Here is a 114,225-nt window from a genome sequence, read left to right on the forward strand (position 1 = left end):
CGCCCCGGCCCGCCCCACCCACTCACGTAAAGGAGACCGGCCATGAGCGCTGTCATTGATGACCACGGTCATGCCGACCACGCCCACGGCCCCGCCAAAGGCCTGATGCGCTGGGTGCTGACCACCAACCACAAGGACATTGGCACGCTGTACCTGTGGTTTGCGTTCCTGATGTTCCTGCTTGGCGGCTCGTTCGCCATGGTGATCCGCGCCGAGCTGTTCCAGCCCGGTTTGCAGATCGTCGAACCGGCATTCTTCAACCAGATGACCACCATGCACGGCCTGGTGATGGTCTTCGGTGCGGTGATGCCGGCGTTCGTCGGCCTCGCCAACTGGATGATCCCGCTGATGGTCGGCGCGCCGGACATGGCCCTGCCACGGATGAACAACTTCAGCTTCTGGTTGTTGCCGGCGGCGTTTCTGCTGCTGGTCTCGACCCTGTTCAGCCCCGGTGGCGGGCCGAACTTCGGCTGGACGTTCTACGCGCCACTGTCCACCACCTACGCGCCGGAAAGCGTGACGTTCTTCATCTTTGCCATCCACCTGATGGGGATCAGTTCGATCATGGGCGCGATCAACGTGATCGCCACCATCCTCAACCTGCGTGCCCCCGGCATGACCCTGATGAAAATGCCGCTGTTCGTCTGGACCTGGCTGATCACCGCGTTCCTGCTGATCGCGGTGATGCCGGTGCTGGCCGGGTGCGTGACGATGATGCTGATGGACATCCACTTCGGCACCAGTTTCTTCAGTGCCGCCGGTGGCGGTGACCCGGTGCTGTTCCAGCATGTGTTCTGGTTCTTCGGCCACCCCGAGGTGTACATCATGATCCTGCCGGCCTTCGGCGCCGTCAGCCAGATCATCCCGACCTTCTCGCGCAAGCCGCTGTTCGGCTACACCTCAATGGTCTATGCGACGGCGAGCATCGCGTTCCTGTCGTTCATCGTCTGGGCGCACCACATGTTCGTGGTCGGCATCCCGCTGGTGGGCGAGCTGTTCTTCATGTACGCAACCATGCTCATCGCCGTGCCGACCGGGGTGAAGGTGTTCAACTGGGCCAGCACCATGTGGCAGGGCTCGCTGACTTTCGAGACACCGATGCTGTTTGCCGTGGCGTTCGTGATCCTGTTCTCGATCGGCGGTTTTTCCGGGTTGATGCTGGCCATCGCCCCGGCGGACTTCCAGTACCAGGACACCTACTTCGTGGTCGCGCACTTCCACTACGTGCTGGTGCCCGGGGCGATCTTCGGGATCTTCGCCTCGGCCTACTACTGGCTGCCAAAGTGGACCGGGCACATGTACGACGAAACCCTCGGCAAGCTGCACTTCTGGCTGTCGTTCGTCGGCATGAACCTGACCTTCTTCCCGATGCACTTTGTGGGTCTGGCGGGGATGCCCCGGCGGATCCCGGACTACAACCTGCAGTTCGCCGACTTCAACATGGTCTCGTCGATCGGCGCGTTCATGTTCGGCGCCACGCAGATCTTCTTCCTGTTCATCGTGATCAAGACCATTCGCGGTGGCGTGCCAGCCCCGGCCAAACCGTGGGATGGTGCCGAAGGGCTGGAGTGGAGCGTGCCGTCGCCGGCGCCGTATCACACCTTTACTACGCCGCCGGAAGTGAAATGACTGTGGGAGCGAGCTTGCTCGCGAAGAACGATAACTCGGTTTCACTGAGAAACCGCAGCGCCTGCTTCGCGAGCAAGCTCGCTCCCACAGAGATTCAGGTGGAGGCTGAAAATCATGGCTGACTCGATCTCGCTGAAAAAACTCGTCACCCGCCTGCTCGGGGTCGTGGTGGCAATGTTTGTCTTCGGCTTTGCCCTGGTGCCGATCTACGACGTGATGTGCAAAGCCTTCGGCATCAATGGCAAGACCGCCGGGCAGTACGAGGGCGAGCAGGTGGTGGATAAGTCGCGCCAGGTGCGCGTGCAGTTTCTCTCGACCAACACCGCCGATATGCCATGGGACTTCTACCCGAAGCATGACGAACTCACCGCCAACCCCGGCGCGGTCAACGAGATGATTTTCATCGCGCGCAATCCCACCGACAAACCGATGAGTGCGCAAGCCGTGCCGAGCATCGCGCCGAGCAACGCCGCGGCGTATTTCCACAAGACCGAATGCTTTTGCTTTACCCAGCAGGTGCTGCAGCCCGGTCAGCAGATCGAGATGCCGGTGCGCTTCATTGTTGACCGCGACATGCCCAAGGATGTGAAGCACCTGACGCTGTCCTACACGCTGTTCGATATCACCGCCCGACATCCACCGGTGGCTGTAAACACTGGCGGTTGAGCGTGCCCGATAAGGAGAACAATAAATGGCAACTCATGAGCACTATTTCGTTCCGGCCCAAAGCAAATGGCCGATCATTGCCACGATCGGGATGTTGGTCACCGTGTACGGTCTGGCCGTCTGGTTCAACGATCTGAAGGCCGCGCGCCCCGAATCCCATGGCCCGCTGATCTTTTTTGTCGGTGGCCTGCTGGTCGCGTACATGCTGTTCGGCTGGTTCGGCACGGTGATCAAGGAAAGCCGCGCGGGACTTTACAGCGCCCAGCTGGATCGCTCGTTCCGCTGGGGCATGAGCTGGTTCATCTTCTCCGAGGTGATGTTCTTCATCGCCTTCTTCGGTGCGCTGTTTTACGTGCGACACATCTCCGGGCCAGCGCTCGGCGGTGAAGGCACCAAAGGCATCGCGCACATGCTGTGGCCGAACTTCCAGTTCACCTGGCCGCTGCTGCACACACCGGATCCGAAACTGTTCCCGCCACCGAAAGACATCATCAGCCCGTGGGGCCTGCCGCTGATCAACACAATTCTGCTGGTCAGCTCCAGCGTCACCATCACCATCGCCCACCATGCCTTGAAAAAGGGCCATCGCGGCGCGCTGAAAATCTGGCTGGCGATCACGGTATTGCTGGGCTGCGCGTTTCTCGGTTTCCAGGCTGAAGAATACATCCACGCCTATCACGAACTGGGCCTGACCCTCGGCTCGGGCATTTATGGCGCAACGTTCTTCATGCTCACCGGGTTCCACGGTGCGCACGTGACCATCGGCACGATCATTCTGTTCGTGATGCTGATGCGCATCATGAAGGGCCATTTCGACAACGAGCACCAGTTCGGTTTCGAAGCGGCGAGCTGGTACTGGCACTTCGTCGACGTGGTGTGGATCGGCTTGTTCATCTTCGTTTATGTGCTTTGACAACAGCCGCAAGCGGCAAGCGGCAAGCCTCAAGCTCAAAGCGGTAGAGCTTCTAACTTGTAGCTTGTAGCTGACCGCTTGCAGCTACCACGTAACGTGGGACACCAGTTGGCCGCTGTAAAAGCCCCAGGCGATCAAGCCGACGGTGATGGCGGCCAATGCCACCCGAACACTCAAGGCGATGACCAGGCGATTCGAGCTGCTGTCGTCCTTGACCAGGAAAAACAGGCCGCTGAACAGGCTGATCACCGTGGCAATCAGCAGCACGACAATGGCTGCTTTGAGCATGGGAAGACTCCGGGGGACAGGCGATGCAGTTGAGTATAGCGATCGCGACGACTGACTTTGTGGCGCGGCCATGAAGCGCTTTCACCCGGGCGTGATACCGACCGTGGTGGTGGCGCTGTTGCTGCCGCTGCTGGTGTCGCTGGGCTTCTGGCAACTGGGCCGGGGTGCGGAGAAAACCGCCCTGCTCGCCAGTTACGCCGAACGCCGCGCCGCCGCGCCGATGGCCAGCAGCGAATTGCTGCACAGCACCGACCCGGCCTATCGCCGGGTGCATCTTTACGGCCAGTTCGATGGTGGCCACAGCCTGCTACTCGACAACCGTCAGCGCAACGGCAAGGTCGGCATCGAGCTGCTGCAACCGTTTCAGGACCGCGCCACGGGTCTTTGGCTACTGGTCAATCGTGGCTGGCTGCCGTGGCCCGATCGCCGCGTCCCTCCGCAATTCACCACCCCGGCCGACGCACTGAGTCTCGATGCCTGGGTCTACGTCGCCCCCGGCGCGGCCTTCCAGTTGCACGCCGACCCGGCCAGCAGCACCTGGCCGCAAACCATCACCGCCGTCGAGCCGGCCAGGCTGTGGAAAACCCTCGACCGCGACGGTTTCGGCTACGAACTGCGCGCCGAACCCGGCCCTGCCAGCTATGAGGCCGACTGGCCGGTGGTCGCCATGGGCCCGGAAAAACACCTCGGTTACGCCGTGCAATGGTTTGCCATGGCCACCGCCCTGCTCGGTCTCTACATCTACCTTGGATTGCACAACGCAAAGGAGAAACACCATGGGAACGGCCATGAATCCACCCAGCATGTCTGAGGCAAAAACCCCGGCCAGCCGTCGTCGTGGACGGGTCCAGCTGCTGCTGATTCTGCTCGGCGTGATCGGCCCGATGATCCTCGCCACCGGCATGTACAAATTGCAATTCTGGGTGCCGGACGGGCGCAGCTACCACGGCGAACTGATCGGCAACGGCCAGTCCCGCGCCGACCTCGGTGTGCAGGCCGATGAACAGCGCTGGCAGATGCTGGTGACCGCACCCAGGGACTGCGCGGTCGATTGCCAGCAACTGGTGTACCTCGCCCGGCAGATCCAGATCGGCCTCGGCCGCGATGCCGGACGCGCCAGCCACGCCCTCGCCGCCGCGCAACCACTGGGCGCCGAGTACGAAGCCAAGCTGAACCGCGAATACCCACAGCTGCAACGCTACCCGCTGGACGCCGCCACCTTCAGCAAGACCACCGGCGACAAGGCCACGTCGCAGCTGTGGATCATCGACCCGCACGGCAACCTCGTGCTGCGCTACGACCCGAGCGTGAAGGGCAAGGACTTGCTCAACGACCTGCGCCACCTGCTGAAACTGTCGAACATCGGATAAGGGCATCGTCATGGCCAAACCTGGATTTCGCCTCGCGCTGTTTGCCACCCTGCTGGCACTGATCGTCGTGCTGCTCGGCGCCTACACCCGCCTGACCCACGCCGGCCTCGGCTGTCCGGACTGGCCGGGCTGTTACGGTTTTATCAGCGTGCCGAAAAGCGAAGCCCAACTGGCCCATGCCGAACTGCATTACCCCGACTCGCCGGTGGTGGCGCACAAGGGCTGGAACGAGATGATCCACCGCTACTTCGCCGGAACCCTCGGCCTGCTGATTTCGATTCTGGCCGGACGCGCCTGGGTCAATCGCCGGCATCCGGGGCAGCCGCTGAAGCTGCCGCTGTTTCTGCTGGCGGTGGTGTTCGCCCAGGCAGCGTTCGGCATGTGGACGGTGACGCTCAAACTCTGGCCGCAAGTGGTCACCGGGCATTTGCTCGGCGGTTTTGCGACATTGAGCCTGCTGTTCCTGCTGACCTTGAGACTCTCCGGCGTGCTGCCGGCGCTGACCGTGCCCAGGCGTTTGCAGTATTGGGCGACGGCGGGACTGTTGCTGGTGATCGGCCAGATCGCGCTGGGCGGCTGGGTCAGTTCCAACTACGCGGCGGTGGCCTGCATCGACTTTCCGACCTGCCACGGTCAATGGCTGCCGCCCGCTGATTTTGCCAACGGCTTTCACCTGACCCAGCACATCGGCCCGAATTACCTCGGCGGCCAGCTCGACAGCGATGCGCGCACGGCAATCCACCTGACCCACCGCATCGGCGCGTTGCTGGTGACGCTGGTGCTGCTCGGGCTGGCCTGGCAACTCAGAGCCGTCGGCATGACCCGGCTCGCCGGGCTGGTGCTGGTCGCCCTCGGCGCACAAATCACCCTCGGCATCAGCAATGTGCTGTTCCATCTGCCGCTGCCGGTGGCGGTGGCGCACAACGCCGGCGGTGCGGCGCTGCTGCTGACGATGGTGCTGGTCAATTACCACGCACGGACCAGTCTGGTTCGGGTCAAACAGCCGGTGCTCGCACGCTGGCGCCTCAGCCCGCGTAAACACGTGGCGGCGCCCATCACGATAAAAGGAGAAACGCCATGGCGCTTCTGATCGGCGAACGTCCCGCGCAAGCGCTGTGGCGTGACTATCTGGAGCTGACCAAACCGAAAGTGGTGGTGCTGATGCTCATCACCTCTCTGGTCGGCATGTTCCTCGCGACCCGTGCCGGGGTGCCGTGGACCGTGCTGGTGTTCGGTAACCTCGGGATCGCCCTGTGTGCCGGCGGTGCGGCGGCGGTCAACCATGTGGTGGACCGGCGCATCGACGCGGTGATGGCGCGCACCCACAAGCGGCCATTGGCTGAAGGCCGGGTGTCGCCGGCTGCGGCACTGACCTTTGCCTTGGTCCTGGCGCTGCTCGGCCAGGCCTTGTTGCTGACCTTCACCAACCCGCTGACTGCCTGGCTGACCCTCGCCTCCCTGCTCGGCTACGCGGTGATCTACACCGGTTTCCTCAAGCGCGCGACGCCGCAGAACATCGTCATCGGCGGCCTCGCCGGCGCCGCCCCGCCACTGCTTGGCTGGACCGCCGCCACCGGTCATGTCAGCGCCGAACCGTTGCTGCTGGTGCTGATCATCTTCGCCTGGACCCCGCCGCACTTCTGGGCGCTGGCGATCCATCGTAAAGAGGAATACGCCAAGGCCGACATCCCGATGCTGCCGGTGACCCACGGCGAGCATTACACCAAAGTGCACATTCTGCTCTACACCTTTGCGCTGCTGGCGGTGAGTCTGCTGCCGTACGTGATCCACATGAGCGGCGTGCTGTATCTGCTGTGCGCCCTCGCGCTGGGCGCAAGGTTTCTGCAATGGGCCGTGGTGCTGTACCGTGGCACTCGGCCGCACGCGGCGATCAACACCTTCAAGTACTCTATTTATTACTTGTTCCTGTTGTTCATCGCCCTGCTCGTAGACCACTACTTACTGTTGAACTTATGACTCGAACCCAGAAAACCGTCTTCATCCTCGTCGCCGTGATCGCGCTGATCCTGGGACTTACCGTCAACAAAGTGCTGAGTGGCAAGGGCCAGGGCGACCCCACTGCGCTGATCGACGCCGGCATCATCCTGCTGCCGCAGAGCCGCACCCTGCCGGGCGTGACCATGACCAATCAGGATGGCCAACCGGTCGCCATCGACGAATTGAAAGGCAAGTGGAGCCTGCTGTTCTTCGGCTACACCTTCTGCCCGGACATCTGCCCGACCACCCTCGCCCAACTGCGCCAGATCAAGAGCGAGTTGCCCAAAGACGCTGTGGACAAGTTGCAGATCGTACTGGTCAGCGTTGACCCGAACCGCGATAACCCGCAGCAGTTGAAGCAGTACCTGGGCTACTTCGATCCGCAGTTCATCGGCCTGACGCCGAAGTCGATCGAAGAGCTGCAGAAGGTCGCCAATGCGGTGAGCATTCCGTTTATTCCGGCCGATACCAGCAAGCCGAACTACACCGTGGATCACAGCGGCAACCTGGCGGTGATCGGGCCGGACGGGACGCAGCGCGGGTTTATTCGGGCGCCGTTGAACAACGCCAAACTGGTCGCGCAGTTGCCGGTGATGCTCAACCGCAAATAAACGCCGAAGAGCGAAAAGCCCCTCACCCTAACCCTCTCCCGGAGGGAGAGGGAACTGACCGAGGTGTTTGTTCGAGTTGCGCCGGCCTGCAATTGTGAGTCGAACTCAGGCTCGAAGAGCTTGAAGATCGGCCCCCTCTCCCTCTGGGCGGTCCGACGTTTCGGGAGGGCTGGGGTGAGGGGAAGCTTCACAGCAGGTCCAAAGCCAGACACAAAAAAGGGGACGCTCATGGCGTCCCCTTTTTCGTTGCAGCAATCTAAATCAGAACGCCGGCAATACCGCGCCTTTGTACTTCTCGGTAATGAACTTCTTCACTTCCGGGCTATGCAGGGCAGCCGCCAGTTTCTGCATCGCGTCGCTGTCCTTGTTGTCCGCACGGGACACCAGGATGTTCACGTAAGGCGAGTCGTTGCCTTCGATCACCAGCGCATCCTTGGATGGATCGAGCTTGGCTTCCAGCGCGTAGTTGGTGTTGATCAGCGCCAGATCGACCTGGGTCAGCACGCGCGGGATGGTCGCGGCTTCCAGTTCACGGATCTTCAGGTCTTTCGGGTTCTCGGCGATGTCTTTGACAGTCGACAGAATGTTCTTCGAATCCTTCAGCTTGATCACGCCCGCCTTGTCCAGCAGCAACAGCGCACGGCCGCCGTTGGTGGCGTCGTTCGGGATTACCACGTTGGCGCCGCTTGGCAGTTCATCAAGCTTCTTGTACTTGTTCGAGTACGCACCCAATGGCTCCAGGTGCACGCCGGTCACAGCAACCAGGCTGGTGCCCTTGGCCTTGTTGAACTCGTCGAGGTACGGCTGGTGCTGGAAGAAGTTAGCGTCCAGACGCTTTTCGGCGACCTGTACGTTGGGCTGAATGTAGTCGGTGAACACCTTGACCTTCAGATCCACGCCTTCTTTGGCCAGCGCCGGTTTCACGAACTCGAGGATTTCCGCGTGCGGCACCGGGGTGGCGGCAACGGTCAGGGTTTCTGCAGCGTGGGCCGAAAAAGCGGCTACGGCAGCGAAAGCAGCGATCAGTTTTTTCATTCAGCTAACTCCTTTTCAAAGCGCCCGTGTGGCGCCTGCCAGCGAATGGCCGGCTCATCTCTTGATTTACAAAAAACCGGTTATTTGCGCGAAAAATGCACGACCAGTCGATCACCGACCATTTGCAGCACTTGCACCAGAATCAGCAGCAACACCACGGTGACGATCATCACGTCAGTCTGGAAACGCTGGTAGCCGAAACGGATCGCCAGGTCACCCAGACCCCCGGCGCCGACCACACCGGCCATCGCCGTGTAGGACACCAGTGTAATCGCCGTCACCGTAATCGCCGCGAAAATGCCCGGACGGGCCTCTGGCAGCAAGGCGTTCATGATGATCTGCCGGGTGGTCGCGCCCATCGACTGAGTGGCTTCGATGATGCCGCGATCGACTTCACGCAGTGCGGTTTCCACCAGACGCGCGAAGAACGGGGTCGCCCCCACTACCAACGGCGGAATCGCCCCGGCCACGCCCAGCGAGGTGCCGGTGATCATCACGGTGAACGGGATCATCACGATCAACAGAATGATGAACGGCAGCGAGCGCAGGATGTTCACCGCCAGCGACATGATCGCGTAGACCACCCGGTTTTCCAGCAACTGGCGCGGGCTGCAGAGAAACAGCAGCACACCCAGCGGCAGGCCGAGCAGAACGGTGAACAACAGCGAACCACCGAGCATCATCATGGTGTCGTTGGTGGCCAGGCCGATTTCCAGCCAGTCGATGTTCTGGAAGAACAGCTTGATGGCTTCTACTGCGGCGTCGTAGTTCTTGATTGCAGCGTCGTACATTTCCATTAACGCAGCACCTCCATGTGAACGTCAGCGGCGGCGAAACGGGCGAAGGCCGCTTCCATGTCGCCACCGGTGACGGCGAGGGTCAATTGCCCGTAAGGAATGTCTTTGATGCGGTCGATGCGACCGGCGAGGATGCTGTAGTCGACCCCGGTTTCCCGGGCGACGGTACCGAGCAACGGCGCGTAAGTCGCTTCGCCCTGGAAGGTCAGGCGCACGATGCGGCCCGGCACGTGAGCGAAGTCATCACGCTGCTCGTTTTCGTCGATCTGCTCGCTTTCCTGCACAAAACGCTTGGTGGTCGGGTGCTGCGGATGCAGGAACACATCGGCCACCGAGCCTTGCTCGACGATCACGCCAGCATCCATTACCGCCACTTGGTCGCAGACGCGACGGATCACGTCCATCTCGTGGGTGATCAGGACGATGGTCAGTTTCAGTTCGCGGTTGATCTCGGCCAGCAGTTGCAGGACCGACGCGGTGGTCTGCGGGTCAAGGGCGCTGGTGGCCTCGTCGCACAGCAGAATCTTCGGTTTGGTCGCCAGGGCGCGGGCGATGCCGACGCGCTGTTTCTGGCCGCCGGACAATTGCGCCGGGTACTTCTTGGCGTGATCGGACAGGCCGACCCGCGCCAGCAACTCGGCGACGCGCTGATTGATCTCGCTGGTCGACAGTTCGCCGGCCAGGGTCAGCGGCAGCGCGACGTTGTCGGCCACGGTCTTGGAGGCGAGCAGGTTGAAGTGCTGGAAGATCATCCCGACTTGCTGGCGGAAACGGCGCAGGCCGTTGGCGTCCAGCGCGGTGACTTCTTCGCCGTCGACGAAAATCTTGCCGCCGCTGGAGTCTTCCAGGCGATTGATCAGACGCAGCAGGGTACTTTTTCCCGCACCGGAATGGCCGATCAGGCCGAACACCTGACCGTTTTCAATCGCAAGACTGGTCGGGTGCAGGGCGGGAATGTCCTTACCGGCGACGCGGTAAGTTTTGTGGACGTTTTGAAACTCGATCACGTAGCGAACCTTGTGGGGCGCGTTAGAAAAGGATCAGCGGTTAGCCGGGCGCGCATTTTAGCCTGTCCGTATAGAGGTTCTTAGCATTTATTTCGCAATTAACCTTCGATTTGGCAATAACAAGATCAAAGGTCATAAAAAAGGAACGCCCAAAACCCTCGTCAGTCATTAGGTAAGCGACTTGAAAACCCTGGGTGCCGTGCCCGGGAACCACTCAAGAGTCCCCGCACTTATCGGGGTCAATCGAGGAGTTTACGTCTGATGAGCAGCAAGAAACCTACGACCGACAAAAGCCAGATGGCCGGATCCGATACCAAGGATCGCGCCAACACCAACGCCAAACTCGACAGCCTGGAGACCTTTCGTTCCGACGCCACCGGCCAGGCCCTGCGCACCAACCAGGGGGTGAAGGTCGCCGACAACCAGAACACCCTGAAGGCCGGCCCACGCGGGCCGTCGCTGCTGGAAGACTTCATCATGCGTGAGAAAATCACGCACTTTGACCATGAGCGAATCCCGGAGCGCATCGTCCACGCCCGCGGCACCGGCGCACATGGCTTCTTTCAGGCCTACGAGAACCATTCGACACTGACCAAGGCCGGTTTCCTGCAGGATCCGGGGAAAAAAACCCCGGTGTTCGTGCGTTTTTCCACCGTACAGGGGCCACGCGGCTCCGGCGATACCGTGCGTGACGTGCGTGGTTTCGCGGTGAAGTTCTTCACCGACGAAGGCAACTTCGACCTGGTCGGCAACAACATGCCGGTGTTTTTCATTCAGGACGCAATCAAGTTCCCCGACTTCGTCCACGCGGTGAAACCCGAGCCGCACAATGAAATCCCCACCGGTGGCTCGGCTCACGACACGTTCTGGGACTTCGTATCCCTGGTGCCGGAATCGGCGCACATGGTCATCTGGGCGATGTCCGACCGGGCGATCCCGAAAAGCCTGCGCAGCATGCAGGGCTTTGGCGTGCACACCTTCCGCCTGGTCAACGCCGAGGGCAAATCGCGCTTCGTCAAATTCCACTGGCGCCCTACCGCCGGCACCTGCTCACTGGTGTGGGACGAGGCGCAGAAACTCGCCGGTAAAGACACCGACTACCACCGTCGCGACCTCTGGGAAGCCATCGAGATGGGCGATTACCCGGAATGGGAGCTGGGTGTGCAGATCATCGAGGAGGAAAACGAGCACGACTTCGATTTCGACATCCTCGACCCGACCAAACTGATCCCCGAAGAAATCGTGCCGATCACCCCGCTGGGCAAGATGACCCTCAACCGTAACCCGGACAACTTCTTTGCCGAGACCGAGCAGGTCGCGTTTTGCCCAGGCCACATCGTGCCCGGCATCGACTTCTCCAACGACCCGCTGCTGCAAGGTCGACTGTTTTCCTACACCGACACGCAAATCAGCCGACTCGGCGGGCCGAATTTTCATGAGCTGCCGATCAACCGCCCGGTGGCACCGTTCCACAACGGTCAGCGCGACGCGCAGCACCGCACGGTGATCGACAAGGGTCGTGCATCCTACGAACCGAACTCGATTGATGGCGGCTGGCCGAAAGAAACCCCGCCGGCGGCGCAGGACGGTGGCTTCGAGAGCTACCCGGAACGCATCGACGCGAACAAGATCCGCCAGCGCAGCGAATCGTTCAGCGACCACTTCTCCCAGGCGCGGCTGTTCTTCAACAGCATGAGTGAGCACGAGAAGGAACACATCATCGCCGCCTACAGCTTCGAACTGGGCAAGGTTGAACGGGAGTTCATCCGCGCGCGGCAAGTGAACGAGATTCTCGCCAACATCGACCTGGAACTGGCTAAACGCGTCGCGGCCAATCTGGGCCTGCCGGCGCCGGGCAAAGGCACGGTCGAGGTGCGCAAAACTTCGTTCGATCATTCGCCGGCGCTGAGTCAGGCCAATCTGCTGCCAGAAAACATCAAGACCCGCAAAGTGGCGATTCTTGCCGCCAACGGCGTTGATGGTGCGGCGATTGATGCGATGAAGAAGGCCTTGGCGGCTGAAGGTGCACACGCCAAATTGCTCGGCCCGACCTCGGCCCCGGTGAAGACTGCCGACGGCAAAACCCTGGCGGTGGATGCATCAATGGAAGGCATGCCTTCGGTGATCTTCGATGCGGTGTTCGTGCCGGGTGGCGCGGCGTCAATCAAGGCGTTGAGCGGCGATGGCGTGGCGTTGCATTACCTGCTGGAGGCGTACAAGCATCTGAAGGCGATTGCGCTGCACGGCGAGGCCGAACAGTTGCAGGATCTGCTGAAGCTGGAAGCGGATGCAGGGTTGCTGCAGGGCAAGGATGTGAAAGCGTTGACCAAGCCGTTCTTTGCGGCGATCGGGCAGCATCGGGTTTGGGTGCGGGAGCCTAAGGCGAAGGCCATTCCAGCTTAAAATCTTCGTTGGCTGAAAGGACGCTTTCGCGAGCAAGCTCGCTCCCACAAGGGATCTCTGGTGAACACAGATTTTGTGTCAGGCCCAAGATCAAATGTGGGAGCGAGCTTGCTCGCGAAGCTTTTAAGGTTTACGCGGACTCAAGACCATCTGCGCCGGTACTGTGCGCAGAGTTTGCTTCACAATCTTCAGATCAAAATCCGGGTTCAACTTCTTCACCCGCTTGGTCAGCAGAGTCGCCAGCCACGGATAGTCATCGGTACGCGGCGCCTGAATGGTCACCCCACACTCATAATTCACCACATCAGCGGCGATCGCATCCAGTTGCCGACGAAGTTTGCGGCTATCGGTGATGTTCAGCGCAACCGTGGTGCTCTCTGCAGTCGGATCAATCACTTTGGCTTTCGGCTTGGCTTCGGCTGCCAGCAATGCAGCCTCAGCCTTTTCCAGCTCAGCCTTGCGCGCTTCGGTGATGGCGCCGTTGACGCCACCGGTCAGCGCCGGAGCCTTGGGCATCAGGGCGCGGGCACGGCTCAGCGCAGTGGCGGCGGCATTCACGTCGCCTTTCTGCAACACGATCTGACTACGGCGCAGGTAGGCTTCGGCCAACTGCCGCTGGTATTGCTCAAGGGACTGATCGTTGGGGCTCTGTGCCTGCAAGGCGGCCAGTTGGTCTTCGGCGGTGGCCAGTTCGCTGCTGGCCAGGCTTTGCTCCAGCTGTGCGATGGCCGTGGCCCGCGCGTCGGGGACTTCAGCCACCGGCGGCGTGCTTTGGCAGGCGCCCAGCAGCACGGAAAATGCGACAAGGAGCAGATAACGGGAGGCGAACGGCTTCATTCCTGCGACTCTCTAATTGCGCAAAAAGCGAGCAAGTCTACACCCCTCGACGGGGCAGAACAAAACTCAGCAGAAACAGTGCGGCCGCCGTCACAACGATTGACGGCCCGGCCGGGGTGTCCTTGAACCACGACAGCGCCAGCCCGCCACACACGGCGAGCATGCCCAGCAGGCTCGCGCCCAGCGCCATCTGCTCCGGCGAGCGGGCGTGACGTTGTGCCGCAGCGGCCGGGATGATCAGCAGCGAGGTGATCAGCAACACCCCGACGATTTTCATCGCCACCGCAATCACTACTGCGATCAACAGCATCAAGGCCATACGCAGGCCCGCCACCGGCAGGCCTTCGACTTTGGCCAATTCTTCATGCACGGTGATCGCCAGCAATGGCCGCCACAGCGTCACCAGCAACACCAGCACCGCCGCGCTGCCACCGAGGATCCACGCCAGATCGGTCGGACTGATCGCCAGCAGGTCACCGAACAGATAGGCCATCAGGTCGATCCGCACTTCATGCATGAAGCTTAGTACCACCAGGCCGAGAGAGAGCGTACTCGGCGCGAGAATTCCCAACAGCGTGTCGGACGCCAGCGGCTGGCGCTGTTGCAGGGTCACCAGCAAAACCGCCAACAACAGGCAACCGACCGTCACCGCCACCGTCGGGCTGACATCCAGCAGAAAGCCGAGCGCCACACCGAGCAGTGCGGCGTGGGACAAGGTGTCGCCGAAATACGCCATGCGCCGCCAGACCACGAACGAGCCAAGCGGACCCGCGACCAGCGCCAGCGCCAGACCTGCAAGCAGGGCATACAACAGAAAATCAGCCATGCTTGCAGTGGTCTCCGTGAACGTGGGTGTGGCCCGCATCGGGCGCCTTGACCACCGAACCGTGCAGGTCGTGGGCGTGGTCGTGATGGTGGTGATAGATCGCCAGGCTCGGCGCATTCTTGCCGAACAGCTCGACGAACGCCGGATCGCCGCTGACCTGCTCGGGATGCCCGGAGCAGCAGACATGACGGTTGAGGCAGACCACCTGGTCGGTGGTGCTCATGACCAGATGCAAATCGTGGGACACCATCAATACGCCGCAGCCGTGACGGTCGCGCAGCCGGGTAATCAGACTGTACAGCTCGGCTTGGCCGGCAACATCGACGCCTTGCACCGGCTCATCGAGCACCAGCAACTCCGGCTCGCGCAGCAGCGCCCGAGCCAACAGCACGCGCTGCATTTCACCGCCGGAAACGCTTTGCACCGGACTGTCGATGACGTGTTCGGCACCGACTTCCTTGAGCGCCGCCAATGCACGCGGACGGTCTACGCCGGGCACCAGGCGCAGGAAGCGCAGCACCGAGAGCGGCAAGGTCGGATCGACGTGCAGTTTCTGCGGCATGTAGCCAACGCGCAGTTTCGGCTTGCGCCAGACGCTGCCACTGTCCGGTTTCAGCAGGCCGAGCACGGCGCGCACCAGCGTGGTCTTGCCGGCACCGTTAGGGCCGATCAGGGTGACGATCTGCCCCGGCTCGACGCTCAGTTCGATATTGTCCAGCACCGTCTGCCCGGCAAACGTGACGGCGACGTGCTGAAGACGGATCAACGGGTTGCTCATCAAGCCCCCTGGCAACCGGAGCACAGGCCGACCACTTCGACGGTCTGGGTTTCGACGATGAAACCGACATCCCTGGCGCTGTTGATGATCGCGTCGCTGATCACTTTTTGTTCAAGCTCGATCGCCGCGTGGCAGTCGCGGCAGATCAGGAACTGGCCCTGATGCGCGTGCTCGGGATGCACGCAACCGACGAAGGCGTTAAGCGAAGAGATACGGTGCACCAGGCCGTTTTCCAAAAGGAAATCCAGCGCGCGATACACGGTCGGCGGTGCGGCGCGACGGCCGTCCTGCTCGCTCAACACCGCGAGAATGTCGTAGGCGCCCAGCGGCTTGTGGCTCTGCCACACCAGTTCCAGCACCCGGCGGCGCAACGCGGTCAGGCGCAAGCCTTTCTGGGCGCACAAGGCATCGGCCTCGGTCAGTGCGCTGTGCACGCAATGAGAGTGGTCGTGGGGACGGCTGGCAATCGGTGTAATAGGCATGGGCGGCGACGAGTTTTGATAGAGACGTTATTATGTTACCCGTTCTCGCCTCATTGAGTGGTCATCGTGTCCCGACTTTTTTCTGTTTTTGTGGCGTTTGTCGCCAGTTTTCTGCTGATCGGTTCGGCTCAGGCCGAGGTCAAGGTCCTCACCAGCATCAAACCGTTGCAACTGATTGCTGCGGCAGTGCAGGACGGTGTGGCCATCCCGGAGGTGCTGCTGCCGCCGGGTGCTTCGCCGCATAACTACGCGCTGCGCCCGTCCGACGTGCGCAAGGTGCAATCAGTCGATCTGCTGTACTGGATCGGCCCGGACATGGAAGGTTTCCTGCCGCGTGTACTGAACGGGCGGACCCTGCCGAGCGTAGCGGTGCAGGACCTGCCGGGCATGAAACTGCGTCGTTTCGCCGAGGACAGCCACTCCCACGCCGAAGACGCCGACGAGCATGATCACGATCACCGCCCGGGCACGCTGGACGCGCATTTGTGGTTAGCGCCGGTCAACGCGCGGGTCATTGCCGAGAAAATGGCCGCTGACTTGAGCGCTGCCGATCCGGCCAACGCCGAGCGCTATCAGAGCAACGTCAAGGCGTTTGATGAGCGTCTGGATGCATTGGATCAGCGTTTGAAGAAGCGTCTGGCCAGCGTTGAAGGCAAGCCGTACTTCGTCTTTCACGAGGCGTTTGATTACTTTGAAGAGGCTTATGGCCTGAAGCATGCCGGTGTGTTCAGCGTAGCCGCCGAAGTACAGCCCGGTGCGCAGCATGTTGCGGCGATGCGCAAGCGCTTGCAGGAAGTGGGCAAAACTTGTGTGTTCAGTGAGCCGCCATTGCGTCCGCGTCTGGCGGAAACACTGGTGGCGGGCCTGCCAGTGAAACTGGCGGAGCTGGACGCGCTGGGCGGATACACCCCGGCGACGGCTCAGGGCTATGAGCAGGTGCTGGAGAAGCTGGGCAATGATCTGGCAGGGTGCCTGGAATCGCTGTAACCCCGGCATCGGTATTGCCCCCATTCGCGAGCAGGCTCGCTCCCACAGGATCGCCGAAACCCTGGGGGAGCGAGCCTGCTCGCGAAGCTTTTAAAGGGCAAAAGGCAACGGTGTATTGACCTGCTGCCGCTGCGCCAAACGCTGCTCGAACTCCTTGGGATCGTGAATCAGCACGTCCTGCCCGGCAAACTGCTCCGCCGCGATCAATCGCGACAGCCAGAACCGCACACACGCCACGCGCAGCAGGGTCGGCCACAACTCAGCTTCCGCCGCCGTGAATGGTCGCAACGCGGCATAAGCGCCAAGAAATGCCCGAGCTCGCGGGCCATCGATCAGGCCGTCCTCGTCCGAACACCAGTCATTCAAGGCAATCGCCACGTCGTACAGCATCGGCCCCGAGCAGGCGTTGTAGAAGTCGATCAGCCCGGTCAGGTGCGTGCCTTCGAACATCGCGTTATCGCGGAACAGGTCGGCGTGAATATTCGCCCGAGGCAAGGCGAGAATCCGCTCTTTCTGCACGGTGATTTCATCCAGCGCCTTGTGCAGCAGCGCACGCGGCGCATCGCTCAGGTGCGAGAGAAATTCGGTGCCCTCCTCCAGCATCCAGTCCAGGCCACGATCGGTCTTGCGCTTGATCATGCGCTCGCCCTGGGTCGCCAGGTGCAGATGTGCCTGCAACTCGCCGACCTGCGCGCAATGCTGCGCGTTGGCGACCTTGATGTGCTTGCCCGACAGACGTGGTTGCAACAGCGCCGGCTTGCCCTTCAGCTCACGCAGCGCCACGCCGTCGGTGGTGCGCAGTGCGTAAGGCACCGGCAGATCGGCCTCGTGCAGGACGTCGAGCAAGTCGATGAAGAACGGCATTTCCTGCACCGGGCCACGCTCGACCAGGGTCAGGACGAACTCGCCCTGCTCCAGGCTGATAAAGAAATTGGTGTTTTCACTGCCGGCGGCAATCCCCTGGAAATCAAGCAGACGGCCAAGCCCGTAAGGGGCGAGAAAGGTTTCCAGCTCGGGCCGAGCCAGGGGGGTGAACACAGACATGGTTAAAAACTGCTCAGTTCGGGCGCCGCCAGCACAGCGGCGCCGATTAAAGTTAAGAGACTACTTCCATTCGAAAATCTTCCACGACGGAATCAGCATATCCGGCTGATCCGAGCGGATGAAGTTTGCATCGGTACCGTCCGCACGCACCAGAAAATAGGGCGGGAATCCTTTCTTGGTGACCTTGATCGCATACAGGAAACCGTTCTGACGGTACTCCTGGATGGTCTTGTCACCCTCGGTACGGATGGTAACTTCCGGGTCCGCTGACGGCGCATCATCCGCCGCGATCGCAACCAGCGGTGAGACAGCAATCAAACTGACCAGCAGCAAGCGATTTAACGTACGCATGATAACCTTGTCCCTTTGTCGTCAACGGTCCCGCTATTCTAGCGCCGGGCCCGCCGAAAAGGTTGATTCTGCTCATGAGCCAAGCCCCCCTCGTCCTGGTGGACGGTTCGTCTTACCTGTACCGTGCTTTCCACGCACTGCCACCGCTGACCACCTCCAAAGGCCTGCCGACCGGCGCGGTCAAAGGTGTGCTGAACATGCTCAAGAGTCTGCGCAAGCAGTACCCGGACAGCCCGTTCGCCGTGGTCTTCGACGCCAAGGGCGGGACGTTTCGCGATGAGATGTACGCCGAATACAAGGCCAACCGCCCAAGCATGCCCGACGACATGCGCGTGCAGATCGAGCCGCTGCACCAGAGCGTGATCGCCCTCGGCTTCCCGCTGCTGTGCGTGGAAGGCGTCGAGGCTGACGACGTGATCGGCACCCTCGCCCGCAGCAGTGCGGCGGCGGATCGCCCGGTGATCATCTCCACCGGCGACAAAGACATGGCGCAACTGGTCGACGGCCACATTACCTTGGTCAACACCATGTCCGGTAGCTCGATGGACGTAGAGGGCGTGAAGGAGAAATTCGGCGTCGCTCCGGAGCAGATCATCGATTATCTGGCACTGATGGGCGATTCTTCCGACAACATCCCCGGCGTTCCCGGCATCGGCCCGAAGACTGCGTCCGGCCTGCTGGTGGGCGTCAACGGCGGCCTGACCGAGCTCTACGCAAACCTCGACATCGTCCCGACCCTGCCGATTCGCGGGGCCAAGACCCTGCCGGCCAAGCTCGAAGAGCACAAGGAGATGGCGTTTCTCTCCTATCAACTGGCGACCATCAAGGTCGATGTGCCGCTGGACGTTGAACTCGATGATTTGCAGATGGGCGCCGAAGACCCGGCCAAGCTCTACGAGCTGTACTCGCTGCTGGAATTCAAAAGCTGGATCAATGACCTCGATCGCGACGCCAAGCGTCAGGAACTGAGCGCTGCTGCCGAGCCTGCGCCGGCCGGCGATCTGTTCAGCGCGCCAGCGGATGAAACCCCCGCCACGCCCGCCGAAGCTGCCTACGAAACCATCCTTGATCAGGCGCGCTTCGACGTCTGGCTGGAAAAACTGAACAACGCCAGGCTGTTCGCCTTCGACACCGAAACCACCGGCATCGACGCGCAACAGGCGCAACTGGTCGGCCTGTCGTTCGCCGTGCAGGCCAACGAAGCGGCGTACATCCCGCTGACCCACTCCTACATCGGTGTACCGGAGCAACTGGATCGCGACACCGTGCTGCGCGCGCTCAAGCCGATTCTGGAAGACCCGAACAAGCTCAAGGTCGGCCAGCACGCCAAATTCGACATGAACATCCTGGCCAACTGCGCCATCGGCGGCGATCAGAGCCAGGGCATCCACGTGCGCGGGATTGCCTTCGACACCATGCTTGAGTCCTACGTGCTCAACTCCACCGCCACCCGCCACGACATGGACAGCCTCGCGCAGAAGTACCTGGACCACACCACCGTGAGCTTCCAGGACATCGCCGGCAAAGGCGCCAAGCAACTGACCTTCGACCAGATCGCCCTGGAACAGGCCGGGCCGTATGCCGCCGAAGACGCCGACATCACCTTGCGGCTGCACCAGACCCTGTTCGAAAAACTCAGCGCGATCCCGAGCCTGGCCAGCGTGCTGACCGACATCGAGATGCCACTGGTGCCAGTGCTGGCGCGCATCGAACGCCAGGGCGCGTTTGTCGACGCCGAGCTGCTCGGTATCCAGAGCATCGAACTGGGCAACAAGATGGTCGCGCTGGAGCGCGAAGCGTTCGAGATCGCCGGCGAAGAATTCAACCTCGGCTCGCCGAAGCAGCTGGGCGTGATCCTTTACGAAAAACTCGGCCTGCCGGTGCTGAAAAAAACCGCCAAGGGCCAGCCGTCCACCGCCGAGGAAGTACTGGCGAAACTTGCCGAGGACGATCACCGCTTGCCGAAGGTGCTGATGGAGCACCGCTCGATGAGCAAGCTGAAAAGCACCTACACCGATCGCCTGCCAGAGCAGATCAACCCGCGCACCGGGCGCATCCACACCTCGTACCATCAGGCCGTGGCGTCCACCGGCCGCTTGTCTTCCAGCGATCCGAACCTGCAGAACATTCCGGTGCGTACCGCAGAAGGCCGGCGCATCCGCCAGGCTTTCGTGGCGCCAAAAGGATACAAACTGCTGGCGGCGGACTACTCGCAGATCGAACTGCGGATCATGGCGCACCTGTCCAAAGACGAAGGCCTGATGAACGCCTTCCGCAACAACCTCGACGTGCACACCGCTACCGCTGCCGAAGTGTTCAAGGTCGAACTCAACGAAGTGACCTCCGACCAGCGCCGTGGCGCCAAGGCGATCAACTTCGGTTTGATCTATGGCATGGGCGCGCAGAAGCTCGGCAAGGACATTGGCGTCGACACCAAGACCGCCAAGGCCTACATCGACACCTACTTTGCGCGCTATCCCGGCGTTCGCGAGTACATGGATCGCACCCGCGCCCAGGCGGCGGATCAGGGGTATGTCGAGACGTTCTTCGGTCGTCGGCTGTACCTGCCGGAGATCAACTCGAACAAGCCGCAGGAACGCGCAGCCGCCGAACGCACGGCGATCAACGCGCCGATGCAGGGCACGGCCGCCGACATCATCAAGAAAGCCATGGTCGCGGTGGATAACTGGCTGGCGTCGTCCGGACTGGACGCGAAGGTCATCCTGCAAGTGCACGACGAACTGGTGCTGGAGGTGCGTGAGGATCTGGTCGAGCAGGTCAGCGCGGAGATTCGCGTGCACATGAGCGAGGCGGCGAAACTGGATGTGCCGCTGCTGGTCGAAGTGGGTGTGGGCAATAATTGGGATGAGGCTCACTAAGCCATTTACCGAGGGTTTGCCGCGACACGACGTGGCGGCAAACCCGGCAAGTCCTGCTTATTTCGAAAAGCACTTGGGATTATTCCAAAGCTTTTCAAAAAAAATCTGAACTAATCTTGCAGCACACTACTCAGAGTTACTGAATGGCTGGTGAAGCCCTTCGATGCTCCTATGTTGTGTTAAGTGTTGGCAGATATCTGAACCCCGCCCTAGCGGTTCGGAACTTAAACCCCGGAATTTCTCCCTCCCCAATGAAATCCGGGGCTTTTTTTGCCCGAAAATCGGCTGCGGCACGCGCAGGCACCACAGCCAATTTTCCAATCCCTGTTTACTCAGCCGCCTCGGCGCCTTTGTCTGCCAGTTCCATCCAGCCCGCCAGAACAGTGTAGGCCTCTTCCAGGCCCATGCGTTTTGGCGCAGAGAACAGCTGGATCGTCACCAGATCGCCCCAACCCTTGCGAATTTCCGACTGCACCTTGAGCAGGGTGTTCTTGGCTGCGCCGTAGGTCAGCTTGTCGGCCTTGGTCAGCAGAATGTGCATCGGCATGCCGGCGGCAACGGCCCAATCGAGCATCAGCAGGTCGAAGTCGGTCATTGGATGACGGATGTCCATCATCAGAATCAAACCTTTCAAACTCTCCCGGCCACCGAGATAAGCCTCGAGGTGACGCTGCCAGTGTTGCTTGAGCGGGATCGGTACTTTTGCATAACCGTAGCCCGGCAGGTCGACCAGACGCCGATCATCGTCTAGCTTGAAGAAGTTCAACAGCTGTGTGCGCCCCGGGGTTTTCGAGGTGCGCGCCAGGCTGGCGTGAGTCAAAGTGTTCAGGGCGCTGGATTTGCCGGCGTTGGAGCGACCGGCGAAAGCCACTTCAAAGCCTTCGTCGTCCGGGCACTGGTCGACTTTGGCGGCACTGAGCATGAACGTGGACTGTTGGCACAGGCCGAGGATGGGATTCTTGAGTTGCATGGGATTTCCGATGTGGGCGGCGCCGGGATTGGGCGCGGAACGCGGTGTCGCTTCCGTTTCAGTGACGCCAGTATATAATGCCGCAGATTTTGTGTGTGCTTTGTCCCAGCGAAGGATGAAGTTCACGAGAGCGACAGACCTTGATTGCGCATTAGAACGCAGAACGCTCTCAACCCTGAAAAGGTCGTTTTATGACGAAATGGCTGCTGGCTGCCGGAGTCTTGATGCCGCTTTACAGCGCACAGGCTACACAGGATCCGGAAGCAGTGTACAACCGTGTTTGTGGTGCCTGTCATTCCGGCCAACTACCCATGGCGCCCGCAAGAGGCGATCAGGATGCTTGGACGCCGAGGTTGGCGAAAGGTATGGGGACGCTGGTGCAACACGTGACCCAGGGTTTCAAGGCGATGCCGCCGCGTGGTTTGTGCATGGACTGCAGTGCCGAGGATTACCAGGCCATCATCCTCTGGATGAGCGAGAGTAAACCCGGTCCATAACTCTTAACCCTTAGCCGTAGTTGGATTAGCTGATGAACAAATTGATCGTGAGTCTGCTGTTGACCGTGGGAATCTCCGGTATGGCCCATGCTGCGGGCGATGCCGCAGCAGGACAGGCGAAAGCCGCCGTATGTGGAGCCTGCCATGGCCCGGACGGGAACAGCATGGCGCCAAACTTTCCGAAACTGGCCGGCCAGGGTGAACGCTACCTGACCAAACAACTGCACGACATCAAGTCGGGCAAGCGCCAGGTTCTGGAAATGACCGGCCTGCTGACCAACCTGAACGACCAGGACCTGGCCGACATCGCGGCCTACTTCGCCAGCCAGAAAGGCAGCGTCGGCGCCGCCGATCCGAAGATCGTCGCGCGCGGTGAAGCCCTGTTCCGTGGCGGCAACCTGGAAAAAGGCCTGCCAGCCTGCACCGGCTGCCACTCGCCGAACGGCACCGGCAACGCGGCCGCCGGCTTCCCGCACCTGGGTGGCCAGCACGCTCAATACATCGCCAAGCAACTGACCGACTTCCGCAAGGAAGAAGGCGGTCGGGCCAACGACGGCGACGCCATGACCATGCGCACCATCGCCCGCAAACTGAGCGATGAAGACATCGCCGCAGTCGCCAGCTACATTCAGGGCCTGCACTAAGGGCCTCAAATCGAGCGTTGGCCGGGGCGGACATCTCCTGCAACGTTAACGCTCGATTAATCCGGCGCAGCAAGTATAAAAAGGGTGGCTTTGGCCGCCCTTTTTTGTGGCCGCTGCCGTTACACTACAGAACTCATGCCCGCCAGGATCTGTCTGAAAACAGGTCGCGCGAGGCGACCAAAATTGTCCAGGAGTAAAGCATGCGTAATCTGATCATCAGCGCCGCTCTCGTCGCTGCCAGCCTGTTTGGCGTGACCGCCCAGGCCGCCGAAGCCCCTGCCGCCCCTTACGTGGAACTGGCCAACCCGGTGCCGGTTGCAGAGCCTGGCAAGATCGAAGTGGTCGAGCTGTTCTGGTACGGCTGCCCACACTGCTACGCGTTTGAACCGGTGATCAACCCGTGGGTTGAAAAACTGCCGTCCGACGTCAACTTCGTGCGTATTCCAGCCATGTTCGGCGGCCCTTGGGACGCTCACGGCCAGATGTTCCTGACCCTCGAGGCCATGGGTGTCGAGCACAAGGTTCACGCGGCGGTTTTCAATGCCATCCAGAAAGAACACAAGAAACTGACCGACAAGAACGACATGGCTGACTTCCTCGCCACTCAAGGCGTGGACAAGGACAAGTTCCTCGCCACCTTCGACTCGTTCGCCATCAAGGGTCAGATCGTGAAAGCCCGTGAACTGGCCAAGAAATATGAAATCACTGGCGTGCCAACCATGATCGTCAACGGCAAATACCGTTTCGACATCGGCTCTGCCGGCGGTGCCGAACAAGCGCTGAAACTGGCTGATCAACTGGTCGCCAAAGAGCGAGCGGCAACCAAGGCTGCTGCCAACTAAGCGCGGCCATCGCCATGCGCCGCTGGAAGACCGAACGCATCGTTGGTCTGCATGACCCGCAGGTCAACGAGCATCACCTGGCATCCACGGGCCTGCCCGCAGACCAGCGTCTGCGCTTGCTCAGTTTCAACATCCAGGTCGGCATCAGCACCGAGCGTTATCGGCATTACCTGACCCGCAGCTGGCAGCACCTGCTGCCGCACACCGGGCGCTCGGGCAATCTGCAGAAGATCGGTGACCTGCTGGGCGATTTCGATCTGGTCGCCCTGCAGGAAGCCGACGGCGGCAGCCTGCGGTCTGGCTACGTCAATCAGGTCGAACACCTGGCGCACCTCGGCGCCTTCCCCTACTGGTATCAACAACTCAATCGCAACCTCGGTCGACTGGCCCAGCACAGCAATGGCGTGCTCAGTCGACTGAAGCCGTGGGCGATCGAAGACCATCCGCTGCCCGGCCCGAAAGGTCGCGGCGCGATCCTGCTGCGTTTCGGCGAAGGCCCGGAGGCGCTGGTGGTGGTGATGATGCACCTGGCCCTCGGCGCGCGGGTGCGCAGCCTGCAACTGGCCTATATTCGTGATCTGATCGGTGGCTACAAACATCAAGTATTGATGGGTGACATGAACACCCATGCCAGCGATCTGCTACAACATTCACCGCTACGCGATCTCGGCCTGCTGGCCCCGCAGCTGGAAGCCACCTTCCCCAGCTGGCGCCCGCAGCGTTGCCTTGATCATATTTTGCTCAGCCCGACCCTGACCCTGGAAAAGGTCGAAGTGCTGGCCCAACCCATTTCCGATCACCTGCCGGTCGCGGTAGAGATTCGTCTGCCGGGTTCGCTCACGGCCGATGCATTGCCCGCGTTGAGTCCTGCCCCTCGCGGAACCCCTGAATGAGCGACGAAGCCCAGCGCTGGAAAGAGAAGTACCTCAAAAGCATCGAACAACAGGACAAACTCGAAAGACGCTGGGCCGCCCGGCTCGACTTGCTGCGTCGCGGTCTGGTGCGCAGCACGCTGGCGGCCGAAGGCACCGACAAAGTCGTTGATCAGTGCATGAAAGAGATGCGCGACGTGGTCCGCACCGACGACATGGATGCCGGCCTTGCCGCCCTGTTGCCGCGCCTGGAAAAGGCCGTGCTCGATTCCGAGCAACGCCGGGAAACCCGCATCGATCAGGTCAGCACCGCCCTCACCGCTCTGGTGACCCAATTGCAGTCTTTGCCGTTGCCACGGGAAGTCGCGCAGCCACTGAAGAAATTCGCCAAACAACTGGACAGTCGTGTCGGCCAGGCGCGGGAGATGCCGCTGCTGCTGAGCGAGCTGAGTGGTTTGCAGGGCAAGGCGCTGAGTCAGCTCGAGAACCCGGCCGAGCCCGGGCGCCCGGGATTGTTTCAGCGTCTGTTCGGCAGCCGCGACAGCGAAGAGGCGCCAGCACCGAGCGCAGCAGCCACTGCGCCGGTTCAGACGGCGCCTGCGGTGCAAGTACCCATCACCCCAGAACTCCCACCGGAACCGGTGCAAGCCGAACCCGTTGCAGTCAGTGAGCCGGCAATCAGTGCCCCCGCGCTCGCCGCGCCAATGTCTGCGTCAGAGGCTGACACGCCCGCACCGCAACCCCGGCAGGAGCCCGAAGTGGTTGCCTTTGTGCCGCCCACTGTCGCCGTTGAAGAAACGCCTGCTGCGGTCAAGGTCGAGCCCGTCGCGTCCGGACCCGAAGCGCTGGTCGCGCCAGTCCCGGCCGCGACGTCGATAACCCCGATCACCTGCAACCCCGACGAACTGATCCACCCTGGCGATCCGGCACCGCTGAGCCTCGACAGCCTGCCCCTGCCCGAGCCCATTGCTCAAGCCCTGGCCGCGATTGACCCGGAACAATCCGAACACGACATTCTCTTCGCCCTGCCGGATTCTCCGGAGCCGTCCTACAGCTCCGTGGCCAGGCACATCGAAGAAACCCTGATCGGTCTGCTCGACGACCTGACCTTGCCCGAACGCCACCGGCCGCAAGCCGAAGCCATGCGCGAGCGGCTCAAACACGGGTTGAACTGGTACGAACTGATCCCGATCCTCGACGATCTGGCCACCTTGATGCTGGCAATCACCGACAGTGGCCAGCACGAATTCGAAGCCTATCTGCAGCAACTCAATGAACGCCTCGAAGCGTTCCAGAGCAACTTGCAGGCGGCCAGTGAAGGGCATGCCGACAACAGCTCCGCAGCGCGGGCCATGGACACGCAGATCCGCGAACAGGTCGACGGCTTGCAGACCAGTGTGCAGGAAGCGGCGGATCTGGATGACCTCAAGCAAGTGCTGGAGAACCATCTCGAAGGCCTGCTTGGCACGATGGATCAGCACCAGAAGCAGCGCGATGCTCGCGAGCAGGAAGTCGCGGCGCGCCTCAAAGGCCTGTCCGAACGCGTGGCGCACATGGAGCAGGAGGCCCAGGGTTTCCGTGAACACCTTGAGGAACAGCGCCAGAAAGCCCTGATCGACCCGCTCACCGGCCTGCCTAACCGCGCAGCCTGGAGCGAACGCCTCGAGCATGAGATCAAGCAGTGGCAGCAACATGGCAACACCTTGAGCCTGGCGATGCTCGACCTCGATCACTTCAAGCGGATCAACGACAACTACGGCCACCTCGCGGGCGACAAAGTGTTGAAGATCATCGCCACGGTGCTGCGCAAGCGCCTGCGTGGCCCCGACTTTATTGCCCGCTTCGGCGGCGAAGAGTTCGTCCTGCTGCTGCCGGCCACGCCGCCAGCGGTCGGCGCCAAGCTGCTGGAAAATCTGCGCGCGGCAATTGAAGCCTGCCCGTTCCACTTCAAGGGCGAGCGGGTAACCATCACGATCTCCATGGGGATGACCACGTTTCGCTCGGGCGAACACAGCGATCTGGTTCTGAAAAGAGCCGATCAGGCGCTATATCGGGCGAAAAACGCCGGGCGCAACCGAGTCGAGCTGGGCTAGGCAAATTGTTCCATTTTGTTTAAATCCGCCCGCTGACAGTCGAGAGACAGGGCAGTACGTTACACTGTTGCATTATTGTCTTGTGCGTACTGCCCTCTGCCATGAAATTCTTTGCCCTCATTGCGTCGTTACTGGTTTTGGCCGGCTGTGCCAGTGGCCCGCGCTACGACACCCGCCATTCTTCGGCCAATCACGACAGCCGTATCCAGTTCGTGATCGTCCATTACACCTCGACTTCGCTGGAACGTTCGCTGCAACTGCTGACCCACGGTGAAGTCAGCAGCCATTACCTGATCGGCGACGACAAGGGCGGCACCATCTACAAGCTGATGGATGAAAACCAGCGCGCCTGGCACGCCGGGGAAAGCCAGTGGCAGGGGCGCACCTGGCTCAACTCCAGCTCGATCGGCATCGAAATCGTCAACCCGGGTTTCAAGGACACTCCGACCGGACGCCAGTGGTATCCGTACAGCGAAGCGCAGATTCAGTCGTTGATCGTCCTGCTCAAGGACATCAGCAAGCGCCACGGCATCAGTGCGCAACACATCATAGGCCACAGCGACATCGCCCCCCTGCGCAAGCTCGATCCCGGGCCGCTGTTCCCGTGGAAGCGCCTCGCCGCCGAAGGCCTGGGTAAATGGCCGAATGAGCAAGCGGTGGCGCGCCAGCAAGCGCTGTTCGACAGCCGTGAACTGCCGGGCATTAGCTGGTTCCAGGCGCAGTTGGCGCATCTGGGTTACGACACACCGCAGACCGGTGAACTGGATGTCGCCACCCGCCATGTCCTCGCGGCATTCCAGATGCACTACCGCCCTTCTCGCTTCGACGGAACGCCCGATGCACAAACGGCTGCGCTGTTGCTGGTGCTGAACCAGACAAAATAATGACGCCCGCCCGACGGTCAGGGCGAAAACGCAATCAGCAGCTATAACTCATTGGTAATTCTTCGGATATTCCATGATGGCTGCTACCCGAGAGACGCTGCGTAGCTGGTTTTATCGCCCCTGGTTTTTGGCGACGATCGCGGCTGTCCTCAGTGCCAGCCTGTTGATCGCCGGCGGAATGTTCGTCGCCATGCATCAGATCAAGCAAAGCGAAAGCCAGGAAATGAATGCCCAGGGCGAACGCTTCCTTGCCCGCCTCGAACAATTGTTCGGCCAGTTGCGCGAAAGCCTTGACGACCTCCAAGCCCAGCCATTGCGCAGCTGCGATGACGAAATGATCGCCACGCTGCAACAGGTGACCTTCAATTATCGCTTCGTCTACGAAGCCGCCTACATGGATGCCTCACGCATCTGCTCCAACCGTCCGCGCCAGGAAGGCCTGTCGGTGGTGCGGGCGCCGGACATCAAGGGACCGACTTACAGCTATTGGCTGAACACCACCACCGAACCCGATGAAAACCGCGCCGCCCTGATGCTCGGGCGCGGTAATTTTCGCGTGGCCACGTCACGCGGACACCTGACCGATATGGTCGATCTGTCGCCCGGCAGCAGCCTGCTGGTGGTGCTCGACCATGGCAACCGGGCGATCCCGGTGCTCGGCGCGGCGCAGGCCTGGCCACCGAGCGAATCGTGGCCACCGAAGAGTCGCGAGGCCTTGCAGGTTACCCAGTCCCGGTTGATCTATCGCATGCCCACCAACAACCCGGAGTATCAACTGGTGTTGATCACGCCGAGAACCGCCATGCACATTCCTGCCATCTGGTGGTGGATGGTGCCGGCCTGCCTGCTGCTGGGCGCGTTCGTGGGGTTCTTCGTGTTTTTACTGGTGCGCCAGCGCCAGTCACTCGACGCCGAACTGCAAGGCGCCATCCGTCGTGGCGAGTTGCAGGTGCTGTACCAACCGATCTTCGACCTCGACAGCCGCAACTGCGTCGGCGCCGAAGCCCTGTTGCGCTGGCGCCGTCCGGACGGCACGCTGACCAGCCCGGACCTGTTCATTCCTCTGGCGGAAAACACCGGGCAGATCCGCCAGATGACCGACTTTGTCCTGCAGCGCCTGCTGGAACAATTGGGCCCGATATTGCGGGCCAATCCGCAACTGTATATCTCGGTCAACCTCGCAGCCTGCGACGTGATGGTGCCGCGTATCGGCCAGGTCATGGCGCGGCTGCTGACCCTGCACCGGGTGGCAGCGCGGCAAATAGCTTTTGAAGTGACCGAACGCGGCCTGATTGATGTGGTGGTGGCGCGGGAAAACCTGCAAGCGTTGCGCGCTGTGGGTCATCAGGTGCTGATCGACGATTTCGGTACCGGCTATTGCAGCCTCGCCTACCTGCAAACCCTGCCGGTCGACTGCCTGAAAATCGACAAGGCGTTCATTGATGCGCTCGGTCACGATGCCGCCAGCAGTGGCGTCGCACCGCACATCATTCACATGGCGCAAGCGCTGGATCTGAAGGTGATTGCCGAAGGCATCGAGCTTGAATCGCAAGCGCAATTGCTCAGCAGTGAGGGCGTAAAGTTCGGTCAGGGCTGGCTGTTCGCCCATGCCTTGAGCGCAGTGCAGTTCATCGAACTGATCACCCGCGGACGCCGTCTCGCAGGTCGACGCCTGGACGACGAGGCCTAAACCGCCAGCGCCATGTAAAACTGCGTACCCTGCCCCGGCCTTGAGTAGACGCCCATGCGCCCGCCATGCAACTGGACAATTTCCTTGCACAGCGCCAGGCCGAGCCCGGCTCCGCCCTTTTTGCGTCCAACCTGCACAAACGGTTCGAAGATTCGCCCTTGCTGACCGTAGGCAATGCCTTCGCCGTTGTCCTCGACGCTGATGATCACCCGCTCGCCATGTCGACGTGCCTGCAAGCGGATCTGACCGTCGCGGGCGGTATGACGCAAAGCGTTGTCGATCAGGTTATCGAGCACGCGGTCGAGCTGCGCCTGATCCGCCTGCAAGCGCGGCAGCGGGCTCTGCACTTCCACATTCAAGGCAATGCCCTTCTGCGCCGCCGACTCGGCGAAACGCAGCTGCGCCTGTTCCAGCAAGTCTTCGATGGAGCACGGCGCCAAAGTCAGCTTCTGCAAACCGTTCTGGTAGCGCGAGAAGTTGAGCAAGTCGTTGATCAACTGCATCAGGCGCTGCATCTCCTCGTTCACGGTATCCAGCAGATCGGCCTCACGCGATTCCGCCGGAAACTTCGCCCGCTCGCGGAACAGGCCGAAGGCCATGTGCATGCCGGTGACCGGCGTGCGCAACTCATGGGAGGCGCGCAAGACGAACTCGCTGCGCACCCGTTCGAAGGCGCGTTGCTCGGTAACGTCGTGCAAAACCATCACCGCACCGAGAATATGCCCCTGGGTGTGGCTGACCGGCGTCAGGCTGTAGGTCAGCAAACGGGATTCGCCGTCGACTTCGATACTCAAGTCCTCCGGCGCACGCTCAAGGGTGCCGCCGCGCAGGACCAATTGCAGCTGTGCATCCAGCTCCGGCCGTTCAAGCGCCGAGCCCAGGCCCTGGCCGAGTCGATCATCGTCCCAGCCCAACTGCCGCTGAGCCACCGGGTTGAGGTGTTCCAGATGCCCCTCGCGGTCGATCATCAACAAGCCGTCGTCGATGCTGTCGAGCACCGCCTGCAGGCGTTGCTGACCGGCCAGCAGTTCGTCGACGTTGGTCGCCTGATGCTCACGCAGCGCTTCGGCCATCAGCCCGAAACGACGGGACAACAGGTTGACCTCCATCGCCGATGAGATTGGCAGGGTCACCTCGTAATTGCCTTGGCCAATGTTATCGGCCGCCTTGGCCAGCACCTCGATGGGCCCGCCCAAACGCCGGGCGATGCCATGCGCAGTGACGAAGCCGATGATCAGCACCGCCAGCCCGACCAGCCCAAGCAGACCGGCAATCAGCAACGCCCGATTGCGTGCCTGTTGCTGGACGGCATTGATGTTGTCGAGGGCCTGCTTGTGCTCGGCAATCAGCCCGTTGCGCAAGATGTTGAAACGCTCTCGGAAGTCGGCGTTGCCGCTCATCGCATTGGAGGGGTCGAGTGACTGCAGAAAATTCAGGTAGTCGGCCTTGGCCTGAGTGAAACCGTATTGCCGGCCATCACCCTCCCGCTCCCGCTCCCGGGCGATCCCCTCATCCAGCAACTGGAAGTAATGCTGTTTGGAAGCTTCAAACGCCGCGGGGTCAGGCTTTTCGGCGAGCATGATGATCAGTTGATCGCCCAGCGTCTTGCGCAGCTTGAGGCCCAGATCCAGGGTGACGAAATTGTTGCGCACCAGCGTTTCCTGAGTACCGGCCATCTGCATCACGCTGACCAGCCCGAGCAACAACCCGAGCAGCGCCACGGTGATCAATGCGGAAATGCTCAGGAACAACCGCGTGCGCAACTTCATCGCCAGTTTCATCGTCGGGCGCTCACAGGTTGTACTGCTTGCGCTTGCGATACAGGGTCGAGGCGTCGATACCGAGGGTTTTTGCGGCCTGATCCAGTGTGCCAGCGGTGGCCAGTACCGCACCGATATGCGCCTTTTCCAGCTCATCGAGGCTCAGCGCTGCGCCAACGCGAGGTGCATTGTTGGCCGGCTGTTCGGCCATGCCGAGGTGGCTGATTTCCACACGTTCCTGCGGGCAGATAATGCTGGCGCGCTCAACCACGTTGCGCAGTTCGCGAATATTGCCTGGCCAGCGGTAGCCGAGCAGCGCTTCACGGGCCTCGTCGCTGAACCCGCGCGCCGGACGCGCATACTCTTTGACGAAGCGGGCGAGGAAGCGGTCGGCGAGGGTCAGGATGTCCTCGGCGCGCTCGCGCAGCGGCGGCAAATGCAGCGTGATGACGTTCAAGCGGTACAACAAGTCTTCGCGGAAGCGACCGTCGCGCACCATGTCCTCGAGGTTGAGGTTGGTCGCGGCCAGAATCCGCACATCGGCGCGACGGGTCACCGGATCGCCGACCCGCTCATATTCCTTGTCCTGAATAAAACGCAGCAGTTTTGGCTGCAAAGTCAGGGGAAAGTCACCGATCTCGTCGAGAAACAGCGTGCCGCCATCGGCCTGATTGACCCGGCCCAGCGTGCTTTCGCTGGCACCGGTAAAGGCCCCGCGACTGTGGCCGAACAGCTCGCTTTCCATCAGTTCGGCAGTCAGCGACGGGCAGTTGATCGTGACGCAGGACTTCTTCTCGCGCTTGCTCCAGCCATGAATCGCCCGGGCCAATTCACCTTTACCGGTGCCTGACTCACCGAGAATCAGAATGTTGGCGTCGGTGCTCGCTACCTGCCGCGCCGTTTCCAGTACGACTTTCATCGCCGGGCTGTGGGAGTCGAGGCCGTCCTTGGGTTTGCGGATTTCGCCTTCGAGGGCTTCAAGACGCGCCGAGAGCTGGCGCACTTCCAGTTGCTTGGCCGTGGCCAGGCGCAATTGATCGGGGCTGCAGGGTTTGACCAGATAGTCGGCAGCGCCGGCCTGGATCGCGTCGACCGCGGTATCCACAGCCGAGTGAGCGGTGACGATGACCACGCGCATCCACGGCGCCTGAATGCGCATCTGCGCCAGTACGTCGAGGCCGTTGTCTTCGCCCAGACGCAAATCAAGGAAGCACAGGTCGAAAACCTGACGTTGCAGCAGTGCCTCGGCCTGGGCCGCGCTGTTGGCCGTGGCCACCGTATAACCTTCGTCTTCGAGGCAATAACGGAAGGTTCGCAGGATGGCGGATTCATCGTCCACCAGCAGAATGCGGCCTTGATGCTCAGTGGCAGATTCCATTTTTCCTACGCTCCATAGTGATTGATCTTGGTTTAGTCCCGGAAAAATCGGGCAAGTTGCATGGTTGATTCTGAACGATGCCAGCCATAGGAGGGTAGCCCTCTCCTGCCGTTACGGCCAATACGTTGATTTCGTTGGTTTTTTAAACAATCACCGGTTTGCAGGACATTCCCTGCGTATCTTTCTGACATCCGTGTCGTGCTCTCAATTCCATAAGAATGAAATCTCCTACGAAATAATCGTGCATTCCGCACGACCTTGGATGACCCATCGTGCAGGATGCGTCGCCAAGGTTTTTCACCATACATATAACCTATTGATTTTATTGAATATTTTTCAATGAAAAAACTGGCACGCGGGCTGCAATACCTCATTTAGCCCGGGCAGAAACCAACTGCCCCAACCCAATAAGTGTGAGGAACCCAGGATGACTCGCCAACGTGCCGCCCAAGTGCGTATCTCGCCACTGCATATCCAGCAAGGCCTGTTTGGCGTGCTCGCGCTGTTGGTGACCCTGATCGCGTGCCAGCAATACCTGCGCTGGGAAAACAGCCAGCAGCCTGAGCCGTTGATCTCGATTCAACACAGCACGCAAACGCACTTCAGCGCCGTCAGCAGCAGCCAGGCCGAAAGCACTTCGATGCGCATGATGGATGTTGACCAGACGCAGCCACTGGATCAGCTGCCACGGGAAGAGCGCTGGGTTTTCTGATTGAACCAATGAATTCAGGCGCGCAGCGCCGGAACACGCAATATCCCTAAATAGAGAAGTAAGGAGAATCACCATGTTGAGTTGGGCAATTACATTCTTGATCATTGCCATCATCGCCGCCGTCCTGGGCTTCGGTGGTATCGCGGGCACCGCCACGGGTATCGCCAAGATTCTCTTTGTCGTATTCCTGGTGATGTTCATCGCTTCCTTCTTCTTTGGCCGTCGCGGCCGAGGTTAACGATGAGCGCGTTAAAGACACTGGCAGCCGCCCTGCTTCTGGGCGGTAGTGCCATGGCGCTGGCGGCCAATGATGGCCAGACGCGGGTCAATGAGCTGCTCGGCTCCGACCCGCAATACAGGGAAACCTGGCAAGGCGTGGTGAAGAAGGAAGAACGCCTGCCGGAATGGGTGATGAACCTGTCCGGCACGCCGGACCAGCAGATGAACGCCGTCACTGAAGATGGCGATCAGTATCTGGTCGGACCGCTCTGCGAGTCGGCGGATAAATGCCTGAACCACCGCTTGATCGTCGCGTTCAGCTTCGACAAGAAAGATGCCTACGCCATGCTCGTCGATGTGCCCGAAGGATTGCCGGCCGACAAGTCGCCGACACGACATGCCACCTACCGCTTCCTCGGCAAACCCGACCAGGGCATGCAGGATCTGCTGATGGAAACCCTGAAGAAAGATCCGAACTGGTATTAGGTTTCGAACATAAGAGCAGCCCCCCGCTGCTCTTGATTGCGCCCACCCGATGAAGGCCGGCGCATGACCAGGGGGCCGGGACGTTCTGACTGCAACAGGGTCGGAGTGACCTACGGGTACAGGGAGTGCCTGCGCGAGGGCCGGGTCAGGGTAAAAGCTGCGCCGCAGGTTCGCCGAGCCTCAGTGGTTCGACGGACTTGCGCTGGGCTTTGCAACACGCAAAACATTGATCCAGAGCGCCCATCTCCCCCTTTTTATCGCTGACACTGCGCGCAAAAACATTACGCGGTGTTTCCTGGCGACCGTATATCGAGAAAGAGACCGTTTAAACAGTAGGACTTCTAGTCGTGCAATGTGGGCTTTTTCCTAAATTTTCCGCCGATTTTACTCGTTCAAAAAACAACCAACCTACGCTGTGATGGCCGGTTCACGGCACTTATGCCGGCTGAAATGTCGTAATCGAACCGGTTGGGACGCCAGTTTCATTTAAAAAAGCTCATGCCGATTCGGCATAGGGTAGGCGTTTACGGCATTAGACGGCGCAACCTTGCATCGGAATAGTTGCGCCTTTTTTCGCCTGCCGAAGAGCCGTAAACACGCGCTTTGGGGCACCTTATACGGAGGCAGATGCACAGACTTTTCCGCTAAAGAGCGTTCCAGTTCCTGCATGTGCCTGAGTCAAACGCAAGTAAGGGTAAAGATAATGAAGAAGGCAAAACTCAGCCTCGCCTGGCAGATCCTCATCGGTCTGGTTTTAGGGATTGCAATTGGTGCGTTGCTCAACCACTTCAGTGCCGAAAAGGCCTGGTGGATCAGTAACGTCCTGCAACCGGCAGGCGATATCTTTATCCGTCTGATCAAGATGATCGTGATCCCGATCGTCATCTCGTCCCTGATCGTCGGCATCGCCGGCGTGGGCGATGCCAAGAAGCTTGGGCGCATCGGCCTGAAGACGATCATCTACTTCGAAATCGTCACCACCATCGCCATTCTCGTCGGCCTGGTGTTGGCGAACATGTTCCACCCGGGCGCCGGCATCGACATGAGCACCCTGGGCACTGTGGACATCTCCAAGTACCAGGCGACCGCCGCCGAAGTGCAGCATGAACACGCGTTCATCGAGACCATCCTCAACCTGATCCCGTCGAACATCTTCGCGGCCATGGCTCGCGGCGAAATGCTGCCGATCATCTTCTTCTCCGTGCTGTTCGGTCTCGGTCTGTCGAGCCTGCAGTCGGACCTGCGCGAACCGCTGGTGAAGATGTTCCAGGGCGTTTCCGAGAGCATGTTCAAAGTCACCCACATGATCATGAACTACGCCCCGATCGGCGTATTCGCCCTGATCGCGGTGACCGTCGCCAACTTCGGCTTCGCCTCGCTGCTGCCGCTGGCCAAGCTGGTGATCCTGGTTTACGTCGCCATCGCCTTCTTCGCCTTCGTGGTGCTGGGCCTGATCGCCAAGTTGTTCGGCTTCTCGGTGATCAAGCTGATGCGCATCTTCAAGGATGAGCTGGTCCTGGCCTACTCCACCGCCTCCTCGGAAACCGTGCTGCCACGGGTGATCGAGAAGATGGAAGCCTACGGCGCACCGAAAGCCATCTGCAGCTTCGTGGTGCCGACCGGTTACTCGTTCAACCTCGACGGTTCGACCCTGTACCAGTCCATCGCCGCCATCTTCATTGCCCAGCTGTACGGCATCGACCTGTCGATCAGCCAGCAACTGCTGCTGGTCCTGACCCTGATGGTCACCTCCAAAGGCATCGCCGGTGTACCGGGCGTGTCCTTCGTGGTGCTGCTGGCAACGCTGGGCAGCGTCGGGATTCCGCTGGAAGGCCTGGCCTTCATCGCTGGTGTCGACCGCATCATGGACATGGCGCGTACCGCACTGAACGTGATCGGCAACGCCCTGGCGGTCCTGGTGATCGCTCGTTGGGAAGGCATGTACGACGACGCCAAGGGCCAGCGCTACTGGAACTCCCTGCCGCACTGGCGCAGCAAGGAAAAACTGCCGGCTGGCGAGATTTCCAAGAACTGATTGCTGAACCCTGGGGAGATTGGCTCCCACAGTGACCGAGCCAGCCTTACCAACAAACCCCGGAGAAATCCGGGGTTTGTCGTTTCTGGCGACCCCGCTATCATTCGCCGCATCTTCCGGGGGATTTTGACTGATGCTTAATGGCCTGTGGCTTGGCTTCTTCGTCGTGGCAACCATCTCTGCGCTGGTGCAGTGGCTGGTCGGCGGCAATGCCGGGATTTTCGCGGCGATGGTGGAAAGCATTTTTGCCATGGCCAAGCTCTCGGTCGAGGTAATGGTGCTGCTGTTCGGCACGTTGACCCTGTGGCTGGGCTTCCTGCGCATTGCCGAAAAGGCCGGGATCGTCGAATGGCTGGCCAAGGTCCTCGGGCCGCTGTTCCTGCGGCTGATGCCGGAAGTCCCGCCCGGTCACCCTGCCCTCGGCCTGATCACCCTGAACTTCGCTGCCAATGGCCTCGGGCTGGATAATGCGGCCACGCCGATCGGCCTCAAAGCCATGAAGGCGCTGCAGGAACTCAACCCCAGCGCCACCATCGCCAGCAACGCGCAGATCCTGTTCCTGGTGCTCAACGCGTCGTCCCTGACCCTGCTGCCGGTGACGATCTTCATGTACCGCGCCCAGCAAGGCGCGCCGGACCCGACCCTGGTATTCCTGCCGATCCTGCTGGCAACCAGTTGCTCGACCATCGTCGGCTTTCTCTCGGTGGCGTTCATGCAGCGCCTGCGCATCTGGGACCCGGTGGTGCTGGCCTATCTGATTCCCGGCGCGCTGATCCTCGGCGCTTTCATGGCATTGCTGGCGACCCTGTCGGCCACGGCGCTGGCCGGATTGTCGTCGATCCTCGGCAACCTGACACTATTCGGACTGATCATGTTGTTTCTGGTGATCGGCGCGTTACGCAAGGTGAAGGTCTACGAAGCGTTCGTCGAAGGTGCAAAAGAGGGCTTCGATGTCGCCAAGAACCTGCTGCCCTATCTGGTGGCGATGCTCTGCGCGGTCGGCGTACTGCGTGCTTCCGGGGCGCTGGACTTCGGTCTGGATGGTATCCGCCATCTGGTCGAGTGGGCCGGCTGGGACACGCGGTTTGTCGACGCGTTGCCGACGGCGATGGTCAAACCGTTTTCCGGCAGCGCCGCACGGGCGATGCTGATCGAGACCATGAAGACTTCAGGGGTCGACAGCTTCCCGGCGCTGGTAGCGGCGACGGTGCAGGGCAGTACCGAGACCACGTTCTATGTGCTGGCAGTGTATTTCGGCGCGGTGGGGATTCAGCGGGCGCGGCATGCGGTGGGGTGTGCGTTGCTGGCTGAGCTGGCCGGGGTACTGGGCGCGATTGGCGTCTGCTACTGGTTCTTCGGTTAACCACAAATCAAAAACTGTAGGAGTGAGCCTGCTCGCGATAGCTGGGTGACAGTCACCGATGATGGTGGCTGATAGACCGCTATCGCGAGCAGGCTCACTCCTACATGGATTGTGGTGAATCAGGGCTTTTTGGGGGCGAGTTTTTGGCCTTGGTCGACAGCCCAAGCCACGACTTTGGCGGTCAGCCGATCACTGGCCTGGCCAAACCCAGCAACCACCGCTGGCACCTGCACATCGCTCAGCGGCTGACGCTCTTCAAAGCGGCGGCTGGCGAGAATCTTCTGGTCATAGCCACGCACCAGCAACGCATCGACCCGCACCACAGCGCTGGCCTGACTGCCCTGATACTCGGTCTGAAACGCCTGCAAACTGCCGCCCAGCTCCAGATCCGCCGCAAAGTTGCTGTCATCGGTACTCAGCAACGTCACCCGGCCATCACGCACAAAGCCATCGAGCAGTCGATTGCGCACCAGCACCGGTGCCGGATCGCTCCAGCGCGAGCCTTTGTAGCTGCTGATCACATCACCCTGCGGAATCACTGCAATGGTCGGCCGGTTCAACGCCTCGCTGGCCTGCAGCTTGTTCAGTCGCAGCGACCAGGACTGAGCGGCGGCTGAGCTGGCCGAGGCGGGCGCCTGGGCCGATGGCAGGCGATACACGTCCGACGGATCGGCCTGCGGCAGGATCGAGCACGCGCCGAGCAGCGAGAAACCGGCGAGGAGGGCGAAGTGAGTCAGCTTCATGGCGTGAATTCCTTGTTCTTGTCACGGCCCAGCAAGTAACCGCTGGGGTTGGCTTCAAGGCGTTGGGAAATGGCGCGCAGCGAGGTCAGCGTCTCGCGCAGTTCGCGGATGGCCGGGGCCAGGCCATTGAGGCCCTGCAGGCCGTTGTCGAGGGAATTTTCGTTCTTGCTCAGCAACGTGTTGATCGTTGCGCTGCTCTGTTCCAGCGACTTCATCGCCTGCTCGGCACTGCCCAGCGCCTGTTTGCCCTGATCGTTGAGCAGGCCATTGGCGTTGCGCATCAGAAGCGACGTCTGCTCGAGCATGTTGCCGGCCTGTTTGCCGACACTCGCCAGTTGCTGCATGGCCTGGCGCAGGTCGCCGCGCTGATCGTTGATCGAACCGGTGGTCTGCTCCAGATGGGCCAGGGTGTTGCTGACGCGCTCGACGTTCTCCGGGGAAAACATCTGATTGGCATTGCTCAGCAGCGCGGTGATGCCGCTCATCAAATCGTTACTGTCATTGAGCAGCCGCGAAATAGGCGAGGGCGACGCGACGATGGTCGGCAGGTTGCCGTCATGGCCACGCAGCTTCGGGCTCTCCGGTGTACCACCGCTGAGCTGGATGATCGACGTCCCGGTGATCCCGGCCAGCGCCAGTTTGGCCTGGGTGTCCTCCTTGACCGGCGTATCGCCGCCCAGACGAATCCGCGCCAGCACGCGCCGTGGATCTTTGGGATCAAGGCGCAGGTTGATCACATCACCGACCTTGATCCCGCTGTACTGCACCGGGCTGCCCTTGGACAGCCCGCTGACCGCCTCGCTGAAGACAATCTCGTAATCCTTGAACTCGGTGTCGACACTGGACTTGGCCAGGAACAGACCGAAGAGCAGGGCGCCAGCCACCACTATCACGGTGAACAGGCCGATCAACACATGATGGGCTCGGGTTTCCATGTCAGACCTCGTTGAGCAGTTTGGCGGCGTCCAGCGCCGAGCGGCCGCGCGGGCCGTGGAAGTATTCGTGAATCCACGCGTCGTCGGTTTCCGAGACGATGTCGATGGGGCCGGCGACCAGCACTTTCTTCTGCGCCAGCACCGCCACGCGGTCGGTGATGGTGTAGAGCGTGTCGAGGTCGTGAGTGACCAGAAACACACTCAAGCCCAGCGCATCGCGCAGGGTCAGGATCAATTGATCGAATTGCGCCGCGCCAATCGGATCGAGGCCGGCGGTGGGTTCGTCGAGAAACAGGATGTCCGGGTCCAGCGCCAGCGCCCGGGCCAGCGCGGCGCGTTTGATCATGCCGCCGGACAGCGAGGCCGGGTATTTGTCCGCCGCCGACAGCGGCAGCCCGGCCAGCGCCAGTTTCACCGCCGCCAGGTGCTCGGCGTCGTTGCGGCTCAGGCCGGCGTGTTCGATAAGGGGCAGGGCGACGTTCTCGGTGACGGTCAGCGAGGAAAACAGCGCGCCTTTCTGGAACAGCACGCCAAACCGCCGTTCAACCAGCGAGCGCTCGTGTTCGGACAGGCTCGGCAAGTTCTGGCCGAACACCTTCACGTTGCCTTCGCTGGGTTGGCGCAAACCGACGATGCTGCGCAGCAACACCGACTTGCCACTCCCCGAGCCGCCAACCACGGCAAGGATTTCGCCCTTGTACAAATCCAGATCGAGGTGCTCGTGCACGCTTTGCGAACCGAAGCGATTGCCCAGGCCACGGACTTCGATCACCGCCTCCGAGGGCGCGCGGGGTAGACGACTCACCAGCCCATCTCCATGAAGAACAGTGCGGCCACCGCGTCGAGCACGATCACCACGAAAATCGACTGCACCACCGCAGACGTGGTGTGCGCGCCGACCGACTCGGCGCTGCCACTGACCTTGAAACCTTCCAGGCAACCAATCGCGGCAATCAGGAAAGCGAAAATCGGTGCTTTGACCAGACCCACCAAGAAATGCTGGATGCCGATGTCCGACTGCAGCAACGACAGGAACATCGCTGGCGAAATATCCAGCGACACCGCGCAGACCACACCGCCACCGATGATCCCGCACAGCATGGCGAGAAAAGTCAGCATCGGCAGCGCCACCAGCATCGCCAGCACGCGCGGCACCACCAACAGTTCCATCGGGTCGAGGCCGAGGGTGCGAATCGCGTCGATTTCTTCGTTGGCCTTCATCGAGCCGATTTGCGCGGTGAAGGCACTGGCGGTGCGCCCGGCCATCAGGATCGCCGTGAGCAACACCCCGAACTCGCGCAGGAACGAGAATCCCACCAGGTCCACGGTGAAGATGGTCGCGCCGAAACTGGCCAGCACCGTCGCGCCGAGAAAGGCCACCACCGCACCGACCAGAAAGGTCAGCAGCGCCACGATCGGCGCAGCGTCGAGGCCGGTCTGTTCGATGTGCGCGATCATCGGCGTGATCCGCCAGCGTTTGGGCCGAAACAGGTTACGCGCGATGGTTTCCAGAATCAGCCCGACAAAGCCGAGCAGTTGCAGGGTGTCCTGCCAGACCGTGTCCACGGCACGCCCGATGCGCGTGAGCAATTGCACGCTGACGCTGACTTCCGGCTCCTTGATCGGTACACAGAAATCGGTCAGCGAGCAGTAAACGGTTTGCAACAAGGCACGATCGGCCGAGGACAAGGTGCAATCGGGATGTTCGGCGGACTTGCCCAGGCGCTCGGAACCGAGCAACTCCACCAGCAACGAGGCACCGGCGGTATCGAGGGTGCCAAGGCCATTAAGGTCGATCGGAGTATTGGCGTCGTACTGGCCGCGCAGCGACTCGCTCAGGTGCTTGAGCTCGGCGTAATGGGCGAGCGTCCAGTCTCCGATGACCCGCAGGCGGGCAGGGCTGATCGACGTGTCCAGGTGAGCACTGCCGGTGATCGAACGGCTGGTCATAAGCTCCGTGCTTGTTCGTCTGTTGAGCGAACTAACGTAATAGCACGAACCGGATTACTTTTCTTTGGTCGCTGTGCTGTCTGTGACTTCGAAGCGTAATACGCCAATCACCTGGCCATCCTCGGTCAACACCCGCACCTGCCATTTGCCGGCCGGGTTGCCTGGGAAGTTCTGCTTGTGCGTCCACGCCCGGTAGCCTTCCTTGCGCCCGCCGTGGATATCGAGGGCAATGCGGTCGACTTCCTGGCCGTTGAACTGCCACACGTGATAGATCCGCTCATCCAGCCCGCGCGGCGCATTGATCGCGGTGTAGGCGTAGAGGCCGCCGTTGCGGATCTGCTCGGCGCTGACCTGGTCGAGGCTGGCGCCGGGGGTGCGGTCCTGCAACTGAGTGCTGATCGCCACGTCGGTCATCCACAGCGTCGCCGGCGGCACCCACGAGCGTAGCGTCCAGCCGACCGCGCCGATGCCGAAAGTGATGCACAGAATGGCCAGCGCGTTGCGCACGGTGCGGATCGGGAAGATCGACGCCAGACTCGGGAACGACAACACCACCGCCGTGCCCAGCGCCCATTTGAAACTCTGCGCGGTGGTCAGGTGCATGATCACCGGCAGGGCGGTGAGCAGGGCTGCGAACAGGGTCAGGGTGTGCAGCGCGAGAAACGCCCAGCGTCGTGGCGCCAGCCATTTGTAATAGAGCGGATCGACAATCGAAATCAGCGCGGCGATGCACAGCAGGCCGGTGAAGATCAGTTGGCCGCTGTTCCAGGTGGTGGTGATGAAGAAGAACGGCAGGACGAAAAACAGGCTTTCCTGGTGGATCATCTGCGTTGCGTAGCGCAACAGCGGTTGCGGAATTTCCCGCTTGAAGATCCGCGTGAACAGCCCGGTCAGGGTGTTTTCCAGCATCAGCCAGATCCAGCTCAGCAGCATGATGATGGTGATCCAGCTCGCCAGCCCCTGCTGGCGATCGACCAGAATGAAACTGCCGACCCCGGAGATGAAACCGCCAAGCGCAATGACCCCGGGATAGCGCCTCATCAGTTCGAGAATGCGCTGGATCAAGTCGGGGATTTTTGGCATGTGGGCAGTTCACGGCTGGATAGGAAAAAACCCCGACAGAGTACCGTCCGCAGGCGTCTGTGGCGAGGTTGGTGGTCACCACAACACAACTCATTCCCCTGTAGGCGTGAGCCTACAGGTTCAGTGTCCGGCGGATTTTCGGCGGTGCAGGCGCCAGCCAATCAGCACCAGCAACACCAGGCCGAGACCGCCGGCAATCAGCCACAGCGCCTCATCATCACTGATCAACGGCTTCTCGATCCGCAGATACCCCGGCTGCAACAGCAATTCGCGCATGGCCCTGTTTGCCGTTTCCAGCGTCACGCCTTGCAGTTCGCGGGCAGGGTTGGCAAAGCGCCCGTCCTCGTAGTCGCCCAGCGCGCTCCAGTAATAATCAGCCATCGCGCTGTTGCCTTGCACGGCCCAGGCCTGATGGGCGATGGCGGCCTGTTTGATCCGGGCGAAGGTGTCCGGGTCGAGGCCGTTTTTCAGCAAGTCGGCCTTGAGGTCTTCCAGCACCTGTTGAGCTTCGGCGAGGTCATCGCGATCCACGTCGGCATTGAGACTCATGAAACCGACCCCGCCAAACACCTCACGCTCGGCCCATGGCCCGTAGGACAAACCGTGGTTCAGGCGGATCTGCCGGTACAGCGCCCAGTCGAGGTAGTCCTTGAGGATGTCGAAGGTTTCGTCGTACTGATCGTCGAGCACCGGCTCCGGCACCAGCCAGTGCAGCTTGGCACTGTCGCCGATGAAGCCGCGGGTGAGCGTGCGTTCATGGGCCGCACTGGTGCGGATGTCCGGCAGCTCACGGTGCTCGGCCGGGTCCACGGCTTCGAGCGCGCCCCAGGTGCGCTCCAGGTAGGCCGGCAGCAGTTTATCGAGCTCGCCGACGACGATCAGGGACATGTTGTTCGGCGCGTACCAGGTCTTGCGCACCTTCTCCAGTTGCGCCTGGGTCAGGTGACCGACTTCCGCACGTTGCGGGCATTTCAGGCCCAGTTCCACCGCCAGTTGGTTGCTCGCGGTGTGGCCCAGATCCTGGCGGTCGAGAAAACGCTGCAGACGCGTGTAATGGCCGCCGTCCTCGCGCTCGACCACGCGTTTGGCGGCGTTGATCGCGTTGTCGTCAATGCGGGTCTGAGTCAGCAGGCCGAGCAGCAGGTCGAGCACCTTGCGCTGGTTCTTCGCCGGGGCCTCGATGACGAACGTGGTGTCGGCGTTGCTGGTGAATGCGTTCCACTCGCCGCCCAGCGCCTGCATGCGCTCTTCCAGTCCGCCTTCGCCAGTAGCGTCGACGCCACTGAACAGCAGGTGTTCCAGCAGGTGCGGCAGCTCTTTTTCATCGCAGTCGAAATCGTCGAGGCCGACGCCGACCACCAGGCGGATCGCCACATGCCCGCGTTCGGTGCCGGGCTTGAGCAACAGCTGCAAACCATTGGGCAGCGCATAGCCTTCGACCTGAAAGCGATCAACGGCGAAGGCGGGCAGGGAACCGAGCAACAGACAGGCGAACAACAGGCAACGCATAACAGGCTTCCGTACGGCTGATTTGGAGATCCGTGTCGTCAGTCAGGGCCCCATCGCTGGCAAGCCAGCTCCCACAAGGATTTGCGGCGTTCACAAAACCCTGTGGGAGCTGGCTTGCCAGCGAAGACGTCCTTGAGGCTGAACTCTGAGTTACTGACTGACCCCAGCCCCAGACGTTCAAGGCGAATGCGTAATGTCGGCAATATGATCCGCTTCCAGCGCCCCGGTATCCGTCGTTTCCAGCACCACGTAAGCACTGCTGCAAAACAGCGAATTCAAGCGCTTCATATCCGCAATCAGCTCCAGGTGCAATGAACTGGTTTCCAGACTCTGCACGATCTTACGTTGCAAACGGCTGACATGGGCATGGGCCAGACGCCGTTCCTGTGCACGAAAGCGACGTTTCTCGCGCAACAACTGGCGGGCGCTTTCCTTGTCGCTGCTGAGAAACACCGACAGGCCCAGGCGCAGGTTGGCGGTCAATTGCTGTTGCAGACCAGTCAGGTCCTCCAGCCCCTCTTCGGAAAACGAACGCCGCTGGGAGGTCTTCTGCTGCTGAATCTTGCGCAGCATGCGTTCGATCAGATCACTGGCCAGTTTCAGGTTGATCGCCAGTTCGATGATCTCGGCCCAGCGCCGGCTGTCCTGCTCACCAAGGTCTTCGCGGGGCATTTGCGCGAGATACAGTTTGATCGCGCTGTAAAGCGACTCGATGTCATCGCTCAACGAGCGGATTTCCTGAGTGACCGCCGTTTGCTTGCCGCGCAACACGGCGAGAGTGGCGTCGAGCATGTTTTCCAGCAGATCACCCATGCGCAGGGTTTCCCGCGCGGCATTGGCCAGGGCCAGACTCGGCGTCGACAACGCGGTGGCGTCGAGATGGCGTGGTCTGGCCGTGCCGTTGACCTCCGGCCGCTCAGGCAGCAGCCATGCGCAGAGTCGCGCCATTGGCGCCACCGACGGCAGCAGAATCAGGCACCGCGCGGTGTTGTAGAGCAGATGGAAGCCAATGACCATTTCCTGCGGGCTGAAATCCAGCCCGTCCATCCAGTGCACCAGCGGATCGAGCACCGGAATGATCAGCAGCAGGCCGATCAGTTTGTACAGCAGGCTGCCCAGCGCCACCTGTCGGCCGGCGGCGTTCTGCATGCTGGTGCTCATGAACGCCAGAATGCCGCTGCCGATGTTGGCACCAATCACCAGGCCGATCGCCACCGGCAGGCTGATCACGCTGGCGCCAGCAAGGGTCGCAGTCAGCAGCACGGCGGCGAGGCTGGAGTAGGAAATCATCGCGAACAAGGCGCCGACCAAGGCGTCGAGGAGGATGTCGCCGGTGAGCGAGGCGAAAATCACTTTCACCCCTTGGGCGTGGGTGATCGGTGCGGCGGCCTCGACGATCAGTTGCAGCGCGAGAATGATCAACCCCAGACCGATGCTGACCCGGCCCATCTGCCCGAGCCGCGTCTGTTTGCGCGAGAGGAAGAAAATCACCCCGAGAAAGATCAGCAGCGGCGACAGCCACGACAGATCGAACGTCAGCACCCGCGCCATCAGCGCGGTCCCGACGTCGGCGCCGAGCATGGTCGCCAGCGCCGGGGTCAGCGCCATCAGGCCCTGGCCAACGAAAGACGTCACGAGCATCGCGGTGGCGTTGCTGCTCTGCACCATCGCGGTGACGACGATGCCGGCGACAAAGGCGAGCCAGCGCCTGGACATGTTTTGACCAATGACGTGGCGCAGGTTGGTGCCATACACCCGCAGGATGCCGGTCCGGACGATGTGCGTGCCCCAGATCAACAAGGCCACGGCGGAAAGCAGATTGAGCAGGGTGAGCATGCAGACCCCCTCTAGTCGCAGCGCCCCAGAGGGGCAAGTTGACGGTACCGCGCTGTTTCTACGTCTTGTACTTAAGCTGTAGTTGGCTAACGGCCTGGGCGCCAGCATTGCACAGCTAAAGTGCTGATTGAAACAAAAGTGTCATGAACAGCGCTTCATTCACTCCCATTTAAATCAACGCCGCCCCTGTGGGAGCAGGCTTGCCAGCGATGGCGTCGGCACAACCAACATTGATGTCGCCTGACATTCCGCTATCGCTGGCAAGCCAGCTCCCACAGGGTCCGCGGTGCCTGAATGCTGCACAAAAAAATGTGGGAGCGAGCCTACTCGCGAAAGCGGCGGATCAGCCAACATGGTTGTCGACTGACACTCCGTTTTCGCGAGCAGGCTCGCTCCCACAGGGGTATTGCCTGCGTCTGGATTACCCGGTTATTGGCCCGGGATGTCCTTGCGCAGTTTCACTGGATCTTGCTGCTGTTTCTTCTTGGCCATCGCGCCGCGCAGCTTGATGTTGATCGCTTCAACGGCCAGCGAGAACGCCATGGCGAAGTAGACGTAGCCCTTCGGTACATGCACGTCGAACGACTCGGCGATCAGTACGGTACCCACCACCAGCAGGAACGACAGCGCGAGCATTTTCAGCGACGGGTGCTTGTCGATGAATTCGCTGATCTTGCCCGAGGCGGCCATCATCACCAGCACGGCGACGACGATCGCCGCGACCATCACCGGCACGTGGGACACCATGCCGACAGCGGTGATCACCGAGTCCAGCGAGAACACGATGTCGATGATTGCGATCTGAATGATGGTGTACAGGAAGTTGCCGCCCTTGCCACCGGGGGTTTCGTCGCTTTCGTCTTCGCCTTCCAGCGCGTGGTACATCTCTTGCGAGCTCTTCCACAGCAGGAACAGGCCACCGAAGAACAGGATCAGATCGCGGCCGGAAATGCCCTGGCCGAACACCACGAACAGGTCGGCGGTGAGGCGCATGACCCAGGTGATCGACAGCAGCAACAGGATCCGCGTGATCATCGCCAGGCCCAGGCCGAAGATCCGCGTGCGCTGCTGCATGTGCTTGGGCATGCGGCTGACCAGGATCGAAATCATGATGATGTTATCGATGCCCAGAACGATTTCCAGGGCGGTCAGGGTAAAGAAGGCAACCCAGATTTCGGGGTTGGTCAGCCAATCCATGTGTATTCCTTTGAGCGAGTGTTAAACCAGGACGCCAGCAAGCAGCTGGCGTCATGGTGAGTGAATGCCGTTACAACGTGCTGAACAGCGGGAACGTTCCCAGCAGCAAGGCGGCCACTAGTATGCACAGGCAGACCAGAACTGCCCACTTCAAGGTGAAGCGCTGGTGGTCACCGAATTCGATACCGGCCAAAGCGACCAACAGATAAGTCGATGGCACCAACGGGCTCAACAAGTGGACGGGCTGACCGACGATCGAGGCACGGGCCATTTCCACCGCGGTGATGCCGTAATGGCTGGCCGCTTCGGAGAGCACCGGCAACACGCCGTAGTAGAACGCGTCGTTCGACATGAAGAACGTGAACGGCATGCTCACCAGCGCCGTGATCACCGCCAGGTACGGGCCGAGGAAATCCGGAATCACTGCCAGCAGACTTTTCGACATGGCGTCGACCATCCCGGTTCCGGACAGGATACCGGTGAAGATCCCCGCCGCGAAAATCAGACTGACCACCGACAGCACACTGCCGGCGTGAGCCGCGACGCGGTCCTTCTGCATTTGCAGGCACGGGTAGTTGACGATCATCGCGATACTGAAGGCCACCATGAACAGCACCGGCAGCGGCAGCAGGCCGGCGATCAGCGTGCACATCAGCCCCAGGGTCAGCAGGCCGTTGAACCAGATCAGCTTCGGGCGACGGGCATCCGGGAACTGCGACACACTGATTTCGCTGTGATCGATCTCGTCACCAATCAGGTGCAGCTCACCCAGACGCGCACGCTCACGTTTGCCGTAGAAGTAGGCAATGATCAGGATCGCCACCACGCCGGCGGCCATTGCCGGGATCATCGGCACGAAGATGTCCGACGGATCCACATGCAGCGCACTGGCGGCACGGGCAGTCGGGCCACCCCAAGGGGTCATGTTCATCACGCCACCGGCGAGGATGATCAGGCCGGCCATGATTCGCGGGCTCATGCCGATGCGGCTGTACAGTGGCAGCATGGCGGCCACGCAGATCATGTAAGTGGTCGCGCCGTCACCATCGAGGGAGACGACGAGCGCCAGTACGGCGGTTCCGACCGAAACTTTCAGCGGGTCGCCCTTGACCAGTTTGAGGATCTTGCGCACGGCCGGGTCGAACAGGCCGGAGTCGATCATCAGGGCGAAGTACAAAATGGCGAACATCAGCATCACGCCGGTCGGCGCAAGCTTGGTGATACCTTCGAGCATCATCGGACCGATCTTCGGCGCGAAACCGCCGAACAGAGCGAAGATGATCGGAATGATGATCAGGGCGATCAGCGCGGACAGGCGCTTGGTCATGATCAGGAACATGAACGTGATGACCATGGCGAAGCCAAGGAAAGTCAGCATGGGAATACTCCAGGCGTAGCGCGGCTAGTTGATTGAGCGGACCGGGCGGGATCAGCGCAGAACGGGAAGCACGAGACGTACGGGCGGAGTGACAGCGAAAAGGCGGGCTACAGAGGACATCAGAATCACCATTGTTGTTGTTAATTGGGCCGGGCGGGCGAGCAATCGCACACGGCAGCCAACCGGTCTGTTGCCGGTAGTGGCGGCGATCCTAATCGGGCAACCTTTCAGCTACCTTTCGCCGCAGAAAGCTTCGGGCGAACGGCCAACCGGTTGTCGGATGCGACTGGAGTCAATCAATTCGGGGACGGGAGGGCACAGACATGAGCCAATTGCACAGCGGTGGCTGCCACTGCGGACATATCCGCTATCAGTTCAGCGGGCCGTTGCAGGACATCGCTCACTGCCACTGCTCGATCTGCCGCAAGGTCAGCGGCGGGATCGTCACCACATGGATCACGGTGCCAGCGGCCAACTTCCAGTGGCTGGCCGGGACACCTTCGCGCTACGACTCGTCGGGCAGTTGCGCGCGATATTTCTGCCCGCACTGCGGTGCGCAACTGGCGCTGGTGACGCAACTCAGCCCCGAGAGCATCGACCTGACCATCGCCACGCTGGACCACCCGGAGTCAGCGCCGGCCGAGCGGCATATCTGGACCGACAGCCAATTGCCCTGGCTGCATCTGGACGAGCAACTGCCGGGGGAGCCTGAAGAAACCTTGCAGGTTTAACTGGCTGATCAAAAAACAGACAAATCCAGCGGGCGGATTGCCCCCATCCAGATTGCATGCTCGGTGTGGTCGAGCAAGTCATCGCCCGTGTCGGGGTGCAGGAACACCACCAGTCCCTGTCGATTCAGTGCCAGCCACGGCAACACCTCGCCGATCAGCTCCGGGCCGAACGCCAACTGGCAGCTCCAGTCCGGGTGCGGACCGACCGGCCGTTCGTGGACACGGCCCATCGTCACTGCAAACAACTGCGCCGCTTGCTCGCACAGGGCTCGCGCCTGGTCGATGGTATGGGCGTCGAAATAGACGTGGGCGTGGTAACCCTTGATGACTTGCATCTGAAACCCTCTGAATCGGTTCGAACCCTCGGCGTTTTCCACCGTCACACGCCATATAGGACAACAACAAGGAAAACAGCCATGAAAAATGCCGAAACCCCGACGGTGAAAGTGGTGCTCTATGGTGCCATGGCCAGCCTCGGCGGCGCGTTGATGGCTGAGTTGCTGCGACGCCAGCACGAAGTCATCGCGATTCTCGACGATTTGAACGTACTCGCGCCACGTCCCGGGCTGCGCACCAAAAGCGGCGATCTGTTCGACGCCGAGCGGGTCACGCAAAGCGTAGCCGGCAGCTCGGCGGTGATCTGTCTGCTGGATGCACCGGGCCTGCCGTTCAGCAGCGACCATGTGGAAAGGTCCGTGGTGCTCGGCCCGGTGGAACAGGTGCTGGCGGTCGATGCGTTGGTCGACGGCCTGCAGGCGGCCAACGTTTCACGGCTGTTTCTGGTGGGGAATTTTGCCGTCCTCGACGAGCTGGAGCTGGACGACGGACTGCAACGCCATGCCGCCGAAGAAATCCGCGAAGCCCTGCAAAGCAGCCCGCTGCAGTGGACGCTGGTGAATGCTCCTCACGGCGTGGCGGGGCTGACTATCGAGCATTTCAGTCAGGTGGGCGGCAATCTTGAGCCGGGGCTGGCGGAGCCGCTGGAACGGCTGAACCGCGTGGCAGTGGGGATCGCCGATGAGCTGCGGTTGAAGCTGCATGTGGGTGAACATGTGAATTTTGTTGCCGCCACAGATACGTAAAAAGATCGCAGCCTTCGGCAGGAGCTGCCGCAGGCTGCGATCTTTTGATCTTCAAACCGCAATCGAAGGCAAGGCCATTCCCTTGAGGGATTCGGCGCTGCTGGCCTGCTCGGCCATCAACCAGTCGACAAACTGCTGAATCAACGCCCCGCGCCGTTTACGCTGGGGCAGCACCACGTAATAACCCAGCCGCGACAAGGTGGTTTCGGCGATCGGCCGGCAGAGCAAACCCTGGCTCAGCAAGTTATCCACAAGGTGGCGCCAGCCGATCGCCACGCCTTGGGCGCCGATTGCCGCTTGAATCAACAGGGTGTAATTGTCGAAACGCACCTGCCCCGGTGCTGGCGGAGTGGTGATGCCCAGTTCACGGAACAGCCCGCTCCAGTCAAACCAGTTGCTGCTGTTTTCCCCGCGCAAGTGCAGCAGCGGAAACTCCAGCAACGCCTGGGCGGGCAAGGGCAGGGCGCGCTCCTTGAGCAATTGCGGGCTGCACACCGGGAACACTTCCTCGCTGAACAGCCAATGGCTTTCGCCCTGCTTGAAACGCCCGTCGCCAAACAGGATCGCCACGTCGATGTCGGTGCGCAGCATGTTGTGGTTGCGCTCGCTGGTGACCAGGCTGACATCGACCTGCGGGTTGGCTTCATGAAAGCGGTGCAAACGCGGCATCAGCCAATACGCGGCGAAGGCGAAGTCGGTAGCGACCTGCAGCACTTCATGCTGCTGTTGCGTACTGATCGCACTCAATCCTGCGTCGATATTCTGCAAACCGAGCTGAACCTGCTCGAACAGGATCGTCCCGCCCTCGGTCAGTTCGATGCCGCGGTAGATCCGGTCAAACAGCCGCGCACCCAGCTGTTCTTCCAGACGCTTGATCTGTTGGCTGATCGCTGGCTGCGTGGTGCCCAGCTCCACCGCAGCGGCGGTAAAACTGTGATGACGCGCCGCCGCTTCGAAGGCGCGCAACAGGTCGAGGGACAGGTTGCCGAGGGCTTCATACATAAGCTGTGCTTATCCTAGTCATTGTCCGGCGCGGGCTTTACCGGACAGGGCATGGACTCCATGCTCGATCGCAGCAATGTCGCATAAATATTCACTATGGAATGCCGCGATCACATGAAGCGCAAGAACATTCTTTTCATCATGGCCGATCAAATGGCCGCGCCAATGTTGCCAATCTACGGCCCGTCGCCGATCAAATTGCCGAACCTTTCGCGCCTCGCCGCTCAAGGCGTGGTGTTCGATGCCGCGTACTGCAACAGTCCGTTGTGCGCTCCGTCGCGCTTCACCCTGGTCAGCGGCCAGTTGCCGAGCAAGATCGGCGCCTACGACAACGCTGCCGATTTCCCCGCCGACATTCCGACCTACGCCCACTATCTGCGCCGCCTCGGCTACCGCACCGCGCTGTCGGGCAAGATGCATTTCTGCGGCCCGGATCAATTGCACGGCTATGAAGAACGCCTGACCAGCGACATCTACCCGGCCGACTACGGCTGGGCGGTGAACTGGGACGAACCGGATGTGCGTCCGAGCTGGTATCACAACATGTCATCGGTACTGCAGGCAGGGCCGTGCGTGCGCACCAATCAGCTCGACTTCGATGAAGAGGTGGTGTTCAAGGCCCAGCAATACCTGTTCGACCACATTCGCGAGGACGGCGACCAGCCGTTCTGCCTGACCGTGTCGATGACACATCCACACGACCCGTACACAATTCCCAAGGCGTTCTGGGATTTGTACGACGACAGTGACATCCCGTTGCCGACCACCCCGGATCAACACGCCCTCGATCCGCATTCGCAGCGCCTGTTCAAGGTCTACGACCTGTGGGACAAGCCGCTGCCTGTGGATAAGATTCGCGACGCGCGCCGTGCCTACTTCGGTGCCTGCAGCTATATCGACGCCAACGTCGGCAAACTCCTGCAAACCCTGGAAGATACCGGGCTGATCGACGACACCATCATCGTCTTCTCCGGCGACCACGGCGACATGCTTGGCGAGAAGGGGCTCTGGTACAAAATGCACTGGTTCGAGATGGCCGCACGGGTGCCGCTGCTGATCAGCGCTCCGGGGCAATTCGCTGCCGGCCGGGTCAGCGCCGCGGTGTCCACCGCCGACCTGTTGCCGACCTTCGTCGAACTGGCCGGCGGTAGCCTGGAGCCGAACTTGCCGCTGGACGGCCGCTCGCTGCTGGCGCATCTGCAAGGGGAGGGCGGGCATGACGAAGTGTTCGGCGAATACATGGCTGAAGGCACGGTCAGCCCGCTGATGATGATCCGTCGCGGCGCGTACAAATTTATCTACAGTGAAAGCGACCCGTGCCTACTCTTCGACGTACACAACGATCCGCGTGAACTCGAAGAACTCAGCCAGTCGCCGCAACATCGCCCGCTTTTCGACGATTTTCTCGCCGAAGCGCGGGCCAAGTGGGACATTCCGGCGATTCACCGCGCTGTACTCGCCAGCCAGCGCCGCCGTCGTTTTGTTGCCGATGCCCTGACCATCGGCAAACTGAAGAGCTGGGATCACCAGCCGCTGGTGGACGCCAGTCAGCAGTACATGCGCAACCACATCGACCTCGATGACCTGGAGCGCAAGGCCCGTTATCCACAACCCTGCCAAAACCAATAATGTAAGGGGAATTCCATGCGCAAGTTATCCACAGTAGTGACGGTCGGCCTGATAGCGCTGAGCAGCGCATCGGCATTCGCCGAACAAAGCTGCGACACAGTGAAAATGGCCGACCCGGGCTGGAGCGACATTGCCGCCACCAACGCCATCACCGGGTTTCTGCTGGATGGCATGGGCTACAAGGCCAAGGTCGATACCCTCGCGGTACCGATCACCTTCGGCGGGTTGAAGGACGGTCAGGTCGATGTGTTTCTCGGCAACTGGATGCCGGCGCAACAGGGCTTTTACGACAAATTCGTCGCCCCTGGCGATGTCACGCAACTGGCGAAGAACCTGGACGGTACGGAATTTACCCTGGCGGTGCCGGATTACGTGTGGGACGCCGGTGTGCATAACTTTGCCGACCTGAATAAATACGCCGACAAGTTCGATCGCAAGATCTACGGCATCGGCTCGGGCGCCCCGGCGAACATTTCACTGCAGGAAATCATCAAGAAAAACGATTTCGACATGGGCCAGTGGAAGCTGATTGAATCCAGCGAACAGGCGATGCTCGCCGAAGTGTCGCGCGCAGTGAAGAAACAGAAATTCGTCACCTTCCTCGGCTGGACACCGCACCCGATGAACGTGCAGTTGAAAATGCATTATCTGAAGGGCGGCGAAAAATACTTTGGCGATACCGGCAGCGTGTACACACTGACGCGCAAGGGTTACGCCGACGCATGTCCGAACGTGGGTAAGTTGCTGACCAATCTGTCGTTCACTCAGGAGATGGAGAACAGCATCATGGCTGAGGTGGTGAACAAGAAGGTCAGCAATGCCGACGCCGCCAAGGCCTGGATCAAGGCCAATCCGGCGGTGCTGGATAAATGGCTGGAGGGGGTGAAGACCGTCGATGGGAAGGACGCGTTGGCGGCGGTCAAGGCAAAGCTTTGATTGTGGGACTGTTGGAATTGTGCCCGGCGTGAGATTTTTACCCCCTCACCCAAGCCCTCTCCCTCAGGGGGGCGAGGGGGCAGGGAGCCGATATCTGTTGGATTCAAAACTTGCGTTCAACTCTGAAATCGCAGGTCGGTGAATCTCTGATAAACACCGCGCTCAGTTCCCTCTCCCTCTGGGAGAGGGCCAGGGTGAGGGGCCTTTCCCCTGACACCCTGATAACCTTGAACAAAACCCCAACCGCGAGGCTCCATGGCCGTCCCCAGCCGCCACTCTCTCTTCCCCTTCCTCACCTGGTTGCCGCGACAAACCCGCGCCAGCGTCGGACGGGATCTGATCGTCGGCCTCAGCGGAGCGATTCTCGCGTTACCCCAGTCGATCGCCTACGCGCTGATTGCCGGCCTGCCGCCGGAGTACGGCCTCTACGCCGCGATCATCCCGGTGATGATCGCCTGCCTGTGGGGTTCGTCGTGGCATCTGATCTGTGGCCCGACGGCAGCGATTTCGATTGTGTTGTATGCCAGTGTCAGTCCACTGGCCGTCCCCGCGTCGCAGGACTACATCACGCTGATCCTGTTGCTGACCTTTCTTGCCGGCATCTTCCAGTGGCTGCTGGGCTTGCTGCGCTTCGGCGCTTTGGTGAATTTCGTGTCGCATTCCGTGGTGCTGGGGTTCACCCTCGGCGCGGCAGTGGTGATTGCGATCGGCCAATTGCCCAACCTGCTCGGGCTGGACCTGCCGGCGAAAGCCACGGCACTGGCCAGCCTGATGGACCTGCTGCAACACCTGCGGGCTGTGGATAAACCCTCATTGGCATTGGGCGTGGCGACGGTGCTGGTCGGTTTCGTGCTCAAACAACTGCTGCCGCGCTGGCCGACCCTGTTGATAACTTTGGTGCTGGGCAGTGCAGTCGTGTGGCTGTGGCCGTCGATGTTCGGCCATGTGCATCTGGTCAGCACTTTTGTCGGACGCTTGCCGCCGTTCAGTGGGTTACCGCTGGATCTGGATCTGATTCTGCGCTTGCTGCCGAGTGCGGTGGCAGTGGGCATGCTCGCACTGGTCACCAGTCTGTCGATCGCCCGCTCGATTGCTGCACGTTCGCAGCAACTGCTCGATGCCAATCAGGAAGTGCGTGCGCAGGGTTTATCGAATATCGTCGGCGCGTTCTTTTCCGGATCGTTGTCCGCCGGCTCCTTCACCCGTTCCGGCCTGAGTTACGAGGCGGGCGCCTGCTCACCGCTGGCCGGGGTATTTTCGGCAATCTGGGTGGCGTTGTTCGCGATTTTCGGCGCCGGACTGATTTCGCACATTCCGATTCCCGCCATGGCCGGGAGCATTCTGTTGATCGCCTGGGGGCTGGTGGATCATCGTGGCATCCGCTCGTTGCTACGGGTCAGCCACGCCGAGTTCGTGGTCATGGCGCTGACCTGCCTCGCAACCTTGCTGCTGGAATTGCAGACAGCGATCTACGCCGGGGTGCTGGCGTCGCTGTTCTTCTACCTCAAGCGCACCTCGCAACCGCGGGTCCAGCATTGGCGCGACGGTGAAGACGATGTGCTGCGGGTCGGTGGCTCGATCTTCTTCGGCGCCAGCCATTACCTGCAAGTGCGCCTGCAAAGGCTGCACGGCACGCGGGTGGTGATTGATGCGCAGCACATCAACTTCATCGACTATTCCGGCGTGGAGATGCTGCATCAGGAAGCGCGGCGCCTGCTGCACCAGAATCGCAGCCTGACCCTGCGCCGGGCACGGCCACAGGTGGTGGAGGAGTTGCGCAAGCTGGAAGGGCCGGAGAAATGCCCGATCCGGTTTGAGGACTGATCCAACAAACACCGCATGCCTCTGTAGGCGTGAGCCTGCTCGCGAGATCGGAGTGTCAGACACAAATGTTTCAACTGACACTCCGCTCTCGCGAGCAGGCTCACTCCTGCAAGGATTATTGCGCTAGCTGGCGGCGTAGTTCGGCCAGCACCGGCGCCGTATCCGGGCGCACGCCGCGCCACAGGTAAAACGCCTCGGCTGCTTGCTCAGCCAGCATCCCCAGACCATCCATCGACACCGCCGCACCATGCTCGCTGGCCCAACGGCAGAACGCAGTCGGTTCCTTGCCGTACATCATGTCGTAGCACAGGGTCTGGCCCGGTTCGATCAGGCTCGGCGCAATCGGCGGCACCTCGCCGGTCAGGCTGGCGGAGGTGGCGTTGATGATCACGTCCACCGGTTCCTGCAACCAGTCGAAACCACTGGCCGACACCGGCCCCAGATCACAGAACAACTCGGCCAGCAGCTCGGCCTTGTCCACCGTGCGGTTGGCGATGATCACCGACGCCGGTTTTTCCGCCAGCAACGGCTCCAGCGCGCCACGCACTGCGCCACCAGCACCGAGCAGGAGGATGCGTTTGCCGGTCAGGCTGAAACCGGCGTTCACCGTCAGGTCGCGCACCAGGCCGGCGCCGTCGGTGTTGTCGCCCAGCAATGAACCATCGGCCAGTTTGCTCAAGGTGTTTACCGCACCAGCCCGTTGCGCACGAGCAGTCAGGCTGTTCGCCAGACGATAGGCCTCTTCCTTGAACGGTACAGTGACGTTGGCGCCGCGACCTTCCTGAAAGAACGCCGTGGCGCAGCCACTAAAGTCGTCGAGTGGCGCCAGCAGGGTGCTGTAGTCGAGGCGTTGCCCGGTCTGCTCGGCAAACAGTTTGTGGATCATCGGCGATTTGCTGTGGCCGATCGGGTTACCGAAAACGACGTAACGATCCATCAGCAGTCCTCAGCGAGCCAGTCGCGGTCTTGCAGGAAGTAGTCGGTCAGGCGCGCTTCTTCGCTGCCGGGCTCGGCTTTGAAATCGTAGGCCCAGCGCACTTGCGGCGGCAGCGACATGAGGATCGACTCGGTACGCCCCCCCGATTGCAGGCCGAACAGGGTGCCACGGTCATACACCAGGTTGAACTCGACATAGCGGCCACGGCGAAATTCCTGGAATTCACGCTGTTTGGCGGTGAACGCATCATGTTTGCGGCGCTGCACGATCGGCAAGTAAGCGTCGATGTAGGCGTCGCCGATGGCACGCATGAAGGCAAAACTGGTATCGAAGTCCCACTCGTTCAGGTCATCGAAGAACAGGCCGCCGATGCCGCGTGGTTCGTGGCGGTGCTTGATGTGGAAGTAGGTGTCGCACCAGGCCTTGTAACGCGGGTAGACGTCTGCACCGAACGGCGCACAGGCCTGCTCGGCAACGCGGTGCCAGTGGATGCAGTCTTGTTCATTGCCGTAATACGGGGTCAGGTCGAAGCCGCCACCGAACCACCAGACCGGCTCTTCACCTTCCTTTTCGGCGATGAAAAAGCGCACGTTGGCGTGGGACGTCGGCACATGCGGGTTGTGCGGGTGAATCACCAGCGACACGCCGAGGGCTTCGAAACCGCGCCCCGCCAGTTCCGGACGATGAGCGCTGGCCGATGGCGGCAAGCCGCTGCCAAACACGTGGGAGAAGTTGACGCCGCCCTTTTCGATCACCGTGCCGTTTTCGATCACACGAGTACGACCGCCACCGCCAGCGGGCCGGGTCCAGGCGTCTTCGACGAAGCGCGTGCCGCCGTCCTCGTTTTCGAGTGCGGCGCAGATGCGGTCTTGCAGGTCGAGCAGATAGGCCTTTACGGCGTCGGTGCGGGTCGTCATGGCTTCACCTTGAATCGGGGCATCACTACGCGGCGCCCCGCAGGCGGGGGTCGACGCAAATGGGCGCGTAGCATACCACCGCAGGCAAGCGCACCGCAGTTGACGAAGATCAAGCAGGAGAGTTGGATAGGGGGCTCACGAAAGACCCAAGGAGAGCAGGCAGATGGCAAAGCGTATCCAGTTCCGCGCCCACGGCGGTCCCGAAGTGCTCGAATATGTTGACTACGAACCCGCCACGCCCGGCCCGAATCAAGTGCGCGTAGCCAACAAGGCAATCGGCCTGAACTTCATCGACACCTATTTCCGCAGTGGCCTCTATGCACCGCCAGCCTTGCCGTCAGGCCTGGGCGCGGAAGGTGCCGGCGTCGTTGACGCGGTCGGCAGTGACGTCACCCGCTTCAAGGTCGGTGATCGTGTGGCGTACGGCAGCGGCCCGTTGGGTGCCTACAGCCAGTTGCACGTATTGCCCCAGGACAACCTGGTGAAACTGCCGGACGAAATCAGTTTTGAAACCGCTGCCGGCGTGATGCTCAAGGGCTTGACCGTGCAGTACCTGCTGCGCCAGACCTATGAACTCAAGGGCGGCGAAACCATTTTGTTCCACGCCGCCGCCGGTGGCGTCGGTTCGCTGGCCTGCCAATGGGCCAAGGCACTGGGGGTGAAGCTGATCGGCACCGTCAGCTCGAAAGCAAAAGCCGAACTGGCCAAGGCCAACGGCGCCTGGGCGACCATTGATTACAGCCATGAAAACGTTGCCCAACGCGTGCTGGAGCTGACCGACGGCAAGAAAGTCCCGGTGGTCTATGACGGCGTCGGCAAGGACACCTGGCTGACCTCGCTCGACAGCGTGTCACCCCGCGGCCTGGTAGTGAGTTTCGGCAATGCGTCCGGTGCCGTGGACGGGGTGAATCTGGGGATACTTGCGGCCAAGGGCTCGCTGTACGTGACCCGGCCGACCCTGGCGACCTACGCCAACAACGCCGAGAACCTGCAACGCATGGCCGATGAACTGTTCGAGATGATCATCAGCGGCAAGCTCAAGGTCGAAATCAGCCAGCGTTACCCACTGGCCGATGCGGCGAAGGCGCAGACCGAGCTGTCGGCTCGGCGCACGACCGGCTCGACCATCCTGCTGCCCTGATAAAACCTTCGGCGTCTTGCCAGTCAGGGTTTCAGAACCCGGCTGGCAAGGCAGTTTGAACGCCTTCACAACTGCAGCGGATGACACGCCAATGGTTTTTGCACGAGGTGGCCAACCGTCGCGTGATCAGGTTGTTGAAGCGCCGCGAGGATTTGCCGCCACTGCGCAGATAACACCCAGTAATCGCCGCGTGCGCGCTGTTCGATGTGCAAGGCATTGGAAGCGATGGGCATCAGGCCGAAACGCTGATAAAAGCGCAGCTGTTGCGACCTGCACAGGGCGGTGACGCCCTGGTAACCGCTTTTTATCGCCCACTCGGTAGCCGCCGCCAGCAGACCGTTGACCGCCACCGGTAGCGGGTTGGTCGAGTACGAGATCAAACGGCTGAATTCGACATGGCGTGACAACGCCACCGTCGGAGAAACATGTTGCTGCGCCAGCGACACCCATTCGAACGGTGCCGGAGTCGCCCTCAGCACTGCCAGCGGCTGGTCGTGCCGGTACAGCAGAAAATGCGTACTGCGCGACCTTATCGCCAGTTTCTCTTCGAACATCCGGGCCCTCGACGTCAGCATGTAATGCTGCAGCCGAAGCCGAAATTGCCGATCAATGAACCGGTCGAACTCCTGAGTATCCGACCCCGCTTCAAGCCTCACGATACGGCAACCCTCATGATGACTCTTCAACGTCACCTGAAGTGCCTGCAGGTAATCCGTGAGTTGCAAATCCGTAGTGTCCATTCTTTCTCCGCAGACCTTAACTTATCGAAGTATTTCGAGTGCAGGGAAAGGATGGTTGCTTTTGGCAAATCCGCCACGCAACGAGGTCTGATAATCCAGTCGGAAAAATCAATGAATCCAGATAGTTGGCGAATTTTCAGACAAGAAAAGCAGCCCCATTGCAGGATAAATCGCAGACACGCGTAGTACTCCTCGCCATCAAACCGAGGAGTACTGACCTTACAAGGTATGGGCCGAATCAGTCGGGGCGAATGACCTTGCCAGTCGCCAGATCACGGATCACGCTGGGGTTCTTGCGCCCGCCCAATTGTCCACCGAGGATCAGATCGAGCTGCCCGCGGAAATACTGCTCGACCCGTAACCGCGTGCGCGCTGCCGGCCGGCCTTGCGGGTTGGCCGAGGTGGAGATCAGGGGCCCGACCATGGAGCACAAATCGCGCACCTGTGGATGATCACTGACCCGCAGCGCCACGGTGTCATGCACGCCCGTCACCCACTCGGGCAACAGGTTCTGATGCGGTACCAGCCAGGTATTCGGCCCCGGCCAGGTGCTGGCCATGCGGTCGATCCACTCCTGCGGGAAGTCTTCGAACAGGAAGTCGAACTGGCGAATGTTGTCGGCAACCAGAATCAGGCCTTTGTCGACCGAACGATTCTTGATCGCCAGCAGCCGATCCACCGCTTCTTCGTTCCACGGGTCGCAACCCAGGCCCCAGACGGCTTCGGTTGGATAGGCAATCACCGCCCCGGCGCGAATCTCTCGTGCGGCTTGTTGCACACGCCAACTGTTAACCATGAAAAAATCTCCGCAAACAGGTTTCGCGCAGTTTACCGATCTTCCCCGTAAAACCTAGCTCACGCGCGCAAACCAGCGGCCATTTTCACTCACCGCCCGGCCCTCCATTTCCAGCTCCGTGAGGGCGGCCAACACCTTGGGCAGTGTCCAGCCGCTGCTGTGGGCCAAGGCTTCACTGGTGTGCGGCGCAGCATGGAGCAGGCATAACAAGGGATGATCGGCACTCGGCGTGCCTGTGGACAAGGCCGGATGTTGCCAGCCTCGCAGGGCTTCGAGGATATGTTCGATGGTTTCCACCAGCACCGCGCCGTCGCGGATCAACTGGTGACAGCCCCGGGCGCCGGGGTGATGGATCGAGCCGGGAATCGCATACACCTCGCGCCCCTGTTCCGCCGCCAGCCGTGCGGTGATCAGCGAACCACTGGCGACACTCGCCTCGACCACCAGTACGCCGAGGGATAAACCGCTGATGATCCGGTTACGTCGCGGAAAGTTGCTGGCGCTGGGTCCGGCATCCAGCGGAAACTCCGAAAGCACGGCGCAACCGGACGCGATCATCGCCTCGGCCAGTCGCTGATTGCGCTGTGGATAAAAATTTTCCAGTCCAGTGCCCAACACCCCGACCGTCAGCCCGCCAACGTCCAGTGCTGCTTGATGCGCGGCGGCATCAATGCCCAAGGCCAGGCCACTGGTGATGACAAAACCGGCCCCGGCCAGGCTGCGCGAAAACGCCGCTGCGGTGTCCATCCCCGGGCGCGAGGCGCGGCGACTGCCCACCATCGCCAGTTGCGGTTTTTCCAGAATATGCGGATCGCCCGCGACGAACAGCAACGGTGGGGGATCGGGAATCTGCGCCAGCAGTGCCGGGTAATCCGCTTGATCCCACATCAGCAAATGCTGCCCGGGCTGCTCTAGCCAGCGCATCGCATGGATCGCGCCGTCGCGCACTTCAGGGCTGCGCCGGGCCTCGGCACTCGCCGCCGGCATACCCAGTGAGCGCCAGGCCGTGGCCGGAGCACTGAGCGCCTTTGATGCCGAGCCAAAGGCTTCAAGCAACCTGGCAAAACGTTTCGGGCCGATTTCCGGCAAACGGTGCAGGCGCAAACGCGCTTCCAGTTCCGCAGGGGAAACCGGCGTACAGACAGACAGCGGCATGGATCATCCTTGATCGTTATAAGCCCCGAACCATTCGGAACAAGCTGTGGATAACTCTGTTGGTAACTTGTTGAGCCTGCTAAGGGTTTCGCACCTTGTCGAGCACCGCCAGTGAGCGCGATGCGTTGAGGACGAGGCCGTAGCTGAGCTTTTCGTAAGTGCGGAACACCATCAGCAAACCAGCCCGCTCATCGGGAATTTTCAGCGGCTGCCCGGTAATCCGGTCGCGCACGGTCTCACCGGTTTTCATCACCACCAGCACATTCCCTTCGGCGAGGCCGTCGCGTTTGCCCTTGTTCAGGGTCACCACGTCCATCACGCCGATCTGTGTGACACCGCGCGGCACGTCGATAATCACGCCGTTGATATGGGTGGCGGGCGCGCTGGGCATGAACGTCGAGTTGATCGAACGCTCTTCGCCACTGAATAAGCGGTCACCCAGACGCACCTCCTGCGTGGTGCGTTGCAGGGCAAGGGTGGCGACGTCACCTTCGGTGGCGACGATTTCACCGCCGCCGATGTCGTCGGCGTTGATCCCGAGAAACTCCTTGGTCTGTGGGTCGGTGTAGACCTTGCCTTGACGGAAGATGCCGTACACCGGCTGGCTCGGGTCGAAATGGCCGCGGGCGAAAATCCGGTCGCCGGTGCCGCTGAGCACCCGTTCGGCGTCGCCGGCGACGATGTACGGCGCCTTGTCGAAGTCCTCGACCTTGTCGACGATGCGGTTGCTCAGGAGAAAACTGTTGATCGACTTGAGTGGAATGCTCGGAATCGCCTCGGCCACCGGACTGGTGCGGATGCGCGGCGACAGTTTGATCGTGCCCCGTGACTCGCCTCGATTGAGGGTCAGTTGCGGCTGGCCGTTGACGTAGCTGAGCGTCAGGGTGTCGCCGGGATAAATCAGGTTGGGGTTTTCGATCTGCGGGTTGGCCCGCCACAGCTGCGGCCATTGCCAGGGCTCGCGCAGGTATTTGCCGGAGATATCCCAGAGGGTATCCCCCGAAACCACCGTGTATTGCTGTGGAAAACCATCCCTGAGTTGCACTTGCCCTTGCGCCACGCCGGCCGAAGCCAGAAGCAGCAGGGCGAGTAGTGTTTTCCTCATGCAGCGAATCCCTTTATCATGTGCGTTCGCGTGAACCGTCAGAGCCCCCGTGGCTCGCTACTGCAAACTGCATTAGCTACGCTTCACAACGGTAGCCTGCATCTTCGGACCTGCCAGGCCATCGACCCGACTTTACTCAACATGTGCAGCAATCAGCCTATGGCCATTTTAAACATCCTCGAATTCCCGGACCCGCGTCTGCGCACTATCGCCAAGCCTGTGGCCGTAGTGGACGACGAAGTGCGTCAGTTGGTCGATGATATGTTTGAAACAATGTATGAAGCGCCGGGCATCGGCCTCGCCGCGACCCAGGTCAACGTGCACAAACGTATTGTCGTGATGGACCTTTCCGAAGACCGCACCGAGCCACGGGTGTTCATCAACCCCGAGTTCGAATCGCTGACCGACGAGATGGATCAGTACCAGGAAGGTTGCCTCTCGGTACCGGGCTTCTACGAAAACGTCGACCGCCCGCAGAAGGTCAAAATCAAGGCGCTGGACCGCGACGGCCAACCTTACGAACTGATCGCCGAAGGCCTGCTTGCGGTGTGCATTCAGCACGAATGCGACCACCTCAACGGCAAGTTGTTCGTCGATTACCTGTCCACGCTCAAACGCGACCGGATCAAGAAGAAACTGGAAAAGCTCCACCGCCAGAACGCTTGATGCCCCTCTTCAAAGGCTTGCTGCGGCAAGCCTTTTTCTTTTTATGAGACGCCTTCCATGACTGAGCCACTGCGCATCGTTTTTGCCGGTACCCCGGAATTTGCCGCCGAACACCTCAAGGCCCTGCTGAACAGCCCTTACGAGATCGTTGCGGTCTACACCCAGCCGGATCGTCCGGCCGGTCGTGGGCAAAAACTGATGCCGAGCCCGGTCAAACAACTCGCCCTGGAAAACAATATCCAGGTGTTGCAGCCACCGACCCTGCGCAACGCGGATGCTCAGGCAGAGCTTGCCGCATTGAAGCCGGACTTGATGGTGGTGGTCGCCTACGGCCTGATTCTGCCGCAAGCGGTGCTGGATATTCCGCGCCTGGGTTGCATCAACAGTCACGCTTCGCTGCTGCCACGCTGGCGCGGTGCGGCGCCGATCCAGCGCGCCGTGGAACACGGTGATGCCGAAAGCGGCGTGACCGTGATGCGCATGGAAGCCGGCCTCGATACCGGGCCGATGCTGCTCAAGGTCGTCACCCCGATCAGCGCCGACGACACCGGCGGCACGCTGCACGACCGTCTCGCCGAGATGGGCCCGCCAGCGGTGGTGCAGGCGATTGCCGGCCTGGCCGCAGGCACGCTCGAAGGCGAAGTGCAGAACGACGCGCTCGCCACCTACGCGCACAAGCTGAACAAGGACGAAGCACGCATCGACTGGAGCCGTCCGGCAGTCGAGCTGGAGCGTCTGGTGCGCGCCTTCAACCCGTGGCCGATCACCCACAGCACGCTCAACGGTGAAGCGCTGAAAGTACTGGCGGCAACACTTGCTGAAGGCAAGGGCGCGCCAGGCGAAGTGCTCAGCGCCAGCAAGGACGGTTTGATCGTCGCTTGCGGCGAGCAGGCGCTGTGCCTGACCCGCCTGCAATTGCCCGGCGGCAAGGCGCTGAACTTCAGCGACTTGTTCAACAGCCGACGTGAGAAATTCGCCGTCGGCACCGTGCTCGGCGCCGTGGCGGACGCGCAATGAACCCGCGTCTGGCCGCCGCCAAGGCACTCGCCGCCGTGCTCAGCGGCAAGGCTTCGCTGAACAGTTCGCTGCCGACACAACTGGACAAGGTCGAAGACCGCGATCGCGGTTTCACCCAGGATCTGGCGTTCGGCACCGCGCGCTGGCAACCACGCCTGTCGGCGCTGGCCGAGAAGCTGCTGCAAAAGCCGTTCAAAGCTGCGGATGCCGATGTCGAGGCGCTGCTGCTGGTCGGTCTCTATCAATTGCTCTACACCCGCGTGCCGGCCCACGCCGCCATCGGCGAAACCGTGGGTTGCGCCGACAAGCTGAAAAAGCCTTGGGCCAAAGGCCTGCTCAACGCCGTGCTGCGCAATGCCCAGCGCGAAAGCGCGACGATTTTCGCCGAACTGGAGCGCGACCCAGTGGTGCGCACGGCTCATCCGCGCTGGCTGCAAAAATCCCTGAAGGCCTTCTGGCCGGAGCAGTGGGAAGCCATCTGCGCGGCGAACAACGCGCATCCACCGATGATTTTGCGGGTCAATCGCCGCCATCACAGCCGCGACGCCTATCTCGGTTTGCTGACGGACGCTGGCATTGCTGCGACGCCATGCGTCTACAGTCGCGACGGCATCGTCCTCGAATCCGCTGCCGATGTACGCAGCCTGCCGGGCTTCGCCGAGGGCTGGATCAGCGTGCAGGACGAGGCCGCACAACTGGCCGCCGATCTGCTTGATCTGGCGCCGGGCCAGCGCGTGCTCGACGCCTGCTGCGCGCCCGGCGGCAAGACTTGCCACATCCTCGAAGCCGAACCGGCGCTGGCCGGCGTGGTCGCGGTGGACCTGGAAGCCAAGCGTCTGGTGCGCGTTAAGGAAAACCTCGAACGCCTCGGTCTAAACGCCGAACTGATCGCCGCCGACGGCCGCGATACGGCGAAATGGTGGGACGGCAAACCGTTCCAGCGCATTCTGCTCGACGCGCCATGCTCGGCGACCGGGGTGATCCGCCGCCACCCGGACATCAAGCTGACCCGTCAGCCAGATGACATCGTCGCCCTCGCGCAACTGCAAGGCGAGTTGCTCGACGCGATGTGGAAAACCCTCGAAGTCGGCGGCATCCTGCTGTACGCCACCTGCTCGACCTTGCCGACCGAGAACACCGAAGTCATCGCTGCGTTCCTCGAGCGCACGCCCGGTGCCCGTGAACTGGATCTGGCCACCTCGGCCGGGATCAAACAGCCCCATGGTCGCCAATTGCTGGCCCAACAGGGCGGGCATGACGGGTTCTACTACGCCAAACTGATCAAGATCGCTGCCGCGCGCGGCTAAACGGATTCAACGGAGTGACTGGATGAAAATCATCATCCTCGGTGCGGGACAGGTCGGCGGTTCGCTGGCCGAGCATTTGGCCAGCGAGGCCAACGACATCACGGTGGTCGACACTGACGGCGAGCGCCTGCGCGACCTCGGCGACCGCCTCGACATCCGCACCGTGCAGGGCCGGGGCTCGCTGCCGTCGGTGCTGCGTCAGGCCGGCGCCGACGACGCCGACATGCTGGTGGCGGTGACCAACAGCGACGAGACCAACATGGTCGCCTGCCAGGTTGCCCACACGTTGTTCCACACCCCGACCAAAATCGCCCGGGTGCGCGAAGCGTCCTACCTCAATCGCGAGGAGCAGTTGTTCCAGAACGAAGCGATCCCGGTCGACGTGCTGATCAGCCCCGAGCAAGTGGTGACCAACTACATCAAACGCCTGATCCAGCATCCCGGCGCCTTGCAGGTGATCGACTTCGCCGAGGGTGCAGCGCAACTGGTCGCGGTGCGCGCCTATTACGGCGGGCCGTTGGTGGGTCAGCAACTGCGGCAGTTGCGTGAACACATGCCAAATGTCGAAACCCGCGTGGCAGCGATTTTCCGCCGTGACCGACCGATCCTGCCGCAAGGCGACACGGTGATCGAAGCGGACGATGAAGTCTTCTTCATCGCCGCCCGTGAGAATATTCGCGCGGTCATGAGCGAAATGCGCCGCCTCGACGAAACCTACAAGCGCATTGTCATTGCTGGCGGCGGGCAGATTGGCGAACGCCTGGCCGAGGCCATCGAAAGCCGTTATCAGGTGAAGATCATCGAGATGAGCCCGGCACGTTGCCGCTATCTCTCCGACACCCTCGACAGCACCGTGGTGTTGCAGGGCAGCGCTTCCGACCGCGACCTGCTGCTGGAAGAGAACATCGCCGACGCCGACATCTTCCTCGCGCTGACCAACGATGACGAAGCCAATATCATGTCGTCGTTGCTGGCCAAACGGCTGGGGGCGAAGAAGGTGATGACGATCATCAACAACCCGGCCTACGTCGATCTGATTCAGGGCGGCGACATCGACATCGCCATCAGCCCGCAACTGGCGACCATCGGCACCCTGCTGGCGCACGTGCGCCGTGGCGATATCGTCAGCGTGCACTCACTGCGTCGCGGTGCGGCCGAAGCCATCGAGGCGATTGCCCACGGTGATGCGAAGTCGAGCAAGGTCATCGGCAAACCGATCGAGAAGATCGGCCTGCCACCGGGCACCACAATCGGCGCGGTCATCCGCAACGAACAGGTGATCATCGCCCACGATGACACGGTGATCGAAGCGGGCGACCATGTGATCTTGTTCCTTGTGGATAAAAAGCATATTCGCGATGTGGAGAAGCTGTTTCATGTGGGGTTGAGCTTCTTCTGATCCGGAATGAGCGTTGCCTTCATTGGCCCCATCGCTGGCAAGCCAGCTCCCACAGGTTTTGTGGTTGTTCACAAATGTGATGTGCACCCGAGAACCCTGTGGGGGCTGGCTTGCCAGCGATGGCAGCGCCACAGATCTTCCCTGACACAGCAGAAAAGGAATCCACCGATGCTCGAATCCCTGGAAAAAATGCTCGCCAAGGGTGTGGATAACTCCTTGCTGCGCTTCGGCCTCGGCAAGGGCTATCTGGATCTTGGGGAAAACGCCAAGGCTGCCGAGCACTTTGAGCGCTGTGTCGGCTTCGATCCAAAGTACTCGGCGGCCTGGAAACTGTTGGGCAAGGCACACCTGGCGCTGGGCGATCACGCCGCTGCGCGGCAGGCGTGGGAACAAGGTCTGGAAGCAGCTCGCGTTCATGGCGACAAGCAGGCCGAGAAGGAAATGGCGGTGTTTTTGAAAAAGCTCGATCGTCAGGCGCAATAAATCAGAGGTAGCGAAGACCGATCCCCTCGGCATCCACCGTCACCACTTCCATGCGCACCCGCGGCGCGCCTGTGGGTAAACCCTGCACCTGTCCGTAAACCACTGCGCCTTTGGGCAACGACGCCAGCCGCGGATGCTGCACATACACGCCGGTAGGCGTGAGGTTGCGCGTCTGGCCGAGGCATTCGCCGAAGCTGTCGTGAGTGATCTTGATGCGAAACGATTTGCGGTGTTCGGACATCTTGTTGCGCCCTTTGATGAACGGTTGTGGATAACCTCGGCAGTAAGGTTATCCACAGAACATGCCAATCAGCTCAATACCAGCGCTCTTCGCCCGGCGGACGTTTCTTGAAGCGCTTCATGCTCCACATGTACTGGCTCGGGTACGCCGCCACGTAACGCTCGACGACTTTACTCATCGCTGCGCAAGACTCGGCGGTATCGGTGCTGTACATGGCTTCGGGCGCGGCTTCGAGGATCACTTTGTAGCCAGAGCCGTCAGGCAGGCGCAGGGCGTGGAGGAACACACCCACGGCCTTGCCGCCCGCCAGCATGTTCGGCACGAACTTGCTGGTCAGCGCCTGCGTGGCGAAGAACGGCACGAAGATCCCGGCGGATTCGGCCGGTTCCGGGTCAGCCGGAATGCCCACTGCACCACCTTTGCGCACTTCCTTGATCACACTGAGGATGCCTTCCTTGGTGGAGGCGGCGACTTTGTTGCCCAGTTGCACGCGCTGCTTGCGCAGCAATTCATCCACAGCCTTGAGCTTGGGCGGACGATAAAAAATGATCGGTTTGCACTGGCTGCAATAGAAGTGGTTGAGCACTTCCCAGTTGCCCAGGTGGCTGGTGATGCCGACTACGCCTTTGCCCGAGGCCAATGCGTCCTTGAGAATGTCGAGGCCTTCGACTTCGCGCACCAGATCAATGGAGCGCTGTGCCGGCCAGATCCACGCGCAGGCGCTTTCGGTCAGCGACTTGCCGATGTCTTTCAGACTCTGGCCGACCAGACGCTCACGTTCGGTCGGGTCCATCTGTGGAAAACATTTGGCGAGGTTGATCCGCACCACGTCGCGGGAACGGTTGGGGGTTTTCCACATGATCCAGCCGATTGCCGAACCGACGGCCTGCACGGCCCGCCATGGCAGCAGGGCAAACAGCCGCAGAGCGCCTACCAGCAAGGCGCCTTTAAACTTTTCCACAGGTCACTCCTGATCTTGTGCGGTGCGCGAGGCGGCCATTCTAACCGCCGTTGGCGAGCTGCGCGTAGCGGTCGCAGTCCTGGGTGTGATCCATGACCATGCCCGAGGCCTGCATCAACGCGTAGCAAATGGTCGGGCCGACGAACGTGAACCCGGCCTTTTTCAGGCCTTTGCTCATCGCCAGCGCTTCGGGGGTGATCGCCGGAACTTCGCTGCGATCCTTGAAGTGATTGATGATCGGTTGGCCGCCGACAAACGACCAGAGAAACGCCACCGGGTCCTCCAGCGCCAGCCAGGCCTGGGCATTGCGCCGGGCGGCATTGAGCTTGAGGCGGTTGCGGATGATCCCGGGGTCGAGCATCAATTCGTCGATTTCGGCGTCGCTCATCTGCGCCACGCGTTGTACGTCAAAGCCGAACAACACTTCGCGATAACGCTCGCGCTTGCGCAGCACGGTGATCCAGGACAGCCCGGCCTGGAACCCTTCGAGCAAAAGCAACTCGAACAAACCCTGCGCATCGCGTAGCGGCGTGCCCCACTCCTGGTCGTGATAAGCCATGTACAACGGATCTTCGGTACACCAAAAGCAGCGTGGCATAAGGCTCCAGGGGGCGTGCGCAGCAATGAATCGGGTATACTCCCGCTCTTTAAATCGCAGCCCAAGAAACAGGTGAATTTCGTGAGCCAGCCTACGCCAGCCGTGCGTACCTTCCAAGACTTGATCCTCGCGCTCCAGCAATACTGGGCCGAGCAAGGTTGCGTGGTACTTCAGCCCTACGATATGGAAGTAGGCGCCGGCACTTTCCACACCGCGACCTTCCTCCGCGCCATCGGCCCGGAAACCTGGAACGCCGCTTACGTGCAGCCAAGCCGCCGTCCAACTGACGGCCGTTACGGCGAAAACCCGAACCGTCTGCAGCACTACTACCAGTTCCAGGTAGTCCTGAAGCCGAACCCGGACAACTTCCAGGAACTGTACCTGGGCTCCCTCAAGCATGTCGGCCTGGACCCGCTGGTCCACGACATCCGCTTCGTCGAAGACAACTGGGAATCGCCGACCCTCGGCGCCTGGGGTCTGGGCTGGGAAGTCTGGCTCAACGGCATGGAAGTGACTCAGTTCACTTACTTCCAGCAAGCGGGCGGCATCGAGTGCTACCCGGTAACCGGCGAGATCACTTACGGTCTCGAGCGTCTGGCCATGTACCTGCAAGGCGTGGATTCGGTCTACGACCTGGTCTGGGCTGACGGTCCGTTCGGCAAAGTGACCTACGGCGACGTGTTCCACCAGAACGAAGTGGAGCAGTCCACCTACAACTTCGAACACGCCAACGTCGACAAACTGTTCGAACTGTTCGACTTCTATGAAAGCGAAGCCAAGCGCCTGATCGAGCTCGACCAGCCGCTGCCGTTGCCAAGCTACGAAATGGTCCTGAAGGCGTCGCACACCTTCAACCTGCTGGATGCGCGCCGGGCGATCTCGGTGACCGCGCGTCAGCAATACATTCTGCGCGTACGCACCCTGGCGCGTTCCGTTGCGCAAGCCTACCTGCTGGCACGCGCCAAGCTGGGCTTCCCGATGGCGACCCCGGACCTGCGTGACGAAGTACTGGCCAAGCTGGAGGCTGCACAATGAGTGCGCAAGATTTTCTGGTTGAACTGGGCACCGAAGAACTGCCACCCAAAGCCCTGAACACCCTGGCTGAAGCGTTCCTCGCCGGTATCGACAAGGGCCTGCAAGCGGCAGGTCTGAGCTACGAAACCAAAACCGTCTACGCCGCGCCGCGTCGTCTGGCTGTACTGATCACCGCATTGGCCACCCAGCAGCCGGATCGCAGCATCAACCTCGACGGCCCGCCACGTCAGGCGGCGTTCGACGCTGAAGGCAACCCGACTCAAGCGGCACTGGGCTTTGCCAAGAAGTGCGGCGTCGAGCTGAGCGAAATCGACCAGAGCGGTCCGAAGCTGCGCTACAGCCAGAACATCGCCGGCAAGCCGACCGCAAGTCTGCTGCCGACCATCGTCGAAGATTCGCTGAACGACCTGCCGATCCCGAAACGCATGCGTTGGGGTGCGCGCAAGGAAGAGTTCGTGCGTCCGACCCAGTGGCTGGTGATGCTGCTCGGCGACCAGGTCATCGACTGCACCATCCTCGCGCAAAAGGCTGGCCGTGACTCCCGTGGTCACCGTTTCCACCACCCGGAAAGCGTGCGCATCGGTTCGCCGTCGAGCTATCTCGCTGACCTGCGTGCCGCTTATGTATTGGCCGACGCCAACGAGCGTCGCGAAATCATCAGCAAGCGCACCGAAGAACTGGCGACCCGCCAGGAAGGCACGGCAATCGTTCCGCCAGCACTGCTCGACGAAGTGACCGCGCTGGTTGAATGGCCGGTGCCGCTGGTGTGCTCGTTCGAGGAACGTTTCCTCGATGTGCCGCAGGAAGCACTGATCACCACCATGCAGGACAACCAGAAGTACTTCTGCCTGCTGGATGCCGACGGCAAGTTGCTGCCACGTTTCATCACTGTGGCCAACATCGAAAGCAAAGACCCGCAGCAGATCATCGCCGGTAACGAGAAAGTGGTGCGCCCACGCCTGACCGACGCCGAGTTCTTCTTCAAGCAAGATAAGAAGCAGAAGCTCGAAGCCTTCAATGATCGCCTGAAGAACGTGGTGTTCCAGGAAAAACTCGGCAGCGTCTACGACAAGGCCGAGCGCGTTTCCAAACTGGCTGCGTACATCGCCGCGCGCATTGGCGGCAACGCTTCGTGGGCCGCTCGTGCGGGTCTGCTGTCGAAGTGCGACCTGGCCACCGAAATGGTCGGCGAGTTCCCGGAGATGCAAGGTGTCGCCGGTTACTACTACGCACTGAACGACAACGAGCCGGAAGACGTCGCGCTGGCCCTCAACGAGCAATACATGCCACGTGGTGCCGGTGCTGAACTGCCGGCAACCCTGACCGGTGCCGCCGTTGCGATCGCTGACAAGCTCGACACCCTGGTCGGTATCTTCGGTATCGGCATGCTGCCGACCGGCAGCAAAGACCCGTATGCCCTGCGTCGTGCGGCATTGGGTGTGCTGCGTATCCTGATCGAGAAAAAACTCGATCTGGACCTGAACGACGCCGTGGCTTTCGCCGTGACTGCGTTCGGTGCCAAGGTCAAGGCTGCCGGCCTCAACGAAGCCGTGCCGGAGTTCATCTTCGACCGTCTGCGTGCGCGTTACGAAGACGAAGGCGTGGATGTCGCGACCTACCTGTCGGTACGGGCCCTGAAGCCGGGTTCGGCGCTGGACTTCGACCAACGCGTACAAGCGGTGCAGGCCTTCCGCAAACTGCCGGAAGCGGCAGCGCTGGCGGCGGTGAACAAGCGTGTGTCGAACCTGTTGAGCAAAGTCGAAGGCTCGGTGCCGACCGTGGTCGAAGCCAAGTATTTCGACAACGCCAACGAGTTCTCGCTGTACTCGGCGATCCAGCAAGCGGATCAGGCGGTGCAGCCAATGGCCGCCGCGCGTCAGTACAACGAATCGCTGGCTCGCCTGGCCGCCCTTCGCGAGCCGGTGGATGCGTTCTTCGACGCCGTCATGGTCAATGCCGAAGACGCCAAGGTCCGGGCCAACCGCTATGCGCTGCTGGCGCGTCTGCGTGGTTTGTTCCTGGGTGTTGCCGACATTTCGCTGCTGGGTTGAGGGACTGCTGTTGAAACTGCTGATTCTCGATCGGGACGGAGTGATCAATTACGACTCCGACGCTTACATCAAGTCGGTAGAGGAGTGGATTCCGCTGCCCGGCTCGATCGAGGCGATTGCGCAGTTGAGCAAGGCTGGCTGGACGGTGGCGGTGGCCACCAACCAGTCGGGCATTGCTCGCGGCTACTACGACCTCACCACCCTCGACGCCATGCACGCGCGCCTGCGTACGCTCGTGGCGGAGCAGGGCGGTGAAGTCGGTTTGATCGTGTATTGCCCGCATGGGCCGGACGAAGGTTGCGATTGCCGCAAGCCGAAACCGGGAATGTTGAAAACCATCGCGGCGCATTACAACGTCGAGCTGGCCAATGTCTGGTTCGTCGGCGACAGCCTTGGTGACCTGGAGGCCGCCAAAGCCGTCGATTCACAGCCAGTTTTGGTAAAGACCGGAAAAGGCGCAAAGACTCAGGGCAAAACCCTGCCGGTTGGCACTCTGATTTTTGACGATCTGGCGGCGATTGCCGCAGAACTTATCCACAACTAGAGTACTTCTGAATTCCTGACCAGGGATTGATCGGGAGTGCGCTTGAACACTCGGGCATTGCCCCGTAACGGTAAACGTCACTATGTCGATACTGCGGGCCATCAGAATTTTTCTCTTTTACCTGCTGCTGGGCACCACCTCCCTGCTGTGGTGCAGCTTGAGTTTTTTTATCGCGCCGTTTTTGCCATTCAAGGCGCGTTATCGTTTTATCAACGTGTACTGGTGTCGCTGCGCCTTGTGGTTGACCAAGGTGTTTCTCGGGATCCGTTACGAAATCAAAGGCGCGGAAAACGTGCCTGAGCGGCCCTGCGTGATTCAGTCGAACCACCAGAGCACCTGGGAGACGTTCTTTCTCTCCGCTTATTTCTCGCCGTTGAGCCAGGTGCTCAAACGCGAACTGCTGTACGTGCCGTTCTTCGGCTGGGCCATGGCCATGCTGCGACCGATCGCGATTGATCGCGACAACCCGAAAGCCGCGCTCAAGCAAGTGGCGGCGAAGGGTGACGAGTTGCTCAAGGACAACGTTTGGGTGCTGATCTTCCCGGAAGGGACCCGCGTGCCCTACGGCACTGTCGGCAAGTTCTCCCGCAGTGGTAGCGCACTGGCCGTCAATGCGGCGCTTCCGGTGCTGCCGATTGCACACAATGCCGGCAAATTCTGGCCGAAAGTCGGCTGGGGGAAGATGTCCGGCGTGATCACCGTGGTCATTGGCGAGCCGATGTATGCCGAAGGCACTGGCCCGCGCGCCATCGCCGATCTGAACGACCGGGTGCAAGCCTGGAACGAACAGGCGCAACGGGACATGGGCTCGCTACCACCGGCGCCACAGGCCTCGGCCGGAAGCGATCAGGTGGCTGTCTGAATTTTGTGGATAACCTGTGTACGGTTTTGTTGAAAAAGCCAGAATATTGAAATCAAGTAATTGATTTATATACATATTTCTCAAGCTAATAAAACGTCGAAAAACGTGCATAAGTTTTTTTTGGATGTAAAAAAACCGGCTGATATAGCCGGTTTTTTTGTGCCTGTCATTCGTGGATAAGCGGCAGCTCAAGCAGAAAGGTTGTGCCTTGATCGACGACGCTTTGACAGTCGATCCGGCCGCCATGATGGTCGACCACAGCTTTGACCATCGACAAGCCGAGGCCGACGCCATCAATGCCTTGCGCAGAGGAAAACCGCCGGTACTGGCTGAACAGGTCAGGCAACTCCTCGGCGGCGATGCCTTTGCCCTGATCCGTCAGTTCGCAGCGCAACCATTGTGCGTGGCAACTGACACGCAATTGAATGGTGGTGTCGGCGGGACTGTACTTGATCGCATTTTCCAGCAGGTTGAATAAGGCCCGGGTCAGCAGGGCCTGATCGGCCATGACCAGCCGCTCCTGGGATGGCTCATCCATGTCATGCAGCAGCTCGATGCGTTTCTGCTGGGCGATGGGCAATGCTTGATCCAGTACATCCAGCACCAGCATGGCGAACAGACTCGGCTGAAAGTGATAGGACTCGGACTCGGCGCGTGCCAGCAGCACGAAACCATCGGTCAGATCCAGCGCGCGGCGTACCTGGCGCTCGATCTGCTCGAACAGTGGCGAGTCTGCGCCCGCCTGATGACGATGCACATCAAGCAGAGCGAGGATCGCCGAATGCGGCGCGCGCAGGTCATGAGACAAGAAGCGCAGCAGAACCCCGCGTTGTTCCTCGGCAGCGCGCTCGGCACTGAGGTCGGTCAGGCTCAACAACCAGCCGATCGGCGTGTCCCCGTCGACGGGCAGCAACGCGGCGCGCTCCAGGCGCAGGCTACGTTCCTTGTGATCGCGAAATTCCAGCAGGGGCAGGGAGGACAGCGAGGGGCGCGGCTCTGTGGATAACTCGGGATAGCCAAGCAGTGCCAGTTGACCGAGCACATCGTCGCCCACCAGATTGTTATCAAACAGGCTCCGCGCCTTGCGATTGCCCAAAAGGATCTGCCCTTTGGGATCGCTGATCAGGGTCGCCACCGGCAGATACTCCAGGCCATCGGCGATGAAACGCCGAGTGTCGCGGGTGCGGCTCATGGCTTGCTCAAGCGCCATGATCTGGCCCTGCAAGTGATCAGCCCCGGTGAATTGTGTGCGGCGGCGTTCAGGGAACACTTTCGGCTCACTGTCCAGCCGCGCCAACTCCCATCCGAAATAGGTCAGCACCACACTCAGACGCCGCCAGTTCCAGATCAGATAACCAAACAGCATGCCCAGCACCGCAGGCGTCGGCGACCACCAATGGCGGATTTCAGCCAGGCCCGCGCTGGTTATCAACACACCCGCCATGCCAACCAGTGTTATCCAGAGCGCCCAGCGCGGTCGCCACAATAGCAATCCAAGCACACCCGCCACGAGGCCTACGGATAGCAAAGCGCCCATACCCGGCGAGGTGTCATGCAAGTTGACCTGTGCCCGATACGACAACAGCGCAGTCAGCGGTAACAGCACTAGACTTATCCACAACCACTCACGCACCAGTTGGCGAAACAGGCGCTGCACTTGACTGGGTTCACGGCTTTCACGCCGGCGCGGGCTGGTCATGGACAAAAAGAGCAGGGCAGTGTGAATGGTTTCATGGGGCACAGGTCTGAGACGTAGACCCGAAGAATCATAGCGGACGTCGACCAACGGCGGGCCGCTTACTTTCATGGCATCGGCCGAGCGACTATGGTTCACGGCCAACAGCCCAAGCATCAAGGAATCACCGCGTATGCGCGTTGCGATACTGGACGATGAACCGGCCGAACTGCGCCGGGTCGAGCAAACCCTGCAGCAAATGGCCAGCGCCGGCGAGCAGCCCTGGTCACTGCACAGTTTCGAGCGCGGGGAAGACTTGCTGCGCCAGCTGCGCCGGGAAACCTTCGACCTGCTCATCCTCGACTGGCAACTGCCCGACCTCACCGGGCTGGCCCTGCTGCGCTGGACCCGCGAACACATGGAAGCCCCGCCGGCGGCGATCATGCTCACCAGTCGCGATGGCGAGAGCGATATCGTCCAGGCACTGAATGCCGGTGCTGACGATTACGTCAGTAAACCGTTCAGACCCAATGAGTTGAAAGCACGGGTGACCGCAGTACTGCGCCGGCACAGCCAGCAGCGCACGGCTGCAACGGAAGTGCTGAGCTTCAATGACCTGACCTTTGATGATGCCGAACTGACCGTCACCCGCGAGGGCAAACCGATCGTCATGACCGAGCGCGAGTATCGCCTGGCCCGCTGCCTGTTCAGCAATCTTGGCCGGCCGTTATCACGGGATTATCTGTATGAACGGTTTTGGCCACATGAAGAGATGGCGTCGTCTCGGCCACTGGATACGCATATCTATCGGCTGCGCAACAAGCTGGGACTGACGGCGGATCGCGGGTGGCAGTTGCTGACGATTTATGGGTATGGGTATCGGTTGGAGAGTGTGGCGGCGGGGTCCGAATAGAAAGTAGAAGATCGCAACCGTTGGCAGCGCCTACTGGGCTGCGATCTTTTGCTCTGCCAATAAAAAGGCCAACGCATCTGCGTTGGCCTTTTGTTTGACGCCGACCGGAATCAGAAGTCCAGGTTGGATACCGCCAGAGCATTGCTCTCGATGAAGTCACGGCGAGGTTCGACCGCATCACCCATCAGGGTGTTGAAGATCTGGTCTGCACCGATGGCGTCTTCGATGGTGACTTTCAGCATGCGGCGCACGCTTGGATCCATGGTGGTTTCCCACAGCTGATCCGGGTTCATTTCGCCCAGACCTTTGTATCGCTGGATGGTGTGGCGCTTGGTGCTTTCGGCCATCAGCCAGTCGAGGGCTTCCTTGAACTCGGTGACCGCTTTCTTGCGCTCGCCACGCTGGATGTAAGCGCCCTCGTCGAGCAGGGTGCTCAGTTGAGCGCCTAGGGTAACGACGGTCTTGTAGTCGTTGCTGCCGAAGAAGTCGCGGTTGAAGGTGACGTAGTTCGACAGGCCGTGGGAGATCAGTTCGACCTCTGGCAGCCACACACCACGTTCACGGTCTTCACGCAGGCTGGCCTTGTAGACCAGACCCGACTTCTCGACGGTGCGCAGACGCACTTCGTACTGGGCCAGCCAGTCTTGCATCTTGGCGTGGTCGCCAAGCATTTCCAGGCTGACAGCCGGCAGGTAGATGAAGTGCTCGGTCAGCTCCTGCGGGTACAGGCGCGACAGACGCTTGAGGGTCTTCATCACCATGCGGAAGTCGTTAACCAGACGCTCCAGCGCTTCACCAGAAATGCCTGGGGCTTCTTCGTTCAGGTGCAGGCTCGCATCTTCCAGGGCCGACTGCGTCATGTACTCTTCCATGGCGTCGTCGTCTTTGATGTATTGCTCTTGCTTGCCTTTCTTGACCTTGTACAGCGGCGGCTGGGCGATGTAGATGTAGCCACGCTCGATCAGCTCCGGCAACTGACGGAAGAAGAAGGTCAGCAGCAGGGTACGGATGTGCGAACCGTCGACGTCAGCATCGGTCATGATGATGATGTTGTGATAACGCAGTTTGTCGATGTTGTACTCTTCGCGACCGATGCCGCAGCCCAGCGCGGTGATCAGCGTGCCCACTTCCTGGGACGAGATCATCTTGTCGAAGCGTGCTTTCTCGACGTTGAGGATCTTGCCCTTCAACGGCAGGATCGCCTGGGTCTTGCGGTTACGTCCCTGCTTGGCAGAGCCGCCCGCGGAGTCACCTTCCACGAGGTACAGTTCGGAGAGTGCCGGGTCTTTTTCCTGGCAGTCAGCGAGCTTGCCCGGCAGGCCGGCGATGTCCAGCGCGCCTTTGCGGCGGGTCATCTCACGGGCCTTGCGCGCTGCTTCACGGGCACGGGCCGCGTCGATCATCTTGCCGACAACCAGCTTGGCTTCGTTCGGGTTTTCCAGAAGGAAGTCGGAGAAGTACTTGCCCATCTCCTGCTCGACCGCAGTCTTCACTTCGGAAGACACCAGTTTGTCTTTGGTCTGCGAGCTGAACTTCGGATCAGGCACCTTCACCGAGATGATCGCGGTCAGGCCTTCACGGGCATCGTCACCGGTGGTGGCGACTTTGTGCTTCTTCGCCAGACCTTCCTGCTCGATGTAGTTGTTCAGGTTACGCGTCAGGGCCGAACGGAAACCCACCAGGTGGGTGCCGCCGTCGCGCTGCGGAATGTTGTTGGTGAAGCACAACAGGTTCTCGTTGAAGCTGTCGTTCCACTGCAGGGCGATTTCCACGCCGATGCCGTCTTCACGCTGGATGTTGAAGTGGAACACCTGGTTGACCGCAGTCTTGTTGGTGTTCAGATATTCAACGAACGCACGCAGGCCGCCTTCGTACTTGAACAGCTCTTCCTTGCCGCTGCGTTCGTCCTTGAGGACGATGCCGACACCGGAGTTGAGGAAGGACAGTTCACGAATGCGCTTAGCCAGGATGTCCCAGCTGAAGTGAATGTTCTTGAAGGTTTCGCTGGAAGCCTTGAAGTGGATCTGGGTGCCGGTGGTTTCGCTGTCGCCAACGATGGCCATCGGTGCCTGAGGCACGCCGTGGACATAGGTCTGTTCCCAGATCTTGCCGCTGCGGCGAACAGTCAGTACCAGCTCTTCGGACAGGGCGTTCACTACCGATACACCTACACCGTGCAGACCGCCGGATACCTTGTAGGAGTTGTCGTCGAACTTACCGCCGGCGTGGAGGACGGTCATGATGACCTCGGCGGCGGAAACGCCTTCCTCTTTGTGCACGTCTACCGGGATGCCACGGCCGTTGTCTTTAACGGTGATGGACTCATCCGGGTGGATGATGATGCTGATGTCGTCGCAATGGCCGGCGAGGGCTTCGTCGATCGAGTTGTCGACCACCTCGAACACCATGTGGTGCAGACCGCTGCCATCGTCGGTGTCACCAATGTACATACCGGGACGTTTGCGTACGGCATCCAGGCCTTTCAGCACTTTAATGCTCGTTGAGTCGTACGTATTTTCTTCGCTCAATGCCTTCACTCCCGATGGTCGTGGGTCTGGGTGATACGGCCCTGTTCCACGTGGAACAGAGCGACTGGCGTTTCCGTCTGCCAGCCTTCCCTCAATAATTCGTGATCTACACAGGTGATGAACACCTGGCAGCGTAAGTCTTCCAGCAAGCGGCACAGCGCGCGACGGTGGGCCTCGTCCAGCTCGGACGGCAAGTCATCCACCAGATAAATACACTGCCCGCGTCGGGCCTGGCTCACCAGATGCCCCTGGGCAATCCGCAAGGCACAGACCACCAGCTTCTGCTGACCCCGGGACAAGATGTCCGCGGCGTTGTGTGCGCCCAATCTAAGACGCAAGTCAGCGCGTTGCGGCCCGGCCTGGGTATGACCCATTTGCTGATCCCGTTGCAGGGAGCCAGCCAGTACGGCACTCAATTCCCGGTCCTTGTCCCAGCCTCGGTAATAGCTGAGCGTCAAACCTTCAAGCTCAACCAGTTCGCTCAAGGTCTGTTCAAAGACTGGTTTCAAGGCTTTGATGTAAGCGCGGCGGTATTCATCGATTTCAGCGCTGGCCTGGCACAGTTCCCTGTCCCAAACCGCTTGCGAAACGGCGTCAAGTGTACCATGCCGCAGCCAGGAGTTTCTCTGGCGCAAGGCCTTCTGCAAACGTTGCCAAGTGGCCATGAATCGCGGCTCGACGTGGAACACACCCCAATCGAGAAACTGCCGGCGAATCTTCGGCGCCCCTTCGAGCAGGCGGAAGCTGTCGGGGTTGATCAACTGCAGCGGCAGGATCTCGGCCAGTTGCGCAGCGCTACGGGCGTTCTGCCCGTCGATGCGGATCTGGAACTCACCCTGACGGTCACGGGAGATCCCCAACGCGCTGTGACCACCCTCGGCCAGCTCGACCTGACCGAAGACGGTGCAGGCGAGTTGTTCGTACTGAATGACCGGCAACAGCCGCGTGCTACGAAACGAACGGGCAAGCCCCAGCAGGTGGATGGCTTCCAGAACACTGGTTTTGCCGCTGCCGTTGGCGCCGTAAAGAATGTTGATGCGGGGGGAGGGGGAGAAGGTCACCGGGTGCAGATTGCGCACCGCGGTGACCGAAACACGACTTAAGGACATCCAGAATCAGCTGATTACAGACGCATCGGCATGACAACGTAAGCCGAGTCGTCATTGTCGGACTCTTGCACCAGCGCACTGCTGTTGGAGTCGGACAGGATCAAGCGAACCTGCTCAGTGGTCATCACGCCCAGCACGTCGAGCAAGTAGCTCACGTTGAAGCCGATTTCCAGCGAGCCGCCGTTGTATTCAACGCCCACTTCTTCTTCCGCTTCTTCCTGCTCCGGGTTGTTGGCCTGGATCTTCAACTGACCGCTGGCCAGTTGCAAACGGATGCCACGGTACTTCTCGTTGGACAGAATCGCAGTACGGCTGAACGCTTCACGCAGGGCCTGACGATCGCCCAGTACCAGCTTGTCGCCACCTTTGGGCAGTACACGCTCGTAGTCCGGGAATTTGCCGTCAACCAGTTTCGAAGTGAAGGTGAACTCACCGGTGGTGGCGCGGATGTGGTGCTGGCCGAGCACGATGCTGACATTGCCATCAGGCTCGGTAAGCAGACGGGCCAGTTCGAGAATACCTTTGCGCGGCACGATCACCTGGTGGCGATCCGGCTGACCGATATCGGCCTGCATCGAGCACATCGCCAGACGGTGACCGTCGGTGGCCACGGCGCGAATCACACCCGCCGAAACTTCCAGCAACATGCCGTTGAGGTAATAACGCACGTCCTGCTGGGCCATGGCGAAGCTGGTGCGTTCGATCAGACGACGCAGTTTGCTCTGTTCCAGGCTGCAAGTCAGCGAGCCCGGACCTTCTTCAACGGTCGGGAAGTCGTTGGCGGGCAGGGTCGACAGGGTGAAGCGGCTACGACCGGCCTTCACCACCAGCTTCTGCTCGTCGACCTTGATGTCGATCAGCGCATCGTTGGGCAGGCTTTTGCAGATGTCCATCAGCTTGCGCGCAGGCACGGTGATGGAGCCTGTTTCAGCCGGTTCTTCAAGTTGCACACGACCGACCAGCTCGACTTCCAGGTCGGTACCGGTCAGCGACAGTTGCTGGCCTTCGACAACCAGCAGCACGTTGGAGAGTACCGGCAAGGTCTGTCGGCGCTCGACGACGCCTGCGACCAGTTGCAGGGGTTTCAACAGGGCTTCGCGTTGAATGGTGAAATGCATGGTCTAGTCCCTTGCCTTAATAAGCTGCGCTGGTGTTCATCAAGTGGTCAGTGTACGCAGCAGGTTCTTGTAGTCCTCGCGGATGTCCGCGTCGGATTCCTTAAGTTCGTTGATCTTGCGGCAGGCGTGCAACACGGTCGTGTGGTCGCGGCCGCCAAACACATCGCCGATTTCCGGCAGGCTGTGGTTGGTCAGTTCCTTGGACAATGCCATGGCCACCTGACGCGGACGAGCCACCGAGCGCGAACGGCGCTTGGACAGCAGGTCGGAGATCTTGATCTTGTAGTATTCGGCGACAGTGCGCTGAATGTTATCCACAGAGACCAGTTTGTCCTGCAACGCCAACAGGTCTTTCAGGGATTCGCGAATCAGCTCGATAGTGATGTCACGACCCATGAAGTGCGAGTGGGCGATCACGCGTTTCAGCGCGCCTTCCAGCTCACGGACGTTGGAGCGAATGCGCTGGGCAATGAAGAACGCGGCATCGTGCGGCAACTCGACTTTGGCCTGGTCGGCCTTCTTCATCAAGATCGCGACACGGGTTTCCAGCTCAGGCGGCTCGACAGCAACGGTCAGGCCCCAGCCGAAGCGGGATTTGAGGCGCTCTTCAAGGCCTTCGATTTCTTTCGGGTAGCGGTCACTGGTGAGAATGACCTGCTGGCCACCTTCAAGCAGGGCGTTGAAGGTGTGGAAAAACTCTTCCTGCGAGCGCTCTTTGCGAGCGAAGAACTGAATATCGTCGATCAGCAAAGCATCCACCGAACGGTAGAAACGCTTGAACTCGTTGATCGCGTTCAGTTGCAGCGCCTTGACCATGTCGGCCACGAAGCGCTCCGAATGCAGGTACACAACCTTGGCATTCGGGTTCTTCTTTAATAGATGGTTACCCACCGCGTGCATCAAGTGGGTTTTACCCAGGCCGACGCCACCATAAAGGAACAGCGGGTTGTAGCCGTGCTTCGGGTTATCCGCCACCTGCCAGGCCGCTGCGCGGGCGAGCTGGTTGGATTTACCTTCGACGAAGTTTTCGAAGGTAAAGGTGCGGTTCAGGTAACTGGTGTGCTTGAGCGCGCCTTCGACCTGCACGGTGCGCTGTTCGGCGCGAACCGGAGCCTGCTGCGACGCGGCACCGGCCATCGGATCGAAGCTGTCGCGGGACGGCTCTTCACTGACTTCGGCGCTTTTCTGCGTGGAGCGCTTGGCCGCAGCTGGGGCGGGTGCAGGGGCTGGCGCGCTGACCGGAGCGGCATTCGCCTGCGCCTGGGAAACCTGCGCGGCGGCCAATGGTGCATTCGGCGCGGCCCGGGGTGCCGAGCTGCGCTTGCTGCCTATTAATAAGGAAAGCGCGGGCGCCATGCCGTTGCCATGCTCATCCAGCAGTTCAAGGACACGGCCAAGGTACTTTTCGTTGACCCAGTCCAGCACGAAACGGTTCGGTGCGTAGACGCGCAACTCGTCGCCTTCGGCTTCGACCTGTAGTGGACGGATCCAGGTGTTGAATTGTTGGGCAGGCAGCTCATCGCGCAAAAGCTCCACGCACTGCTGCCAAAGTTCCACTGACACGGATATCCCCTAAGTTGAAAGCCGGTGAGGCAAAAACAAGCGGCCATTGTAGCGGCGAGCCGTCCACTTATCCACATGCAGGTGGCCTGCCGATCATGATTTATCAATGCGTTAACCACTAAAAAGGCGACCAACGGTGTGTGAATAAGCTCTGTGGATAACCGCCTCTGAGGGCACTGGACAACTGGGGGCGAAACTCGGTGGATAACCTGCCTGTGGATAACAGCCCTTTCCACACACAGGTTATCCGACAGCGCAGCACAGGCTGAACACGGTTTTCCACTGTAGTTGTCATTCTCTGTACATCACGTCGTACAAGGGCTTATGGCACTTATCCACAGAAGGGGGCGGGTCTAGCTTTTATAAGCTTTACAGAAAAGCTTTAAATAATTCCCTTCTTTATTTTTATGTATGGCGAACACGCATTCCCGAAGAAACGCTCCGGAGATCTATTTATAAGGAAACGTTGGTTGGAAATTGACCTGAAGGCTTGCTTTCTCTAGAATCCCCGGTCTCTTAAAACGGGGGCCATTCCGGCCCGTTGTGGACGAACCAGGTAACACGACATGAAACGTACTTTCCAACCAAGCACTATCAAACGCGCTCGTACCCACGGTTTCCGTGCTCGCATGGCTACCAAGAACGGTCGTGCCGTCCTGTCGCGTCGTCGCGCCAAAGGTCGTGCGCGTCTGGCAGTTTGATAATCCGGCACTGGAGGTGAGTCAGGACTTCAGTCGGGAAAAGCGTTTGCTTACTCCCCGGCATTTCAAGGCAGTCTTTGACTCCCCTACCGGCAAGGTTCCGGGGAAAAATCTCCTGCTCCTTGCACGCAACAACGATCTTGATCACCCCCGTCTTGGGCTGGTTATCGGGAAAAAGAGCGTAAAGCTCTCCGTTGAGCGCAATCGCCTCAAACGTCTGATGCGCGAATCGTTCCGTCTGCACCAGGATTCACTGGTTGGCTGGGACATCGTTATCGTCGCGCGCAAAGGTTTGGGTGATGTAGAAAACCCCGAATTGATTCAGCATTTCGGCAAACTCTGGAAGCGTCTGGCTCGTAACAAGCCGGTTCCGGCAGTCAAAACCGAAACTGTAGGGGTAGACAGTCCAGATGCGTAAACTGGCCCTCGTTCCGATCCAGTTTTACCGCTACGCCATTAGTCCCCTGATGGCCGACCACTGTCGTTTCTACCCCAGTTGTTCCTGCTACGCGTTAGAAGCCATCGAAAATCATGGCCTTCTGCGCGGTGGCTGGCTGACCTTTCGTCGTTTAGGTCGCTGTCATCCGTGGAATCCCGGTGGTTATGACCCGGTTCCACCTATCCCTACCTCCCGTTCTTCTTCGATGGCCGAGTAATCATGGATATCAAACGCACGATCCTGATCGTCGCCCTGGCAATCGTGTCCTACGTTATGGTTCTTAAATGGAACCAGGACTATGGCCAGGCTGCCCTGCCGACTCAGAATGTTGCTTCCAGTACGACTACATCCGGTTTGCCGGACACCGCCACTGGCAATAACACTGCCGCCAGTGACGACATTCCGCGCGCCGCTAGCGATACCAGCGCACCTGCCGAAACTCCGGTAGCCGCCAGCAAGGATCTGATCCAGATCAAAACCGACGTGCTCGATCTGGCGATCGATCCACAGGGTGGTGACGTTGCTCAACTGACCTTGCCTCTGTATCCACGTCGTCAGGATCGTCCTGATGTGCCGTTCCAGCTGTTCGATAACGGCGGCGAACGTGTTTATCTGGCACAAAGCGGTCTGATCGGTACCAACGGCCCGGATGCAAATCCTGCCGGTCGTCCGGTTTACTCCTCGGAGAAGAAGACTTATCAACTGGCTGACGGTCAGGACCAACTGGTCGTCGACCTGAAATTCAGCAAGGACGGCGTCAACTACATCAAGCGTTTCACCCTGAAACGCGGCCTGTATGACGTAGCCGTTTCCTACATTGTGGATAACCAGAGCGCACAGCCCTGGAGCGGCGCAATGTTTGCCCAGCTGAAGCGCGATAACAGCGCTGATCCTTCGTCCACAACCGCTACTGGCACCGCGACTTACCTGGGCGCTGCCCTGTGGACAAGTTCGGAGCCGTACAAGAAAGTGTCCATGAAGGACATGGACAAGGCACAGCTGAAAGAAACCGTCACCGGTGGCTGGGTCGCCTGGCTGCAACATTACTTCGTGACAGCCTGGATTCCGGCCAAGGGCGAAAACAACATCGTCCAGACCCGTAAAGACAGCAAAGGCAACTACATCATCGGTTACACCGGTCCTACACTGACCGCTGCTCCGGGTGCCAAAGTTGAAACCAGCGCTGTGCTGTACGCCGGTCCGAAAAGCCAGGCGGTGTTGAAAGAGTTGTCCCCAGGTCTGGAACTGACCGTTGACTACGGCATTCTGTGGTTCATTGCCCAGCCAATCTTCTGGCTGCTGCAACACATCCACGCCATTGTCGGTAACTGGGGCTGGTCGATCATCTTCCTGACCATGCTGATCAAGGGTCTGTTCTTCCCTCTGTCGGCTGCCAGCTACAAGTCGATGGCGCGCATGCGTGCCGTTGCGCCGAAACTGGCCGCTCTGAAAGAGCAACATGGCGATGACCGGCAGAAAATGTCGCAAGCCATGATGGAGCTGTACAAGAAAGAGAAGATCAATCCACTGGGCGGCTGCTTGCCGATCCTCGTGCAGATGCCGGTTTTCCTTTCGCTGTACTGGGTTCTGCTGGAAAGCGTGGAAATGCGTCAGGCGCCGTTCATGCTGTGGATCACTGACCTGTCGATCAAGGATCCGTTCTTCATTCTGCCGATCATCATGGGTGCAACCATGTTCATCCAGCAGCAGCTGAACCCGACTCCGCCGGATCCGATGCAGGCGAAGGTCATGAAAATGATGCCAATCATCTTCACCTTCTTCTTCCTGTGGTTCCCTGCAGGCTTGGTGCTGTACTGGGTTGTGAACAACTGCCTGTCGATTGCACAACAGTGGTACATCACGCGTAAGATCGAAGCGGCGACGAAAAAAGCCGAGGCGTAACTTGCACTGTGGATAACACCACTCAAAACGCCCCCTAGTGGGGCGTTTTGCTATCTGCCACTTTTGTCTGGATTCCGGTTTATGAGCACACCTCGTGAAACCATCGCCGCTGTCGCCACCGCTCAAGGTCGTGGCGGTGTGGGCATCGTCCGTATTTCCGGGCCGTTGGCCAGTGTTGCAGCGAAAGCCATCAGCGGCCGAGAACTGAAACCGCGTTATGCCCATTACGGGCCGTTTTTCAGTGACGACCAACAGGTGCTCGATGAAGGCCTGGCGCTGTATTTTCCCGGCCCGAACTCGTTCACCGGCGAAGACGTGCTGGAACTGCAGGGCCACGGTGGCCCGATCGTTCTCGACATGTTGCTCAAGCGTTGCCTGGAACTGGGCTGCCGTCTGGCTCGCCCGGGCGAATTCAGTGAGCGAGCATTCCTCAATGACAAACTCGACCTGGCCCAGGCCGAAGCGATTGCCGACCTGATCGAGGCGAGTTCTGCACAGGCAGCACGCAATGCCCTGCGTTCCTTGCAAGGAGCATTTTCCCAGCGTGTGCATAACCTGACCGAGCAGTTGATCAGCCTGCGAATCTATGTCGAAGCGGCCATCGACTTTCCGGAAGAAGAAATCGACTTCCTTGCCGATGGCCATGTGCTGAGCATGCTCGACAAGGTACGCGATGAATTATCCACAGTGCTGCGCGAAGCCGGGCAGGGCGCATTGCTGCGCGATGGCATGACCGTAGTGATCGCCGGCCGACCGAATGCCGGCAAGTCCAGCCTGTTGAATGCTTTGGCGGGGCGTGAAGCTGCGATCGTCACCGAGATCGCCGGCACCACGCGGGACATTCTGCGCGAACATATCCACATCGACGGCATGCCGTTGCATGTGGTGGATACCGCTGGTCTGCGCGATACGGACGATCAGGTGGAAAAGATCGGCGTGGAACGTGCGCTCAAGGCCATCACAGAAGCCGATCGAGTGTTGTTGGTCGTCGATGCGACAGCGCCGGAAGCAGCAGATCCGTTTGCCCTGTGGCCGGAATTCCTCGAAACCCGGCCCGATCCGGCGAAAGTGACCCTGATCCGCAACAAGGCGGACCTGACGGGTGAAGCGATTGCCCTGGAAGTCAGCGAGGATGGCCACGTCACCATCAGCCTCAGCGCCAAATCGGCGGGTGAGGGGCTGGAATTGCTGCGCGAACACCTCAAAGCCTGCATGGGCTACGAACAGACCTCGGAAAGCAGTTTCAGCGCACGCCGCCGGCATCTGGAAGCGCTGCGCCACGCCAGTGCAGCGCTGGAACACGGTCGCGCACAATTGACTCTGGCCGGGGCCGGTGAACTGTTGGCTGAAGATTTGCGTCAGGCACAGCACGCTCTGGGTGAAATCACCGGGGCATTCAGCTCGGATGATTTGCTTGGAAGGATCTTCTCCAGCTTCTGCATCGGCAAATAACCCTCCTGCGATTCACAGACAGGTCCGTTCGCGACCTGTCTGCTTCCCTCCTTTTTAAATTCCTTCCACGAGTGCCGGGCAGATTTTTCCGCCCTGAGCGGTTTTCCGCTGCCCGCTGTCTCCTCGTTCATCAGATTTCTGTGGATTAAGCCCTGTGAATAACTGCCACTGAGGTCAGTTGATAACAGGGCCTCAAAACTGGATATAACCCGCCCTGTGGATAACAACCTCATTCATCCACAGGCTTACACCGGTTATCCAAGGGCCTCATGGGCACATGACCACAGAGTTTTGAATCGCTGTACATATTGAAAATAAAGGCCTGTAGAGATCTATCCACAGAAAGGATGGGCAGTAAGAATAAACATAAAAACAAAGGTTTTATAAATTTCTCTCTTTTTTATTCTTTTAACTTCGAGTTCTCCACAGCTGGTTAAATTTTGTGCAAAGGGTTCTTTAGGAAGGGCGAAGTCCCTATACTTGTCGACCAGGTCCAGAAACCTGATCTCAAACTATTCCTGAATGACCTAATTAAGCAGGCACGAGGTGCGTGGTGGATTTCCCTTCCCGTTTTGAAGTGATCGTCATCGGCGGCGGTCATGCCGGTACCGAGGCAGCACTGGCCTCAGCACGTATGGGGGCAAAAACCCTGTTGCTGACGCATAACGTGGAAACCCTCGGTGCCATGAGCTGCAACCCGGCCATCGGTGGCATCGGCAAAAGCCATCTGGTCAAGGAAATCGACGCCCTTGGCGGCGCGATGGCCATGGCGACCGACCTGGGCGGCATCCAGTTTCGCGTGTTGAACAGCCGTAAAGGCCCGGCCGTGCGTGCAACCCGTGCACAGGCTGACCGGATTCTTTACAAGGCCGCTGTCCGCGAGATCCTGGAAAACCAGCCGAACCTGTGGATATTTCAACAGGCTGCTGACGACCTGATCGTCGAGCAGGAACAAGTGCGTGGTGTTGTCACGCAAATGGGTCTGCGGTTCTTCGCCGATTCCGTGGTGTTGACCACCGGTACTTTCCTCGGTGGACTTATCCACATCGGTTTGCAGAATTTTTCCGGCGGTCGCGCCGGTGATCCGCCGTCGATTGCCCTGGCCCATCGTCTGCGTGAACTGCCCTTGCGAGTCGGGCGGCTGAAAACCGGTACGCCGCCGCGTATTGATGGCAAATCTGTGGATTTCTCGGTGATGACCGAGCAACCGGGTGATACACCGATCCCGGTGATGTCGTTCATGGGCAACAAGGAACAGCATCCGCGTCAGGTCAGTTGCTGGATTACCCACACCAACGCCCGTACCCACGAAATCATCGCGGCGAACCTCGACCGTTCGCCGATGTATTCGGCTGCCGGCGAGATTGAAGGCATCGGCCCGCGTTACTGCCCGTCGATCGAAGACAAGATTCACCGCTTTGCCGACAAGGAAAGCCATCAGGTGTTCATCGAACCGGAAGGTCTGACCACCCATGAGCTGTATCCGAACGGGATATCCACAAGCTTGCCGTTCGACGTGCAATTGCAGATCGTGCAATCGATCCGCGGCATGGAGAACGCGCACATCGTGCGTCCGGGTTATGCGATCGAGTACGACTACTTCGATCCGCGAGACCTGAAGTACAGCCTGGAAACCAAAGTCATTGGCGGTCTGTTCTTCGCCGGGCAGATCAACGGCACCACCGGCTACGAAGAGGCCGGTGCACAAGGTCTGCTCGCTGGCGCCAACGCTGCATTGCGTGCGCAGGGCAAAGAAGCCTGGTGTCCGCGTCGCGATGAAGCGTACATCGGCGTGTTGGTCGACGACCTGATCACCCTCGGTACCCAAGAGCCGTACCGTATGTTCACGTCCCGTGCCGAATACCGTCTGATTCTGCGTGAGGACAACGCCGACCTGCGTCTGACCGAAAAAGGTCGCGAGCTCGGCTTGGTCGATGACGCGCGCTGGGCGGCCTTCTGCAAGAAACGCGAAAGCATCGAACTCGAAGAGCAGCGCCTGAAAAGCACCTGGGTACGCCCGGGCACGCAGCAGGGCGATGCGATTGCCGAAAAATTCGGCACGCCGCTGACTCACGAATACAACTTGCTCAACCTCTTGAGTCGTCCGGAAATCGACTACGCTGGTCTGGTCGAAGTGACTGGCAACGGTGCCGAAGATCCACAGGTCGCCGAGCAGGTTGAGATCAAGACCAAATACGCCGGTTACATTGACCGTCAACAGGACGAAATCGCCCGTCTGCGCGCCAGCGAAGACACGAAACTGCCTGTGGATATCGACTACACCAACATTTCCGGTCTCTCCAAGGAGATCCAGAGCAAGCTGGGTGCGACGCGTCCGGAGACGCTCGGTCAGGCTTCGCGGATTCCGGGCGTGACCCCGGCAGCGATTTCGCTGTTGATGATTCATTTGAAAAAACGCGGCGCGGGCCGTCAGTTGGAGCAAAGCGCTTGAGTTCTAAGGTCACTTCGCAACACGCCGAAGAGTTATCCACAGGAGCCCGCGCGCTCGGTGTCAATCTCACTGAAACCCAGCACGAATTGCTGTTGGGTTATCTGGCCCTGTTGATCAAATGGAACCAGGCCTACAACCTGACTGCCGTGCGCGACCCGGACGAAATGGTTTCGCGGCACTTGCTCGATAGTCTGAGCGTGATGTCGTTCATCGAAAACGGCCGCTGGCTTGACGTCGGCAGCGGCGGCGGCATGCCGGGGATTCCGTTGGCGATCCTGTACCCGGACGCGCAAGTCACCTGTCTGGACAGCAACGGCAAGAAAACCCGCTTCCTGACCCAGGTCAAACTCGAACTCAAACTGGATAACCTGCAAGTTATCCACAGTCGCGTCGAAGCGTTCCAGCCTGCGCAGCCGTTCAACGGGATCATTTCCCGGGCGTTCAGCAGCATGGAAAACTTCACCAACTGGACTCGCCACCTCGGCGATGCCGATACACGCTGGCTGGCAATGAAGGGCGTTCATCCGGCCGATGAGCTGGTAGCATTGCCGGCAGACTTCAAACTCGATAGCGAACACGCCCTGGCCGTACCCGGTTGCCAAGGCCAACGCCATCTGCTGATACTGCGCCGCACGGCATGATTGGGAACACAAGCAAGAATGGCTAAGGTATTCGCGATAGCGAACCAGAAGGGTGGTGTGGGCAAGACCACCACCTGTATCAACCTCGCAGCATCCCTGGTCGCCACCAAGCGCCGGGTGCTGTTGATCGATCTCGATCCACAGGGCAACGCCACCATGGGTAGCGGTGTGGATAAACATGGCCTGGAAAACTCGGTCTACGACCTGCTGATCGGCGAATGCGATCTGGCCCAGGCCATGCACTATTCCGAGCACGGCGGTTATCAACTGCTGCCGGCCAACCGTGATTTGACGGCGGCCGAAGTAGTGCTGCTGGAAATGCAGATGAAGGAAAGCCGTCTGCGCAGCGCGCTGGCGCCGATCCGCGAAAACTACGATTACATTCTGATCGACTGTCCGCCGTCGCTGTCGATGCTCACGCTGAACGCACTGGTTGCCGCCGATGGGGTGATTATCCCCATGCAGTGCGAGTACTTTGCGCTCGAGGGTTTGAGCGACCTTGTGGATAACATCAAGCGCATCGCTGAACTGCTGAACCCGAACCTGAAAGTCGAGGGCCTGCTGCGGACCATGTACGACCCGCGCCTGAGCCTGATGAACGATGTGTCGGCGCAGCTCAAGGAACACTTCGGCGAGCAGCTCTACGACACGGTGATCCCGCGCAACATTCGCCTGGCCGAAGCGCCGAGCTACGGCATGCCGGCGCTGGCCTACGACAAGCAATCGCGCGGCGCCCTGGCCTACCTGGCCCTGGCCGGCGAGATGGTTCGTCGTCAGCGCAAAAATTCACGCATCGCCGCTGCCCAGCCAACTTAAGGAATCCCCATGGCCGTCAAGAAACGAGGTCTCGGACGTGGACTGGATGCACTGCTGAGTGGTCCGACCGTCAGCGCGCTGGAAGAACAAGCGGCGCAGGCCGATACCCGTGAGTTGCAACACTTGCCGCTGGACTTGCTCCAGCGCGGCAAATACCAGCCACGTCGGGACATGGACCCGCAGGCGCTGGAAGAACTGGCGTCGTCGATCAAGGCACAAGGCGTCATGCAGCCGATCGTGGTGCGCCCGATTGGCGGTGGCCGCTTTGAGATCATCGCCGGTGAGCGCCGCTGGCGTGCCAGCCAGCAGGCCGGGCAGGAAACCATCCCGGCCATGGTCCGCGATGTGCCGGATGAAACCGCGATCGCCATTGCGCTGATCGAAAACATCCAGCGTGAAGACCTCAACCCGATCGAGGAAGCGGTCGCCCTGCAGCGCCTGCAGCAGGAATTCCAGCTCACTCAGCAGCAAGTCGCCGAGGCTGTGGGTAAGTCCCGCGTCACTGTGGCTAACCTGTTGCGGCTTATTGCACTGCCGGAAGTGATCAAGACCATGCTGTCCCACGGCGACCTGGAAATGGGCCACGCTCGTGCATTGCTCGGTCTGCCGGACAATCAGCAGGTCGAGGGGGCGCGACATGTTGTCGCACGCGGCCTGACCGTGCGCCAAACCGAGGCACTGGTTCGCCAGTGGCTGAGTGGTAAACCGGAGCCGGTGGAAGCAGCCAAACCCGACCCGGATATCGCCCGCCTCGAGCAGCGTCTGGCCGAGCGCCTAGGCTCTGCGGTGCAGATTCGCCACGGAAAGAAGGGAAAAGGTCAGCTGGTCATCGGTTATAACTCCCTCGATGAGCTCCAAGGTGTGCTCGCACACATCCGCTGAAACATTTCCTCATGTAGCGCGCAGTCGGAAATCACTACCTGACAGTTGAATAGGGGCAGAACCGCCCCTATACTCTGCGCGCATTTTGTCGGCACAAATTATGCCAAGTTATTGAATTTCGGCAGCCGACCATTGGAGAGCAATCGTGATGGAAACCCGCAAGCCAAACCGCCTGCCGTTCCATCGCCTGGCGGTTTTTCCGGTGTTGATGGCTCAGTTTGTCGTTTTGCTGATTGCCGCTTTGGCGCTCTGGCAATGGCACGGAGTCGTTGCCGGATACTCGGGACTTTGCGGAGGCCTGATAGCCTTGCTGCCCAATGTTTATTTCGCTCACAGGGCATTTCGGTTTTCCGGCGCCCGAGCAGCCCAGTCCATCGTCCGGTCTTTTTATGCCGGCGAGGCAGGCAAACTGATTTTGACGGCAGTGCTCTTTGCACTGGTGTTTGCAGGTGTGAAGCCATTGGCGCCGATCGCAGTATTCGGCGCGTTCGTGCTGACTCAGTCGGTCAGCTGGTTCGCTCCCCTGCTGATGAGAACAAGACTTTCGAGACCTTAGGGCGTTTGAGGCAACCATGGCAGAAACAACCGCTTCGGGCTATATCCAGCACCACTTGCAGAACCTGACCTTCGGTCAGCTACCTAACGGCGGCTGGGGCTTTGCCCATACCGCAGCAGAAGCCAAGGAAATGGGCTTCTGGGCTTTCCACGTCGATACCCTCGGCTGGTCGGTCGCGCTGGGTCTGATCTTCGTTCTTCTTTTCCGCATGGCGGCAAAGAAAGCGACTTCGGGTCAGCCAGGTGCTTTGCAGAACTTCGTTGAAGTATTGGTCGAATTCGTCGATGGCAGCGTGAAAGACAGCTTCCATGGCCGTAGCCCGGTGATCGCACCGCTGGCACTGACCATCTTCGTCTGGGTGTTCCTGATGAACGCCGTCGACCTGGTACCGGTCGACTGGATTCCTCAGCTGGCCATCCTGATCTCCGGCGACCACCACATCCCGTTCCGCGCCGTGTCGACCACCGACCCGAACGCGACCCTGGGCATGGCCTTCTCGGTTTTCGCCCTGATCATTTTCTACAGCATCAAGGTCAAGGGCCTCGGCGGCTTCATCGGCGAGCTGACCCTGCACCCGTTCGGTAGCAAGAACATCTTCGTTCAGGCTCTGCTGATCCCGGTGAACTTCCTGCTGGAATTCGTGACCCTGATCGCCAAGCCGATCTCTCTGGCTCTGCGTCTGTTCGGCAACATGTATGCCGGCGAGCTGGTGTTCATTCTGATCGCTGTGATGTTCGGCAGCGGCCTGCTCTGGCTGAGCGGCCTGGGCGTTGTTCTGCAGTGGGCGTGGGCGGTGTTCCACATCCTGATCATCACGCTGCAGGCGTTCATCTTCATGATGCTGACCATCGTCTACCTGTCGATGGCGCACGAAGAAAACCATTAAGACCAGTCTCGACTAGTCTGATGTCCTTCCCGGTCAAACGGGAAGGGGCTCTTCACAGGGCACCTGAAACGATTTGTTTTACCGCTTTAATCTAAAAAACCTAAACCATACGACGTAAAAGTCGGGAGGAAAGATGGAAACTGTAGTTGGTCTAACCGCTATCGCTGTTGCACTGTTGATCGGCCTGGGCGCACTGGGTACCGCAATTGGTTTCGGCCTGCTGGGCGGCAAGTTCCTGGAAGGCGCAGCGCGTCAGCCAGAAATGGTTCCAATGCTGCAAGTTAAAATGTTCATCGTTGCCGGTCTGCTCGACGCCGTAACCATGATCGGTGTTGGTATCGCTCTGTTCTTCACCTTTGCGAACCCGTTCGTTGGTCAAATCGCTGGCTAATCATTCGGATTTTCCGAGTGATTTGGTGTGATGGACAACGTAACTGCGAGGTGTTGGCGTGAACATTAATGCGACCCTGATTGGCCAGTCCGTTGCGTTCCTGATTTTTGTACTGTTCTGCATGAAGTTCGTATGGCCTCCGGTCATCGCAGCTCTGCACGAACGTCAAAAGAAGATCGCTGATGGTCTGGACGCTGCCAGCCGTGCAGCTCGCGACCTGGAGTTGGCCCAAGAAAAGGCGGGTCAGCAACTGCGCGAAGCGAAAGCTCAGGCAGCTGAAATCATCGAGCAAGCCAAGAAACGCGGTAACCAGATTGTCGAAGAGGCCGTTGAAAAGGCCCGTGTCGACGCTGACCGTGTGAAGGTTCAGGCTCAAGCCGAGATCGAACAGGAACTGAACAGTGTCAAAGACAAGCTGCGCGCCCAAGTGGGCTTGCTGGCTGTCGGCGGCGCCGAGAAGATCCTGGGTGCCACAATCGATCAAAACGCGCACGCAGAGCTGGTTAACCAACTGGCTGCTGAAATCTAAGCGAGGGCGATCATGGCAGAACTGACCACGTTGGCCCGACCTTACGCTAAGGCGGCCTTCGAGCACGCTCAGGCCCACCAGCAACTGGCCAATTGGTCAGCCATGCTCGGCCTGGCTGCAGCGGTGTCGCAAGACGACACCATGCAGCGCGTGCTCAAGGCCCCGCGACTGACGAGCGCAGAAAAGGCCGCCACGTTTATTGACGTGTGCGGCGACAAGTTTGATGCCAAGGCACAGAACTTCATCAATGTCGTTGCCGAAAACGACCGTCTCCCGCTTCTGCCGGAGATTGCCGCTCTTTTCGACCTGTACAAGGCCGAACAAGAGAAGTCGGTAGACGTTGAAGTGACCAGTGCTTTTGCATTGAACCAAGAACAGCAAGACAAACTCGCCAAGGTTCTCAGTGCACGACTCAACCGGGAAGTGCGCCTGCAAGTTGCGGAGGATGCTGCCCTTATAGGTGGTGTCGTTATCCGCGCCGGCGACCTGGTTATCGATGGCTCGATTCGCGGCAAAATCGCGAAACTTGCCGAAGCATTGAAATCTTGAGTTTGAAGGGGCAGCAGAGCAATGCAGCAACTCAATCCTTCCGAAATAAGTGAAATTATCAAGGGCCGCATCGACAAGCTCGATGTGACCTCCCAAGCCCGTAACGAAGGCACTGTCGTCAGCGTATCTGACGGTATCGTGCGGATTCACGGTCTGGCCGACGTCATGTACGGCGAGATGATCGAGTTTCCGGGCGGCGTCTACGGTATGGCCCTCAACCTGGAGCAAGACTCCGTAGGTGCCGTTGTACTGGGCGCTTACCAGTCTCTGGCTGAAGGCATGAGCGCCAAGTGCACCGGCCGCATCCTCGAAGTTCCGGTTGGTAAGGAACTGCTGGGTCGCGTAGTCGACGCACTGGGTAACCCTGTTGACGGCAAAGGTCCACTGGGCAACACCTTGACCGACGCGGTCGAGAAAGTTGCTCCGGGCGTGATCTGGCGTAAGTCGGTAGACCAGCCTGTACAGACTGGCTACAAGGCTGTCGATGCCATGATCCCTGTCGGCCGTGGCCAGCGTGAGCTGATCATCGGTGACCGTCAGATCGGTAAAACCGCTCTGGCGATCGACGCGATCATCAACCAGAAAGACAGCGGCATTTTCTGCGTCTACGTAGCCATCGGTCAGAAACAATCGACCATCGCCAACGTGGTTCGCAAGCTGGAAGAAAACGGCGCCCTGGCCAACACGATCATCGTGGCTGCCAGTGCTTCGGAATCTCCTGCGCTGCAATTCCTGGCACCGTACTCCGGTTGCACCATGGGTGAATTCTTCCGCGACCGCGGTGAAGACGCGCTGATCGTTTATGACGATCTGTCCAAGCAAGCAGTGGCTTACCGCCAGATTTCCCTGCTGCTGCGCCGTCCACCAGGCCGTGAAGCTTACCCAGGCGACGTGTTCTATCTCCACTCCCGTCTGCTGGAGCGCGCATCCCGCGTTTCGGAAGAATACGTAGAGAAGTTCACCAACGGCGCAGTGACCGGCAAAACCGGTTCCCTGACCGCACTGCCGATCATCGAAACCCAGGCTGGCGACGTTTCCGCGTTCGTTCCGACCAACGTGATTTCCATCACCGACGGTCAGATCTTCCTGGAATCGGCCATGTTCAACTCGGGCATCCGCCCTGCAGTGAACGCCGGTGTTTCGGTATCCCGTGTGGGTGGTGCCGCTCAGACCAAGATCATCAAGAAGCTGTCCGGTGGTATCCGTACCGCTCTGGCTCAGTACCGTGAACTGGCGGCATTCGCCCAGTTCGCTTCTGACCTGGACGAAGCGACCCGCAAGCAACTTGAGCATGGTCAGCGCGTTACCGAGCTGATGAAGCAGAAGCAATACGCACCAATGTCGATCGCTGACATGGCGCTGTCGCTGTATGCCGCTGAGCGTGGGTTCCTGACTGACGTTGAAATCGCCAAGATCGGCAGCTTCGAACAAGCGCTGATTGCTTTCTTCAACCGCGATCACGCCGATTTGATGGCGAAGATCAACGTTAAAGGTGACTTCAATGACGAAATCGACGCTGGCATGAAAGCCGGTATCGAGAAGTTCAAGGCCACCCAAACCTGGTAAGCCGCAGCGGGAGCCGCGAGGCTCCCGCTTGCTAACCTGATAGGTGTTACATGGCAGGCGCAAAAGAGATTCGCAGTAAGATTGCGAGCATCAAAAGCACGCAAAAGATTACCAGCGCCATGGAAAAAGTGGCGGTCAGCAAAATGCGCAAGGCACAAATGCGCATGGCTGCTAGCCGTCCTTATGCGGAACGTATCCGCCAGGTAATTGGGCATCTGGCCAACGCCAACCCGGAATACCGCCACCCGTTCATGATCGACCGCGCCATCAAGCGTGTCGGTTATGTCGTTGTGAGCAGTGACCGTGGTTTGTGCGGCGGCTTGAACACCAACCTGTTCAAGGCCCTGGTCAAGGACATGGCGGTAAACCGCGAAAACGGCGTCGAGATTGATCTGTGTGTCGTTGGTAGCAAGGGTGCGGCCTTTTTCCGCAACTTCGGCGGTAACGTCGTTGCAGCTATCAGCCACCTGGGTGAAGAGCCGTCGATCAATGATCTGATCGGCAGCGTCAAGGTGATGCTGGATGCCTACCTGGACGGCCGTATTGACCGCCTGTCCGTGGTATCCAACAAGTTCATCAACACCATGACGCAGCAGCCTACCGTGGAGCAGTTGATTCCACTGGTGGCTACCCCGGATCAGGATCTCAAGCACCACTGGGACTATCTCTACGAACCGGATGCCAAAGAGCTGCTTGACGGCTTGATGGTCCGCTACGTTGAGTCGCAGGTCTACCAGGCGGTGGTCGAGAACAACGCGGCTGAACAAGCTGCGCGGATGATCGCGATGAAGAACGCTACCGACAACGCCGGTGATTTGATCAGCGATTTGCAGCTGATCTACAACAAGGCGCGTCAGGCTGCGATCACCCAAGAGATCTCGGAAATCGTCGGCGGCGCTGCCGCGGTTTAACGGTTCAAATATTCAGAGGATCCAGCTATGAGTAGCGGACGTATCGTTCAAATCATCGGCGCCGTTATCGACGTGGAATTTCCACGCGACAGCGTACCGAGCATCTACAACGCGCTGACTGTACAAAGCGCGGCCGCAACCACTCTGGAAGTTCAGCAGCAGCTGGGCGACGGCGTGGTTCGCACCATTGCGATGGGTTCCACCGAGGGCTTGAAGCGCGGTCTGGAAGTTACCGACTCTGGCGCAGCCATCTCCGTACCGGTCGGTAAAGCGACCCTGGGCCGGATCATGGACGTCCTCGGCAACCCGATCGACGAAGCTGGCCCGATCGACACCGAAGAGCGCTGGGGCATTCACCGCGCAGCACCTTCGTTCGCTGAGCAAGCAGGCGGCAACGACCTGCTGGAAACCGGCATCAAGGTTATCGACCTGGTTTGCCCGTTCGCCAAAGGCGGTAAAGTCGGTCTGTTCGGTGGTGCCGGTGTAGGCAAAACCGTAAACATGATGGAACTGATCCGTAACATCGCCATCGAGCACAGCGGTTATTCCGTGTTCGCCGGTGTGGGTGAGCGTACTCGTGAGGGTAACGACTTCTACCACGAGATGAAGGACTCCAACGTTCTGGATAAAGTGGCACTGGTTTACGGTCAGATGAACGAGCCGCCGGGAAACCGTCTGCGCGTAGCTCTGACCGGCCTGACCATGGCCGAGAAGTTCCGTGACGAAGGTAACGACGTTCTGCTGTTCGTCGACAACATCTATCGTTACACCCTGGCCGGTACCGAAGTATCCGCACTGCTGGGCCGTATGCCTTCGGCAGTAGGTTACCAGCCGACCCTGGCTGAAGAGATGGGCGTTCTGCAAGAACGTATCACTTCGACCAAGGAAGGTTCGATCACCTCGATCCAAGCGGTATACGTACCTGCGGACGACTTGACCGACCCGTCGCCAGCGACCACCTTCGCCCACTTGGACGCCACCGTCGTTCTGTCCCGTGACATCGCTTCCCTGGGTATCTACCCAGCGGTAGATCCACTGGATTCGACTTCGCGCCAGCTGGACCCGAACGTAATCGGCCAGGACCACTACGACACCGCTCGCGGCGTTCAGTACGTTCTGCAACGTTACAAAGAGCTGAAGGACATCATCGCGATCCTGGGTATGGACGAGCTGTCGGAAGCCGACAAGCAGTTGGTAAACCGTGCTCGTAAGATCCAGCGCTTCTTGTCGCAGCCGTTCTTCGTGGCTGAAGTCTTCACCGGTGCATCGGGTAAATACGTTTCCCTGAAAGACACCATTGCTGGCTTCAAAGGCATCCTCAACGGTGACTACGACCACCTGCCAGAACAAGCGTTCTACATGGTTGGCGGCATCGAAGAAGCGATCGAGAAAGCCAAGAAACTGTAATCCCGGCGCCCGGCAACGGGCGCTAATTTAGGTTGAGGCAATCAGATGGCTATGACAGTCCATTGCGATATCGTCAGCGCGGAAGGGGAAATCTTTTCCGGCCTGGTCGAGATGGTGATTGCGCACGGTGCACTGGGTGATCTTGGTATCGCTCTGGGTCACGCGCCGCTGATCACTAATCTGAAGCCAGGTCCGATCCGCCTGATCAAGCAAGGCGGGGAAGCCGAGGTGTTCTACATCTCCGGTGGTTTCCTCGAGGTTCAGCCGAACATGGTCAAGGTGCTTGCCGATACCGTGCAACGTGCCGCCGACCTGGATGAAGCTCAGGCTCAAGCAGCTCTCAAGGCTGCCGAGGCTGCTCTGCACGAGAAGAGCGCAGATTTCGATTACGGAGCTGCGTCCGCACGTCTGGCCGAGGCTGCAGCTCAGCTGCGCACCGTCCAGCAGATCCGCAAGAAGTTTGGCGGTTAATCCGTCAGCCGCTTGTTGTGCGATTGATAAAAAAGGGTAGCCTCGGCTACCCTTTTTTCTTTTCCGAATTCCCAGAACCCGGTCGCAGTTGCTGACCACCCAGGATTGGTAGCCAGTCATGTCTCTCGAAATCGTTATCCTCGCGGCCGGTCAAGGCACCCGCATGCGTTCGGCGCTGCCGAAGGTGCTGCACCCGATTGCCGGCAACTCCATGCTGGGGCATGTTATCCACAGCGCCCGGCAACTCGATCCACAGCGCATCCATGTGGTCATCGGCCATGGTGCCGATGTGGTCCGTGAGCGTCTGGCCGCCGACGATCTGAATTTTGTCCTGCAGGACAAGCAACTGGGTACCGGTCATGCCACCGCGCAGGCGGTGCCGTTCATCAGCGCGGATACGGTGCTGATTCTGTACGGCGACGTGCCGCTGATCGAAGTCGAAACCCTGCAACGTCTGCTCAAGCACGTCGTGCCTGGACAGATGGGCTTGCTCACCGTCGAACTGGATGACCCGACCGGTTACGGCCGTATCGTGCGGGACGCCGACGGCAAGGTGGCGGCCATCGTTGAGCACAAGGATGCCAGCGAAGCGCAGCGCGCGATCACTGAAGGCAACACCGGCATCCTCGCCGTGCCGGCCAACCGTCTGGCCGACTGGATGACTCGACTGTCGAACAACAATGCCCAGGGCGAGTATTACCTGACCGACGTGATCGAAATGGCGGTCAGCGATGGTCTGGTCGTGGCCACCGAACAACCGCACGACCCGATGGAAGTGCAGGGCGCCAACGACCGCAGGCAACTGGCCGAGCTGGAGCGTCATTACCAGTTGCGCGCTGGCCGTCGGTTGATGGCGCAAGGCGTGACGCTGCGCGACCCGGCGCGCTTTGATGTGCGTGGCGAAGTGACCGTCGGTCGCGACGTGCTGATCGACATCAACGTGATCCTCGAAGGCAACGTTGTCATCGAAGACGATGTGGTGATCGGCCCGAACTGCGTGATCAAGGACAGCACCCTGCGCAAAGGCGTGGTGATCAAGGCCAATAGTCATATCGAAGGTGCTGTTATGGGCGAGGGCAGTGATGCCGGACCGTTTGCACGTCTGCGTCCAGGCACTGTGCTCGAAGCGCGCGCGCATGTGGGTAACTTTGTCGAACTGAAAAATGCCCACATGGGCGAGGGCGCCAAGGCCGGTCACCTGACCTATCTGGGTGATGCCGAAATCGGTGCACGCACCAACATCGGCGCCGGCACCATCACCTGCAATTACGACGGCGCCAACAAGTGGAAAACCGTGTTGGGTGCCGATGTGTTCATCGGCTCCAATAACTCGTTGGTCGCGCCTGTGGATATCTCTGACGGTGCAACCACTGCTGCCGGTTCGACGATTACCCAAAATGTGGATAACACGCAGTTGGCGGTGGGTCGTGCTCGCCAGAGGAACATCGACGGCTGGAAGCGGCCGGAGAAGATCAAGAAAAGCTGAGTTATACACAGGCCGTTCGAGTGCCATCGCGGGCAAGCCCGCTCCCACAGGATTCGTGTTGAAGGACAGATCTTCAAACACAGCGAATCCAGGTGGGAGCGGGCTTGCCCGCAATGCTTTTATCCACAGAATATTTATTGAGTGCCTGCTTGACGATTCAGGTCCGATAGGTTTTGATTGCTTCCGTTATCTTTCGAATCGAAACTTATATCGCCATGTCGAAACGCAACACGCCCCAGCGCCGTCACAACATCCTCGCCTTGCTCAACGAGCAGGGCGAAGTCAGTGTGGACGAATTGGCCAAGCGCTTCGAAACCTCAGAAGTTACGATTCGCAAGGATCTGGCTGCACTGGAGAGCCACGGCTTGTTGCTTCGTCGTTACGGCGGGGCGATCACCATGCCGCAAGAGCTGGTGGCAGAAACTGCCCAAAGCGTTTCCAAATACAAACAGGCGATTGCCCGGGCGGCGGTCAAGCGTATTCGCGAACACGCACGCATCATCATCGACAGCGGCAGTACCACCGCCGCGATGATCCCCGAACTCGGCCAGCAGCCGGGTCTGGTGGTCATGACCAATTCCCTCCACGTTGCCAACGCCCTGAGTGAACTCGAGCACGAGCCGGTGCTGTTGATGACCGGCGGTACCTGGGATCCGCATTCGGAGTCCTTTCAGGGTCAGGTCGCCGAGCAGGTACTACGCTCTTACGACTTCGACCAGTTGTTCATCGGCGCCGACGGTATTGATCTGGTACGCGGCACGACGACCTTCAATGAACTGCTGGGGCTGAGCCGGGTAATGGCGGAAGTGGCGCGGGAAGTCATCGTGATGGTCGAGGCCGACAAGATCGGCCGCAAGATCCCCAATCTGGAGCTGCCCTGGAGCAGCGTCCATACCCTAATTACCGATGATCGCCTGCCTAACGATGCACGCGATCAGATTCAGGCCCGCGGTATCACCGTGATTTGCGCGGCTGTCAGTCAGGAGAAATAAGCATGTGTGGAATTGTCGGCGCAGTTGCTGAACGTAATATCACCGCCATCCTGCTCGAAGGTCTCAAGCGCCTCGAATACCGCGGCTATGACAGCGCTGGTGTGGCGGTGTACACCAATGACGCAAGCCTTGAGCGGATGCGCCGTCCGGGCAAAGTCAGCGAGCTTGAAACCGCACTGGCCGAGCATCCGCTGGTCGGTCGCCTCGGCATCGCCCACACCCGCTGGGCCACCCACGGTGCGCCCTGCGAACGTAACGCTCACCCACATTTCTCCGGCGATATCGCGGTGGTGCACAACGGCATCATCGAGAACCATGAAGCCCTGCGTGAACAACTCAAAGCGCTGGGTTATGTATTCACCTCGGACACTGACACCGAAGTCATCGCGCATTTGCTCAGCCACAAACTCAAGGATCAACCGGACCTGACCGTCGCGCTCAAAGCCACGGTCAAGGAACTGCACGGCGCTTATGGTCTGGCGGTGATCAATGCACAACAACCGGATCGTCTGGTCGCTGCGCGCAGTGGCAGCCCGCTGGTGATCGGCCTGGGGCTGGGTGAGAACTTCCTCGCCTCCGATCAACTGGCGCTGCGTCAGGTCACCGACCGTTTCATGTACCTGGAAGAAGGCGATATCGCCGAAATTCGCCGCGATAACGTGCAGATCTGGGATGTAAACGGTACTGCCGTCGAGCGCCAGACCGTGCAGTACAGCGACGGTGCCGAGGCCGCCGACAAGGGTGAGTTCCGCCACTACATGCTCAAGGAAATCCACGAGCAACCGACGGTGGTCCAGCGCACGCTCGAAGGTCGCCTGAGCCATGATCAAGTGCTGGTACAGGCCTTTGGCCCGCAAGCCGCCGAGCTGTTCGCCAAAGTGCGCAACGTGCAGATTGTGGCCTGCGGCACCAGCTACCACGCCGGTATGGTTGCCCGTTACTGGCTCGAAGAACTGGCCGGGATTCCGTGCCAGGTCGAAGTCGCCAGCGAATTCCGTTACCGCAAAGTGGTAGTGCAGCCGAACACCCTGTTCGTCACTATCTCGCAGTCCGGCGAAACCGCCGACACCCTGGCCGCGCTGCGTAATGCCAAGGAGCTGGGGTTCCTCGCCAGCCTGGCGATCTGCAACGTCGGCATCAGTTCGCTGGTGCGTGAATCCGACCTGACTCTGCTGACCCAGGCCGGCCGCGAAATCGGCGTGGCCTCGACCAAAGCCTTCACCACGCAACTGGTCGGTCTGTTGCTGCTGACCCTGTCGCTGGGTCAGGTGCGCGGCACCCTGGCCAAGGGCGTTGAAGCCCGTCTGGTGGAAGAACTGCGTCGCCTGCCTACCCGCCTGGGTGAAGCACTGGCGATGGACAGCACGGTGGAAAAAATCGCCGAACTGTTCGCCGAGAAGAACCACACCCTGTTCCTCGGCCGTGGCGCGCAATTCCCGGTGGCGATGGAAGGTGCGCTGAAACTCAAGGAAATCTCCTACATTCACGCCGAAGCCTATCCGGCCGGAGAACTGAAACACGGCCCGCTGGCGCTGGTGGATAACGACATGCCGGTGGTCACCGTGGCGCCGAACAACGAACTGCTGGAGAAGCTCAAATCCAACCTGCAGGAAGTCCGTGCCCGTGGCGGCGAACTGATCGTGTTCGCCGACGAGAAGGCCGGGATGACCAACGGCGAAGGCACCCACGTGGTGCAGATGCCGCACATCCACGACATCCTTTCGCCGATTCTCTACACCATCCCGCTGCAATTGCTGTCGTACTACGTCGCCGTGCTCAAAGGGACGGACGTCGACCAGCCGCGCAACCTGGCGAAGTCGGTGACCGTGGAATAAGTTATCCACAGTTGAGATAGCGGATATCTGCAATAAATAAAGGTTGTCACGGTTGCTTCCCCACCGGGGAAGCGACCACAACCTCCAATAGGACAGGGAGTGGAATCACCCTGATGTACTCGATATGGAGCGTTACGCATTGGTGACTGTTGTTGACCGTGACAACGAACGTGCTCAGCTCTACACGGAGATTCAGGCGACTATCGCCCAACAGGTGCAGGCTCGCGAGCAAGTGCGTCAGGAAGCTCGGCAACAGGTAAAAGTGTGAGCACGCTTTAGCCAGGGCGGATGCTGCTCGATTTGCCGAGCAGCAAGCCTAATCCCCTATTTTGCTGAATGGGATGATCTCTATGGGCGGAGTCACCCCACAGAGTGGTTTGCGCCAGTAACCCACGCTATGCCATTGGCCGTGCTTGAACCCTACCTCAGGGTAAGTGCCAATGTGGGTAAACCCGAGCGCCTCATGGAGACCGATGCTCCCCGCGTTGGGCAAGGCGATACCGGCATAGGCGGCATGAAACCCCTGTTTCTCCAGGACTGGTAGAAGCTGCTGATAAAGCGCACGGCCAACCCCTTTTCGGTGCACAGTCGGGTCGACATACACGGTGACATCCACCGACCAACGATAGGCTTCTCTCGCTCGATGCTGGCTTGCGTAAGCGTATCCAACGACGTTGCCTTCCACCTCGGCTACCAGATAGGGATACGTAGGCAGTGTTGCGGCAATTCGTGCTGCCATCTCTTCTACAGTAGGTGGCGTCAGCTCAAACGAGATGACGGTATCCAAAACCATCGGTGCATAGATAGCCTGGATGGCAGAGGCATCAGCGGGTGTAGCAACCCTCACTTTATAAGTCATGTCTTTCCTTGCTGCCCCTGTAAAGAAGCGTGATTGGAGGGCTGCCCCTGTCCGTCAGGGTGTCGCGTCAGGTCCGCGTACTTCGCTTCGAAGAGAGGACCGTTAAATGCTTCGTCGTTTCGCCAAAGCCACGGAACAACGCTGCGGTCTGAAAGACCTCCGCCGTGACGAGTATTTACCAAGCAAATGCTGCTGACGCTGCGGTAAGCAGCTGCCGCCTCCGCTGATTTTCAACGATTCTTGCCCGGTTCTGTTTCCGGGTGAAATAACCAATCTGCGGTTCTCGTGGAAATCGCAGAAGGGTAGTGCGCGCGTCTCCTGATACATTCGCTTTACCGCATATTCGAATTGCCATATATTCGATTTCCCATATGCGTGAGGTGTGGCCATGAGCACCGCCATCAAAGTGCTTTTTATCTGCGTTGCTAACTCCGCTCGATCTCAGCTGGCTGAAGCACTGCTTAGACACAGCGACGCGCGTTTCGAAGCGTTCAGTGCAGGTACCGAACCGACTCACGTTGATCCTCGAACCATTGCCGAACTGGCTCACGTCGGAATCAACGCCCAAGGCCTGCGTAGCAAGTCCTTCGAAGAGTTTCGTGACGAGCATTTCGACTACGTGATCACCCTCTGCGACAAGTCTGCGCGTGAATGTCTGGCGATACCCAAGGCAGGTGAAGTGCTTGCCTGGGATTTTGAGGATCCAGCGAGCAGCTCCCACCCGGACGCCTTCAAACACGCCCTTCACGATATCCACGAACGCATCAAATTATTTGTATTGGTGAAAACCAAACACCTGGAGGCCTCATGAACGAGCCAATCACTCCTACCGTTTTGTTCAAAAGCCTGGCAGATGACACTCGAACCAAAATAACGCTACTCATCGCCCGCGAGGGAGAACTCTGTGTATGCGAACTGACCGCCGCTCTTGAGCAGAGCCAACCAAAAATATCTCGACATCTCGCACTGCTGAGATCCTCCGGGTTACTGGCGGATCGGCGCCAAGGCCAATGGGTTTACTACCGACTCCATCCCGAACTGCCGACATGGGTCACCGAAGTGCTTAAGGGTGTCGTTGATGCCAACCAGCAGTGGCTGGACACAGAAACCAAGCGGCTTTGTGGAATGAACGATCGTCCAGTCAATCAGACCGTGTGCGGCTGATCCAACCTTTCGAAACGAGCCGCTCGCATGCTAATCGCTCTACTTATTTTCATCGTCACCATCGTTCTGGTCATCTGGCAGCCCAAAGGGCTGGGTGTTGGCTGGAGTGCCTCATTGGGTGCCATGCTCGCGTTGCTGAGCGGGGTGGTCAGTCTCGGCGACATCCCGGTGGTATGGAATATCGTGTGGAACGCCACGGCGACGTTCATCGCTGTGATCATCATCAGCCTGCTGCTCGACGAGGCTGGTTTCTTCGAGTGGGCTGCGTTGCATGTCGCTCGCTGGGGAGGTGGCAGCAGCCGCAAGTTGTTTGCCTTCATCATCTTGTTGGGCGCCGCAGTGTCAGCGCTGTTCGCCAATGACGGTGCAGCGCTGATCCTTACTCCTATCGTGATCGCCATGCTGCTGGCCCTGCGCTTTTCCCCCGCAGCAACTCTGGCATTTGTGATGGCCGCAGGATTCATTGCCGACACCGCAAGCCTGCCGCTGGTGGTCTCCAACCTGGTGAATATCGTCTCGGCCGATTACTTCAACATTGGCTTCAGCGAGTACGCCGCAATCATGGTGCCAGTCAACCTGGTCAGCATCGCTGCAACGCTGGGGATGCTCTTGTGGTTCTTCCGCAAAGACTTGCCCAAGACTTATGACCTGGCACAACTGCATGCCCCTGAAGATGCGATCCGGGATCGTGCAACCTTCGTGGCTGGATGGTGGGTGCTGCTCGCGTTGCTGGTCGGCTTCTTCGTTGTCGAGCCACTGGGTATCCCCATCAGTGCCATCGCCGCCGCCTGCGCACTGGTGCTCTACGTCATCGCCGCCAAAGGTCACGCCATCAACACCAGCAAGGTGCTCAAGGGCGCCCCGTGGCAAGTTGTGATCTTCTCGCTGGGCATGTACCTGGTGGTGTATGGCTTGAAGAACGCCGGACTGACTGACCACATTGCTCAGTTGCTTAACGTCTTCGCTGGATATGGCATTTGGGGTGCATCGCTGGGTACAGGACTCCTGACCGCCTTACTTTCTTCGATCATGAACAACATGCCAACAGTGCTCATCGGCGCGCTCTCGATCCATGCAACGGAAGCGACTGGCGTAGTTCATCAAGCCATGGTCTACGCGAACATCATTGGCTGCGATCTTGGTCCGAAAATCACACCTATCGGCAGCCTGGCCACACTGCTCTGGCTGCACGTGCTGGCTAAAAAGGACATCACCATCAGTTGGGGTTACTACTTCAAGACCGGTGTGGTGCTCACGCTTCCAATCCTCATTGCCACCCTGAGCGCCTTGGCTTTGCGCCTCAGCTTTTGATTCCAGGAGATCACGATGAAAGTCCTATTCATGTGCACCCACAATAGCTGCCGGAGCATCTTGTCCGAGGCGGTGTTCAATCACCTTGCTCCTGAAGGAATGGAAGCCGTCAGTTCCGGAAGCTTCCCAAGTGGCCGGGTAAACACGCGAGCGATTCAAACGCTCAAAGCAGCAGGAATCCCTACTGACGGCCTTAGCAGTAAAGCATCCGATGCCTTTGAAGGATCGCCACCAGACATCGTGATCACGGTCTGCGATCGGGCTGCCGGCGAAGCCTGCCCGATCTTCTTCGGCCCGGCGCTCAAGGCTCACTGGGGGCTGGCAGATCCTTCCGAAGCTACGGGATCTGAAGCGCAAATCGAGGCGGCATTCCAGCAAACCCTGAGCAAAATCCAGGAGCGGGTAAACGCCTTCATTTCGTTGCCTATCGCTACGTTGAGCACAGAAGACCTTAAAACTGAGCTAGCCCGCATCGGCACGTTGTAGGCCGTGTGTGGCTGGAGCCAGGAGTCACTATGAAAGACCATTTTCCAAACATCGAAGCAGATCTCATCGACATCCCAAGCATGGAGCGACTCATTCCTCGTGAGCCGTCCACGCATAAACCGCGCATCCTTCTGATTTACGGGTCGACCCGCGAGCGTTCGTTCAGCCGGTTGGTAACCCAAGAAGCCGCGCGTTTGCTGGAGCACTTCGGTGCGGAAACACGAATCTTCAACCCGTCAGGATTACCACTGCCTGATGATGCTCCGGATACCCACCCCAAAGTCGTGGAACTCCGCGAGCTAATGCAGTGGTCGGAAGGACAGGTGTGGTGTTCCCCAGAGCGTCATGGATCGATGAGCGCCGTCTTTAAAGCCCAGATCGACTGGGTGCCATTGGCGATGGGCGCGGTACGTCCGACCCAGGGTAAAACCTTGGCAGTCATGCAGGTTTGCGGCGGCTCTCAGTCTTTCAACGTGGTGAATCAATTGCGGGTACTGGGTCGCTGGATGCGCATGGTGACGATCCCCAATCAGTCTTCAGTGCCCAAAGCGTTTACCGAGTTCGACGAGAATGGACGGATGAAGCCTTCGTCCTACTACGATCGCCTGGTCGACGTGATGGAGGAACTGATGAAGTTCACCCTGCTAGTGCGTGACCGTCAGGATTACCTGGTAGACCGTTACTCGGAACGCAAAGAGTCGGCTGAAGAGCTGTCGAAACGAGTGAATCAGCGCTCCATCTAAGGATCTCATCATGTCTCACCCTTTCTCGATCCTGGCAATGCCAGACGGTGCGGGCTCTCTCATCTTTACCCCGTGTCCGGGCACTCAGGATGAGTCGCTCCAGCAAGCGCTCGGCACTCTGAAAAACGCGGGCGCCAGTGCCATCGTCAGTCTGATGTCCGACGCCGAACTCACTCACAACGGTGTTGGTGAGTTAGGTCAGGAAGTCCAGGCGGCAGGGCTCGCGTGGTACCAGCTACCGATTGAGGATGATGAGGCTCCCGATGCTGAATTTGAGACCCGCTGGCAGAAGGCTCTCCCAGCGTTGTCGAAGCTTCTGGACGCAAACCAGGCTATTGCGATTCATTGCAAAGGTGGGTCGGGACGTACTGGGTTGGTCGCCGCAAAACTCATGATCGACAGAGGAGTGCCGCGTACCCGAGCTGTTGAGTTGGTACAGCAACTGCGACCGCGAGCCATCCAAAAACCTTCGCACGTCTCTTACATCGAGCGACTTTGAAAGCCGTACGACCATTTGAGTTTTTTACGCCAGACGGCGTTGTCTGGAAAAATGGAGATGATCGAACCTCGGCTTTGGCTGGTTGGCTATGGCGATTGGACGGGCTTGGCTTCCGCGACGTTGATCGGGGTGACACGTACTGCGCGTAACGTCGTGAAGGAGGTTCATCGCTATCTCATTCAAGATCTCGTCTGAGGAGTGAGACGAGATCTTTAAACACTGAAGTTATCTACAGGACACCGAAGCCCTTAAACGAAATTCGGCGGAGGGATGAGTTCTTGCGATCAAACATTTCTACCCCTATGCATGTGGGGGCAAAAGATACCATCATAACTACCAAGGGCATTTTTATGCCGCCCCCCTTACTTTTCTGTGCCCGAACATTCGCTGTGACAACCTTTACCAATCGGTAGCTTGTCCGCGTTTTCCTGAAGAGGTCGAGAACTAAGGGGGTTTGTGACAACCTTTTTTATCTGAACACAGGAAAATTCGCAGCCTGCGACAGCTCCTACAAGGTATTGGCGTTCACCCTGTAGGTCCTGCCGCAGGCTGTGATCGTTTGATTTTCAAGCGAGAGTCGACCCATGGATCGTTTCCAGGAAATGCACACCTTCGCCACCGTTGCGCAAGAGCAAGGCTTCTCGGCGGCGGCACGGCGTCTTGGACTGTCGGCCGCCAGCATCACGCGCGCAGTCGCGGCACTGGAACAACGGATCGGTACGCAATTGCTGGTTCGCACGACGCGCACAGTCCATCTCACTGAAGCCGGTCAGCGTTACCTGGAAGACTGCCGCAGGATTCTCGCCGAAGTGCAGGAGGCCGAGGATTCCGCCGCCGGCAGCCACGCCGAGCCCCGTGGGCAACTGACGGTGACGGCGCCGGTGTTGTTCGGCGAGTTGTTTGTCACGCCAGTGATGGCCGGGTATCTGGCGCAGTATCCGGATGTTTCGATCAATGCTCTGTTGCTCGACCGGGTGGTGAACATGGTCGAGGAGGGGATTGATGTGGCGGTGCGCATCGGTGAGCTGCCGGACAGCAATCAGCATGCGATTCGGGTGGGTGAGGTGCGCCGGGTGGTGTGCGGCTCGCCGCAATTTCTCGCCGAACATGGCCGTCCCCGACATCCCCAGGCGCTGGCAGGTTTACCGGTGGTGGCGACGTCCGCCACTGGCCAGACGCGCAGTTGGCCGTTTCTTGAGCGCGGCGAGTCGCTGGTTGTGCGTCCGGAGCCGCGTCTGGTGGTCACCGCCAATCAGGCCGCGATCGCCGCAGCATGTCTGGGGCTGGGGTTGACCCGGGTGCTGTCCTATCAAGTGGCGAGCAAGGTGGCCGCAGGTGAGCTGGAAATTGTCCTCGCCGAATTCGAATTGCCGCCATTACCGATCCACGTGGTCTACCAAGGCGGGCGCAAGGCCCCCGCGCGCATACGCAGTTTCGTCGACTTCGCGGTCAACGCCCTGCGCGAACACCCGGCACTATTGCGCCTGCTGAAATAATTGATTGCATTTGCTGGTTATTCTGTAGTTTTACCGATAAGTGGAAGATGACTCCCATCGGCGCTGTCATTCCCGTAACGGCGCCACTGCCCAGCGGAGTCGACCATGCAAGCGATCAAACTCTACAACTTCCCCCGTTCCGGCCACGCCCACCGGGTCGAATTGATGCTGTCCCTGTTGCAACTGCCTACCGAGCTGATCCTCGTTGATCTGGCGAAAGGTGAGCACAAACAGGCGCCCTACCTGGCCATCAACAGTTTCGGCCAGGTGCCGGCGATTGATGACAACGGCGTGGTACTGGCCGATTCCAACGCGATTCTGGTGTATCTGGCGCACAAGTACGGCAACGGCCGTTGGTTGCCCGCCGATCCGGTCGGTGCTGCACGGGTGCAGCGCTGGTTGTCGGTCGCGGCGGGCCCGATTGCGTTTGGCCCGGCGGCTGCACGGCTGATCACGGTATTCGGGGCGAAACTCAATGCCGACGAACTGATCGAGCGTTCGCACAATTTGCTCAAAGTGATGGACATCGAGCTGGGCAAGACGCCGTATCTGGCGGGCAGCGAGCCAACCATCGCCGACGTAGCGGCCTACAGCTACATCGCCCATGCACCGGAAGGCAATGTGTCGCTGGACGACTATGGCAACGTGCGCGCCTGGCTGGCCCGGATCGAAGCGTTGCCCGGTTTTGTCGGCATGCCGCGCACCGTTGCCGGACTGCAAACCGCAGTCTGATTTTCTTGATCCACACTGCGCGAGCAGCGCGCAAGGGAGGTCGTGATGGAACGTTCACCGTGGCACGCTGGCGAGCGGCAACTGCAAGAAAAGGTGGGTGTTGCCGAGCGTATGGAGGCGTTCGGACGCAAGGTGATTCGCACCTGGATGCCGGATCAGCACCGTGAGTTCTATCAGCAACTGCCTTTCATGCTGTTCGGCGCGGTCGATGCCGACGGTCGTCCCTGGGCCAGTGTGCTCGAAGGGGCGCCGGGATTTGCCCGCTCGCCTGATCCGCAGCACCTGAGGTTTTCCAGCCTGCCGGCTGCTGATGATCCGGCGCAACTGGCCGACGGCGAGCCTGTCGGCTTGCTCGGCATCGAACTGCATACCCGGCGGCGCAATCGCCTCAATGGGCATGTGGCCAATCTTGCGCCTGACGGATTCGAGTTGACGGTGGATCAGGCCTTTGGCAACTGTCCGCAATACATTCAGTTGCGCCAGTTTCAACGGGTGCCGCTGGCCGATCCGGCCTCGCGACCGGCCCGGCATCTGACGGCGCTGGATGACGCCGCGGTGGCGCTGATCGCCAGCGCCGACACGTTTTTCGTCGCCAGTTATGTGGATACCGACGGCCAGCGTGCGGTGGATGTTTCCCACCGTGGCGGCCAGCCCGGTTTCGTGCGGGTGGAGGGCAATCGCCTGACCATTCCCGATTTTGCCGGCAACCTGCACTTCAACACCTTGGGCAATCTGCTGCTCAATCCCAAGGCCGGTCTGTTGTTCATCGACTTTTCCACAGGCGATGTACTGCAACTGAGCGGACGCACCGAGATCATCCTTGAAGGCCCGCAGATCGAGGCCTTTCAAGGCGCGGAGCGGTTGTGGACATTTGAAGTGGAGAAACTGGTGCGGCGCCCGGCAGCCCTGGCTCTGCGCTGGCGCTTCGACGGAATGTCGCCCAACAGCCTGTTGACCGGCAACTGGGCCGAGGCGGATGCCCGTTTGCAGGCGCAGGCTCTGGGCAACCAATGGCGACCGCTGCGGGTGGCGAAAATCGAAGCGGAAAGCCGCCACATTCGCTCCATCTATCTGGAGCCGACTGATGGTGCCGGTTTACCGGTATTTCTCGCCGGCCAGCATTTGCCACTGCGCTTTACCCTCGATGGCGAGGTGCATATCCGCACCTACAGCTTGTCGAGCGCGCCGTCGGACGGTTTCTATCGCATCAGCGTGAAGCGTGAAGGCCGGGTCTCGACCCATTTGCATGAACAGATTCGCGTCGGTGATGTGCTGGAGGCGCGCGCGCCGCAGGGGCATTTCACCGTGGCGCCGCTGGAACGCCGGCCCTTGGTGCTGTTGGCGGCGGGCGTCGGCATTACGCCGTTGCTGTCGATGCTGCGCGAGGTGGTTTATCAAGGCCTGCGTACCCGCAGGATTCGCCCGACGTGGTTATTGCAGAGTTCGCGCAGTCTCGCAGACCAGCCGTTTCGCAAGGAGCTGAATCAGTTGCTGGAGAAGGCGGGCGATGCGGTGCAAGTGATGCGTTTGCTCAGCCAGCCGGAAGACGATGCCGACCTGGGCGAGGATTTTGATCGGCACGGACGTATCGACGGTGCGTTACTGCGCAATCTGCTGGAGGTCGAGGACTACGATCAGATCGACTTCGTGCTGTGTGGCCCCGGCAGTTTTACTCAGGGCCTGTATGACAACCTGCGTGAACTGGATGTGCGCGATGCGCGGATTCATGCGGAAACTTTCGGCCCGTCGACGCTCGTACGCCAGCGGGACCCGGACGCGATCGTCATCAAGCAGCCGCCGGCGGCGACAACGTCAGTGCCGGTGGTCTTTGAGCGCTCGGCCAAAGAGGCGCGCTGGCAACCAGACGGCGGCAGCTTGCTGGAGCTGGCGGAAAGTCGCGGACTGCGCCCGGAGTTCAGTTGCCGGGGTGGCTCATGCGGTACCTGCAAGACCCGGCTGATCAGTGGCGCAGTGAATTATCCACAGCGGCCAGCGGAGATTCCGGAAGAGGGGCAGGTGCTGATTTGTTGTGCGGTGCCGGCGCAGAGTGCACAGCCGTTGGTGCTGGACTTGTGAAGCAGAATGGCGTCGGCGCATGGCGACAGGTGTTGGCAACGGTCGTTCTCTGGTAGCACGCAACAGCCTGCGCCGCTGGATGGGGCGCAGGCTTGTTCATTTGTTCTCGCAGACGCGATGAAACGCTTTCACCAGTGGTGTGATGCCGACCCCGAGACGGCTGGGCGGAGCATTGGGTATTCAGGTTTCAGCGGCAGCGTGGCTGCCGACTCACCGCCATCCGCCGCGATGGCGCTGCCGAGTGCTGCCGGTACCTTCAGCACACGGTGTGCACTGCGCTCGACCAATTGCTGACTGGCCTGGCGCCAATCGATCCAGCGCCAGTCGCGGACATCGCGGCTGGCAGGGAACTGGCCGCTGCGTTCAAAGGTAATGATCAGCTCTGTGAGGCTACGCGGATCACGCAGGTCAAAATAGGCCATGAACTCGCCGCCAATCTCGCGGAATACCGGGATGTCACTGCCCATCGCCGGCAAGCCACGCTGCATGGCCTCCACCAGTGGCAAGCCAAACCCTTCGACAACCGAAGGGAATACCAGGGAGCTGGCATGAGCGTAGGCATGCTCCAGGCTGGTGTCGCTCAGGTTGTTGAACATGAACAGACGCTGGTTCAATTGCGGGTGGTTGCGAATACGGGCGAGCAACTCGTCGCACTTCCAGCCGACGTGCCCGGCGATGCACAGCCTGGCCTTGGAGCCGTTGGCCCAGGCGCGCTCGAAAGCGTTCAGCAGGTAAGCGTGGTTCTTGCGCGGCTCGATGGTACTGACCATCAGGAAGACGGGCTCGGCACTCTCGAATACCCGTTGCAACGCAGGATCGACGGCGGCGTCCGAACTGCGCAGGTCCAGCTCCGAACCCAAATGGAAATAGTCGAACCAGCGCTTTTCGCTCTGCTCGGTGCCGATCCGGCGCTGCAGTTCTTCACGCACTTCATCGCGTACGGTGGCGGAAATCGCCATGTAGCCGTCAGCCGTGCGGCAGATCCAGTCGAACCACTCACTGAACACCTGCGCCGGTCGTGATTCATAGAAATGCGGGTGCTTGAGCGGGATCAGGTCGTAAATCACTGCAATGAGGCCGACGCCTTCACGTTTGAGTTTTTCGACGTGGGGGAAGAAATCCGAATGCCAGGAGGAGTCGAGCAGCACCAATTGATCGTCCGGTTGGTGTTGCAACGGGGTGCAGCGCTTGAGCAACTGGAACCGGCTTATGCGCCGGAACACCCGCATCGGCACACTGAACGCGGCGAATGCAGTGGCACGATAGCCGACATACAGCAGCCGTCGCGCCAGCTTCGATGTGCATTGCGCATCAAGCCGTTGCTGCCATTGCCAGAAGCGATGGGCCAGCCGTTCCAGACGATCGCCAAAGGTTGCCAGGGCGTTGAACACCGGCGTGTCCAGAGGCGCCAGGCGCGTGACCCGATACAGCTGACCATTGAGCAAGATCACCGGCATGCACTCGACACCGTCCGTGCTCGGCGGCAGCTTGTTGATGACGTTGCGTACCACCCGCTGAATGCCGGAATTGAGCTTGGGGTGGTTGAAAACGTGGGTGCATTCCACCAGTAGTCGAGTCATGGGGCGCGCTCCGTGATGGCCAAATCGACGCTGCGGATAATCGGTGTCCATTCCGATGTCGCGGTCTCGCCAGCCGGAAACGCTTGCAGCGGCAGTCGATCCGGGGCGGTTTGCCGCTGACGGGTTCGCAGGTGTTGTTCGAGGAGTCCCCCGGGACCGGCGATGAACAGGCAATTTTTCAACAGCGACCCCTTGGCCGTTAACTTTCGCCACTTCCTACAGGTTTCAAAGGAAGGTCTGTCAGACCGAAGGCAACAGTCGATCAGACGACAGGCGAAACAGTTGTTGTAGTTGTTTGTGAGCAATCTGTGCCAATTGCACAACAATTTCAACAGGGCAAACCGTGACCGGTCAGTTCTCGATAGCGTAGACC

The 114,225-nt window shown here is 60.1% G+C and carries 109 protein-coding genes and 1 pseudogene; 70 read left to right on the top strand and 40 right to left on the bottom strand.

Features of this window, described 5'->3' with window-relative positions; all coding sequences use genetic code 11:
* Positions 1-42 precede the first annotated feature (42 nt).
* The 3 genes from ctaD to K5Y35_RS06985 all read left to right on the top strand — a co-directional run bounded on the left by ctaD (position 43) and on the right by K5Y35_RS06985 (position 3,208).
* Positions 43-1,629, top strand: coding sequence for a cytochrome c oxidase subunit I (ctaD, locus tag K5Y35_RS06975; protein ID WP_123470228.1), 1,587 nt, complete (start codon positions 43-45; stop codon positions 1,627-1,629).
* Between the two features lie 114 nt (positions 1,630-1,743).
* A complete protein-coding gene (locus tag K5Y35_RS06980) occupies positions 1,744-2,295 on the top strand; it encodes a cytochrome c oxidase assembly protein (protein ID WP_123470226.1) in 552 nt (183 codons plus the stop codon).
* Between the two features lie 25 nt (positions 2,296-2,320).
* Positions 2,321-3,208 carry a cytochrome c oxidase subunit 3 gene (locus K5Y35_RS06985; RefSeq protein WP_123470225.1) on the top strand — a complete coding sequence of 296 codons (888 nt, stop codon included), beginning with the start codon at positions 2,321-2,323 and terminating at the stop codon, positions 3,206-3,208.
* A gap of 84 nt (positions 3,209-3,292) precedes the next feature.
* Here the strand turns inward: K5Y35_RS06985 and K5Y35_RS06990 are convergent, their stop codons facing one another.
* Entirely contained in the window at positions 3,293-3,496 is a 204-nt protein-coding gene (locus tag K5Y35_RS06990) for a twin transmembrane helix small protein (RefSeq protein ID WP_123470223.1), read from the bottom strand.
* A gap of 70 nt (positions 3,497-3,566) precedes the next feature.
* On the opposite strand from K5Y35_RS06990, the gene K5Y35_RS06995 reads away from it, so the two are divergent.
* The 5 genes from K5Y35_RS06995 to K5Y35_RS07015 are packed head-to-tail and all read left to right on the top strand — an operon-like array spanning position 3,567 to position 7,475.
* Positions 3,567-4,307 carry an SURF1 family protein gene (locus K5Y35_RS06995; RefSeq protein ID WP_222833964.1) on the top strand — a complete coding sequence of 247 codons (741 nt, stop codon included), beginning with the start codon at positions 3,567-3,569 and terminating at the stop codon, positions 4,305-4,307.
* Complete coding sequence (locus K5Y35_RS07000; protein WP_222833965.1) at positions 4,273-4,866, top strand: hypothetical protein; 594 nt, start codon at positions 4,273-4,275, stop codon at positions 4,864-4,866. The genes K5Y35_RS06995 and K5Y35_RS07000 overlap by 35 nt, the downstream gene beginning before the upstream one ends.
* A 10-nt stretch (positions 4,867-4,876) precedes the next feature.
* Entirely contained in the window at positions 4,877-5,956 is a 1,080-nt protein-coding gene (locus tag K5Y35_RS07005) for a COX15/CtaA family protein (RefSeq protein WP_222833966.1), read from the top strand.
* Positions 5,944-6,843 (top strand): heme o synthase, encoded by a 900-nt coding sequence (gene cyoE, locus K5Y35_RS07010; protein ID WP_123470215.1) that lies wholly within the window; start codon positions 5,944-5,946, stop codon positions 6,841-6,843. Before K5Y35_RS07005 ends, cyoE begins: the two co-directional genes overlap by 13 nt.
* Positions 6,840-7,475, top strand: coding sequence for an SCO family protein (locus tag K5Y35_RS07015; RefSeq protein WP_102355457.1), 636 nt, complete (start codon positions 6,840-6,842; stop codon positions 7,473-7,475). The genes cyoE and K5Y35_RS07015 overlap by 4 nt, the downstream gene beginning before the upstream one ends.
* Positions 7,476-7,736: 261 nt before the next feature.
* Here the strand turns inward: K5Y35_RS07015 and K5Y35_RS07020 are convergent, their stop codons facing one another.
* From K5Y35_RS07020 to K5Y35_RS07030, 3 genes are all read right to left on the bottom strand, one after another.
* Complete coding sequence (locus K5Y35_RS07020) at positions 7,737-8,510, bottom strand: MetQ/NlpA family ABC transporter substrate-binding protein (protein WP_123470213.1); 774 nt, start codon at positions 8,508-8,510, stop codon at positions 7,737-7,739.
* An 80-nt stretch (positions 8,511-8,590) separates the two neighbouring features.
* Complete coding sequence (locus tag K5Y35_RS07025) at positions 8,591-9,301, bottom strand: methionine ABC transporter permease (RefSeq protein ID WP_177490549.1); 711 nt, start codon at positions 9,299-9,301, stop codon at positions 8,591-8,593.
* A gap of 5 nt (positions 9,302-9,306) precedes the next feature.
* On the bottom strand, positions 9,307-10,314 hold the full coding sequence (locus tag K5Y35_RS07030; RefSeq protein WP_123470209.1) for a methionine ABC transporter ATP-binding protein: 1,008 nt from the start codon (positions 10,312-10,314) through the stop codon (positions 9,307-9,309).
* Positions 10,315-10,575: 261 nt separating this feature from the next.
* On the opposite strand from K5Y35_RS07030, the gene katE reads away from it, so the two are divergent.
* Complete coding sequence (gene katE, locus K5Y35_RS07035; protein ID WP_222833967.1) at positions 10,576-12,717, top strand: catalase HPII; 2,142 nt, start codon at positions 10,576-10,578, stop codon at positions 12,715-12,717.
* Between the two features lie 123 nt (positions 12,718-12,840).
* Here the strand turns inward: katE and K5Y35_RS07040 are convergent, their stop codons facing one another.
* From K5Y35_RS07040 to K5Y35_RS07055, 4 genes are read right to left on the bottom strand one after another with little or no spacing between them, the layout of a single operon-like run.
* Positions 12,841-13,554 (bottom strand): PA5502 family lipoprotein, encoded by a 714-nt coding sequence (locus K5Y35_RS07040; protein WP_123470205.1) that lies wholly within the window; start codon positions 13,552-13,554, stop codon positions 12,841-12,843.
* Between the two features lie 37 nt (positions 13,555-13,591).
* Positions 13,592-14,380 carry a zinc ABC transporter permease subunit ZnuB gene (gene znuB, locus K5Y35_RS07045; protein WP_016986450.1) on the bottom strand — a complete coding sequence of 263 codons (789 nt, stop codon included), beginning with the start codon at positions 14,378-14,380 and terminating at the stop codon, positions 13,592-13,594.
* A complete protein-coding gene (znuC, locus tag K5Y35_RS07050; protein ID WP_123470203.1) occupies positions 14,373-15,158 on the bottom strand; it encodes a zinc ABC transporter ATP-binding protein ZnuC in 786 nt (261 codons plus the stop codon). The genes znuB and znuC overlap by 8 nt, the downstream gene beginning before the upstream one ends.
* A complete protein-coding gene (locus K5Y35_RS07055; RefSeq protein ID WP_123470201.1) occupies positions 15,158-15,640 on the bottom strand; it encodes a Fur family transcriptional regulator in 483 nt (160 codons plus the stop codon). Before K5Y35_RS07055 ends, znuC begins: the two co-directional genes overlap by 1 nt.
* Positions 15,641-15,706: 66 nt before the next feature.
* Here K5Y35_RS07055 and K5Y35_RS07060 point away from each other — a divergent pair, with 66 nt between their 5' ends.
* On the top strand, positions 15,707-16,627 hold the full coding sequence (locus K5Y35_RS07060; RefSeq protein WP_222833968.1) for a zinc ABC transporter substrate-binding protein: 921 nt from the start codon (positions 15,707-15,709) through the stop codon (positions 16,625-16,627).
* A gap of 90 nt (positions 16,628-16,717) precedes the next feature.
* Here K5Y35_RS07060 and K5Y35_RS07065 read toward each other — a convergent pair whose 3' ends face one another.
* Both K5Y35_RS07065 and K5Y35_RS07070 read right to left on the bottom strand, forming a co-directional pair.
* Positions 16,718-17,671 carry a homoserine kinase gene (locus tag K5Y35_RS07065; protein WP_123470199.1) on the bottom strand — a complete coding sequence of 318 codons (954 nt, stop codon included), beginning with the start codon at positions 17,669-17,671 and terminating at the stop codon, positions 16,718-16,720.
* A 60-nt stretch (positions 17,672-17,731) separates the two neighbouring features.
* Entirely contained in the window at positions 17,732-18,022 is a 291-nt protein-coding gene (locus K5Y35_RS07070) for a DUF2782 domain-containing protein (protein ID WP_123470197.1), read from the bottom strand.
* Between the two features lie 74 nt (positions 18,023-18,096).
* Between K5Y35_RS07070 and polA the strand changes: the two genes are divergently transcribed.
* Complete coding sequence (polA, locus tag K5Y35_RS07075; protein WP_222833969.1) at positions 18,097-20,901, top strand: DNA polymerase I; 2,805 nt, start codon at positions 18,097-18,099, stop codon at positions 20,899-20,901.
* Positions 20,902-21,229: 328 nt separating this feature from the next.
* On the opposite strand, the gene yihA is transcribed toward polA, so the two are convergent.
* Positions 21,230-21,871 carry a ribosome biogenesis GTP-binding protein YihA/YsxC gene (yihA, locus tag K5Y35_RS07080; protein ID WP_123470193.1) on the bottom strand — a complete coding sequence of 214 codons (642 nt, stop codon included), beginning with the start codon at positions 21,869-21,871 and terminating at the stop codon, positions 21,230-21,232.
* 191 nt (positions 21,872-22,062) lie between these two features.
* Between yihA and K5Y35_RS07085 the strand changes: the two genes are divergently transcribed.
* The 7 genes from K5Y35_RS07085 to K5Y35_RS07115 all read left to right on the top strand — a co-directional run bounded on the left by K5Y35_RS07085 (position 22,063) and on the right by K5Y35_RS07115 (position 29,393).
* A complete protein-coding gene (locus K5Y35_RS07085; protein ID WP_123470191.1) occupies positions 22,063-22,368 on the top strand; it encodes a c-type cytochrome in 306 nt (101 codons plus the stop codon).
* Positions 22,369-22,400: 32 nt separating this feature from the next.
* Positions 22,401-23,012 (top strand): c-type cytochrome, encoded by a 612-nt coding sequence (locus K5Y35_RS07090; protein WP_123470189.1) that lies wholly within the window; start codon positions 22,401-22,403, stop codon positions 23,010-23,012.
* A gap of 200 nt (positions 23,013-23,212) precedes the next feature.
* Positions 23,213-23,854, top strand: coding sequence for a thiol:disulfide interchange protein DsbA/DsbL (locus K5Y35_RS07095; RefSeq protein WP_123470185.1), 642 nt, complete (start codon positions 23,213-23,215; stop codon positions 23,852-23,854).
* Between the two features lie 14 nt (positions 23,855-23,868).
* Positions 23,869-24,747 carry an endonuclease/exonuclease/phosphatase family protein gene (locus K5Y35_RS07100; protein ID WP_128615031.1) on the top strand — a complete coding sequence of 293 codons (879 nt, stop codon included), beginning with the start codon at positions 23,869-23,871 and terminating at the stop codon, positions 24,745-24,747.
* The gene (locus K5Y35_RS07105) at positions 24,744-26,819 is read left to right on the top strand and encodes a GGDEF domain-containing protein (RefSeq protein ID WP_222833970.1); all 2,076 of its coding nucleotides are present in this window, start codon (positions 24,744-24,746) and stop codon (positions 26,817-26,819) included. Before K5Y35_RS07100 ends, K5Y35_RS07105 begins: the two co-directional genes overlap by 4 nt.
* Before the next feature lie 101 nt (positions 26,820-26,920).
* Entirely contained in the window at positions 26,921-27,703 is a 783-nt protein-coding gene (locus tag K5Y35_RS07110; protein WP_222833971.1) for an N-acetylmuramoyl-L-alanine amidase, read from the top strand.
* Between the two features lie 76 nt (positions 27,704-27,779).
* Entirely contained in the window at positions 27,780-29,393 is a 1,614-nt protein-coding gene (locus K5Y35_RS07115; protein WP_177490545.1) for an EAL domain-containing protein, read from the top strand.
* Here K5Y35_RS07115 and K5Y35_RS07120 read toward each other — a convergent pair.
* Complete coding sequence (locus tag K5Y35_RS07120; RefSeq protein ID WP_222833972.1) at positions 29,390-31,174, bottom strand: ATP-binding protein; 1,785 nt, start codon at positions 31,172-31,174, stop codon at positions 29,390-29,392. The two genes, K5Y35_RS07115 and K5Y35_RS07120, sit on opposite strands and share 4 nt — an antisense overlap.
* Positions 31,175-31,184: 10 nt before the next feature.
* Complete coding sequence (gene algB, locus K5Y35_RS07125) at positions 31,185-32,531, bottom strand: sigma-54-dependent response regulator transcription factor AlgB (protein ID WP_016986437.1); 1,347 nt, start codon at positions 32,529-32,531, stop codon at positions 31,185-31,187.
* 427 nt (positions 32,532-32,958) lie between these two features.
* Between algB and K5Y35_RS07130 the strand changes: the two genes are divergently transcribed.
* The 5 genes from K5Y35_RS07130 (at position 32,959) to K5Y35_RS07150 (ending at position 37,346) form a co-directional block, all read left to right on the top strand.
* Positions 32,959-33,243 carry a hypothetical protein gene (locus K5Y35_RS07130; RefSeq protein ID WP_123470173.1) on the top strand — a complete coding sequence of 95 codons (285 nt, stop codon included), beginning with the start codon at positions 32,959-32,961 and terminating at the stop codon, positions 33,241-33,243.
* A gap of 73 nt (positions 33,244-33,316) precedes the next feature.
* Entirely contained in the window at positions 33,317-33,481 is a 165-nt protein-coding gene (locus K5Y35_RS07135; RefSeq protein ID WP_003177151.1) for a DUF1328 domain-containing protein, read from the top strand.
* A gap of 2 nt (positions 33,482-33,483) precedes the next feature.
* Positions 33,484-33,948 (top strand): inhibitor of vertebrate lysozyme family protein, encoded by a 465-nt coding sequence (locus tag K5Y35_RS07140; protein ID WP_123470171.1) that lies wholly within the window; start codon positions 33,484-33,486, stop codon positions 33,946-33,948.
* A gap of 703 nt (positions 33,949-34,651) precedes the next feature.
* The gene (gene gltP / locus K5Y35_RS07145) at positions 34,652-35,983 is read left to right on the top strand and encodes a glutamate/aspartate:proton symporter GltP (protein ID WP_123470169.1); all 1,332 of its coding nucleotides are present in this window, start codon (positions 34,652-34,654) and stop codon (positions 35,981-35,983) included.
* A 133-nt stretch (positions 35,984-36,116) separates the two neighbouring features.
* Positions 36,117-37,346, top strand: a complete 1,230-nt coding sequence (locus K5Y35_RS07150) for a nucleoside recognition domain-containing protein (RefSeq protein ID WP_123470167.1) — start codon at positions 36,117-36,119, stop codon at positions 37,344-37,346.
* 119 nt (positions 37,347-37,465) lie between these two features.
* Here the strand turns inward: K5Y35_RS07150 and K5Y35_RS07155 are convergent, their stop codons facing one another.
* The 9 genes from K5Y35_RS07155 to K5Y35_RS07195 form a co-directional block, all read right to left on the bottom strand.
* The gene (locus K5Y35_RS07155; RefSeq protein ID WP_222833973.1) at positions 37,466-38,089 is read right to left on the bottom strand and encodes an ABC-type transport auxiliary lipoprotein family protein; all 624 of its coding nucleotides are present in this window, start codon (positions 38,087-38,089) and stop codon (positions 37,466-37,468) included.
* On the bottom strand, positions 38,086-39,024 hold the full coding sequence (locus K5Y35_RS07160) for an MlaD family protein (protein WP_222833974.1): 939 nt from the start codon (positions 39,022-39,024) through the stop codon (positions 38,086-38,088). Before K5Y35_RS07160 ends, K5Y35_RS07155 begins: the two co-directional genes overlap by 4 nt.
* A gap of 1 nt (position 39,025) precedes the next feature.
* A complete protein-coding gene (locus tag K5Y35_RS07165) occupies positions 39,026-39,829 on the bottom strand; it encodes an ABC transporter ATP-binding protein (RefSeq protein WP_222833975.1) in 804 nt (267 codons plus the stop codon).
* On the bottom strand, positions 39,826-40,974 hold the full coding sequence (locus tag K5Y35_RS07170) for an ABC transporter permease (RefSeq protein ID WP_123470159.1): 1,149 nt from the start codon (positions 40,972-40,974) through the stop codon (positions 39,826-39,828). The genes K5Y35_RS07165 and K5Y35_RS07170 overlap by 4 nt, the downstream gene beginning before the upstream one ends.
* A 54-nt stretch (positions 40,975-41,028) precedes the next feature.
* Positions 41,029-42,057 (bottom strand): DUF5924 family protein, encoded by a 1,029-nt coding sequence (locus K5Y35_RS07175; protein ID WP_222833976.1) that lies wholly within the window; start codon positions 42,055-42,057, stop codon positions 41,029-41,031.
* A 120-nt stretch (positions 42,058-42,177) separates the two neighbouring features.
* The gene (locus K5Y35_RS07180; protein ID WP_222833977.1) at positions 42,178-43,566 is read right to left on the bottom strand and encodes a M16 family metallopeptidase; all 1,389 of its coding nucleotides are present in this window, start codon (positions 43,564-43,566) and stop codon (positions 42,178-42,180) included.
* A gap of 177 nt (positions 43,567-43,743) precedes the next feature.
* A complete protein-coding gene (locus K5Y35_RS07185) occupies positions 43,744-45,402 on the bottom strand; it encodes a Na/Pi cotransporter family protein (protein ID WP_222833978.1) in 1,659 nt (552 codons plus the stop codon).
* 429 nt (positions 45,403-45,831) lie between these two features.
* Positions 45,832-46,599: a TerC family protein gene (locus K5Y35_RS07190; RefSeq protein WP_123470149.1), complete on the bottom strand. Its 768-nt coding sequence runs from the start codon at positions 46,597-46,599 to the stop codon at positions 45,832-45,834.
* A 70-nt stretch (positions 46,600-46,669) separates the two neighbouring features.
* Positions 46,670-47,977: a CitMHS family transporter gene (locus K5Y35_RS07195; RefSeq protein ID WP_123470147.1), complete on the bottom strand. Its 1,308-nt coding sequence runs from the start codon at positions 47,975-47,977 to the stop codon at positions 46,670-46,672.
* Positions 47,978-48,300: 323 nt separating this feature from the next.
* Here K5Y35_RS07195 and K5Y35_RS07200 point away from each other — a divergent pair, with 323 nt between their 5' ends.
* Positions 48,301-48,708 (top strand): GFA family protein, encoded by a 408-nt coding sequence (locus K5Y35_RS07200; RefSeq protein WP_123470145.1) that lies wholly within the window; start codon positions 48,301-48,303, stop codon positions 48,706-48,708.
* An 8-nt stretch (positions 48,709-48,716) separates the two neighbouring features.
* Here K5Y35_RS07200 and K5Y35_RS07205 read toward each other — a convergent pair whose 3' ends face one another.
* Complete coding sequence (locus tag K5Y35_RS07205) at positions 48,717-49,043, bottom strand: DOPA 4,5-dioxygenase family protein (RefSeq protein ID WP_123470143.1); 327 nt, start codon at positions 49,041-49,043, stop codon at positions 48,717-48,719.
* 81 nt (positions 49,044-49,124) lie between these two features.
* Here K5Y35_RS07205 and K5Y35_RS07210 point away from each other — a divergent pair, with 81 nt between their 5' ends.
* Complete coding sequence (locus tag K5Y35_RS07210; RefSeq protein ID WP_128615018.1) at positions 49,125-49,790, top strand: NAD(P)-dependent oxidoreductase; 666 nt, start codon at positions 49,125-49,127, stop codon at positions 49,788-49,790.
* Between the two features lie 51 nt (positions 49,791-49,841).
* Here the strand turns inward: K5Y35_RS07210 and K5Y35_RS07215 are convergent, their stop codons facing one another.
* Entirely contained in the window at positions 49,842-50,792 is a 951-nt protein-coding gene (locus K5Y35_RS07215) for a choline sulfate utilization transcriptional regulator (RefSeq protein WP_222833979.1), read from the bottom strand.
* Positions 50,793-50,906: 114 nt separating this feature from the next.
* Here K5Y35_RS07215 and betC point away from each other — a divergent pair, with 114 nt between their 5' ends.
* The 3 genes from betC (at position 50,907) to K5Y35_RS07230 (ending at position 55,181) form a co-directional block, all read left to right on the top strand.
* A complete protein-coding gene (gene betC / locus K5Y35_RS07220) occupies positions 50,907-52,421 on the top strand; it encodes a choline-sulfatase (RefSeq protein WP_222833980.1) in 1,515 nt (504 codons plus the stop codon).
* Between the two features lie 15 nt (positions 52,422-52,436).
* Complete coding sequence (choX, locus tag K5Y35_RS07225; protein ID WP_128615016.1) at positions 52,437-53,357, top strand: choline ABC transporter substrate-binding protein; 921 nt, start codon at positions 52,437-52,439, stop codon at positions 53,355-53,357.
* Positions 53,358-53,612: 255 nt separating this feature from the next.
* On the top strand, positions 53,613-55,181 hold the full coding sequence (locus tag K5Y35_RS07230) for a SulP family inorganic anion transporter (RefSeq protein WP_222833981.1): 1,569 nt from the start codon (positions 53,613-53,615) through the stop codon (positions 55,179-55,181).
* Positions 55,182-55,296: 115 nt separating this feature from the next.
* Here K5Y35_RS07230 and aroE read toward each other — a convergent pair whose 3' ends face one another.
* Positions 55,297-56,118 carry a shikimate dehydrogenase gene (gene aroE, locus K5Y35_RS07235; protein ID WP_123470132.1) on the bottom strand — a complete coding sequence of 274 codons (822 nt, stop codon included), beginning with the start codon at positions 56,116-56,118 and terminating at the stop codon, positions 55,297-55,299.
* The gene (gene hemF / locus K5Y35_RS07240) at positions 56,118-57,035 is read right to left on the bottom strand and encodes an oxygen-dependent coproporphyrinogen oxidase (protein ID WP_123470131.1); all 918 of its coding nucleotides are present in this window, start codon (positions 57,033-57,035) and stop codon (positions 56,118-56,120) included. Before hemF ends, aroE begins: the two co-directional genes overlap by 1 nt.
* A 163-nt stretch (positions 57,036-57,198) precedes the next feature.
* Here hemF and K5Y35_RS07245 point away from each other — a divergent pair, with 163 nt between their 5' ends.
* Positions 57,199-58,176, top strand: a complete 978-nt coding sequence (locus K5Y35_RS07245) for a quinone oxidoreductase family protein (RefSeq protein ID WP_186746956.1) — start codon at positions 57,199-57,201, stop codon at positions 58,174-58,176.
* 65 nt (positions 58,177-58,241) lie between these two features.
* On the opposite strand, the gene K5Y35_RS07250 is transcribed toward K5Y35_RS07245, so the two are convergent.
* From K5Y35_RS07250 to K5Y35_RS07265, 4 genes are all read right to left on the bottom strand, one after another.
* On the bottom strand, positions 58,242-58,916 hold the full coding sequence (locus tag K5Y35_RS07250) for a hypothetical protein (protein WP_222833982.1): 675 nt from the start codon (positions 58,914-58,916) through the stop codon (positions 58,242-58,244).
* A 238-nt stretch (positions 58,917-59,154) separates the two neighbouring features.
* On the bottom strand, positions 59,155-59,712 hold the full coding sequence (locus K5Y35_RS07255; RefSeq protein WP_123470125.1) for an L-threonylcarbamoyladenylate synthase: 558 nt from the start codon (positions 59,710-59,712) through the stop codon (positions 59,155-59,157).
* Between the two features lie 54 nt (positions 59,713-59,766).
* Complete coding sequence (dprA, locus tag K5Y35_RS07260; RefSeq protein WP_222833983.1) at positions 59,767-60,867, bottom strand: DNA-processing protein DprA; 1,101 nt, start codon at positions 60,865-60,867, stop codon at positions 59,767-59,769.
* Positions 60,868-60,946: 79 nt separating this feature from the next.
* Positions 60,947-61,972 (bottom strand): LysM peptidoglycan-binding domain-containing protein, encoded by a 1,026-nt coding sequence (locus K5Y35_RS07265; protein ID WP_123470122.1) that lies wholly within the window; start codon positions 61,970-61,972, stop codon positions 60,947-60,949.
* Positions 61,973-62,131: 159 nt separating this feature from the next.
* Between K5Y35_RS07265 and def the strand changes: the two genes are divergently transcribed.
* The 5 genes from def (at position 62,132) to K5Y35_RS07290 (ending at position 66,844) form a co-directional block, all read left to right on the top strand.
* Entirely contained in the window at positions 62,132-62,638 is a 507-nt protein-coding gene (def, locus tag K5Y35_RS07270) for a peptide deformylase (RefSeq protein WP_027610272.1), read from the top strand.
* A gap of 57 nt (positions 62,639-62,695) precedes the next feature.
* Positions 62,696-63,655 (top strand): methionyl-tRNA formyltransferase, encoded by a 960-nt coding sequence (fmt, locus tag K5Y35_RS07275; RefSeq protein WP_222833984.1) that lies wholly within the window; start codon positions 62,696-62,698, stop codon positions 63,653-63,655.
* Positions 63,652-64,962 carry a 16S rRNA (cytosine(967)-C(5))-methyltransferase RsmB gene (gene rsmB, locus K5Y35_RS07280; RefSeq protein WP_123470118.1) on the top strand — a complete coding sequence of 437 codons (1,311 nt, stop codon included), beginning with the start codon at positions 63,652-63,654 and terminating at the stop codon, positions 64,960-64,962. The genes fmt and rsmB overlap by 4 nt, the downstream gene beginning before the upstream one ends.
* Positions 64,963-64,984: 22 nt before the next feature.
* Positions 64,985-66,361 carry a Trk system potassium transporter TrkA gene (gene trkA / locus K5Y35_RS07285; RefSeq protein ID WP_007911861.1) on the top strand — a complete coding sequence of 459 codons (1,377 nt, stop codon included), beginning with the start codon at positions 64,985-64,987 and terminating at the stop codon, positions 66,359-66,361.
* 168 nt (positions 66,362-66,529) lie between these two features.
* On the top strand, positions 66,530-66,844 hold the full coding sequence (locus K5Y35_RS07290) for a tetratricopeptide repeat protein (protein ID WP_123470116.1): 315 nt from the start codon (positions 66,530-66,532) through the stop codon (positions 66,842-66,844).
* 1 nt (position 66,845) lies between these two features.
* Here K5Y35_RS07290 and K5Y35_RS07295 read toward each other — a convergent pair whose 3' ends face one another.
* The 3 genes from K5Y35_RS07295 to K5Y35_RS07305 form a co-directional block, all read right to left on the bottom strand.
* Positions 66,846-67,085: a PilZ domain-containing protein gene (locus K5Y35_RS07295; protein ID WP_123470115.1), complete on the bottom strand. Its 240-nt coding sequence runs from the start codon at positions 67,083-67,085 to the stop codon at positions 66,846-66,848.
* Between the two features lie 73 nt (positions 67,086-67,158).
* Positions 67,159-68,046 (bottom strand): lysophospholipid acyltransferase, encoded by an 888-nt coding sequence (locus K5Y35_RS07300; protein ID WP_222833985.1) that lies wholly within the window; start codon positions 68,044-68,046, stop codon positions 67,159-67,161.
* A gap of 40 nt (positions 68,047-68,086) precedes the next feature.
* Entirely contained in the window at positions 68,087-68,644 is a 558-nt protein-coding gene (locus K5Y35_RS07305; protein WP_128615007.1) for a DNA-3-methyladenine glycosylase I, read from the bottom strand.
* 81 nt (positions 68,645-68,725) lie between these two features.
* Between K5Y35_RS07305 and glyQ the strand changes: the two genes are divergently transcribed.
* The 4 genes from glyQ (at position 68,726) to K5Y35_RS07325 (ending at position 73,136) form a co-directional block, all read left to right on the top strand.
* Positions 68,726-69,679 (top strand): glycine--tRNA ligase subunit alpha, encoded by a 954-nt coding sequence (gene glyQ / locus K5Y35_RS07310; RefSeq protein WP_003187265.1) that lies wholly within the window; start codon positions 68,726-68,728, stop codon positions 69,677-69,679.
* Positions 69,676-71,730 carry a glycine--tRNA ligase subunit beta gene (glyS, locus tag K5Y35_RS07315; RefSeq protein WP_222833986.1) on the top strand — a complete coding sequence of 685 codons (2,055 nt, stop codon included), beginning with the start codon at positions 69,676-69,678 and terminating at the stop codon, positions 71,728-71,730. The genes glyQ and glyS overlap by 4 nt, the downstream gene beginning before the upstream one ends.
* Before the next feature lie 4 nt (positions 71,731-71,734).
* Positions 71,735-72,274 carry a D-glycero-beta-D-manno-heptose 1,7-bisphosphate 7-phosphatase gene (gmhB, locus tag K5Y35_RS07320; RefSeq protein ID WP_177490547.1) on the top strand — a complete coding sequence of 180 codons (540 nt, stop codon included), beginning with the start codon at positions 71,735-71,737 and terminating at the stop codon, positions 72,272-72,274.
* Positions 72,275-72,356: 82 nt separating this feature from the next.
* Positions 72,357-73,136 (top strand): lysophospholipid acyltransferase family protein, encoded by a 780-nt coding sequence (locus K5Y35_RS07325; protein WP_222833987.1) that lies wholly within the window; start codon positions 72,357-72,359, stop codon positions 73,134-73,136.
* 166 nt (positions 73,137-73,302) lie between these two features.
* Here the strand turns inward: K5Y35_RS07325 and K5Y35_RS07330 are convergent, their stop codons facing one another.
* Positions 73,303-74,835: a sensor histidine kinase gene (locus K5Y35_RS07330; protein WP_128615004.1), complete on the bottom strand. Its 1,533-nt coding sequence runs from the start codon at positions 74,833-74,835 to the stop codon at positions 73,303-73,305.
* A 169-nt stretch (positions 74,836-75,004) separates the two neighbouring features.
* Here K5Y35_RS07330 and K5Y35_RS07335 point away from each other — a divergent pair, with 169 nt between their 5' ends.
* On the top strand, positions 75,005-75,724 hold the full coding sequence (locus K5Y35_RS07335; RefSeq protein WP_222833988.1) for a response regulator transcription factor: 720 nt from the start codon (positions 75,005-75,007) through the stop codon (positions 75,722-75,724).
* Between the two features lie 110 nt (positions 75,725-75,834).
* On the opposite strand, the gene gyrB is transcribed toward K5Y35_RS07335, so the two are convergent.
* From gyrB to dnaA, 4 genes are read right to left on the bottom strand one after another with little or no spacing between them, the layout of a single operon-like run.
* Complete coding sequence (gene gyrB, locus K5Y35_RS07340; protein ID WP_007960764.1) at positions 75,835-78,252, bottom strand: DNA topoisomerase (ATP-hydrolyzing) subunit B; 2,418 nt, start codon at positions 78,250-78,252, stop codon at positions 75,835-75,837.
* A 5-nt stretch (positions 78,253-78,257) separates the two neighbouring features.
* Complete coding sequence (gene recF, locus K5Y35_RS07345; RefSeq protein ID WP_186743773.1) at positions 78,258-79,361, bottom strand: DNA replication/repair protein RecF; 1,104 nt, start codon at positions 79,359-79,361, stop codon at positions 78,258-78,260.
* A gap of 14 nt (positions 79,362-79,375) precedes the next feature.
* Positions 79,376-80,479 carry a DNA polymerase III subunit beta gene (dnaN, locus tag K5Y35_RS07350; RefSeq protein ID WP_016772390.1) on the bottom strand — a complete coding sequence of 368 codons (1,104 nt, stop codon included), beginning with the start codon at positions 80,477-80,479 and terminating at the stop codon, positions 79,376-79,378.
* 39 nt (positions 80,480-80,518) lie between these two features.
* Positions 80,519-82,042 (bottom strand): chromosomal replication initiator protein DnaA, encoded by a 1,524-nt coding sequence (gene dnaA / locus K5Y35_RS07355; RefSeq protein ID WP_186743775.1) that lies wholly within the window; start codon positions 82,040-82,042, stop codon positions 80,519-80,521.
* Positions 82,043-82,608: 566 nt separating this feature from the next.
* Between dnaA and rpmH the strand changes: the two genes are divergently transcribed.
* The 22 genes from rpmH (at position 82,609) to K5Y35_RS27810 (ending at position 103,174) form a co-directional block, all read left to right on the top strand.
* Entirely contained in the window at positions 82,609-82,743 is a 135-nt protein-coding gene (gene rpmH / locus K5Y35_RS07360) for a 50S ribosomal protein L34 (RefSeq protein WP_003213577.1), read from the top strand.
* Positions 82,744-82,759: 16 nt separating this feature from the next.
* The gene (gene rnpA, locus K5Y35_RS07365) at positions 82,760-83,161 is read left to right on the top strand and encodes a ribonuclease P protein component (RefSeq protein ID WP_011336726.1); all 402 of its coding nucleotides are present in this window, start codon (positions 82,760-82,762) and stop codon (positions 83,159-83,161) included.
* Positions 83,154-83,399: a membrane protein insertion efficiency factor YidD gene (yidD, locus tag K5Y35_RS07370; protein ID WP_010565858.1), complete on the top strand. Its 246-nt coding sequence runs from the start codon at positions 83,154-83,156 to the stop codon at positions 83,397-83,399. The genes rnpA and yidD overlap by 8 nt, the downstream gene beginning before the upstream one ends.
* Before the next feature lie 2 nt (positions 83,400-83,401).
* The gene (gene yidC, locus K5Y35_RS07375; RefSeq protein WP_123470098.1) at positions 83,402-85,084 is read left to right on the top strand and encodes a membrane protein insertase YidC; all 1,683 of its coding nucleotides are present in this window, start codon (positions 83,402-83,404) and stop codon (positions 85,082-85,084) included.
* Between the two features lie 81 nt (positions 85,085-85,165).
* Positions 85,166-86,536 (top strand): tRNA uridine-5-carboxymethylaminomethyl(34) synthesis GTPase MnmE, encoded by a 1,371-nt coding sequence (mnmE, locus tag K5Y35_RS07380; protein ID WP_123470096.1) that lies wholly within the window; start codon positions 85,166-85,168, stop codon positions 86,534-86,536.
* A gap of 553 nt (positions 86,537-87,089) precedes the next feature.
* The gene (gene mnmG / locus K5Y35_RS07385; RefSeq protein ID WP_123470094.1) at positions 87,090-88,988 is read left to right on the top strand and encodes a tRNA uridine-5-carboxymethylaminomethyl(34) synthesis enzyme MnmG; all 1,899 of its coding nucleotides are present in this window, start codon (positions 87,090-87,092) and stop codon (positions 88,986-88,988) included.
* Entirely contained in the window at positions 88,985-89,629 is a 645-nt protein-coding gene (gene rsmG, locus K5Y35_RS07390) for a 16S rRNA (guanine(527)-N(7))-methyltransferase RsmG (RefSeq protein ID WP_122842119.1), read from the top strand. Before mnmG ends, rsmG begins: the two co-directional genes overlap by 4 nt.
* An 18-nt stretch (positions 89,630-89,647) precedes the next feature.
* Complete coding sequence (locus K5Y35_RS07395; RefSeq protein ID WP_003229787.1) at positions 89,648-90,445, top strand: ParA family protein; 798 nt, start codon at positions 89,648-89,650, stop codon at positions 90,443-90,445.
* 9 nt (positions 90,446-90,454) lie between these two features.
* Positions 90,455-91,327: a ParB/RepB/Spo0J family partition protein gene (locus K5Y35_RS07400; protein WP_041073587.1), complete on the top strand. Its 873-nt coding sequence runs from the start codon at positions 90,455-90,457 to the stop codon at positions 91,325-91,327.
* Positions 91,328-91,475: 148 nt separating this feature from the next.
* Positions 91,476-91,883: a F0F1 ATP synthase subunit I gene (locus K5Y35_RS07405; RefSeq protein ID WP_123470093.1), complete on the top strand. Its 408-nt coding sequence runs from the start codon at positions 91,476-91,478 to the stop codon at positions 91,881-91,883.
* Positions 91,884-91,899: 16 nt separating this feature from the next.
* Positions 91,900-92,769: a F0F1 ATP synthase subunit A gene (gene atpB, locus K5Y35_RS07410; RefSeq protein WP_007954148.1), complete on the top strand. Its 870-nt coding sequence runs from the start codon at positions 91,900-91,902 to the stop codon at positions 92,767-92,769.
* A gap of 133 nt (positions 92,770-92,902) precedes the next feature.
* Positions 92,903-93,160 (top strand): F0F1 ATP synthase subunit C, encoded by a 258-nt coding sequence (gene atpE, locus K5Y35_RS07415; protein WP_003097235.1) that lies wholly within the window; start codon positions 92,903-92,905, stop codon positions 93,158-93,160.
* A gap of 58 nt (positions 93,161-93,218) precedes the next feature.
* A complete protein-coding gene (locus K5Y35_RS07420; RefSeq protein ID WP_007954149.1) occupies positions 93,219-93,689 on the top strand; it encodes a F0F1 ATP synthase subunit B in 471 nt (156 codons plus the stop codon).
* A 12-nt stretch (positions 93,690-93,701) separates the two neighbouring features.
* A complete protein-coding gene (locus K5Y35_RS07425; protein WP_007911956.1) occupies positions 93,702-94,238 on the top strand; it encodes a F0F1 ATP synthase subunit delta in 537 nt (178 codons plus the stop codon).
* Between the two features lie 21 nt (positions 94,239-94,259).
* Entirely contained in the window at positions 94,260-95,804 is a 1,545-nt protein-coding gene (gene atpA / locus K5Y35_RS07430) for a F0F1 ATP synthase subunit alpha (protein WP_123470091.1), read from the top strand.
* A 50-nt stretch (positions 95,805-95,854) separates the two neighbouring features.
* Complete coding sequence (gene atpG / locus K5Y35_RS07435; RefSeq protein ID WP_008084419.1) at positions 95,855-96,715, top strand: F0F1 ATP synthase subunit gamma; 861 nt, start codon at positions 95,855-95,857, stop codon at positions 96,713-96,715.
* 27 nt (positions 96,716-96,742) lie between these two features.
* Entirely contained in the window at positions 96,743-98,122 is a 1,380-nt protein-coding gene (atpD, locus tag K5Y35_RS07440) for a F0F1 ATP synthase subunit beta (protein ID WP_016772406.1), read from the top strand.
* A gap of 45 nt (positions 98,123-98,167) precedes the next feature.
* On the top strand, positions 98,168-98,593 hold the full coding sequence (locus tag K5Y35_RS07445; RefSeq protein WP_007954164.1) for a F0F1 ATP synthase subunit epsilon: 426 nt from the start codon (positions 98,168-98,170) through the stop codon (positions 98,591-98,593).
* Positions 98,594-98,711: 118 nt separating this feature from the next.
* Positions 98,712-100,079 carry a bifunctional UDP-N-acetylglucosamine diphosphorylase/glucosamine-1-phosphate N-acetyltransferase GlmU gene (glmU, locus tag K5Y35_RS07450; RefSeq protein WP_222833989.1) on the top strand — a complete coding sequence of 456 codons (1,368 nt, stop codon included), beginning with the start codon at positions 98,712-98,714 and terminating at the stop codon, positions 100,077-100,079.
* A 215-nt stretch (positions 100,080-100,294) separates the two neighbouring features.
* Positions 100,295-101,071 carry a DeoR/GlpR family DNA-binding transcription regulator gene (locus K5Y35_RS07455; RefSeq protein WP_123470087.1) on the top strand — a complete coding sequence of 259 codons (777 nt, stop codon included), beginning with the start codon at positions 100,295-100,297 and terminating at the stop codon, positions 101,069-101,071.
* 2 nt (positions 101,072-101,073) lie between these two features.
* Entirely contained in the window at positions 101,074-102,906 is a 1,833-nt protein-coding gene (glmS, locus tag K5Y35_RS07460; RefSeq protein ID WP_123470086.1) for a glutamine--fructose-6-phosphate transaminase (isomerizing), read from the top strand.
* 142 nt (positions 102,907-103,048) lie between these two features.
* Positions 103,049-103,174: a hypothetical protein gene (locus K5Y35_RS27810; protein ID WP_261991304.1), complete on the top strand. Its 126-nt coding sequence runs from the start codon at positions 103,049-103,051 to the stop codon at positions 103,172-103,174.
* 48 nt (positions 103,175-103,222) lie between these two features.
* Here K5Y35_RS27810 and K5Y35_RS07465 read toward each other — a convergent pair whose 3' ends face one another.
* Positions 103,223-103,765, bottom strand: a complete 543-nt coding sequence (locus K5Y35_RS07465) for an arsinothricin resistance N-acetyltransferase ArsN1 family B (protein WP_222833990.1) — start codon at positions 103,763-103,765, stop codon at positions 103,223-103,225.
* 388 nt (positions 103,766-104,153) lie between these two features.
* Here K5Y35_RS07465 and K5Y35_RS07470 point away from each other — a divergent pair, with 388 nt between their 5' ends.
* The 9 genes from K5Y35_RS07470 to K5Y35_RS07510 all read left to right on the top strand — a co-directional run bounded on the left by K5Y35_RS07470 (position 104,154) and on the right by K5Y35_RS07510 (position 112,272).
* Positions 104,154-104,576, top strand: coding sequence for an arsenate reductase ArsC (locus K5Y35_RS07470; protein ID WP_222833991.1), 423 nt, complete (start codon positions 104,154-104,156; stop codon positions 104,574-104,576).
* Positions 104,573-104,929 (top strand): metalloregulator ArsR/SmtB family transcription factor, encoded by a 357-nt coding sequence (locus tag K5Y35_RS07475; protein WP_123470081.1) that lies wholly within the window; start codon positions 104,573-104,575, stop codon positions 104,927-104,929. Before K5Y35_RS07470 ends, K5Y35_RS07475 begins: the two co-directional genes overlap by 4 nt.
* Positions 104,930-104,956: 27 nt before the next feature.
* Positions 104,957-106,240 carry an arsenic transporter gene (locus tag K5Y35_RS07480; protein WP_222833992.1) on the top strand — a complete coding sequence of 428 codons (1,284 nt, stop codon included), beginning with the start codon at positions 104,957-104,959 and terminating at the stop codon, positions 106,238-106,240.
* Positions 106,241-106,255: 15 nt separating this feature from the next.
* Entirely contained in the window at positions 106,256-106,726 is a 471-nt protein-coding gene (locus K5Y35_RS07485; RefSeq protein ID WP_099456559.1) for an arsenate reductase ArsC, read from the top strand.
* 80 nt (positions 106,727-106,806) lie between these two features.
* The gene (arsH, locus tag K5Y35_RS07490; RefSeq protein WP_410055923.1) at positions 106,807-107,469 is read left to right on the top strand and encodes an arsenical resistance protein ArsH; all 663 of its coding nucleotides are present in this window, start codon (positions 106,807-106,809) and stop codon (positions 107,467-107,469) included.
* Positions 107,470-107,479: 10 nt separating this feature from the next.
* Positions 107,480-107,968 (top strand): cyclin-dependent kinase inhibitor 3 family protein, encoded by a 489-nt coding sequence (locus tag K5Y35_RS07495; RefSeq protein WP_222833994.1) that lies wholly within the window; start codon positions 107,480-107,482, stop codon positions 107,966-107,968.
* A 584-nt stretch (positions 107,969-108,552) separates the two neighbouring features.
* Complete coding sequence (locus tag K5Y35_RS07500; protein ID WP_123470073.1) at positions 108,553-109,464, top strand: LysR family transcriptional regulator; 912 nt, start codon at positions 108,553-108,555, stop codon at positions 109,462-109,464.
* Positions 109,465-109,569: 105 nt separating this feature from the next.
* A complete protein-coding gene (locus tag K5Y35_RS07505) occupies positions 109,570-110,196 on the top strand; it encodes a glutathione S-transferase family protein (RefSeq protein ID WP_222833995.1) in 627 nt (208 codons plus the stop codon).
* Between the two features lie 45 nt (positions 110,197-110,241).
* On the top strand, positions 110,242-112,272 hold the full coding sequence (locus K5Y35_RS07510; RefSeq protein ID WP_222833996.1) for a pyridoxamine 5'-phosphate oxidase family protein: 2,031 nt from the start codon (positions 110,242-110,244) through the stop codon (positions 112,270-112,272).
* Positions 112,273-112,520: 248 nt separating this feature from the next.
* On the opposite strand, the pseudogene K5Y35_RS07515 reads toward K5Y35_RS07510, so the two are convergent.
* Positions 112,521-113,852: pseudogene (locus K5Y35_RS07515) on the bottom strand (glycosyltransferase family 4 protein); the annotation flags it as partial.
* Between the last annotated feature and the right edge of the window lie 373 nt (positions 113,853-114,225).

It is taken from the genome of Pseudomonas sp. SC3(2021), from assembly GCF_019856535.1.
GTDB classification, from domain to species: Bacteria; Pseudomonadota; Gammaproteobacteria; order Pseudomonadales; family Pseudomonadaceae; genus Aquipseudomonas; species Aquipseudomonas monsensis.

Bases quoted from the DNA above. Each gene is read 5' to 3' on its own strand.
- K5Y35_RS07395 (WP_003229787.1), top strand. From the start codon at position 89,648: ATGGCTAAGGTATTCGCGATAGCGAACCAGAAGGGTGGTGTGGGCAAG.
- K5Y35_RS07170 (WP_123470159.1), bottom strand. From the start codon at position 40,974: ATGACCAGCCGTTCGATCACCGGCAGTGCTCACCTGGACACGTCGATC.
- K5Y35_RS07230 (WP_222833981.1), top strand. From the start codon at position 53,613: ATGGCCGTCCCCAGCCGCCACTCTCTCTTCCCCTTCCTCACCTGGTTG.
- K5Y35_RS07455 (WP_123470087.1), top strand. From the start codon at position 100,295: ATGTCGAAACGCAACACGCCCCAGCGCCGTCACAACATCCTCGCCTTG.
- K5Y35_RS06990 (WP_123470223.1), bottom strand. From the start codon at position 3,496: ATGCTCAAAGCAGCCATTGTCGTGCTGCTGATTGCCACGGTGATCAGC.
- K5Y35_RS07250 (WP_222833982.1), bottom strand. From the start codon at position 58,916: ATGGACACTACGGATTTGCAACTCACGGATTACCTGCAGGCACTTCAG.
- polA (WP_222833969.1), top strand. From the start codon at position 18,097: ATGAGCCAAGCCCCCCTCGTCCTGGTGGACGGTTCGTCTTACCTGTAC.
- K5Y35_RS07200 (WP_123470145.1), top strand. From the start codon at position 48,301: ATGAGCCAATTGCACAGCGGTGGCTGCCACTGCGGACATATCCGCTAT.
- aroE (WP_123470132.1), bottom strand. From the start codon at position 56,118: ATGGATCGTTACGTCGTTTTCGGTAACCCGATCGGCCACAGCAAATCG.
- K5Y35_RS07095 (WP_123470185.1), top strand. From the start codon at position 23,213: ATGCGTAATCTGATCATCAGCGCCGCTCTCGTCGCTGCCAGCCTGTTT.
- K5Y35_RS06985 (WP_123470225.1), top strand. From the start codon at position 2,321: ATGGCAACTCATGAGCACTATTTCGTTCCGGCCCAAAGCAAATGGCCG.
- ctaD (WP_123470228.1), top strand. From the start codon at position 43: ATGAGCGCTGTCATTGATGACCACGGTCATGCCGACCACGCCCACGGC.
- K5Y35_RS07215 (WP_222833979.1), bottom strand. From the start codon at position 50,792: ATGTATGAAGCCCTCGGCAACCTGTCCCTCGACCTGTTGCGCGCCTTC.
- K5Y35_RS07505 (WP_222833995.1), top strand. From the start codon at position 109,570: ATGCAAGCGATCAAACTCTACAACTTCCCCCGTTCCGGCCACGCCCAC.
- K5Y35_RS07445 (WP_007954164.1), top strand. From the start codon at position 98,168: ATGGCTATGACAGTCCATTGCGATATCGTCAGCGCGGAAGGGGAAATC.
- betC (WP_222833980.1), top strand. From the start codon at position 50,907: ATGAAGCGCAAGAACATTCTTTTCATCATGGCCGATCAAATGGCCGCG.
- K5Y35_RS07150 (WP_123470167.1), top strand. From the start codon at position 36,117: ATGCTTAATGGCCTGTGGCTTGGCTTCTTCGTCGTGGCAACCATCTCT.
- K5Y35_RS07400 (WP_041073587.1), top strand. From the start codon at position 90,455: ATGGCCGTCAAGAAACGAGGTCTCGGACGTGGACTGGATGCACTGCTG.
- K5Y35_RS07510 (WP_222833996.1), top strand. From the start codon at position 110,242: ATGGAACGTTCACCGTGGCACGCTGGCGAGCGGCAACTGCAAGAAAAG.
- K5Y35_RS07330 (WP_128615004.1), bottom strand. From the start codon at position 74,835: ATGACCAGCCCGCGCCGGCGTGAAAGCCGTGAACCCAGTCAAGTGCAG.
- K5Y35_RS07305 (WP_128615007.1), bottom strand. From the start codon at position 68,644: ATGCCACGCTGCTTTTGGTGTACCGAAGATCCGTTGTACATGGCTTAT.
- K5Y35_RS07070 (WP_123470197.1), bottom strand. From the start codon at position 18,022: ATGCGTACGTTAAATCGCTTGCTGCTGGTCAGTTTGATTGCTGTCTCA.
- K5Y35_RS07180 (WP_222833977.1), bottom strand. From the start codon at position 43,566: ATGCGTTGCCTGTTGTTCGCCTGTCTGTTGCTCGGTTCCCTGCCCGCC.
- cyoE (WP_123470215.1), top strand. From the start codon at position 5,944: ATGGCGCTTCTGATCGGCGAACGTCCCGCGCAAGCGCTGTGGCGTGAC.
- K5Y35_RS07475 (WP_123470081.1), top strand. From the start codon at position 104,573: ATGAACGAGCCAATCACTCCTACCGTTTTGTTCAAAAGCCTGGCAGAT.
- fmt (WP_222833984.1), top strand. From the start codon at position 62,696: ATGACTGAGCCACTGCGCATCGTTTTTGCCGGTACCCCGGAATTTGCC.
- K5Y35_RS07210 (WP_128615018.1), top strand. From the start codon at position 49,125: ATGAAAAATGCCGAAACCCCGACGGTGAAAGTGGTGCTCTATGGTGCC.
- K5Y35_RS07470 (WP_222833991.1), top strand. From the start codon at position 104,154: ATGAGCACCGCCATCAAAGTGCTTTTTATCTGCGTTGCTAACTCCGCT.
- K5Y35_RS07465 (WP_222833990.1), bottom strand. From the start codon at position 103,765: ATGACTTATAAAGTGAGGGTTGCTACACCCGCTGATGCCTCTGCCATC.
- K5Y35_RS06980 (WP_123470226.1), top strand. From the start codon at position 1,744: ATGGCTGACTCGATCTCGCTGAAAAAACTCGTCACCCGCCTGCTCGGG.
- arsH (WP_410055923.1), top strand. From the start codon at position 106,807: ATGGAGCGACTCATTCCTCGTGAGCCGTCCACGCATAAACCGCGCATC.
- K5Y35_RS07130 (WP_123470173.1), top strand. From the start codon at position 32,959: ATGACTCGCCAACGTGCCGCCCAAGTGCGTATCTCGCCACTGCATATC.
- K5Y35_RS07500 (WP_123470073.1), top strand. From the start codon at position 108,553: ATGGATCGTTTCCAGGAAATGCACACCTTCGCCACCGTTGCGCAAGAG.
- yihA (WP_123470193.1), bottom strand. From the start codon at position 21,871: ATGCAACTCAAGAATCCCATCCTCGGCCTGTGCCAACAGTCCACGTTC.
- dprA (WP_222833983.1), bottom strand. From the start codon at position 60,867: ATGCCGCTGTCTGTCTGTACGCCGGTTTCCCCTGCGGAACTGGAAGCG.
- K5Y35_RS07085 (WP_123470191.1), top strand. From the start codon at position 22,063: ATGACGAAATGGCTGCTGGCTGCCGGAGTCTTGATGCCGCTTTACAGC.
- K5Y35_RS07040 (WP_123470205.1), bottom strand. From the start codon at position 13,554: ATGAAGCCGTTCGCCTCCCGTTATCTGCTCCTTGTCGCATTTTCCGTG.
- K5Y35_RS07000 (WP_222833965.1), top strand. From the start codon at position 4,273: ATGGGAACGGCCATGAATCCACCCAGCATGTCTGAGGCAAAAACCCCG.
- atpE (WP_003097235.1), top strand. From the start codon at position 92,903: ATGGAAACTGTAGTTGGTCTAACCGCTATCGCTGTTGCACTGTTGATC.
- K5Y35_RS07290 (WP_123470116.1), top strand. From the start codon at position 66,530: ATGCTCGAATCCCTGGAAAAAATGCTCGCCAAGGGTGTGGATAACTCC.
- K5Y35_RS07495 (WP_222833994.1), top strand. From the start codon at position 107,480: ATGTCTCACCCTTTCTCGATCCTGGCAATGCCAGACGGTGCGGGCTCT.
- K5Y35_RS07110 (WP_222833971.1), top strand. From the start codon at position 26,921: ATGAAATTCTTTGCCCTCATTGCGTCGTTACTGGTTTTGGCCGGCTGT.
- K5Y35_RS07195 (WP_123470147.1), bottom strand. From the start codon at position 47,977: ATGCTGACTTTCCTTGGCTTCGCCATGGTCATCACGTTCATGTTCCTG.
- K5Y35_RS06995 (WP_222833964.1), top strand. From the start codon at position 3,567: ATGAAGCGCTTTCACCCGGGCGTGATACCGACCGTGGTGGTGGCGCTG.
- yidD (WP_010565858.1), top strand. From the start codon at position 83,154: ATGCGTAAACTGGCCCTCGTTCCGATCCAGTTTTACCGCTACGCCATT.
- algB (WP_016986437.1), bottom strand. From the start codon at position 32,531: ATGGAATCTGCCACTGAGCATCAAGGCCGCATTCTGCTGGTGGACGAT.
- K5Y35_RS07295 (WP_123470115.1), bottom strand. From the start codon at position 67,085: ATGTCCGAACACCGCAAATCGTTTCGCATCAAGATCACTCACGACAGC.
- dnaN (WP_016772390.1), bottom strand. From the start codon at position 80,479: ATGCATTTCACCATTCAACGCGAAGCCCTGTTGAAACCCCTGCAACTG.
- mnmE (WP_123470096.1), top strand. From the start codon at position 85,166: ATGAGCACACCTCGTGAAACCATCGCCGCTGTCGCCACCGCTCAAGGT.
- katE (WP_222833967.1), top strand. From the start codon at position 10,576: ATGAGCAGCAAGAAACCTACGACCGACAAAAGCCAGATGGCCGGATCC.
- K5Y35_RS07245 (WP_186746956.1), top strand. From the start codon at position 57,199: ATGGCAAAGCGTATCCAGTTCCGCGCCCACGGCGGTCCCGAAGTGCTC.
- K5Y35_RS07120 (WP_222833972.1), bottom strand. From the start codon at position 31,174: ATGAAACTGGCGATGAAGTTGCGCACGCGGTTGTTCCTGAGCATTTCC.
- yidC (WP_123470098.1), top strand. From the start codon at position 83,402: ATGGATATCAAACGCACGATCCTGATCGTCGCCCTGGCAATCGTGTCC.
- K5Y35_RS07055 (WP_123470201.1), bottom strand. From the start codon at position 15,640: ATGCCTATTACACCGATTGCCAGCCGTCCCCACGACCACTCTCATTGC.
- K5Y35_RS07020 (WP_123470213.1), bottom strand. From the start codon at position 8,510: ATGAAAAAACTGATCGCTGCTTTCGCTGCCGTAGCCGCTTTTTCGGCC.
- K5Y35_RS07140 (WP_123470171.1), top strand. From the start codon at position 33,484: ATGAGCGCGTTAAAGACACTGGCAGCCGCCCTGCTTCTGGGCGGTAGT.
- atpD (WP_016772406.1), top strand. From the start codon at position 96,743: ATGAGTAGCGGACGTATCGTTCAAATCATCGGCGCCGTTATCGACGTG.
- znuC (WP_123470203.1), bottom strand. From the start codon at position 15,158: ATGAGCAACCCGTTGATCCGTCTTCAGCACGTCGCCGTCACGTTTGCC.
- K5Y35_RS07005 (WP_222833966.1), top strand. From the start codon at position 4,877: ATGGCCAAACCTGGATTTCGCCTCGCGCTGTTTGCCACCCTGCTGGCA.
- znuB (WP_016986450.1), bottom strand. From the start codon at position 14,380: ATGGCTGATTTTCTGTTGTATGCCCTGCTTGCAGGTCTGGCGCTGGCG.
- rsmB (WP_123470118.1), top strand. From the start codon at position 63,652: ATGAACCCGCGTCTGGCCGCCGCCAAGGCACTCGCCGCCGTGCTCAGC.
- hemF (WP_123470131.1), bottom strand. From the start codon at position 57,035: ATGACGACCCGCACCGACGCCGTAAAGGCCTATCTGCTCGACCTGCAA.
- atpB (WP_007954148.1), top strand. From the start codon at position 91,900: ATGGCAGAAACAACCGCTTCGGGCTATATCCAGCACCACTTGCAGAAC.
- K5Y35_RS07265 (WP_123470122.1), bottom strand. From the start codon at position 61,972: ATGAGGAAAACACTACTCGCCCTGCTGCTTCTGGCTTCGGCCGGCGTG.
- rpmH (WP_003213577.1), top strand. From the start codon at position 82,609: ATGAAACGTACTTTCCAACCAAGCACTATCAAACGCGCTCGTACCCAC.
- gltP (WP_123470169.1), top strand. From the start codon at position 34,652: ATGAAGAAGGCAAAACTCAGCCTCGCCTGGCAGATCCTCATCGGTCTG.
- K5Y35_RS07425 (WP_007911956.1), top strand. From the start codon at position 93,702: ATGGCAGAACTGACCACGTTGGCCCGACCTTACGCTAAGGCGGCCTTC.
- glmS (WP_123470086.1), top strand. From the start codon at position 101,074: ATGTGTGGAATTGTCGGCGCAGTTGCTGAACGTAATATCACCGCCATC.
- K5Y35_RS07480 (WP_222833992.1), top strand. From the start codon at position 104,957: ATGCTAATCGCTCTACTTATTTTCATCGTCACCATCGTTCTGGTCATC.
- K5Y35_RS07175 (WP_222833976.1), bottom strand. From the start codon at position 42,057: ATGCCAAAAATCCCCGACTTGATCCAGCGCATTCTCGAACTGATGAGG.
- K5Y35_RS07115 (WP_177490545.1), top strand. From the start codon at position 27,780: ATGGCTGCTACCCGAGAGACGCTGCGTAGCTGGTTTTATCGCCCCTGG.
- def (WP_027610272.1), top strand. From the start codon at position 62,132: ATGGCCATTTTAAACATCCTCGAATTCCCGGACCCGCGTCTGCGCACT.
- atpA (WP_123470091.1), top strand. From the start codon at position 94,260: ATGCAGCAACTCAATCCTTCCGAAATAAGTGAAATTATCAAGGGCCGC.
- K5Y35_RS07160 (WP_222833974.1), bottom strand. From the start codon at position 39,024: ATGGAAACCCGAGCCCATCATGTGTTGATCGGCCTGTTCACCGTGATA.
- K5Y35_RS07065 (WP_123470199.1), bottom strand. From the start codon at position 17,671: ATGTCTGTGTTCACCCCCCTGGCTCGGCCCGAGCTGGAAACCTTTCTC.
- K5Y35_RS07015 (WP_102355457.1), top strand. From the start codon at position 6,840: ATGACTCGAACCCAGAAAACCGTCTTCATCCTCGTCGCCGTGATCGCG.
- K5Y35_RS07325 (WP_222833987.1), top strand. From the start codon at position 72,357: ATGTCGATACTGCGGGCCATCAGAATTTTTCTCTTTTACCTGCTGCTG.
- K5Y35_RS07485 (WP_099456559.1), top strand. From the start codon at position 106,256: ATGAAAGTCCTATTCATGTGCACCCACAATAGCTGCCGGAGCATCTTG.
- K5Y35_RS07100 (WP_128615031.1), top strand. From the start codon at position 23,869: ATGCGCCGCTGGAAGACCGAACGCATCGTTGGTCTGCATGACCCGCAG.
- K5Y35_RS07155 (WP_222833973.1), bottom strand. From the start codon at position 38,089: ATGAAGCTGACTCACTTCGCCCTCCTCGCCGGTTTCTCGCTGCTCGGC.
- K5Y35_RS07025 (WP_177490549.1), bottom strand. From the start codon at position 9,301: ATGTACGACGCTGCAATCAAGAACTACGACGCCGCAGTAGAAGCCATC.
- K5Y35_RS07255 (WP_123470125.1), bottom strand. From the start codon at position 59,712: ATGGTTAACAGTTGGCGTGTGCAACAAGCCGCACGAGAGATTCGCGCC.
- K5Y35_RS07405 (WP_123470093.1), top strand. From the start codon at position 91,476: ATGGAAACCCGCAAGCCAAACCGCCTGCCGTTCCATCGCCTGGCGGTT.
- K5Y35_RS07335 (WP_222833988.1), top strand. From the start codon at position 75,005: ATGCGCGTTGCGATACTGGACGATGAACCGGCCGAACTGCGCCGGGTC.
- K5Y35_RS07135 (WP_003177151.1), top strand. From the start codon at position 33,317: ATGTTGAGTTGGGCAATTACATTCTTGATCATTGCCATCATCGCCGCC.
- glmU (WP_222833989.1), top strand. From the start codon at position 98,712: ATGTCTCTCGAAATCGTTATCCTCGCGGCCGGTCAAGGCACCCGCATG.
- glyS (WP_222833986.1), top strand. From the start codon at position 69,676: ATGAGTGCGCAAGATTTTCTGGTTGAACTGGGCACCGAAGAACTGCCA.
- K5Y35_RS07185 (WP_222833978.1), bottom strand. From the start codon at position 45,402: ATGCTCACCCTGCTCAATCTGCTTTCCGCCGTGGCCTTGTTGATCTGG.
- atpG (WP_008084419.1), top strand. From the start codon at position 95,855: ATGGCAGGCGCAAAAGAGATTCGCAGTAAGATTGCGAGCATCAAAAGC.
- K5Y35_RS07090 (WP_123470189.1), top strand. From the start codon at position 22,401: ATGAACAAATTGATCGTGAGTCTGCTGTTGACCGTGGGAATCTCCGGT.
- K5Y35_RS07105 (WP_222833970.1), top strand. From the start codon at position 24,744: ATGAGCGACGAAGCCCAGCGCTGGAAAGAGAAGTACCTCAAAAGCATC.
- recF (WP_186743773.1), bottom strand. From the start codon at position 79,361: ATGTCCTTAAGTCGTGTTTCGGTCACCGCGGTGCGCAATCTGCACCCG.
- K5Y35_RS07205 (WP_123470143.1), bottom strand. From the start codon at position 49,043: ATGCAAGTCATCAAGGGTTACCACGCCCACGTCTATTTCGACGCCCAT.
- K5Y35_RS07190 (WP_123470149.1), bottom strand. From the start codon at position 46,599: ATGGATTGGCTGACCAACCCCGAAATCTGGGTTGCCTTCTTTACCCTG.
- trkA (WP_007911861.1), top strand. From the start codon at position 64,985: ATGAAAATCATCATCCTCGGTGCGGGACAGGTCGGCGGTTCGCTGGCC.
- choX (WP_128615016.1), top strand. From the start codon at position 52,437: ATGCGCAAGTTATCCACAGTAGTGACGGTCGGCCTGATAGCGCTGAGC.